The sequence below is a fragment of the Okibacterium sp. HSC-33S16 genome, from assembly GCF_024171565.1.
Classification (GTDB): domain Bacteria; phylum Actinomycetota; class Actinomycetes; order Actinomycetales; family Microbacteriaceae; genus Mycetocola_A.
In genome coordinates, this window is record NZ_JALJZZ010000001.1 from 970,953 (window position 1) to 1,058,260 (window position 87,308).

Sequence of the window (87,308 nt, forward strand, 5' to 3'; positions counted from 1 at the left end):
CCACCTACGACGTTGTGACGAGGACCGCGGAACAGGTGTTTATTCCCCTCACCGTTGGGGGAGGCATCCGCAGCACTGAAGATGTCGCGCGCCTGCAAGGCAGCGGCGCCGATAAAGTCGGCGTCAACAGCGCGGCCATCGCCCGCCCGGCCCTACTCGGCGAGATCGCCGATCGATTCGGGGCGCAGGTGCTCGTGCTCTCACTCGATGTCAAGCGGTCCGAAACCACCGAGTCCGGGTTCGTGGTCACCACCCACGGTGGACGCACCGAGACAACGCTCGATGCGCTGGCCTGGGCACGTGAGGCCATCGAACGCGGAGCAGGCGAGCTGCTCGTCAACTCCATCGACGCTGACGGCACCAAGGAGGGATTCGATCTTGAACTCCTCACTCTCATGCGTGACATCAGTTCCGTCCCGGTGATCGCATCTGGCGGCGCGGGGCGGGTCGAACACTTCCCGCCGGCCATCGCGGCCGGTGCAGACGCCGTGTTGGCCGCGAGCGTCTTCCACTCCGGTCAGTTGACGATCGGTGACGTGAAACGAGAGCTTGCAAGCGAAGGGATCCTGGTGCGCTCATGAGCGTCTCATCCACAATCGAGTCCATCTCCTTCAACCCTGACGGGCTCGTTCCCGCCATCATCCAGCAGTGGGACACCGGCGAAGTGCTCATGCTCGGTTACATGAATGATGAGGCCGTCCGGCGCACACTGACCGAGGGGCGGGTGACTTTCTGGTCGCGGTCGCGGTCGGAGTACTGGCGCAAGGGCGACACGTCAGGCAACGCTCAATACGTTCGCGGCGCCTCGCTCGACTGTGACAATGACACCCTGCTGATCCAGGTCGAACAGGTCGGGGTGGCCTGCCACACCGGGACGCGCACCTGCTTCGACTCCCGTGAGCTCAACCCGGTCATTGGTGACGTGCCCGACAGCGACGAGGACGACGATGTCTAATCATTCTGCGCCGACATCAGCAGGCACCACTACGCGCGCGGCATTCAGGCAGCTCACGGCCGATCACCGGGTCATTCCGGTGATTCGCGAACTGTTCGCCGATGGTGAGACCCCGGTGGGCATTTACCGCAAACTCGCCATCCACCGGCCGGGGAGCTTCCTGCTCGAGTCGGCGGAGCAGGGTGGCATCTGGTCGCGGTTCTCCTTCGTCGGTGTCTCGAGCTTCGGCGTGCTCACCCAGACCGAGAACGCGGTGACCTGGCTCGACTACGGCATCAGCGCCAAACGGGCCCTCGGCAACACCGACACGCTGACGCCGCTTGAAGCCATCTCCGAGTTGCACCGCCGCTGGGAGACTCCACCCATCGAGGGCCACCCACCGCTCACCGGTGGGCTCGTCGGGTTCATCGGTTGGGAAGCCATCCGGCAGATTGAACGCCTGCCCAACCAGCCGGTACGTGAATTCGACGTTCCGGGGCAGGCGCTGTCGTTTGTGGCGGACCTCGTCGTCATCGACCACCGCACCGGTACCGTGCAGCTCATCGCCAACGTCCTCAACGACGGTTTGGACAGCACGGACGTCCTATGGAAGAACGCCCAGGACCGGCTCGACATCATGCAGTCTCAGCTCGCCAAACCGAGCGAGGCGTGGCTCGCGAACGTCGATCTCACGACGCCGCCGTCGCCGACGCACCGCACCCGCCGGAAAGACTTCCTCGACTCCGTTGTCACCGCGAAGGAACACATCCGTAACGGTGACATCTTCCAGGTTGTCATTTCCCAGCGCTTCGATCAGGAGTGTGAAGCGGACCCGATCGACGTGTACCGCATCCTGCGTGCTCTCAACCCGAGCCCGTATATGTACCTGATCAACCTGCACACCGTCGACGGCACGCCGTACTCGATCGTCGGCTCGTCACCCGAGGCGCTCGTCAAGGTGCACAAGGGTCGTGTGTTCACCCACCCGATCGCGGGCTCGAAGCCGCGCGGCGAAACGCCAGAGGCCGACGCGGAGCTTGCTGCTGAGCTCGCCGCCGACGAGAAAGAGCGCGCCGAGCACCTCATGCTTGTCGATCTGGCCCGCAACGACCTGCTCAAGGTCTGCACGGCGGGTACCGTCGAGGTCACCGAGTTCATGCGTATTGAGCGGTTCAGCCACATCATGCACCTGGTCTCAAGCGTGGAGGGCAACCTCCGACAGGGTGCGTCACCCGTCGACGTGTTCAAGGCCACTTTCCCGGCCGGAACGCTCTCGGGCGCCCCCAAGCCGCGGGCACTTGAAATCATCGACGAGCTCGAACCGGCTCAGCGCGGCGTGTACGGGGGAGTCGTCGGTTACTTCGCGTTCTCCGGTGACACCGACCTGGCCATCGCCATCCGCACGGCGACCATCATGAACGGCGTTGCCTATGTGCAGGCCGGGGGAGGCCTCGTCGCCGATTCCAACCCCGACAGTGAATTTCTTGAGTCCCAGAACAAAGCAGCAGCACCGCTTCGCGCCGTTGCCGTTGCCAACGCAATGACGAGGGTGAAATGACCGACGCGTCACCACCACAGAAAAGCCCACGCAAGCGGGTCAAGTACTCGCTCATGCTCGGCACCCTCGCGCTTGCAGGACTCACCCTCATCGCCTGGACCCAGCAGTGGCTGACCGTCACCCTGACCGAGCCCGGCGGTGAGCCGCTCCCCGTCGATGGCAGCATCGCTGCCCCCGCGCTGGCGGCACTGTCGCTGGCCGCCCTCGCCCTCGCGGCGGCGCTGGCGATCGCCGGCATCGGCTTCCGCTACATCCTCGGGGTCCTTCAGCTTTTGCTCGGTGCAAGCATTGCACTGTCTGCGATCCTCGTCTTCAGCAATCCCGTCGGTGCGGCTGAACCTGCAGTAACGGATGCCACGGGCATCGCCGGCGCATCATCCGTCGCTGCGATCGTCAACTCAACGTCGCTCTCCGTATGGCCAGCCCTGACCCTGGCCTTCGGGGTACTGATCGCGGCCGCGGGCATCGGCATCGTGGTTACTGCCCGGGTCTGGCCCCGCTCGTCGAAGAAATACTCTGCCGTGCGGATGGAGCCCGTCGCGGGCGACGAGATGCCAGACGCCGTCGACAGCTGGGACGAACTCTCACGCGGGGACGACCCCACCCGCTAAGCCCCCCCCCTCACCGCAACACGCGACCGGGCCGGTGCACCCACCCGGTAGACTGAATACGCACCAAGATTTGAAGGAGAACCATGAGCGACGAGTCAACCGACCTCGGACACGGCCACTCACCAGCCGCGTGGACGGCGGTGACCATCATGCTGATCGCGTTCGTCATCGGTACGGTGGCGTTCTGGCTCGACATGCCGTGGCTCGTGTGGGCCTCGGCTGGGCTTCTCGTTGTCGGCGCGATCGTAGGCTGGATCCTGGCCAAGGTCGGCTACGGCGTCAACGGCTCGAAGTACGCGGCCAAGGGACACTAGCCCGTGCTGGCCGATCTGATGGCCGGCGCACTCTCGGATGCCCGCGATCGTGAACTCACACGACCGCTCTCAGACGTAGAGTCCGCCGCGCTTGCTGCACCGCCCGCGCTTGACGCCCTGTCGGCTCTTGCTCCTGCCGACCGCGTTAAAATCATCGCCGAGGTCAAACGAGCGAGTCCGTCCCGCGGACCGCTCGCTGAGATTGCTGACCCGGCCCAACTCGCGCTGTCCTACGAGACCGGGGGAGCAAGCGCGATCAGCGTGCTCACCGAGGGCCGCCGTTTCAAGGGATCACTGGCCGACCTCGAAAACGTTCGCGAAGCCGTGTCGATCCCCGTCCTGCGCAAGGACTTCATCTCGGTGCCGTACCAGGTGTTCGAGGCGCGCGCCTCCGGAGCCGACCTTGCGTTGCTCATCGTCGCCGCGCTCGACACCAGGACGCTGACCGAGTTGTACGGACTGATCCGCGAACTCGGGATGACGGCGCTGGTCGAAACGCACAGCGCGGAGGAGCTTGAGCGAGCGCTCGACCTCGGCGCCGAGCTGATCGGCGTAAATGCGCGCAACCTCTCGACCTTCGAACTCGACCGCAACCTTTTCGGCGAGCTCGCTCCCCAAATTCCTTCCGGAGTCGTGCGCGTGGCGGAATCCGCCGTTCTTGCACCGTCCGACGTCGCCCACTACCGTGCGGCCGGCGCTGACGTTGTCCTCATCGGCGAAGCGCTCGTGACCAACGACCCCATTCTCACCCTCGGCGAATTCCTGGCGGTATAGACACATGGCACTACGGGACGAAACAGGCCCATACTTCGGCGAGTTCGGGGGACGTTTCGTTCCTGAGTCGCTCGTTGCGGCGCTCGATGAATTGTCGGAGGCGTGGGAGCTCGCGAAGGTCGACCCCGCGTTCGCAGCCGAACTGACCGAACTGCACAAGACCTACACGGGTCGCCCCTCGCTCATCACCGAAGTTCCGCGTTTCGCGGCGCACGGCGGGGGAGCGCGCATGATCCTCAAGCGCGAAGACCTCAACCACACGGGCTCACACAAGATCAACAACGTGCTCGGGCAGGCCCTCCTCACCAAGCGGATCGGTAAGACCCGCGTGATCGCAGAGACCGGGGCCGGCCAGCACGGTGTCGCAACCGCGACCGCTGCTGCCCTGTTCGGACTCGACTGCGTGATCTACATGGGTGAGGTCGACACTGAGCGGCAAGCGCTCAACGTCGCCCGCATGCGCCTTCTCGGAGCCGAAGTTGTCGCCGTCAAGACCGGATCGCGCACGCTCAAAGACGCCATCAACGACGCCATGCGCGACTGGGTAACCAACGTCGACTCGACCAACTACATCTTCGGAACGGTCGCCGGGCCACACCCCTTCCCGGCAATGGTTCGCGACCTGCAAAAGATCATCGGCGAGGAAGCCCGGGCCCAGGTCCTTGAGCTCACCGGAAAACTCCCGGACGCGGTCGCCGCGTGCGTCGGAGGCGGCTCGAACGCCATCGGCATCTTCCATGCGTTCCTCGATGACCCCGACGTTGCGCTTTACGGGTTCGAGGCAGCCGGCGAAGGCGCGGAGACGCTGCGGCACGCCGCCACGATCACCAAGGGTCGCCCCGGAGTTCTTCACGGTGCCCGCAGCTACCTGCTGCAGGACGAGGACGGCCAGACCATCGAGTCCCACTCGATCTCTGCGGGCCTCGACTACCCGGGCGTTGGACCGGAGCACGCCTGGCTCGCCGACCTCGGCCGAGCCACCTACCGACCGGTCACCGACGCGGCGGCAATGAGTGCACTCCGGCTGCTGAGCCGCACCGAGGGAATCATCCCGGCGATCGAAAGCGCGCACGCGCTGGCCGGTGCGCTCGAGCTCGGCAAGGAGCTCGGCCCGGACGCGACGATTCTCATCAACCTGTCCGGTCGTGGCGATAAGGACATGGAAACAGCCGGTCGGTACTTCGACCTCATCGATTCGGGAGCAGAACAATCGTGACGAGCGTGGCATCCGTTTTACAGCTCCGCCGCGACAGCGGAACCGGCGCCCTCATCGGGTACCTGCCCGCAGGATTCCCGACGGTTGAGGAGAGCGTTGACGCCGCGGTCGCCATCGCGCAGAACGGCGTTGACATCATCGAACTCGGGCTGCCGTACTCGGACCCCGTCATGGATGGCCCGGTAATCCAGCAAGCGACCCAGCAGGCACTGGCGAACGGCTTCCGGCTCAGGCACGGCTTCGACGCGGTGCGCGCGATCACCAGCCAGGTGAACGTGCCCGTTTTGCTGATGACGTACTGGAACCCGGTCGTGCAGTATGGCGTTGACCGATTCGCCGACGACCTCGCGGCCGCCGGGGGAGCAGGGCTCATCACACCCGATCTGATTCCGGACGAAGCCGAACCATGGCTGACCGCCTCGGAGCGCACCGGCCTCGACCGGGTCTTCCTCGCGGCGCCGTCATCGACCCAGGCGAGACTCAAGCAGGCCGTCGAAGCCAGCCGTGGGTTCGTCTATGCCGTGTCGACCATGGGAGTCACCGGGGCTCGCGCCGACGTTGACTCGGCTGCGAAGTCCCTCGTTGCGCGCCTCCGTGACGCTGGCGCCACAAACGCCTGCGTCGGAGTGGGAATCTCCACGGGAGACCAGGTGCGCGAAGTGCTCGAGTACGCCGACGGCGCCATCGTCGGTTCAGCGCTCGTGAAGGCCCTCGCCACCGGGGGCATTGAGAGCGTCGCGTCCGTGGCCCGGGAACTGTCCCGAGGCACCGCACCCGCGAACTAGAGTTATACGCGCACGTCCGAGCAGTCATCCCGAGAAAGGCGTGGAGCGCAGTGTCCTTCCACCTCAGCATTCCCAGTCCAGACGTCAGCTCTATTCAGCTGGGCAACTTCACGATCCACTTCTACGCCCTGTGCATCCTCGTGGGCATTGTGGCGGCGGCCTTCCTCACCAACGCACGGCTCAACCGTCGCGGCGCTGAACCGGGTATCGTTCTCGACATCATTCTCTGGGCTGTTCCGCTCGGGATCATCGGCGCTCGGGTCTTCCACGTCCTGACCCATCCGAACGACTACTTCTACCCCGGTGCCGACCTTCTCCGCACGCTGTACATCTGGGAGGGCGGTATCGCCATCTTCGGTGCGCTCATCGGCGGTGCCATCGGTGCGTGGATCGGGTGCAGGATGACAGGCATCCGCTTCCTGACGTTTGCGGACGCGGTGGCTCCGGCCCTGCTGCTGGCCCAGGCTTTCGGGCGCTTCGGCAACTACTTCAACCAGGAACTGTACGGAACACCGACGACACTGCCGTGGGGACTCGAAATCGACTCCTCGAACGCCGCCTGGCCTGAAGGCCTGCCCGAGGGCACGCTGTTTCACCCGACCTTCCTCTACGAGGTCATCTGGAACCTCCTCGGTGTTGCCGTCCTCATCCTGCTCGAGCGCCGCTTCCGGCTGCAGTGGGGCAAAGTGCTTGGTCTCTACCTCATCTGGTACGGCCTCGGCCGCACCGTGTGGGAATCGATTCGGGTCGATCCGAGCGAGGTCTTCCTCGGCCTGCGGGTCAATATCTGGGCTGCGCTTCTCGCCATCCTGATCGGCCTGGCCATCCTGATCGTGCAGTCACGCCGGCACACCGGAATAGAACCGAGCGCATACGTTCCCGGGCGGGAATGGGACGGCTCCGGCTCCGGTGTACAATCGACACACACTAATTCGGATTATGTGGATGTCAGCGAGCCTGATCACGCACTCGAATCGTCAGAGACCACCGCCACAAGCGAGATCGGCTCGAAATCCTAGGATTGCCTCTACCCGGCGCCTTCTAAACCCGAGCGGGTCGCTCGCGAGCACTACTCAGCCCAATGTCGGGCCAGCGACCTCCTCCACTCATTTCTGGGCCACCGTTGTCCCGCGCAATCTGTAAGTACGTGAGGACGGTAATCGATGGAGCCCAGGCCCACCTTTTCACAGTTCAGTCTTGTACCCCCTGCACAGGGGCTGTACAACCCGGCTCGTGAGAAAGACGCATGTGGTCTCGCCATGGTTGCGACGCTGCGTGGAACGGCGGGACACGACATCATCGTGTCTGCGCTTGACGCGCTGCGAAACCTTGAACACCGCGGGGCGATCGGTTCTGACGCGGGAACCGGAGACGGCGCGGGGATCCTCACTCAGGTGCCCGACGAGTTCCTGCGTGCGGTCACCGACTTCGACCTTCCCCCGGCTGGCGAGTACGCGGTAGGCATCGCGTTCCTTCCGCTTGACGTTGACACCCGCCACACGCTTAAGGCCGGCATCGAGAAGCTCGCAACGGCGGAGGGCCTGAAGGTCCTCGGCTGGCGCGAGGTTCCGATCGATGACTCCAACCTCGGCAAGCTCGCATTCGAGGCCATGCCTGCATTCGAGCAGCTGTTCGTTCGCAGTACCCAGACGACGGATGCCGGTACTCCCGCGAGTGGGATCGCTCTCGATCGGCAGGCGTTCCGCCTGCGCAAGCGTGCAGAGCGCGAACTGAATGCCTACTTCATCTCCCTGTCCTGCCGGACGCTGGTTTATAAGGGCATGGTCACCACGCTCCAGCTCGAGCCGTTCTACCCGGACCTCAGCGACGAGCGCTTTGCGTCAAAACTGGCCATCGTCCACTCGCGCTACTCGACGAACACATTCCCGTCTTGGCCGCTGGCCCAGCCACTACGAATGATGGCGCACAACGGTGAGATCAACACGGTTGAGGGAAACCGCAACTGGATGCGAGCCCGCCAGTCGCAGCTCGAGAGTGAGCTGATTGGCGACATCCGTCCGCTGCTCCCGATCATCACGCCAGGTGCCAGCGACTCGGCATCGTTCGACGAAGTGCTCGAACTGCTCACCCTGACCGGCCGCACCCTGCCGCACGCCATGATGATGATGGTTCCTGAGGCGTGGGAGAAGCAGCCAGACCTGCCTCAGGAGCTCCGCGATTTCTACGAGTTCAACTCCATGCAGATGGAACCGTGGGATGGCCCGGCCGCGCTGACCTTCACCGATGGAACACTCGTCGGTGCGACACTTGACCGCAACGGCCTCCGCCCCGGCCGCTGGCTCGAAACCACCGACGGACTCGTCGTTCTCGGCAGCGAGATCGGTGTCCTCGACATTGCTCCGGAGCGCGTCAAGCGCAAGGGTCGCCTTCGCCCTGGCAAGATGTTCCTCGTCGACACCGAAGCCCAGCGCCTCATCGAAGACGACGAAATCAAGTCGACGCTCGCAGCATCACGGCCGTGGGGTGAGTGGCTCGACGCGGGTCGCATCAACCTCTCCGACCTGCCCGAACGCGAGCACATCGTGCACACTCCCGCCTCCGTCACCCGACGCCAGCGCACCTTCGGTTACACCGAAGAAGAGGTTCGGATTCTGCTCAAGCCCATGGGCCAGAACGGCGCAGAGCCGCTCGGCGCCATGGGCTCGGATACACCGATCGCCGCACTCTCCAAGCGGCCACGGTTGCTCTTCGACTACTTCACCCAGCAGTTCGCGCAGGTCACCAACCCGCCGCTCGACTCGATTCGTGAGGAAGTTGTCACGTCGCTCAAGCTGGGCCTCGGCCCCGAGCGCAACCTCCTGACCTCGGGTCCGGAGCACGCGCGGCAGGTCGTCCTCGACTTCCCCGTCATCGACAACGACGAACTCGCGAAGATCCAGCACATCGACCCGCGCCACGGCTCGCGCACCACGACGACCATTCGCGCCCTCTACCGGTTCGATGAAGGCCCAGACGCGATGCGGGACCGGATCGAGGCCATTTGCGCCGAGGTCGACGAGGCCATCGCGGCCGGAGCACAGTTCATCGTGCTCAGCGACCGCGACTCGAACAAGGACCTCGCCCCGATCCCGTCGCTGCTCATCCTTGCGGCGGTACACCATCACCTCATCCGGGCGGAGAACCGGCTCAAGGTCGGCATCGTCGTCGAGGCCGGAGACGTCCGCGAGGTACACCACGTCGCCACCCTCATCGGCTATGGCGCTTCTGCGGTCAACCCGTACCTCGCCATGGAGACCTGTGAGGACCTCGTCCGCAGTGGCGCCATCACCGGAGTGAGCGCCGAGCAGGCCGTTCGCAACGTGATCTACGCCCTCGGCAAGGGTGTTCTCAAGATCATGTCCAAGATGGGCATCTCCACGGTCTCGTCATACGCTGGCGCCCAGTGTTTCGAAGCCGTTGGGCTCAGCCAGGAGTTCGTCGACCGATACTTCACCGGAACGCAGTCAACGCTCGGCGGAGTGGGCATCGAGGTCATCCAGGCGGAGAACCTCAAGCGGCACGAGGCGGCGTACCCGCTCAACACGGCCAAGACCTCTCACGAGAGACTCGAGACCGGCGGCGAGTATGCCTGGCGCCGGGATGGCTCCCTGCACCTCTTCAACCCGGACACGATCTTCCGGTTGCAGCACTCGACCCGGACTCGGCGCTACGACATCTTCCGCGACTACACGCGGATGATTGACGACCAGGCCGAGAACCTCATGACGCTCCGCGGACTGTTCAAGTTGCGCACGGGGGACCGGCAGCCCGTTCCCCTCGACGAGGTGGAATCGGTCGAGTCGATCGTCAAGCGATTCTCCACCGGCGCGATGAGCTACGGTTCCATCTCGGCGGAGGCGCACGAGACACTGGCAATTGCCATGAACCGGCTCGGCGCGAAGAGCAACACCGGTGAGGGTGGCGAGGACACCGAACGACTCCTCGACCCTGAGCGCCGCAGCGCCATCAAGCAGGTCGCGTCAGGTCGCTTCGGCGTCACGAGTATGTACCTCACCCACGCTGACGACATCCAGATTAAGCTCGCGCAGGGTGCCAAGCCCGGTGAAGGCGGCCAGCTGCCGCCGACCAAGGTATACCCGTGGGTTGCGCGTACCCGTCACGCGACGGCTGGCGTTGGGCTCATCTCACCGCCTCCGCACCACGACATCTACTCGATCGAAGACCTCAAGCAACTCATCTTCGATCTCAAGCGCGCCAACCCCTCCGCCCGTATCCACACCAAACTGGTCAGCCAGTCCGGAATTGGAGCCGTGGCGGCCGGCGTTGCGAAGGCGCTCTCCGATGTCATTCTGGTCTCCGGCCACGATGGCGGAACCGGAGCGAGTCCATTGAACTCGCTCAAGCACGCCGGCACGCCGTGGGAACTCGGCCTCGCTGAAACTCAGCAGACGCTGATGCTCAACGGCATGCGTGACCGCGTCGTCGTCCAGGTCGACGGTCAGCTCAAGACCGGTCGCGACGTCATCATTGGTGCACTGCTCGGTGCCGAAGAATTCGGTTTCGCGACGGCACCGCTCATCGTCTCCGGTTGCATCATGATGCGCGTCTGCCATCTCGACACCTGCCCGGTCGGCGTTGCAACGCAGAACCCCGTTCTCCGCGAACGGTTCGGCGGCAAGCCAGAGTTCATCGTGAACTTCTTCCAGTTCATTGCCGAAGAAGTGCGCGAATATCTTGCGGCGCTGGGCTTCCGCAGTCTCCAGGAGGCCATCGGCCACAACGAGCTCATCGACACGAACACCGCGATCCAGCACTGGAAGGCCTCAGGCCTCAACCTTGAGCCGATCCTGGTTGGACCTCAGTTCGCCGAGACCGAGCCTCGAACGCACGCCCGCAATCAGGAGCACGAACTCGAGAAACACTTCGACGTTCAGCTCATCGCTGAGAGCCGCAACGTGCTTGAGCACGGCGGCCAGGTGACGCTCAGCCATTCGATTCGCAACACCGAACGGGCGGTCGGAACAATGCTCGGCCACGAGGTCACCCTCCGCCACGGCGAGAACGGCCTTCCGTCCGGGTCCATCGAGGTTCGCCTCACCGGATCTGCCGGTCAATCCTTCGGAGCCTTCCTGCCGAGCGGAATTACCCTTCGGCTCGAGGGCGAATCAAATGACTATGTGGGCAAGGGACTCTCCGGCGGCGAGATCGTGATCGCGCCTCCGGCCGCAAGCGAGTTCGCACCCGAGCAGAACGTCATCGCTGGAAACGTCATTGGATACGGCGCAACCCAGGGAACCATGTTCCTCTCCGGCATCGTTGGTGAGCGTTTCCTCGTCCGCAACTCCGGCGCGACCGCGGTCGTCGAGGGGGTCGGCGACCACGCGCTGGAGTACATGACCGGAGGGCTCGCCGTGATTCTCGGCGAGACCGGTCGCAACCTGGGCGCGGGAATGTCTGGCGGAACGGCGTACGTCTACCGGCTGACGGCGGAAAAGGTCAACCGTGAGGCCCTTGCCTCTGGCGAACTCGAACTCCTGCCTCTCGGCAGCGCCGATGTCGAGATCGTCCGGGACCTGCTCGAACGTCACCACAGCGAAACCGGTTCACCGCTCGCCGCGCGCCTGCTCGCCGACGGCGAGACGGGTCTCGCTGAATTTGTCAAAGTCCTGCCCCGCGACTACGCAGCCGTGCTGCGTACCCGACAGGACGCCGTTGCCGAAGGACTTGATCCCGATGGCGATGTTGTCTGGGGCCGAATCCTGGAGGTAACCGGTGGCTGATCCGAAAGGCTTCCTGAAGGTCACAGAACGCGAACTGCCCAAGCGCAGGCCCGTCCCAATCCGTTTGATGGATTGGAAAGAGGTCTACGAACAGGGCGACCCCACCCAATTGCGCCGCCAGGCCGGTCGATGCATGGACTGTGGTGTGCCGTTCTGCCACCAGGGCTGCCCTCTGGGGAACCTGATCCCGGAGTGGAACGACCTCACCTGGCGCGGGGAAGGTCGACAGGCCATCGAGCGTCTCCACGCAACGAACAACTTCCCCGAGTTCACCGGTCGACTGTGCCCCGCACCGTGCGAAAGCGCGTGCGTGCTCGGTATCAACCAGCCGGCGGTCACGATCAAGCAGGTCGAGGTGTCGATCATCGATCAGGCTTTCGCCAACGGCTGGGTCGATTCGCACCCGCCGGAAAGCCTGACCGGTAAAACCGTCGCCGTTGTCGGCTCTGGACCCGCCGGACTCGCTGCTGCCCAGCAGCTCACCCGCGCCGGCCACACCGTCGCCGTCTACGAGCGCGATGACCGGATCGGTGGCCTGTTGCGATACGGCATCCCCGACTTCAAGATGGAAAAGAAGCACATCGACGCTCGTCTCAAGCAGATGACCGACGAGGGAACCCGCTTCCGCGCCGGAGTGAACATCGGTGTCGACATCAGCTGGGACGCCCTGCGCGCCCGCTACGACGCCGTGGTCATTGCGACAGGTGCCATGGTTCCGCGTGACCTTCCCATTCCGGGCCGCGATCTCTCCGGCGTGCACTTCGCCATGGAGTACCTGGTACAGCAGAACAAGGCCGGCGCCGGCGATGACGTCCCCGGCCAGATCTCTGCGGAGGATAAGCATGTCGTCGTCCTCGGTGGCGGTGACACCGGTGCGGACTGCATCGGGACCGCGCACCGCCAGGGCGCAGCGAGTGTGACGAACCTCGCGATCGGTACACAGCCTCCGACCTCTCGAACCGACGCACAGCCGTGGCCCACAACGCCGACGCTGTTCGAGGTCTCGAGCGCACACGAGGAAGGTGGAGAACGCCAGTACCTCGTTTCGACGGTCGAATTCCTTGCCAATGAGTCTGGCGAAGTTCGCGCCATCCGTGTCGCCGAAACCGAGTTTGTCGACGGCCGTCGTGTGCCGAAGAGCGGAACGGAGCGGGAGATTCCCGCCGACCTGGTGCTTCTCGCCCTCGGCTTCACCGGTCCCGAGTCGCACGACCTCGGCAGCCAGCTGTCACTGCCGTTCGATGCTCGCGGAAACGTGGAGCGCAACGGTGAATACGCGACCAGCGAGCCCGGCGTCTTTGTCGCCGGCGATGCCGGCCGAGGCCAGTCGTTAATCGTCTGGGCGATCGCCGAGGGTCGCGCTGCTGCCGCTGCTGTTGACAAGTACCTCGAGGGCGAGACCGACCTCCCGGCACCTGTTCGCCCGACGGATCGGGCCATCGCGCTCTAGACTTGGACTGCGTGTCCATTCCGCCCTTTTTATAATCCCGCCAAAACCAAGCCAGAGCGCGCATGCGCAGAAGCACGGAGAACGACAAGTATGAGACGAGCCAAAATCGTCGCTACCCTCGGGCCGGCAACCGCCAGCTATGAGGACATTCGGGCAATCATCGACGCAGGGGTGAACGTCGCCCGCATGAACCTCAGCCACGGCACCTACGACGTCCACGAGGGCGTCTACGCCAATGTGCGTAAGGCCGCATCCGATGCAGGCCAGCCCGTCGCCGTGCTCGTCGACCTTCAGGGGCCGAAGATCCGCCTCGGTAAGTTCGAAGGCGGCCCGTACGAACTCGCCAAGGGCGACATCTTCAAAATTACGACAGAAGACGTCGTTGGCACCAAGGAGCTCTCCGGCACAACGTTCAAGGGGCTCCCCGACGACGTCTCTCCCGGTGACTTCCTGCTGATCGACGACGGCAAGGTCAAGGTCAAGGTTTTGGAAACCGACGGGGTCGTCGTGACCACCGAGGTCGTTGTGGCCGGTGCTGTCTCCAACAACAAGGGCATCAACCTTCCCGGTGTTGCCGTCAACGTTCCTGCGCTGAGCGAGAAGGACGAAGCAGACCTGCGCTGGGGCCTCAAGCTCGGAGCCGATTTCATCGCTCTGTCCTTCGTGCGGAACGCCGAGGACATCAAGCGTGTCCACGAGATCATGGATGAGGAAGGCAAGCGCCTCCCGGTCATCGCCAAGATCGAGAAGCCGCAGGCCGTCGATCACCTGGAAGAAATCATTGAAGCCTTCGACGGCATCATGGTCGCCCGTGGTGACCTCGGTGTCGAGCTTCCGCTTGAAGCGGTTCCAATCGTGCAGAAGCGCGCTGTCGAGCTCTGCCGTCGCATGGCTAAGCCGGTCATCGTCGCCACGCAGATGCTCGAGTCGATGATCTCCAGCCCGATCCCGACCCGCGCGGAGACCTCGGACGTCGCGAACGCTGTTCTCGACGGTGCAGACGCGGTCATGCTCAGCGGCGAGACCAGCGTCGGCCAGTACCCGGTGATCACCGTGCAGACCATGGCGCGGATCGTGGAGTCCACCGAAGAGCACGGCCTCGAGCGCATCGCTCCGCTCGGCACCAAGCCGCGCACGCAGGGCGGGGCCATCACCCTCGCTGCGAGCGAGGTGGCCGACTTCGTCGAAGCCAAGTTCCTCTGCGTGTTCACGGAATCGGGAGACTCAGTACGCCGAATGGCGCGACTGCGTACGCAGATTCCCGTGCTGGGATTCACGCCGGATGAAGGCATCCGTCGCCGCATGCAGCTCAACTGGGGCGTCGAGACCTTCCTGGTTGACCGCGTCACGCACACGGACGCCATGTTCGGGCAGGTGGATGACATCCTCCTGGGTCTCAACAAGGCTGCCGTCGGCGACAAGGTCGTTGTGATCTCCGGTTCCCCTCCCGGAATCTCCGGTTCGACCAACGACTTGCGTGTCCACAAGGTTGGTGACGCCCACTCCGGTGCGGCGCCCGCTTACCAGAAGTAGCGTGTCGAACAGCAAACGCGGACCCCGGTTGGGGTCCGCGTTTGCTGTTTCTTCACAGCTGTCCGCTCACGCGTCCTCTGGCGGAATCTCGCCGGTGACATCCAATTCCGTGTCGTCGATCGGACGCTCAGCGTCGAGTCCCTCGACGGTGTCGAACACCTCGATATCGTCGTCGGGGAGCACCTCGAGTTCGTCGTCGTCCGGGCTGATCACGTCGCCGTCATCGTCGGTCAGGTTCGTCATTTCTGCTCTCTCCCTTCTGTGCGCGATGGTCGGTCCGTGCGCTCGACACAAACCCTAGGCTGGGAGATACGTCGGTTCAAGCCCTCGGAAAGGAAGCCATTGTGGGTAGTCACGACATACCGGATGGCCGGGACCAGGTCGGCCCCGCTGACAACGATCGTCAGGAAACAGAATCGGAGCGCTCTGACCGCAACTGGATTGACCTGCTCCAGGAACTTCGGGTGTTGCAGGCCGGCACCCAGATCCTCACCGCATTCCTTCTCGCCATTGCGTTTCAACCACGCTTCACTGACCTCGACGAGTTCCAGCGCACTCTGTACCTGGCTCTGGTGTCGGTCTCAATCCTCACGACCATTCTCAGCCTGCTTCCGGTCAGCCTTCATCGTCTCTTGTTTCGACGTCGGCTCAAAAGTTCAACCGTTGCCATTGGCGACGCTATGGTGCGGGCGGTGGTTCTGGGAGTCTCCCTCGGGACTGTCGGTACGGCCATGCTCATCTTCGACTTCGTCGTTGGGCGGGTCGCAGGGCTTCTCGCGGCCGGTATCCTCGCGCTTGTGTTGCTCGCGTTCGGAGTTTTCCTGCCCCTCATCGTTCGTCGCCGCAGCAGCCCCGACCCGCAGTCACGGAACTGAGAGCTGCCTGAACGCTGGATGTATGTCAAGCGCTAGCCGCTGGGGCCGAAACGGTGTTCACTGAACGCTATGAGAGCAATCTGGAAGGGCGCCATCACCTTCGGTCTCGTAAACGTGCCCGTCAAGGTGTACAGCGCAACGGAAGACCATGACATCGCGCTGCATCAGGTCCACGACAAGGACGGTGGCCGCATCCGTTACCAGCGGCGGTGCGAGGTGTGCGGCAAGATCATCAAGTACGAGAACATTGACAAGGCCTACGATGACGGCGAACGCACCGTCGTCCTCACCGCCGAAGACATGGCATCCCTCCCGCAGGAAAAGAGCCGTGAGATTGAGGTCGTCGAGTTCGTTCCCACCGAGCAGGTCGACCCGATGATGTTCGACCGAAGCTACTACCTGGAGCCGGACTCGTCGTCGTCGAAGGCGTATGTGCTGCTGCGGAAGACGCTGGAGTCGACCGAGCGAACGGCAATCGTGCGCTTCGCGTTGCGGCAAAAGACCCGGCTGGCGGCTCTTCGCGCCCGCGACGGAGTGCTCGTGATCCAGACGTTGCTGTGGGAGGACGAGATCCGCAAGGCCGATTTCGACAGTCTCAAGGAACGGGTGCGGATCTCAGCGAAGGAGTTCGAGCTGTCCAATGCCCTCGTCGAGAGTTTCGCCGACGATTTCAAACCCGAACAGTTCTCGGACGAGTACCAGGAAGAGTTGCGCACACTCATTGACGCCAAGCTCGAGCAGGGTGAAGCACTCGACACTGATGCGACCTTCGGAGAATCTGAGAAGGAAGAAGACACGGGGGAGGTCATCGACCTGATGGAGGCCCTTCGGCGCAGTGTGGAGAAGTCGCGCGACGCGAAGAAGAAGAAGAAGTCACCGTCGAAGAAGAAGCCCGCCTGATCCGTGCGGGCGTCAGCTCGAGAGAGCGGTCACGGCTGGACCCTCAAGCACTTCGCCCGACGCATCGAACCGGGAGCCGTGCAACGGGCAGTCCCACGACTTTTCCACATCGTTCCACGCGACGATCCCGCCGAGGTGCGGGCAGACCGCTGAGCTCCGGGAGACCACTCCGTTGACCTTGCACACGGCGACCGGCTTGACTCCGTCTCGAACCACCACGCCTTCGCCCTCCGCCGGTCCGTCCTTGGGCAGACTGGCCAGTTCGGCGCCGACCCAGCCTTTGGCCATGTCGCCCGCAACGGTCGCCCCGGCCGCTAGCGTGTTCTTGATGGCGCTGGGGGTCGGCACACGCCCGCGCAGCGCCATGGCCCACTCCGGCGCGTTGCCCGCAAATTGGCCGGCGAGCGAAATGCCGGCTGCTGCGCCATTCGCCATGCCCCACTTGTTGTATCCGGTGGCGACGAACACGCGGTCGTCGCCGGGAGAGATGGGCCCGAAATGCGGCAGGGTATCCGACACCCGATAGTCCTGTGCCGACCAGGAGTGGGTTTGGGTGAGTTCACCGAATGTCGCGGTCGTCCATTCCGCGAGGTCAGCCACGCGCGCTGTGGTCGGCTGGCCTGTGCCGACACGGTGGTCATTGCCGCCCACAACGAGGTACCGACCGTCGGCTTGCTCCGAGTCTCGAATAGACCGGGCCGGTTCGTCAACGGACAGGTACATTCCCCGAAGTGCCGGCTCGTCCCAGCGGTAGGCGAGGGCGTATGACCGGTGAGCTTGAATCGTCGCGAACTGCCCACCTCGCTTGAGAAACGGCATTCCAGTCGCCAGGATGACGCGGTCACCGCGAACATCTCCTCGATCAGTCCGAACGACACACGGGCTGCCGGAATGGACATCACGAGCGCGGACGCCTTCCACGATGATTCCGCCGCGTCGGCGGATCGCTCGCGCCAGTGCAGCCAGCAGGTCACCCGCATCGAGCTGGAACTGACGGGGGAGGCTCACACCGGCGGTGATGCTGAGCGGAAGTTCCACCGAGGACAGCGCTGACACGTCCAGACCCAGGGACGACGCCGTGGCCAGTTCGGCTTCCACCGTCGGAGCGCCCGCGTCCGTTGCTGCGTACGTGATGGCATCCCGAATCTCAAGGGAAACGCCTTCTGCGCCGGCAAACTGCCGGATCCATTCCTGGCCGGCGCGGTTCGCAGCGACATACGCATCGAGGAGTTCACGGGGGAGCGCCTTATCGAGCGTGGAGAGCTGTGATCCCTGTAAGAGGGATACTTTGCCCGTCGTGTGACCCGTCGATACCGCACCAATCGTGCGGGCTTCGAGGACAACGACGGAGCTGCCCTGGTCAAGAAGTGTGAGGGCCGTTGCCAGACCGGTAAGTCCTGCGCCGGCAATGACCACATCGGCGGTGAGTCCATCACGCCAGGCGTCGGTGTCAATGGAGCCGGGCTGCTCGACCCAGAGGGAAGGGCCTTGGGGGACTGATGACCTTGTCATGGGCGGGGACTCCTGCTCTGCTCCGGGCTGCACGTGGCAGTGGAACAGCAAAGTCGCTGCGCCCGCTGGCGCGGCGGCACGTCCTGACCGTAGCGGGATGGCACTCGTTTTGCCACCCCTTGAGCCTCGGAGTTCGTGCCGCTTATCGTGAGGGGGAGTTCCGTAATTGCGGCGAGAGGTGGCGGGTTGCTCGCCCCGCTCGGCCGGTTGCGGTGAACGACTGATATCGATCCAAGGAGTGTGAACACGTGGCACGTCAGGCACCAACCCCCGACCCAAGGAACAAGTATCACGTCGGCGGGTTTCCGCGACAGGAGCAGGACCAGCCCGGTCTCACGGAGCGGACGGACCCTCGGCCCGACCACGGTGAGAACGAGTACACCGGATCAGGGAAGCTCACGGACCGGGTCGCCCTCATCACGGGCGGTGACTCGGGGATCGGTCGCGCGGTTGCCATCGCGTACGCCCGAGAAGGTGCCGACGTCGCCATCTCTTACCTCCCTGAGGAACAGGACGACGCTGAAGAGACGGCAGAGTGGATCGAGAAGGCCGGACGCAAGGCGCTTCTTCTCCCGGGTGACGCGCGCGACGAGCAGTTCTGCACCGAAATTGTCGAAATGACCGTCGCCGAGTTCGGGCGTCTCGATGTCCTCGTGCTCAACGCGGGGTACCAGGAAAACCGGGAAGGCCTCGAGAACCTGCCCACCGAAGAGTTTGACCGGGTCTTCAAGACCAACCTGTACGCCGTCATGTGGACAGCTCGCGCGGCCATCCCGCACATCGGTCCCGGCGGATCGATCATCACAACCTCGTCGATTCAGGCGTTCAACCCGTCACCGGCCCTCATCGATTACGCCATGACCAAGGCCGCCCAGGTCGCCTTCACCAAGGCGCTTGCTCAGCAGCTGGGGGAGAAGGGCGTTCGCGTGAATGCCGTTGCCCCTGGCCCGATTTGGACACCGCTGATTCCGGCGACGTCCTGGCCGGACACGCTCGAGAGCTTTGGTACCGACACCCCACTCGGACGGGCCGGCCAACCGGCTGAACTCGCCAGCGCGTATGTCTACCTGGCGTCCGACGACGCGTCGTACGTCTCGGGCGCGGTGCTGCCGGTCACCGGTGGCAAGGGTTTGTAAGGAAGGAACGAGATGCCACAGAACGCAGACTCACGACTCAAGGATCCGGAGCTCTACGAAAAGCTGCGTGACGACGGTGCGTCGAAACAGAAGGCTGCCCGCATCGCCAACGCCGCAGGGACGCAGGGGCGTTCCAGCGTCGGCAAGAAGGGTGGCGAATCCGGTAGTTACGAGGACTGGACCGTCGACGACCTCAAAAAACGAGCGAAGGAAATCGGGCTGAGCGGATACTCGCGCAAGAAGAAGTCCGAACTCATCTCGGCGCTGCGCAACTCGTGAGGCACGACGCACTAAACGCGGTGGCGTCTTCGCCGGGCGGGGACCGTTCGTGCCGCGACTAAGACGGAGCAACACCCGTGGTCCCGGCCTCGGCCGTCGAAAGACCCGCTCCGGGTTTCGCTACATCGATCAGGACGGCCGGCCCGTGCATGACCCGGAGACGATCGAGCGGATTGCCGCGCTCGTCATTCCACCGGCGTGGACCGACGTCTGGATCTCGCCGTATGCCAACGGGCACATCCAGGCGACAGGCATTGACCTGGCCGGCAGGCGCCAGTACCTCTACCACGAGGTCTGGCGCCAGAAGCAGGACAAACGCAAGTTCGATCGTGCCCTCGACCTTGCTCTCGCCCTGCCCGCCGCCCGACGGCGTGTCACTGCGGACCTGCGCGGGCCCACCGGCTCGCGAGACCGAGCACTGGCCACCGGCTTCCGGCTCCTCGATAGCGCGCGCCTCCGTGTCGGCAGTGAGCGCTTCGCCCTCGAGCACGGTAGCCACGGCCTCACCACACTGCTCTGTCAGCACGCGACGGTTTCCGGAAACACCGTGTCGCTGGATTTCCCCGGCAAGAGCGGCCAGGCCTGGTCGAGCGACACGACCGATGAGGACCTCGCGGCCGTTATCCGCTCGTTGAAGACGCGCGGTCCGGAGGCGCGCCTGCTCGCCTGGAAGAATGGGCGTGAGTGGCGCGGCCTCAGCGCCCAGGACATGAATGACTACGTCCGGTTGCGCACCAATGGTGACTTCACGGCCAAGGACTTCCGCACGCTGCACGGGAGCATCATTGCGGCTAGAGCCCTGCGCGACTTCGGCGTCGTTTCCTCCGGGCGGCAACAGGCGAAAGTCATCAGCGCTGCCGTGGCCGAGACGGCCGACGCCCTCGGCAATACGCCAGCCATCGCCAGGTCGAGCTACATCGACCCGCGCATTCTCGATCGCTACCGGGCGGGTGAAGTCCTCGACAATCGAGGCACCCAGCCCGAACCAGCCCTTCGGCGGCTCATCCTCGGCGACGACTGAGTGCACCAGGTGTCAACCCCTATTCCCGCGACCGTCGCGGAGAAAGAATCCGATTATGACCTCATCTGACGCACAAGCCTCCGCAGATCAGGCCACCGAGCTGGCCTCGTCCATCGCCGAACGCCTCGACGGCTCGACCCTGCGCATTGCCGTCGCCGAGTCGCTGACCGGCGGACAGCTGAGCGCAAGCCTCGCCGCGGCACCGAACTCCTCCCAGTGGTTCGCTGGAGGCCTCGTCGCCTACATGACCGAGACGAAGCACCGTGTGCTCGGCGTTTCGCCCGGGCCTGTCGTGTCCGCTCGTGCAGCTGAAGAAATGGCGTCCGGCATCGCCAGACTCACGGGCGCAAACCTCACGCTTTCGATCACCGGTGTCGGCGGTCCAGACGAACAGGACGGTCGTGAGGTGGGCACCGTCTTTATCGCCATCCGTTCACCGCATGGCGAAATCCATGTCGCAGAACGGATGCTGGGGGGCAGCCCGGAAGAAATCGTCGAATCGTCAGTCGTCGCGTCGCTCCGACTGCTCGACGCGCGCGTCGAAGCACTCGCCGCGACTCACAACGCGCGACGCTGACTGAGGCGAGAAAGCAGAGGAAGCTGAAGGGTGAGCCACGGGCTGAACGCCCACGGTGTCGCCTCGACCGCACGGTCCAGCGCCTCGGGGTCAACCCAGAGCCACTCAGACACTTCATCCGGCCGGGGCCGAACGTCGCCAACAATGGTCGCACGGTAGACCGGGCACACCTCGTTCTCGACGATGCCGGCCGCGTCGACCGCGCGGTAGCGGAAGTCCGGCAGCGCAAGTTCGACCGCGTCCAACCGCGCGCCGAGTTCATGCTCCGCGCGACGGTGAACCGCTTGCTCCATGTCTTCACCGGGCGCTGGGTGGCCGCAGAACGAGTTGGTCCACACTCCGGGCCAGGCCACCTTGGTGAGGGCGCGACGCGTCACGAGGATGCGGCCGTCATCGTCGAACAGGTGGCACGAGAACGCAAGGTGAAGCGGAGTCGATTCGGTGTGCACTGTCGCCTTGTCTGCGACGCCCACCGCCGATCCGTCATCAGCAAGGAGGACGACCTGTTCTTCGGAACTCATGGGTCCATTCTGTGCCCGCGGGTGAATTCGACAAAGCCGGGAGGTCCGGCCGCTGTCGAAATCAACCGAAAGTATGTGACACCCGAACAGGGCGTCAAGTAGCTTGGGGGAATGGACCAGCACGAGCTCATTGGGGTGCCTTGGCGTGGGGCAGAACACGTCGACGCGGCGCTCGCGCGGTACTTCAGCCTGGCGAGGGCCCAGGCCGGAAAACACGGGCACCGGTTCGAACGACTGTGGGAGGTCATTGAGCGCAACACCACGGGAGGAAAACGATTCCGCCCGCGCATGGTGATGTCGGCATATACCGCTCTCGGCGGCACCGACCTCGAAGCCGCAGCGCAACTTGCCGCCGCCTACGAAATGCTTCACACCGCCCTCATCGTTCACGACGACGTGATCGACCGTGATTTCGTCCGGCGCGGGCAGGCCAACGTGTCCGGCAGCTACCGGGACATCGCCACAACGGCCGGGATCTCGCTTCCGGCCGCCGAGCACCGCGGGATGTCGGCCGCGGTCATCGCCGGTGACCTCGCTTTGTCCGCCGCCTACCGGCTGGTTGATCGCACGGGTGCCGCCGATAATGTCCGGCTGCGCCTGCGGGAGCTCCTCGACGATTCCGTCACCGCGTCTGCTGCCGGTGAACTGGCCGATGTGGATTTTTCGTTGAGCGTCGTGCCTCCCACCGTCGAGGAGATCGTCGAGATGGAGCGCCAGAAGACCGCGGTCTACTCGTTCGAGGCGCCGCTGCAGTCCGGAGCCGTCCTCGCCGGTGCATTCGACGAAACGGTGCATGAGCTCGGTGAGTTCGGTCGAACCATCGGAATCGCCTACCAGATCGTCGACGACATCCTCGGGGTGTTCGGGCGCGAGGAAACGACGGGGAAGAGCACACTCGGTGACCTGCGTGAGGGCAAACGCACAGTCCTCACCGCTCGCGCCAGCGATTCACCGCTGTGGAGCTCCGTCGCCCACCTCTTTGGCAAACCGGACCTGGACGAAGCGGGAGCGGCCGAACTTCGCGGAGTGCTCGTAGACTCTGGAGCACGGGGCTTCGCCGAGAGCCTCGCGGCCGACTTCGCCAACCGCGCCTGGGAACACCTGGCGTCAGACGCGATCCCGGCGCCGCTGCGGACTGACCTGTCACCCGTCGTACGAAAAGTTCTGGAGCGTGTCCGTTGAACCTCACTGCCCTGCGCACCCGGTCACCGGGCGCCGTGACGGGAAGCGCACTCTATGACGACGTTGCGATGGAAACCTCCGCACGCGTCATCGCTCGCTATTCGACCTCGTTCGGAATGGCATCCCGCCTTCTGACACCGGACGTTCGCACCCACGTTCGCAACATCTACGCACTCGTCCGCGTCGCCGACGAGATTGTCGATGGAGTCGCGCGGGAGGCCGGGCTGTCGAACAGCGACATCGTCCGCCGACTGGCGGCCTTTGAAGCCGAGACCGACCTCGCGTGCGCGACCGGGTACAGCACCAACCTCGTGATCCACGCGTTCGCGCTCACGGCGCGACAGGTCGGGATACCGCAGGAGCTCACCCGGCCGTTCTTCGCGTCGATGCGGGCAGACTGCACCGAAACCACGCACACCCCTGAGAGTTTCAGCGCATACGTTTACGGGTCCGCTGAGGTCATCGGACTGATGTGCCTGCGCGCGTTCCTCGACGGCCACTCGGTCACCGCCGACCAGGAGGCGCGCCTCGTCTCCGGCGCCCGGCACCTCGGTGCGGCGTTCCAAAAGGTCAATTTCCTGCGCGACCTCTCCGCCGACTTCGATGGCCTCGGCCGCAACTACTTTCCGGGCGTGGAGCTTGACTCGTTCTCCGAGGACGACAAGGCCCGACTGCTCGCAGACATCGACGCCGATCTCGCGGCCTCGTCCGCCGCGCTCCCTGGTCTGCCCGCGTCGTCGCGAAGAGCGGTCGCCCTGGCCCAGTTACTGTTCGGCGAGCTCACCGAGCGCATCCGGTCCACCCCGGCCAGCGCCCTAATCCGAACCCGCGTACGGGTTCCCGCATCGGTGAAGCTCCGCCTCGCGGCAGCAGCGGCGGCGGGAAAGCTCCCGTGACCGCCGGCACAACGGCCGTCGTGATCGGCGGCGGCATTTCCGGTCTGGCCACCGCCGCGCTCTTGGCACGTGACGGCTACACAGTAACCGTGCTCGAGAAACGCGAACAGCTCGGCGGTCGCGCGGGGTTGGGCGAGAGCGAGAACTTCCGCTTCGACACCGGCCCGAGCTGGTACCTCATGCCCGAGGTCTTCGACCACTTCTACCGCTCACTCGGCACCAGCGCCGAGGAGCAGCTTGACCTCGTGCGACTTGATCCCGCCTACCGGGTGTTTTTCGAGGGGCGAACGGAGCCGCTCACCATCACTGCTTCACGGGCCGACAACGTCGCCCTGTTCGAGAGCATCGAGAAGGGCGCCGGCGAGCAGCTCGAACGGTACCTCGACTCCGCTGCCGTGACCTACGAGATGGCGAAGAAGCGTTTCCTCTACACCACCTTCCAGTCGTTCCTTCCGCTGTTCCGCCGTGACGTCCTGCGGCAGGTGAAACTGCTCGTTCGCCTGCTCACCGAGTCGCTCGACACCTTCACCTCGCGATTCTTCCGCGACGAGCGCATCAAGCAGATCCTCGGCTACCCGGCCGTCTTCCTCGGGTCGAGCCCGTTCACGACGCCGAGCATGTACCACCTGATGAGCCACCTCGACCTCACCGGCGGTGTGCTCTACCCGCGCGGGGGATTCACCACAATCATCGAGACCATCGCGGCTCTCGCCCGCACCGAAGGTGTCGAGATTCGGACGAACGCCACAGTGACGTCCATCGATACCGCACCGACAGCATCCGGTCGCAAACCGATCGTGACCGGCGTGATCTTCTCAGATGCTGACGGTCACAGCCACCGGCTCGCCGCCGACGTTGTCGTCTCCACCGCCGACCTGCACCACAGCGAAACCCGGTTGCTGCCGCGCGCTTTGCAGACCTACCCCGAGAGCTACTGGAGAAAGAAGACCGCAGGGCCAAGCGCCGTGCTCGTCTCCCTGGGTGTTGCCGGGGAGCTGCCCGAGCTTCCCCACCACAGCCTGTTCTTCACAAGCGACTGGAAGCACAACTTCGAGCAGATCTTCACCCCACCGACGAGTGTGCCGTCGCCGGCGTCGCTCTACGTCTGTAAGCCGAGCGCGACGGATCCATCGGTCGCGCCGGCCGGGAGCGAGAACCTGTTCATTCTCGTGCCGGTTCCCGCTGACACGTCTCTGGGCGGGCGAGCGGATGCCACGGTGCAGGAGATTGCCGATCGCGCCGTTCTGCAGGTGGCTGAGTGGGCACACATTCCCGACCTGGTCGAGCGCATCACGGTGCGTGAAGTCACCGGTCCTGCCGATTTCGCCTCCGACCTGAACGCCTGGAACGGCACAGCGCTCGGCCCGGCACACATCCTGAGCCAGAGTGCGTTCTTCCGGGCGGGCAACGTGAGCAAAAAAGTGGACGGGCTGCTCTACGCCGGTGGCTCGAGCATTCCGGGAATCGGCCTGCCGATGTGTCTGATCAGCGCTGAGCTCGTGCTGAAGCGGCTGCGCGGCGACACCAGCACGGAAGCGATGCCCACACCGTTCTTTCCCACCCGGTCGTCGGTTGCCGCCCCAGACGCCGGCGTCGCTCGCTGATGGGACTGCTGTACCTCGGCGCGCTGAGTCTCTCGCTCGGTTGCATGGTGCTTCTCGACTTCCGCTTTCGGTTGTTCTTCTGGGCTGACGCGCGCCGTGCGTCGATCGTTCTCGTTCTCGGTGTTCTCTTCTTCCTGGCCTGGGACCTGTCAGGCATCGCGCTCGATATCTTCTATCGCGGTGAGACCGACTTCATGACCGGCATTTTGCTGGCGCCCGAGCTTCCGCTCGAGGAAGTGTTCTTTCTCACCCTGCTCTGCTACCTGGCCATGAACCTGTTCAACGGAGCGGCGCTCATCGCCACCCGTCGCGGGTCCCCGGAGCGTGCCTCGTGACCTACTGGCTTCTTAACCTGATGTTTCTGCTGCCCGCGTTGCTGATCGGGATCATCGCGGCGACGCGGGTTCAACGCCGAACGCCGAACAGGCATCCGTTCGCCCGAATGGGCCTGGCCCTGATTGTCGTGCTGGCCATGACCGCTCTTTTCGACAACATCATGATTGCCGTCGGACTGTTTGGCTATAACCCCGACGTGATCAGTGGTGCGTTTCTGGGACTCGCCCCGCTGGAGGACTTCGCCTACGCCATCGCGGCCGTCGTGTTGCTGCCGGGCCTGTGGCTGCTGCTGCCGGCACGGAAACCGGAGGAAACGCGATGAAGACCCTCGGGGCCATCCTGCTGTCGTCACGACCTCTGAGCTGGGTGAACACGGCGTTTCCGTTCGCCGCAGCCTATTTTTTGTCGACGCGTGACCTCGACGCCACCTTCTGGATCGGCACCCTGTACTTCCTCGTCCCATACAACCTCGCGATGTACGGCATCAACGACGTGTTCGACTACGAGTCCGACCTCCGTAACCCGCGCAAGGGCGGTGTCGAAGGGGCGGTGCTCGACCGGTCTCTGCATCGCCCGATTCTCATCGCCGTTGTGGTGAGCAACGTTCCGTTCCTCGGCTATCTGGTGGCCGTCGGGTCGGCACTGTCGTGGGTTGTGCTTGCCATCAGCATTTTCGCGGTGATCGCGTACAGCGCAGCCGGGCTGCGGTTCAAGGAGATCCCGTTCCTCGACTCGGTCACCTCCTCGACGCACTTCGTCAGCCCCGCCGTGTACGGGCTCGCCCTCGCCGGAGCGAGCTTCGCCGACGCCGGACTGCTCGCCATCCTGGGAAGCTTCTTCCTGTGGGGGATGGGCAGCCACGCATTCGGGGCGGTGCAGGACGTCCTCGCCGACCGGGAGGGCGGCATCCGTTCGATTGCCACAGAGATCGGTGCTCGAGCGACTGTACGATTCGCGGTGCTGGCGTACCTGCTGGCCGGGCTTCTCCTGACGCTGACCAGCTGGCCGGGACCGCTCGCCTCCGTACTCGCCGTGCCGTACATCCTGAACGCCCTGCCGTTTTGGAGGATCACCGACGACACGGCGGAATCGGCGAACCGCGGCTGGAAGCACTTTCTGGCACTGAACTTCGTGTCGGGGTTCTGTGTCACGATGCTGCTCATCTGGTCGGTGCTCGCCTGACCGCTGGCGGTAACGTGAGACCTACCACCAACGAACGAAGGGCAAGGCTCCCCATGGATGCTGACGAGAAGCGCCACGACCAGCTGACAACCGCACCGCAAGCGGACGAGTCCGACGCGGCACCGCGCATCGATGTCACTGAGAAGGCGGACGGGGTTACCCGGATCGATGTTCGTGACGACGCGAAGTACCGACCGAGTGACGTCAGCGACGACGGAGCTGGCGCATAACGCCGGTATCCACGGCAGCGACAGCCGCGGCGCCGATCGCATAGAAGGCCAGATCTGTGCCGACGAAGGTCGATCCGAACACCCAGCGCGATGCCGGAATGACCTGCGCGAGTGCGGCGGGGATACCGGTCAGCTGAGAAAACTCAATCAGTGCAGACGCCGTGAAGGCAAGAGCTGCGAGCTTCCCAGGCCCGAGCCGTGGAGCGATAGCCGCGATCAGAAGATAGACGAGCACCGTGTAGAGCCCGTCGCCCACGGCGTCAGCGACGAATCCACTGCCCAACGTCGCTACGGCGAGGCCGGAGATAACCGTGAGCACGGCGGCACCGAGAACGATCGCTCGGCGGTACCGCGGAGGCGCAGCACGGAAGGACTGTGCATCACTCGACGTCTCGCGCGTTGTGCTGTCAGACACGGTGCAGGACCTCGACGTGCTCGAGCGAGACGCCGTCGGGGCTGATCAGGAACTCCCGGTCGTTGCTGCGCGGTGCGAACCACAGGGAGGTCACCGGAACACGGATGCTCAGGACAACACTGCTCTGGGTTCCGGGGTCTTCACCGGGTGCCCAGTCTCGAACAACCGGCAGGTCGGATGCCCACACGGACAGGGTGCGAAAGCGAACGATCGACCGCACCAGGTCAGACACCTCGGGATCGGCGAGCCGGGACCGGGAGAGCGGGGTGAGCCGTTGCAGGCGGAAGACATCCTCCGCCGCGACGTTCGGCACGCGGCGGTGCAGGAGCACACTGTCGAGCCCGACCCTGGCGGCACGAAGCCCGATGGCGTCGCGTGACAGCAGGACAAGTTCGGTGACCGCTGGCATGAGCGATGGCATCACGTCGTCCAGTCGGGCAGCTGTTGTGCGCGCTGCCGATGCAGCGTAGAGCAGACCATTGTCGTCGCTGTCATAGAGCACAGTCGCGATGGCCTTGCTCATGAGCACGATGAGCGGCGCATTCGTCAGCCCAGGCCCCCCGGCGGTGGCGTCGAGGAGGTCGCGCGCCAGCCCTTCCCACACTTCCCCCGATCCCGAGGTGACGACAGCGGTGGTCGCTGGGAAAATCTGTGGGATTCCGTCGTCCGGCCAAGCCTCGAGAGCAGCGCGCATTTCCTCGACAACCGGCTCACACCTCTCCAGGAGCACCGCCAATTTCGCGGGGTGCAATGTGAGGTAGGCACGGAGGTGATCGACCCCGGTGCCCAGCAGATCGCACCCTTCGGCGGCGGGGGCGTACGACTCATCCTCGCCATGTGACGCAACACGCGGCAGCCGCGGGCGCAGGCGGGCGAGGAGGCTGGAGAACACAGTCCCATCTTGACTCACGCCCGTCGTTCTGTCCTCCCCCCAGTACTGGCCCCTCGGGAGGTTGCCAGCCAGCGATTCGATCATGCCGGACCGATATTCTGACGGGATGAACCTCGAGTCTGTGGCGTCCGAGCTGTACACATCGCCGCTCGCTGGGTTCGTTCGGGCCCGGGCGGCTGCGGTTGCTGCAGCGAAGGATGCGGGGGAGAAGGAGCTGGCCCGCGAGATCGGGAAACTGCCCAAGCCGTCGACCGGGGCATGGCTGGCCAACCTGCTGGTTACCCAACGCCGGGATGAGGTCGACGAGCTTGTCTCGGTGGGCGAAGCACTGCGATCGGCAGAACACAAGCGAGATCCGAACGAGCTGCGCACGCTGGGCCGCACGCGACAGCAACTGATCGCATCGATCTCTCGGCTGGGGAGCGACCTGGGCGACAAAGCGGGAACGAAACCCAGCGCTGCGGCACTCCACGAGCTTGAGCAGACGCTGCAGGCGGCGCTCGCCGACTCCGACGCAGCCGACGCCGTGCTGACCGGAGTCCTCGTGCGCGGTCTGACATCGAACGGCGTTGAGCCTGTCGATCTGAGCGATGCTCTCGCGGTCAGCACGTCAGCCGCACCGCGGGCAGCCAAGAGAACGAGCAAGCCGAAGTTGCGTGCGGTCGATACGACAGCTGCGGAGCGTGACCTCGACGAGGCCCGCCGAAAGCTCACGGACGCTGAAGATCGTGCCGACAACGCCCTCGACACTATTGAGACGGTGCGAAAACAGCTCAAGGATGTGAAGCCGGAGGTTGACCGTCTCACCGCGGAACGACGCGACCTCAAAGCACAACTCGCCGCTGTCGAGGAGGAGCTGGCCACGCGGTCAGCAGAAAGAGACGCGCTCAACACGACCCTGGAGGACGCCAGACACGACTCGGACGTTGCCGAGCGTGCGGTGTCCCGAGCGCGAGAACGTGTCGAGCGGCTCAGTCAGGACGTCTGACGCCGACCGGTCACGGCCGCTCCGGGAAGTCGAGCAGGTCACCGTCACCGGGCAAAATGTCGGAGTCCGACGACTGCGGGTGCGCGTCCCCGAGCAGCAGGGTCGCGGTGCGGAGCTTATCCACCAGTTCGCCATTAGTCAGTTCGGGGTACTCGCTGTCTTCTGACTCTGAGACCAATTGGCTCGCAGGGCCGACGAGAAACATCGCATGCCCCACGCTCCCGTCCTCACGCCGCGTGGGAATGTCCACAGACGCGGAGGACCCGGCCTTCGCGAGCGCTTCCGCGTAGAGCACCAAAGCGCGCGCAATGTCAGTCCCGGTCAGCAGCGAATCAGTCGCATAGTAAATGCGTTCCATACCAGCAGCTAAGCGACCGAAATCACCACGATCAACCCCTGAACATTTTTATTCTGATGGACTATAGAGAGACGATGAGCGGATGCCGTCCGTGACGTTTCACAGATCGGCTCCCGGCTGGGCTTCGTGGTGTCGTCGGCCATGGGTCCGGCGATCTTCCTTCATTTCCGCCTCAAACAGGTGACGTTTGCCCTCGGCCAGCTGGGAGCGTGCCTGCCGTTCCGCGTCCTTGACTGCGGTGTAGTAGTTGTCGTCGTAGTCCTCGACGATCTGGAACGTCCAGCGCCCCTCGATGACATTACGGCCGACGATGTCGCGCTCGAGCGAATCGGCGATGTCGTTGTGGCCTGCGTCGCGGAATAAGTCAACGGCCTCACCCAGCGCGAGATCGGCGGTTCCCGTCAACCGGTGGAAGCCATAGAGCAGACCACGAGCGTGCTCGACAACCTCGAGCGCCTCCGACAGCTTCCCCAGGGCCGTCACCGTCGCATCGGTGAGGCCGTCCGGGCGTTGGTGGGCGGAGTCCGGGCCGTGTGCGGGGGAGTCATTCATAGTGAGCATTATCGCGGCGCGACCAACCGGCTCGCCACTCCCGCCGCGCCTCTTGCGAGTACACCGGATTCATGGCATCGCACCGTGAAAACCGGTCTCGAACACGCGCAACAAGTTGCTCGCTGCTCGGCCGATTCCCTCCGGCGAATCGCGGTGCGGAGTCGAAACGGCCCACAGCGAGGTGAGCTACGTCACAGGCGCTGCTCTGGGGAGCCTGCGACTCCTCTGGGGCCTGTGCCACTCACCGTGCCTGCCACAGCCACATCGGTCGAATGGGGCGCACAACGACAAAGACCCCTCTCCTTCCGCGTTATGACGGGGAAGGAGAGGGGTCAGTACGTTGTGCCGGTGGTGGGACTCGAACCCACACGTCCTTTCGAACAAAGCATTTTGAGTGCTCCGCGTCTGCCATTCCGCCACACCGGCGCACAACAACGTCCCCAAGATTACCGTAGGATTAAGCCGTGACCGAGCAAGAAGCATCAACCCCAGCCCCGCGACGTGTCGTCGTAGCAGAAGACGAATCGCTGATTCGCCTCGACATCGTCGAAATCCTTCGAGACAACGGCTTTGAAGTTGTCGGCGAAGCAGGTGACGGCGAGACCGCTGTCGCACTCGCGATGGAGCTCCGCCCCGACCTCGTCATCATGGACGTCAAGATGCCCCAGCTCGACGGTATCTCCGCAGCTGAGCGCCTGCACAAGGCCCAGATCGCTCCCGTCGTTCTGCTCACCGCCTTTAGCCAGAAAGAGCTCGTTGAGCGCGCAAGTGAAGCAGGTGCGCTCGCCTACGTCGTCAAACCGTTCACACCGAACGACCTGCTGCCCGCGATCGAGATCGCGCTCAGCCGTTACCAGCAGATCATCACCCTCGAAGCCGAAGTCGCCGACATGGTCGAGCGTTTCGAGACGCGCAAGCTCGTCGACCGGGCCAAGGGCCTGCTCAACGAAAAGATGGGCCTTACGGAGCCGGAAGCTTTCCGCTGGATCCAGAAGGCATCCATGGACCGCCGCCTGACCATGCACGATGTCGCTCAGGCGATCGTCGAGCAGCTCACAGCGAAGAAGTAGCGCACGACCGAGACGAAGGGCGGGCCGGTTTTCCGGCCCGCCCTTTGTTATGAGAACAGTGATAACGGATGCCGTCAGCTGGCCGGTGCGTCCTTGATCAGGTTCGTGATCCGAATGGTCGAACACCGTCGACCCTGTTCATCACTGACCGCGATCTCGTGAACGGTCATCGATCGGCCCAGGTGGATCGGTGTGCACACGCCGGTCACAACACCGGAGGTCGCTGAGCGGGTGTGGGTGGCATTGATGTCGACGCCGACCGCGAGCTTGCCGGGGCCTGCCCAGAGGTTCGCCGACATCGACCCGAGCGACTCACCCAGCACCACGTACGCACCGCCGTGCAGCAGCATGGCCGGTTGGGTATTTCCTTCGACGGGCATCGTGGCGACGGCCCGGTCGATCGTGAACTCGGTGAACTCGATGCCCATCTTCGCCGCAAGCGCGCCGCCGCCGCGCTGCAGGACATACTCGAGTGCGTTCTCTGTCGTGTCGGTCATCGTCGCCTTTGCTCGTCGTCGGAATCCACCGCCGCAATCGGCTGTCAGCCGTCGCTTGTAGGCTGGGAGGGTGTCGGACAACGAAAAGCCTACCCTCCTCGTCATTGACGGTCATTCCCTCGCATTCCGGGCGTTTTACGCGCTCCCTGTCGACAGTTTCTCCACCAAAGACGGTCAACACACCAATGCGATTCATGGCTTCCTGGCCATGTTCATCAACCTCATTCGAGACCACAAGCCGACCCACATTGCGGTCGCCTTCGATATCTCGCGATTCAGTTTCCGCACGCGTGAGTACCCCGACTACAAGGGCACCCGCGGTGAGACGCCGTCCGAATTCATCGGGCAGGTGCCGCTGCTACAGGACGTCCTGGCGGCCATGAACGTCACGACCATCTCGATCGAAGACTACGAGGCAGATGACATCCTGGCGACGCTCAGCGTCCAGGGACGCGAACAGGGTTACCGCGTTCTCGTCGTCTCCGGTGACCGCGACACCATCCAGCTGGTGAATGACGACGTCACCCTGCTCTACCCGTCCCGCATGGGCGTCTCCGACCTGACCCGGTACGACGCGGCCAAAGTGATGGACCGCTACGGTATCCAGCCGCACCAGTACCCCGAAGTTGCCGCCCTCGTCGGTGAGACGAGCGACAACCTCCCCGGCATCCCCAAGGTCGGCGAGAAGACCGCGGTCAAGTGGCTCAACCAGTTCGGCAGCCTCGACGCCATTCTCGAGAACGCCGACAAGATCACCGGCAAGGTGGGCGAGAGCCTGCGCGAGCACAAGGACAACGCGGTGCGCAACCGCAAGCTCAACCGACTGCTCACCGACGTCGAGCTTCCGGTCACTGTCGAGTCGCTGAAGAAGCGACCGATCGACGAGGAAGCCGTTCGCGAGATCTTCGCCCGGCTTGAGTTCCGCACCATGCTCGACCGGCTCCTCAAGGCCGAAGGGCTCGACGAGGAGAGCACCGGTGTGCCCTCGGTTCGCGCTGGAGCCGAAAAGATCCCCGTACCCCAGCAGCTGCTTGACGAAGAGCTCGGCGCCTGGCTGGCCCGCGCGGTCGCAGCAAACCCCGGGGGACTCGGCCTGGCGTTCGACGTGTTCGACGGCAAACCCGTCGCAGCTGGCATCGCGACGCCGACCGAGACTGTCACGCTCGCCTGGCAGCCGGGCCGTGCTGACTACGCGCCGTTCGAGGCGTGGCTCGCCAGCGACGCTCCCAAGGTGATGACCGACTCGAAGAAGCAGCTCAAGGCGCTCACCACGGCTGGCCTCGCCTTTGACGGCATCGTCTTCGACACCCACATCGCCGGGTGGCTGCTGCGCCCGAGCGGGACCGAGAAGACCCTGGCCGACCTGGTCTCGCGATACCTGGATGAGGCCGTTCCCACGTCAGACCCCAACCAGCTCGCCCTCGACGACCCCGCGACCGCCCCGTTTGAGGCCTGGTACACGCTGCGTCTCGTCGCCCCTCTGACCGAGGCACTCGATGAGGGCTCGCTCGGGGTTCTCCGCGACATCGAAATGCCGACCCTGCGCACGCTCGTCGACATCGAACTACGCGGTGTCACGGTCAGCCACGAGCAACTCGCCGAGCTCTCTGGCCAACTCGCCGCCCGGGCAGCCGACCTGGCCAGCAAGGCCTACGAGATCATCGGTCACGAGGTAAACCTGGGGTCGCCCAAGCAGCTCCAGGAGGTGCTGTTCAACGAACTCCATATGCCCAAGACCCGGGCAAACAAAACCGGTTATTCGACGGATGCCGGCGCTCTCGCTGACCTGCAGGCCTCGAATCCGCACCCGTTCCTCGGGTATCTGCTTGAACACCGCGACGCCTCCAAGTTGCGTCAGATTGTCGAAACGGTCGACAAAGCCATCGGTCCTGACGGCCGCGTACACACCAGCTACGTGCAGACCGGAACCACAACGGGGCGGATCTCATCCACCGACCCCAACCTGCAGAACATTCCGGTCCGCACCGAAGAAGGCCGACGCATCCGTGCCGCCTTCCAGGCCGGTGAGGGCTACGAGACACTGCTCACTGCCGACTACTCGCAAATCGAGATGCGCATCATGGCGCACCTCTCCGGCGACCCTGGACTCATCGAAGCGTTCAACAGCGGCGAAGACCTGCACCGGTTCGTCGGTTCTCGAGTCTTCTCGGTTGAACCCGAAGACGTCACGAACGAAATGCGCACCAAGGTGAAGGCAATGTCGTACGGTCTCGCCTACGGGCTCAGCGCGTTCGGGCTGTCCAAGCAGTTGCGCATCGAATCGTCCGAGGCCAAGAAGCTCATGGCCGGGTATTTTGAGCGCTTCGGCGCGGTGCGCGATTACCTCCGCAACGTCGTCGAGCAGGCCGTCGAAGACGGGTACACCACCACGATCTTCGGCAGGCGCCGTCCGTTCCCCGACCTTAAGAGCCCGAACCGGGTGCTGCGAGACAATGCACAGCGCGCAGCGCTCAATGCGCCGATCCAGGGCTCAGCGGCCGACATCATGAAGATCGCCATGGTCAACATCGAGCAGGACATCACCGATCAGAAGCTGTCGAGCCGCATGCTCATGCAGGTGCACGATGAGCTCATCTTCGAGGTGACGACGGGGGAGTGGGACGCACTGGAAACGATCGTGCGCTCGCGCATGGCGACGGCCGCCGACCTCGTGGTGCCGCTCGACGTCCAGGTCGGTCGCGGCCACAACTGGGACGCTGCAGCACACTAGATAACGCCCGCCCCGCCGCCGTGACAACAACTGTCTGCGCCCGCGGGGCGGCTCTGTCGTAGGCTCGCAGTCATGACTGAACCGCAGCGCACGCCGACACCGATTGATGCCATTGCCGAGAGCTGGGTTGACACGCTCGTCGACATCGACCCCCTGGTCGGCACATACATCGGCCGCGACGAGGTCAACGACCGTTTCGGCGACTTCTCCCCGGCGGGGCACGAACGGTTCGTGAGCGAAGCACGCGCCGTCATCGCTGCACTCGACGCCACCGAGCCGGTCGACGACGTCGATCGTGTCACGCGCACTGATCTGCGCACCGAGTTGACGCTCGACCTCGAAAGCGCCGACGCCGGTCTCCACCTGCGAGACCTCAACGTCATCGCTTCGCCAGCCCAGGGCATCCGTGAAATTTTTGACATCATGCCCACCGCAACGGTGCATGACTGGGCGAATATCTCCTCCCGGTTGAAGGCCCTGCCCGAGGCGGTCGCCGGTTACATCGAGACCCTGCGCTCCGGTGTCTCGCGAGGCATCACCCCGGCACGGCGGCAGGTGCGCGAGGTGGTTCAGCAGACGAAACGGTACAGCGCACCCGACGGCTTCTTCGCCCAGCTGGCCGCGGACGCCGGACCCGCAGACGGTCAGCTCCCGGCATCGCTCGCCTCCGACCTCAACCACAACGCCGGCCAGGCGGCCGTCGCCTACCACTCGCTGACCGATTTCCTGGCGCACGAACTTCTGCCGGTGGCCACCGAAGCGGATGCCGTCGGCCGCGACATCTATGCGCTGCAGTCACGTCGGTTCCTCGGTGCCACCATCGACCTCGACGAAACCTATGAGTGGGGCATCGACGAACTGCGCCGAATGGTGAACGAGCAGGAATCCATCGCTCGGGAGATCGCACCGGGCGCGAGTGTCGAGGAAGCGATCGCGTTTCTCGACGGCGACGCCAGCCGGAAGCTGCACGGAACCGATGCGCTGCAGCGGTGGATGCAGGAAACGAGCGACCGTGCCGTCGAGGAGCTCGGTCGATCGCACTTCGATATCCCCGATGAGATTCGCACGATCGAGTGCATGATTGCGCCGACCCAGGAGGGCGGAATTTACTACACCGGTCCAACCGACGACTTCTCGCGCCCCGGACGGATGTGGTGGTCAGTTCCCGAGGGCGTCACCGAGTTCGACACCTGGCGCGAACTCACGACGGTGTACCACGAGGGTGTTCCCGGGCATCACCTGCAGATCGGCCAGGCGGTCTACAACCGGGCGAAGCTCAACACCTGGAGACGCCAGCTCGCCGGCACCTCGGGTCATGCTGAAGGCTGGGCGCTCTATGCCGAGCGGCTCATGCAGCAACTCGGCTACCTTGACGACCCGGCCGATCGGCTGGGCATGCTCGACGGACAGCGCATGCGTGCCGCTCGAGTGGTGATCGACATCGGTGTGCACCTCGGCAAGCAGCACCCCGACGGCCGGGGCGTCTGGACCGCCGAGGATGCCTTCGAGTTCCTGGGCGCCAACGTGAATATGAACGACGGCTTCGTGAAATTCGAGGTCAACCGGTACCTCGGCTGGCCCGGGCAGGCTCCGTCCTACAAGGTCGGCCAGCGGATCTGGGAGCAGCTTCGGGACGAGTCGATGCGGCGGAAGGGGAGCGCGTTCGACATCAAGGAATTCCACCGGAACGCCCTCGACCTCGGCGGCGTTGGCCTCGACACGCTCCGCCAGTCGCTCCTGGCCGAGTAAGTCGTGACCGATCGCATTGTCATCGCCGGCGCGTCCGGATTCCTGGGTCGGTACCTCGTTGAGAGGTATCGCGCACGCGGGGCCACGGTGAGCACCATCGGGCGCCGTTCCGCCGACGCGACGTGGGGAGACACCGCCGCACTCATCGGGCTGCTCGACGGCGCGGACCTGGTGGTCAACCTGGCCGGCAGGAGTGTGAACTGCCGGTACACCCCGGAGAACCGTGCCGAGATCCTCCGCTCACGGGTCGAGACCACTCGTGAGCTGCGGACCGCCATCGCGGAGTGTGCCGCTCCGCCGGCACTGTGGCTGAATTCGTCGACCGCCACGATTTACCGGCACGCCGACGACCGTGCCATGACCGAGCGCTCCGGCGAGATCGGCACGGGCTTCAGCGTCGGCATCGCCCGGGCCTGGGAGACCGAGTTCTTCGCGGGCGACCTGCCGGGTACCCGACGGGTGGCGCTGCGTATGGCCATTGTGCTGGGCGACGGCAGCGCCCTCAGCCCCCTCGTGATGCTTGCCAGGGTCGGCCTCGGCGGTCCACAGCTCGACGGGCACTGGTTCGCAGGTCGACGCCGCCGCGCCGCCGGGACGTTCCACGAGTTCCACACCCGCGGTGGCCGACAGAAATTCAGCTGGGTGCACATCGATGACGTTCTCGGCGTGATCGACTTCGTGCGCACCCGGCCGGACATCGACGGCGTCCTCAATGTCTCCTCGCCGAATCCGAGCGACAACCGCACGGTCATGACAACTATCCGGCGCATCCTCGGCGTGCCGATCGGACTGCCCGCCTTCCGCTGGATGCTCGAACTCGGCATGGCCGTGTTCCGCACGGAGCCCGAGCTCGTCCTCAAGAGCAGATGGGTGCTCCCCGAACGGCTGACCGAACTCGGCTATCGGTTCTCGCACCCTCACCTCGGCGAAGCGCTCACCACCATCCTCCGTCCATCGGCCCGCCACAGCTCTCGACCGGCTGTCGAGCCCGAAAAATGAGTGCAGGACACATCGCCCTCGTCACTAATGCGCGACCGACACCCTATGTCGATACCGACCTGCCGTTTCTGGTTGCCGGACTGACGGCATCCGGATTTCACCCTCGAATTGTGGTCTGGGGCGACCCGGAGATCACGTGGGCCGACTTCGAGCTCGTCATCATTCGATCGCCGTGGGATTACCCCGACGCGCCTGACGCGTTCCTCACCTGGCTGGCGAAGGTGGCATCGGTGACACAGGTGCTCAACGCGCCGGAACTCATCAGGTGGAACATCGACAAGGCCTACCTGCGTGACCTCGCAGCCGTGTCCGACGTTCCGCTCGTGCCGACGGTGTTCTGCACGACCACCGATGAGGTGCATGCAGCCATCGCCGGCCTGGACGCGGAGCGCGTCGTCGTCAAACCGTCGGTATCGGCAGGTTCGCAGGACACCGGCCTCTTCGACCGGTCCGACGCTGCCGCAGCGCGACTGGCCGAGCACATCCTCGCGATCGGTAAGACCGTGATGGTGCAACCGGCCATCCCGAGCGTTCAGGAGCACGGCGAACGGGCGCTGGTCTACCTCAACGGACGCTTCTCGCACGCCGTCTCGAAGGGCCCGTTGCTCGCAGTCGGCGGCGGACTCCGCGGTGGGGAATACGTCGAAGAGATCGCCGCCATCACACCCACCGCAGCCGAACGTCTCGTCGGCGACCAGCTGATCGACGGGGTGCAGCGCGTCCTCCGAGGCCGAGGGCTCAGTGAGTTCGACGCGCTGCCGCTCTACGCCCGCATCGACCTGGTGAACGACGAGGCCAGCGAACCTCTCGTGCTCGAAGCCGAGCTGTTCGAACCCGCCCTTTTTCTCAACACAGAAACGGATGCCGTCAGCCACTTCGTCGACGCAATTTCCGATCGCATCTCCTCGCTTCCATCCCGCTGAACGGGCTGCGCGGATCCGCCGATTCGCCGTTTGCTCTGACGCTCATTTTCCGGGTAAACTGGCATGTCACATTTGTGATGTTCTATCCGTTCGCTGCGCGCGGTCACAACCTCTGGTAATCCCATGATTATCGAAGGTCGCGCACGGCCCGAAATATGTCCTTACTGGAGCAACTACTACATGACAACCGCAACGACCGCCAAGCAGGTCGCTATCAACGACATCGGATCGGCTGAAGACTTCCTGGCCGCGGTCGAAAAAACCCTGAAGTTCTTCAACGACGGCGACCTCATCGAAGGCACTGTCGTGAAGATCGACCGCGACGAGGTTCTCCTCGATGTCGGTTACAAGACCGAGGGTGTCATCCCCTCGCGCGAACTTTCCATCAAGCACGACGTTGACCCGAGCGAAGTTGTTCAGGTCGGCGACCTGGTTGAAGCCCTCGTCCTCCAGAAGGAAGATAAAGAAGGCCGCCTCATCCTCTCCAAGAAGCGCGCACAGTATGAGCGTGCATGGGGCGACGTTGAGAAGATCAAGGAAACCGACGGCGTCGTGACCGGTTCGGTCATCGAGGTCGTCAAGGGTGGACTTATCGTCGACATCGGACTCCGTGGCTTCCTTCCGGCTTCGCTCATCGAGCTTCGCCGTGTTCGCGACCTTACGCCGTACCTCGGCCAGGAGATCGAGGCCAAGATCCTCGAGCTCGACAAGAACCGCAACAACGTTGTGCTTTCGCGTCGCGCACTCCTCGAGCAGACGCAGTCCGAGAGCCGCACCACGTTCCTGAACAACCTCCAGAAGGGTCAGGTCCGTAAGGGCATCGTTTCCTCGATCGTCAACTTCGGTGCGTTCGTTGACCTCGGTGGCGTCGACGGCCTCGTCCACGTTTCCGAGCTCAGCTGGAAGCACATCGAGCACGCCTCTGAGGTCGTCGAGGTTGGCCAGGAGGTCACCGTCGAGATCCTCGAGGTCGACCTCGACCGCGAGCGTGTCTCCCTGTCGCTCAAGGCGACGCAGGAAGACCCGTGGCAGGTCTTCGCCCGCACCCACGCCATCGGCCAGGTTGCACCGGGTAAGGTCACCAAGCTCGTTCCGTTCGGTGCGTTCGTTCGCGTCGCAGACGGCATCGAGGGCCTCGTTCACATCTCCGAGCTCAGCGGCAAGCACGTTGAACTCGCCGAGCAGGTTGTGTCGGTTGGCGACGAGGTCTTCGTCAAGGTCATCGACATCGACCTCGAGCGTCGCCGCATCTCGCTGAGCCTCAAGCAGGCCAACGAGGGTGTCGACCCCGAGGGCACCGAGTTCGACCCGGCTCTCTACGGAATGCTCACGGAGTACGACGAGCAGGGTAACTACAAGTACCCTGAGGGATTCGACGCCGAGACCAACGAGTGGAAAGAGGGCTTCGAAACCCAGCGCGAGAAGTGGGAGCAGGACTACGCTGCAGCCCAGGCTCGCTGGGAAGCTCACAAGAAGCAGGTTGCCGCATCTGCCGCTGTCGAAGAGGCTGCTGCAGCCGCTCCGGCCGGCGGATCCTCGTTCTCGAGCGAGACCGCAGGCGCAGGAACCCTTGCTGACGACGAGTCCCTCGCGGCCCTCCGCGAGAAGCTCTCGAGCAACTCCTAAGCACCACCGAGAACTGGCCGGCTCCGCTAGCGGGGCCGGCCAGTTTTTTCTGTGCCGCCACAGTGCACCGATGACCGGAGCGCCTTCAGCCTCCTAGCGGAATCGACTGCTACCGTTGTGCCGCGGCCGACTGCCGACATCACAATTCATTACTATTCGAAGGTGCGACGTGGACGTTGACTCCCTGAAGCAGTACCTCGAAACGGACACGTCCGCCGAGAAGTCACTGAGAAACAGCCCGCAGCAGGAACGCAGCAGGCAGAGCCTCGAGTCGATACTTCGCGTCTGCGGTCAGATCATCGACGAATCGGGTCACGCGGGCGTCACAACCGCTGAAGTGGCCAAGCGCGCCGAGATGGCTATCGGTACGGTGTACCGATTTTTCCCCGACCGCATCGCTCTCATGATCGGTGTGTACCAGTACATGCAGGATCAGTTCGTTGCCCTCTGCATTGAACGTCTGCTCGACGAAGAGCCCGAGACGTGGCAAGAGGCGCTCGGCATCATGATGGACACCTCGGTGCTCGCTCGCCGAACCATTCCCGGTTTCAAAGCCACGCAGTATCGCATTCTCGGTGATGACGAAAGCCAGGAGCAATACAGCCGCAGCCAGCGTGAGTATGTTTCCGCCGTCGTTCAGATGCTTGCCCAGTTCGATTTCCCCACTGACGACCGCTGGCGGGGCCACGTCAGCGTCGCGGTCGAGCTGTCCCGTGCCCTCCAGCGCCTCGCTTTCGACCAGTCGCCCGATGGCGACACCTGGTTGCTGCAGGAGGCACGCGCCGTTCCCATCGCGTACCTCGAAGGCCACCTGGTTCCCGCCGTTTAGGCGATCGCCAGGGCAGATTCATGGTGTACCTCGTTGGCCTGACCGGGGGGATCGGTTCAGGAAAGTCGACAATCGCCCGTCGCCTCGCTGAACATGGTGCCGTGCAAATTGACGCCGATCAACTGGCGAGGGTCGTGGTTGAGCCTGGTACTTCCGGCCTGTCGGCAATCCGTGATGCGTTCGGTGACGACGTTCTCACGAGCGATGGCGAGCTGAACCGCGCGGCTCTGGGTGCAATCGTGTTCTCCGACGCCGAAGCACTCGCCACACTAAACGGCATAGTTCATCCGGCCGTCCGCGCGCTGACCGAACAAAAAATCGCCGAGGCGGCCGGAGCGAACCCGGATGCGGTCGTTGTCTACGACGTGCCGTTGCTTGCCGAAGCCAAGCTTCCCCATTCTTTCGACACCATCGTCGTCGCTCACGCTTCACGTGACACCCGGCACGAGCGGCTGGTATCCATCCGCGGGATGACCCCGGCGGAAGCGGACCGTCGAATCGCTGCCCAGGCCACCGACGATGAACGACTCGCGCTGGCCGATGTCGTCATCGACACGGATCGGAGCCTCCCGGAGACGATGAGTCAGGTCGACGAGTTGTGGGTTTCGCTCTCAGGAAAGTCAAGCGAACGCCGCAAGGACCTCGATGTCAGTGGCGGTGCCTAGACTCGAAGTATGGCAACCCGTGCAGTCCACCCCTTTGAAGTCGTTAGTGAATATTCTCCTTCAGGTGACCAGCCCAAAGCCATCGCCGAACTCAGTGCGCGAATCAATGCGGGGGAGACCGACGTTGTCCTCCTCGGTGCGACCGGTACAGGAAAGTCAGCGACAACGGCCTGGCTCATCGAAGCAGTGCAACGACCGACGCTCGTTCTGGCCCACAACAAGACCCTCGCTGCGCAGTTGGCAAACGAGTTTCGCGAACTCATGCCCAATAACGCCGTCGAATACTTCGTGTCGTACTACGACTACTACCAGCCCGAAGCCTACGTCCCTCAAACGGATACGTTCATTGAGAAAGACTCCTCGGTCAACGCCGAGGTAGAACGCCTCCGGCACTCCACAACCAACTCACTACTGTCACGGCGCGACGTCGTCGTGGTCTCGACGGTGTCCTGCATCTACGGCCTCGGCACGCCTGAACAGTACCTCGACGCCATGATGGCTCTTCAGGTCGGTATGCGGGTTGACCGCGACTGGCTCATTCGCAAGTTCATTTCGATGCAGTACAACCGCAACGACGTTGATTTCTCGCGCGGTAACTTCCGGGTGCGCGGAGACACCATTGAGATTATCCCGGTCTACGAAGAACTCGCCATCCGCATTGAGATGTTCGGCGACGAGGTCGAGGGGCTGTACGCACTGCACCCCCTCACAGGCGACGTCGTACGCAAACTCGACAACGTGTCCATCTTCCCTGGGTCACACTATGTGGCAAGCACCGACGTCATGCAGCGCGCCATCGGCACGATCCAAGAGGAACTGGCTGAACGGCTCGCCGAGCTGGAGCGCCAGGGAAAGCTGCTTGAGGCACAGCGACTCCGCATGCGTACGACGTTCGACCTCGAGATGATGCAGCAGATTGGATTTTGCTCAGGTATCGAAAACTACTCACGGCATATGGAAGGACGCGGCCCCGGCGAGGCGCCCCACTGTCTCATCGATTACTTCCCCGACGACTTCCTCGTCGTGATCGACGAATCTCACGTTACGGTCCCGCAAATCGGAGCCATGTACGAAGGGGACTCCTCCCGCAAACGCACCCTCGTTGAACACGGATTCCGGTTGCCCAGCGCGCTCGACAACCGACCATTGAAGTGGAACGAGTTCAAAGACCGGGTGGGTCAGACCGTTTACCTCTCCGCAACTCCGGGCCGATACGAAATGGGCATCGCCGACGGCATCGTCGAGCAGATCATCCGTCCGACCGGGCTTGTCGACCCCCAGATCATCGTCAAGCCGTCCCACGGTCAAATCGATGACCTCCTGGAGGAGATCCGTATCCGGACCAGTCGGGATGAGCGTGTTCTCGTCACGACGCTCACGAAGAAGATGGCCGAAGAACTGACCGACTTTCTCACGGAGGCGGGCGTGCGGGTGCGATATCTGCACTCCGACGTTGACACGCTTCGTCGCGTGGAGCTGCTCAGTGAACTGCGCGCTGGCATCTACGACGTTCTCGTCGGCATCAACCTGCTTCGAGAAGGACTTGACCTCCCCGAGGTATCACTTGTCGCTATCCTCGACGCCGACAAAGAGGGCTTCCTGCGCTCCTCGACGTCCCTGATCCAGACGATCGGTCGCGCCGCACGAAACGTCTCAGGTGAAGTACACATGTACGCAGACGTCCTCACCGATTCGATGAAGAAAGCGATCGAAGAGACGACGCGTCGCCGGGAAACGCAGATCGCCTATAACGTCGAGCACGGCATCGATCCCACTCCACTTCGAAAGCGCATCGCCGACATCACGGAGGTCTTGGCGCGCGAGGGTGCGGACACCGCAAAGATGCTCGCGGGCCGCGATACGAGGAAGAAGAGCCCCACCCCACGGCTCAAACGCGAGGGCATTGCGGGGGAGGGCGCCGATCAGCTTGAGTCGATCATTGCCGACCTCAACGATCAGATGTTGACGGCGGCGGCGGAGTTGAAGTTTGAGTTGGCGGCTCGACTGCGAGACGAACTATCTGACCTCAAACGTGATCTTCGCCAGATGGAGAAGGCCGGGCACCTCTAGAAGGGGCGACGCTTAGCGGTCCGAAATACCGTGCTCGCCGATGAGCGGCACGAATGTCACCGCGCCGAGCGTCTGGCGGCGGATGGCGCCACTGGGGTCTTTCAGCGCCCGGATCAGCGTCTGGCCAAATCGTTGCTCACCCACCGGCATCACAATACGACCGTTGGCGCGCAATTGTTCGACCCACGGGGCTGGGATCTTCGGTCCGGCCGCCGCGGCGACGATGGCGTCGAATGGTGCTTCCGACGGATACCCGAGAGTGCCGTCGCCGACCACAACGTCTACCGTGGAGTAGCCCAGTCGCTTCAGAACCGCTCGAGCGGTCTCGGCCAGGGCTGCGTGCCGTTCGATCGAGATGACTCGGCGGACCACCTCGGCGGCCACGGCCGCCGCATATCCCGACCCGGTGCCCACATCGAGGAGCACGTCCTCTGGCGTGAGCGCTGCCGCCTCCAGGGTCAGCGCCACAATGTACGGCTGTGAAATCGTCTGGCCATGGTCGAGCTGGAGCGGGTGGTCGTCGTATGCGTTCATCCGCGACGACGGCCGGACGAATTCCTCGCGTGGCACGCGCCGCATCGCGTTGAGGACCAGATCATCGGCGACTCCGCGCGCCACAAGCTGCTCGGAGACCATCTGTTCGCGCAGCATGCGAAAGTCAACCATGGTGCCCATTGTCCGCCGTATCCAGCTTCATGTCAGCGGGTCATCGTAGACTTTTGAGGTGTCGATATCGAAGGTAAATTCAACGTCAAAACTGAGTGTCCGCGGAGCTCGCGTTCACAACTTACACAATGTGGATTTGGACATCCCGCGCGACTCTCTCGTCGTATTCACGGGTCTCTCCGGGTCAGGAAAATCGTCGCTTGCTTTCGATACGATCTTCGCCGAGGGACAGCGCCGATACGTTGAATCCCTGTCGGCGTATGCCCGACAGTTCCTCGGGCAGGTCGACCGGCCCGACGTGGACTTCATCGAAGGTCTCAGCCCCGCAGTATCCATCGACCAGAAGTCAACGAACCGAAACCCACGCTCGACGGTCGGTACGATCACTGAGGTCTACGACTACATGCGTCTGCTCTGGGCGCGCATCGGCGTCCCGCACTGCCCCCAGTGCGGAGAGCCCATTCAGCGCCAAACGGTCCAGCAGATCGCGGACCAGCTCATGGAGCTCGAAACGGGCACTCGCTACATGGTTATGAGCCCCGTCGTATCCCAGAAGAAGGGCGAGTTCGTCGATCTCTTCAAGGAACTGGCCAGCAGCGGATACGCACGCGCGGTTGTCGACGGTGAGCAGATTCAGCTGTCTGAACCGCCGACCCTGAAGAAGTCCTACAAGCACGACATCTCGGTGGTTGTCGACCGGCTCGTCGCCGGCCCTGACGCACTCAGCCGCCTGACCGACTCTCTCGAGACAGCCTTGCGGCTCACCGATGGCTTCGTAGAGATTAAGTTCGTCGATGAAGAGGGCCCCGACTCCGTTCGTACCTTCAGCGAAAAGCTGTCGTGCCCGAACAATCACCCCATTCAACTGAGCGAGATTGAGCCTCGCACCTTCAGCTTCAACGCGCCGTTTGGCGCGTGCCCGGAATGCTCAGGCTTGGGAACGCGGATGTCCGTGGACGCTGATCTTCTCATCGGTGATCCCAGCCTCAGTATTGACGAGGGTGTCATCATCCCGTGGACAACTCAGGGCAAGGGCCTCTACCAGTACTACGAGAAGCTTCTCGACGGGCTGTCCCGTGACCTCGACTTCTCGCTGCGGACCCCGTGGAAGGACCTGGGCAAAAAGGTCCAGGAAGCAGTCCTTCGCGGCGAAAACTTCAAGGTGAAGGTCAAGTGGAAGAACCGCTACGGCCGTGAGGTTAGCTACACCTCTGGTTTTGAGGGCGTCATGCCCTATATCGAGCGACAGTACGCCCAGGCCGAAACTGATGTCCAACGCGCACGCTGGGGTGAATATCTTCGCGAGATTCCGTGCCCCGTCTGTGACGGTAAGCGGCTCAAGCCTGAAGTGCTCTCCGTTCTCATCCACGGTGCCAACATCGCCGACGTGGCCGAACTGAGCCTGACCGATGCCCGCGCGTTCATGGACCAGATGGATCTGACGGATCGCGAATCCAAGATCGGAGCGCAGGTTCTGCGCGAGATCAAGGTGCGGCTCGACTTCCTCATCCAGGTCGGCCTCAACTATTTGAACCTGGCGCGCGCGGCCGGGTCTCTCTCCGGCGGTGAAGCCCAGCGCATCCGGTTGGCAACGCAGATCGGATCCGGCCTGACCGGCGTCCTTTACGTTCTCGACGAGCCGAGCATCGGTCTGCACCAGCGCGACAATCGTCGACTGATCGAGACGCTGGTCACGCTGCGCGATCTCGGTAACACGCTCATCGTTGTCGAGCATGACGAAGACACCATTCGCACGGCGGACTGGGTCGTCGACATCGGACCGGGTGCTGGCGTTAACGGCGGCCGAGTGGTCCACTCGGGATCGTATGAAGACCTGCTCACCAACCGCGAATCACTGACCGGCGATTACCTGGCCGGGCGCCAAGAGATCGCCATCCCAGAGACCCGTCGACCGGTCGATCCTGAGCGGGTCATTTCGGTTATCGGTGCCGAAGCGAACAACCTCCGTAAGATCAACGTCGACTTCCCTCTCGGCACCTTCACCGCTGTAACGGGGGTGAGCGGGTCTGGAAAGTCATCGCTCGTGAACGACATCCTCTACCGCGTCATGGCCAACAAGCTCAACGGAGCCCGCAAGGTCCCCGGAAAGCACACTCGGGTGACCGGTCTCGACCAGCTCGACAAGGTCATTCACGTCGATCAGGCTCCGATCGGACGCACTCCGCGATCCAACCCGGCCACATACACGGGCGTGTTCGATCGCATTCGTACACTGTTCTCGGAGACGACGGAGGCAAAGGCCCGCGGCTATCTTCCTGGTCGATTCAGCTTCAACGTCAAGGGCGGTCGCTGCGAGGCGTGCTCGGGTGACGGCACGATCAAGATCGAGATGAACTTCCTTCCCGACGTGTACGTCGCTTGCGAAGTGTGTGGGGGAGCGCGGTACAACCGCGAGACTCTCGCAGTGCACTACAAGGGCAAGAACATCGCCGAGGTTCTCGACATGCCGATCGCGGAAGCGGCCGACTTCTTTGAGGCCATCACCTCCATCCACCGTTACCTGAAGACGCTGGTCGAGGTTGGGCTTGGCTATGTTCGACTCGGCCAGAGCGCCACAACCCTCTCTGGTGGTGAGGCGCAGCGTGTGAAGCTGGCCACCGAACTGCAGAAGCGAACCAACGGACGCAGCGCCTATGTTCTCGATGAGCCGACCACCGGTCTGCACTTCGAAGACGTGCGAAAGCTGCTGCTGGTCCTGAACAGCCTTGTCGACAAGGGCAACACGGTGATCGTGATCGAGCACAACCTCGACATGATCAAGTCAGCGGACTGGATCATCGACATCGGGCCTGAAGGTGGCGCTGGCGGCGGCAAGGTCCTCGCCACCGGCACTCCAGAGAAGATCGCGAAGGTCAAGAAGAGCCACACCGGCTTCTACCTCAACGAGATCTTCGAAGCCCAAGAGGTCCCCGCGCGTAAGGCTGGTTAGGGTGGCACCACCCCTCAGTTACCGGCCCAAGCCCGGTGAGATTCCGACGACCCCCGGCGTCTACAGGTTCCGCGACGAGACATCACGTGTGCTCTATGTCGGCAAGGCCAAGAACCTTCGCGCCCGGCTGAGCAACTACTTCGCGCCGCTGCACACTCTCCACGAGCGAACCCGCCGAATGGTGACAACAGCGTCGAGCGTGGAGTGGACGGTCGTGGGGAGCGACATCGAAGCTCTCCAGTTGGAGTACACCTGGATCAAGGAGTTCGACCCGCCGTTCAACGTCAAGTTCCGCGATGACAAAACGTACCCGTACATGGCGATCACGCTGGCCGACGACGCACCCCGAGTCCTCGTCACCCGTAATCCGCGCATCAAGGGCGCCAGGTACTTCGGGCCATATCCGAAGATCTGGGCCGTCCACGACACCATCGACTTGATGATCAAGGCATTCCCGATCCGCACGTGCTCTGACTCGAGTTACAAGCGCGCCATGCAATCCGGCAAGCCATGCTTTCCTGGCCAGATCGGCCGCTGCGGGGGGCCGTGCTCGGGCAAGGTGACAATGGAAGAGCACCGCGCCATGGTCAACGATTTCATCAGCTTTATGGCGGGTCACGACCGTCGTTTTGTGACGGATGCCACGAAGAAGATGAAAGCAGCCGCGGCTGCCCAAGATTATGAAAGCGCGGCGAGATATCGTGACCGCCTCCAGGCTTTGGAAGCGGTTTTGGAGAAAAGCGCGGTCGTCCTCAAGGACTCCGTCGACGCCGACCTGTTCGGCGTGGAACATGACGAGCTCTCCGCTGCCGTCCAACAGTTTCTCGTTCGGGGCGGACGCATCCGCGGTGTTCGATCCTGGACAGTCGACAAAGAACTGGACCTGTCGACCGGCGAGCTGGTGGATAGCATTCTTCAGCGTGCGTATGACGGTTCCGCGACTGAGGTGCCGAGAGAAGTCATCGTGCCTGAGCTGCCCGAAGACGCCGAGGAGCTGGAAACCTGGCTCGCCGGTATCCGCGGCAAGGGACGGGTCAAGCTGAAGACTGCCCAGCGTGGAGAAAAAGCGGCTCTCATGCAGACCGCGAACGTCAACGCGAAGAATGCGCTTCAGTTGTACAAAATGCGCCGAACAGCAGATTTTGTGGCACGCTCGCAAGCCCTGACGGACATCCAGGAAGCCATCGGGATGAACCAGGCACCTCTTCGGATCGAGTGTTACGACGTGTCTCACCTTTCGGGGACCAACATCGTCGCGTCCATGGTCGTCTTCGAAGACGGCCTCGCCCGGAAGGACCATTACCGCCGGTTCAGCATCCCGAGCTCGACCGACGACACCGATTCCATCTATCAGGTCCTGAGCCGCCGCCTCGCCTACCTATCTGAACCTGAGGAGGGAGCCGAGGCCCCGGATCCCACCTCAGACGGCGTCGTCGCCGAGGACGTGAAGCGAAAGAAGTTCGCCTACCCGCCACAGCTCCTCATCGTCGATGGTGGCCAGCCACAGGTTCAGGCTGCGCAGCGAGCGCTGCTGGAGTCCGGCCGCACCGACATTCAACTGGTCGGAATGGCGAAGCGTCTCGAGGAAATCTGGCTCCCAGACAGCGACTATCCCGTCATCCTGCCGCGAAACTCCGAAGCCCTATTCCTCCTGCAACGCGTCCGCGACGAGGCACACCGGTTCGCCATTACCTACCAGCGGACCAAGCGAAAGCGCGACATCGCGAGCGTGCTCACCGAGATACCCGGCCTCGGCCCCGCCCGCGTCAAGGCTCTCCTCGTGCACTTCGGATCGGTCGCCGCCATGCGCGAGGCCTCTCCCGACGCCATCGCAGCGGTGAAGGGCGTCGGACCAACCCTCGCGCAGACGATCGCCGAAACGCTGTCCAGCCGAGCCGGAGCCAACAGTCGGTAGGCTAGGGAGTCCAGCCCGGCGGCGATGTTCGCTCGAGCGAAGCGGAGAGTGAAGAGTGTCAGAGCAAGAGATTCCCAGCCAGGAAGTCCTCATTGTCACCGGAATGTCCGGCGCAGGCCGCTCGACGGTCGCCAACGCGCTGGAAGACCTTGACTGGTATGTCGTTGACAACCTGCCGCCGCAGATGCTGCGTCCGCTCGTTGACCTCGCTGGGCGCGCCGAGGGCGCATTGCCGCGGATTGCCGCTGTCGTCGATGTGCGAGGCCGTGATTTTTTCACTGACCTCCAGCAGATGATCCAGTCACTGCGCGACGGCACAAAGCTTCGCGTGCTCTTCCTCGATGCCACCGATTCGGCTCTGGTTCGGCGTTTCGATGCGGTGAGACGGCCGCACCCTCTCCAAGGCGGTGGCACCATCCTCGATGGCATCGCAACCGAACGGGCCCGTCTCTCAACAATCCGCGAGTCGAGCGACATGGTGATCGACACGTCGGATCTCAATGTTCACCAGCTCGCCAACAGCGTGGCCGATCTGTTCGCTGCGGAAGGCACTCCCGGCGTCAAACTGACTATCATGAGTTTCGGTTTTAAGTACGGTGCCCCGTTCGACGCCGACATGATCGCCGATGCACGCTTCTTGCCCAATCCGTTTTGGGTTCCCGAGCTACGGCCGCATACTGGACTCGACCCTGAGGTCAGCGAGTATGTTCTCGGCCAGCCCGGAGCTCTCGAATTCACGGATGCTTATGCGGCTGCGCTTGCGCCCGTCCTCACCGGATACCAGCGAGAGAGCAAACGCTTTGCGACGTTCGCGATTGGCTGCACCGGCGGCAAGCACCGCTCGGTAGCACTGGCAAACGTCCTCGCCGACAAGCTGAAGGAACTCCCCGGAGTTGCCGTCAACGTCAAACACCGCGACCTCGGCAAAGAATAAGATTTGCGGGGGCTACGCTCCCGCACCACAACACGACACACACCAATGAGATGGGATCACGCTTGGCACTGACTGCTGAGGTCAAAGAAGAACTGGCCGACATCGTTGAGGAGAAAACAACGGTGCGCGCCGCCGAGCTCACATCCACCCTGCGGTTCAGTGGAGGTCTTCACCTGATCTCCAGCCGCATCGCGATCGAAAGCGAACTCGACACCCCTCACCTCGCCCGGCGGGTTCGCAAAGCGTTGGCCGAGCTGTATGGTGTGCGCAGCGAAGTGACCTCGGTCAGCCCGTCCACCTCCCGGCGAGGCGAGTATTACCTCGTGCGGGTCGTCGACGGCGGCGAAACGCTAGCCCGTCAGACCGGTCTCCTCGACGCTCGACGTCGCCCCATCCGCGGACTTCCCAACCGTCTGACGACAGGGTCACGGGCAGAACTCGCCGCGGTGTGGCGGGGTGCATTCCTCGCAGCGGGCTCGCTCACCGATCCGGGTCGGTCGGCGGCCCTCGAAATTACCTGCCCCGGTAACGAGAGCGCCATGGCGCTTGTCGGAGCTGCCGGAAGATTGGGCGTCCCAGCCAAAGCGCGCGAGGTGCGCGGCGTACACCGCGTTGTCATTCGCGACGGCGAGGCCATCAGCGCCATGCTTGTCCTCATGGGTGCGCACGGCACCGTGAAGGCATGGGAAGAACTGCGCCAGCGGCGCGAGGTGCGGGCAACAGCGAACCGCCTTGTTAACTTCGATGATGCGAACCTTCGCCGGTCCGCGCAGGCGGCAGTCGCAGCGTGCGCCCGGGTCGAACGAGCCATGGAGATCCTGGCCGATGACATTCCCGATCACCTTCGTTACGCGGGGGAGCTCCGACTCAGCCACCGCGAGGCCAGTCTCGACGAACTCGGACACTACGCGGATCCGCCCATGACCAAGGACGCGATTGCCGGCAGAATCCGTCGGCTGCTTGCCATGGCGGACAAGCGCGCCACTGAGCTCGGCCTGCCGGGCACCGATGCGAACCTGCCGCCGGACTATGACGAGGTGTAACGACCGGCGGGGTCACGCCAGTTAGCGACCTGACTAGACTGAAGATTGTCGCCCGGACTGTATCCAGGCGCTTAGGCGACACACAAAGAGGAGAAAAATAAATGGCTGAATACACCCTCCCTGAACTCGCATACGACTACTCGGCGCTTGAGCCGAGCATCTCGGGCGCCATCATGGAGCTCCACCACTCAAAGCACCACCAGACCTACGTCACCGGCGCGAACACCGCCCTTGCGCAACTCGCCGAAGCTCGCGATTCCGACAACCTCGCTTACGTCAACAAGCTCGAGAAGGACCTCGCTTTCAACCTCGGCGGACACGTCAACCACTCCATCTTCTGGACGAACATGTCCCCAAACGGTGGTGACAAGCCGACCGGCGAGCTGGCTGCTGCCATCGACGACTTCTTCGGTTCGTTCGACAAGTTCCGTGCCCACTTCACAGCGACGGCACTCGGCGTTCAGGGCTCGGGCTGGTCGGTCCTCGCCTGGGATTCAATCGGTCAGCGCCTCATCATCCAGCAGTTCTTCGACCAGCAGTCCAACTTCGCAGCCGGCACGATCCCGCTACTGATGTTGGACGTGTGGGAGCACGCGTACTACCTGGACTACAAGAACGTACGCGCCGACTACGTCAAGGCGTTCTGGAACATCACGAACTGGGAGAACGTCCAGACGCGCTTCCTCGCTGCTCGTGAGCAGACCACCGGCCTGCTGCTACTCTCGTAGTCCCGACTTTTCGTGCCTCCCGGGCTTGGCCCGGGAGGCGCCCATTTACCCTCGTTCCATCAGCACAATAGAGACGCGCTTCGGCGCTCGAGAAACAGGAGAGATCCTTGTCCGTAAAGATCGGTATTAACGGGTTCGGCCGCATCGGCCGTAACTACTTCCGCGCAGCGCTTGCCAAGGGCAGCGACCTTGAGATCGTTGCTGTCAACGACCTCACCGACAACAAGACACTTGCCCACCTGCTGAAGTACGACTCCATCACCGGCCGTCTCGACGCCACCGTGGAGTTCGACGAAGAGAAGATCGTCGTCAACGGCAAGGCCATCAAGGTGTTCTCCGAGCGCGACCCCGCGAACCTCCCCTGGGGCGAGCTCGGCGTCGACATCGTCATCGAGTCCACCGGTTTCTTCACCAACGCCGCAGATGCGAAAAAGCACATCGACGCCGGCGCGAAGAAGGTTCTCATCTCGGCTCCGGCCAAGGGTGAAGACGCCACCTTCGTCATGGGTGTCAACGAGGACCTGTACGACCCCGAGAACCACCACATCATCTCGAACGCTTCGTGCACCACGAACTGCCTCGCGCCGCTCGCCAAGGTGTTCAACGACGAGTTCGGCATCGAGCGCGGTCTCATGACCACGGTTCACGCTTACACCGCTGACCAGAACCTGCAGGACGGCCCGCACAGCGACCTCCGCCGTGCTCGCGCCGCAGCGGTCAACATCGTTCCCACCTCGACCGGTGCAGCAAAGGCCATCGGCCTGGTCCTGCCCGAGCTCAAGGGCAAGCTTGACGGCTTCGCACTCCGCGTACCGGTTCCCACCGGTTCGATCACCGACCTCACCGTCGAGTCCTCGCGTCCGGTCACGGTCGACGAGGTCAAGGCCGCATACAAGAAGGCTGCAGAGGGCCCCCTCAAGGGAATTCTCCTCTACACCGAAGACGAGATCGTTTCGAGCGACATCGTCACCGACCCGCACTCGTCGATCTTCGACGCCGGTCTGCTCCGCGTCATGGGCAACCAGGTCAAGCTCGTCAGCTGGTACGACAACGAGTGGGGTTACTCCAACCGCCTCGTTGACCTCACCGAGTTCGTCGCTGCCCGTCTCTAGAGACAACGGGCTAGCCGTGCCGCTTCGCACTCTCGAATCGCTGGGCTCGCTCGCAGGCAAGCGCGTCGTCGTTCGGTGTGACCTCAATGTTCCTCTCAAGGACGGGGTCATCACCGACGACGGGCGCGTGCGTGCGTCGCTCCCAACGCTTAACACGCTTCTCAACCAGGGAGCACGCGTTGTTGTCGTGTCTCACCTGGGCCGTCCAGACGGTGCCCCCGACCCCCAATACAGCCTCGCCCCAGTGGCGCAGCGTCTTTCTGAATTGCTCGGTCTTGATGTCGCGTTCGCGTCGGACACTGTTGGCGAGTCGGCGACGGATGCCGTCGGCAATCTTTCCAACGGACAGATCGCCGTTTTGGAGAACCTCCGCTTCAACCCGGGGGAGACCAGCAAGGTGGACTCGGAACGCGCGGAGTTCGCCCAGAAGCTCGCCCAGTTCGGCGATGCGTTCGTCTCCGATGGATTCGGCGTCGTGCACCGCAAGCAGGCGAGCGTGTATGAGCTGGCCGAGCTTCTGCCCAGCGCGGCCGGTGAACTGATCAGCACGGAACTCGAAGTTCTTGATCGCCTCACGGAATCGCCGGAGCGCCCCTACACAGTGGTTCTTGGCGGCTCGAAGGTTTCCGACAAGCTCGGCGTCATTGGTCACCTGCTGCCCCGGGTAAACACGCTGTTGATCGGTGGCGGAATGCTCTTTACGTTCCTGGCTGCTCAGGGACACAAGGTTGGCGCGAGCCTGCTCGAAGCCGACCAGATCGACACTGTCAAGAACTATCTGGCCGAGGCCGACAAGCTCGGTGTGGAGATCATTCTCCCCACCGACGTCGTCGTCGCCAGCAAGTTTGGTGCCGACGCAGAGCACGTCGTTCAGTCCGCTGATGCCATCGAAGACACCCCATTCGGCGCATCAGGTCTTGGCCTCGACATCGGACCGGAGACCGCCGAGCGGTTTGCGGGCGTTATCGCCTCGTCCAAGACGGTGTTCTGGAACGGCCCCATGGGCGTATTCGAACTCGAGCCGTTCGCGGCCGGGACAAAGACCGTTGCACAGGCGCTCACCGAAACAGACGGCCTCAGCGTCGTCGGTGGTGGTGACTCGGCTGCGGCAGTCCGTGCGCTGGGCTTCGACGACTCGCAGTTCGGACATATATCAACCGGAGGCGGTGCGAGCCTCGAATTCCTCGAAGGCAAACGTCTTCCTGGACTGGAGGTTTTGGGATGGCAGTAAATCGTGTTCCGCTTATCGCGGGCAACTGGAAGATGAATCTCGATCACCTACAGTCAATCGCGTTTGTGCAGAAGCTGGCCTGGAGCCTCGCCGACGCCAAGCACGACGCTGCAAGTGTCGAGGTCGCCGTCTTCCCGCCGTTCACCGATCTTCGCAGCGTGCAGACGCTCGTTGCTGCAGACAAGCTGCCGATCGCCTTCGGCGCTCAGGACCTGTCGGAGCACGACTCGGGTGCGTACACCGGAGAGATCTCGGGTGCCTTCCTCAAGGCACTCGAGTGCAGCTACGTCCTGATCGGTCACTCGGAGCGACGCACGCTTCACGGCGAAAGCGATGAGCAGGTCGCAGCCAAGGTCACGGCTGCGCTGAAGCACAACCTCGTGCCGATCATTTGCGTCGGCGAGACCTCAGAGGACCTCGAGAAGCACGGCCCGAGCGCTGTTCCGGTCGCCCAGCTCAAGGCTGCACTGTCGGGCGTTTCTGCAACGGCCGATATCGTCGTTGCATACGAGCCGGTCTGGGCCATTGGGTCTGGACAGGCTGCAACGCCCGAGCAGGCCGAGCAGGTCGCGGCAGCGCTGCGTGCCGAACTTCGCGAGTCGCTTGGTGACGACGTCGCCGCGAAGACCCGGATCCTCTACGGCGGAAGCGTGAAGGCTGCGAACATCGCTGGTTTCATGCGCGAGCCGAATGTGGACGGAGCCTTGGTTGGCGGCGCGAGCCTGGACCTCAACGAGTTCTCCAGCATCGTGCGCTATCAGAAGCACGTCGGCGTTTAGCTGAACGGTCCTCAGGCTATAATTGAGGGCGGCCCATGGAATCATGGGCCGCCCACGTGAAAGGTCCTTTGTGGAGATTCTTCAGGTTGTCCTGCAGGTAGTGCTCGGTGTCACGAGCCTTCTGCTCACTTTCCTCATCCTTTTGCACAAGGGTCGTGGTGGCGGACTGTCCGACATGTTCGGTGGCGGAATGGGGTCGAACCTCGGTTCGTCCGGTGTTGCTGAGCGCAACCTCAACCGCTTCACCGTTGTGCTCGGTCTTGTCTGGTTCGGTTCAATTGTTGCGCTTGGTCTCATCACCAAGTTCTCGACGGGTGCGTAGGAGTACATATGGCTGCCGGTGGTAGTGCAATTCGAGGTTCGCGCGTTGGCGCTGGCCCCATGGGCGAACAGGATCACGGGTTCCACGCAGATCGCGTCGCGGTCTCGTACTGGGACGCACTCGGAAACGAGACTGTGCGGTACTTCTCCGCCAGTCTTCCCGACGAAGAGATCCCTGAGACAATCGACAGCCCGTCGTCTGGCCTTCCGGCTGGGCGCGACCAGGCAAACCCGCCTGAAGTCGCCAAGCTCGAGCCGTACAAGACGCACCTCGCTTATGTGAAGGAACGTCGTACGGAGGAAGAGGCAGAAGCCCTTCTCGACGAGGCGCTTCAGGCGCTGCGAGCTCGCCGCGGAACAGCATCCGTTTAAAGCGTGCTCGGTTGTCAGACAGAAAATCTGAGACATAAAAAATGCCCCTGTCCGAGGACAGGGGCATTTTTTCGTGCTCCGGCTTAGTAGGTCGGAGTGATGAGATTTTCAGGAACTTCGGATGCCGCTTCCTGGTCGACGAAGAAGACGGTGCGTTTCCGTCCCTTCATTCCCGCAATCGGAACCTCGCTATACGCGGCTCCCGCGAGGGCGAGTCCCAGAACCGATGCCTTATCGGCGCCGGAAAGCTCCACCCAGATGCGCTGCGACGAGTTGATGACGTGCCGGGTGAGGCTCAGGCGTTCGGCCGGTGGCTTGGGGGAGTTCCGAACCGCGACAACCGTCGCCTCGCGCTCGAGAACTTCCTGCCGATCGGGGAACAGCGATGCGGTGTGACCGTCGGGACCGACACCGAGGAAAGTGATGTCGAACCGCGGAAGTCCACTCTCACCGGTGCCGTACTGGGCCAGGGCCTCGGCATACTGACGGGCTGCGTCATCAAGGCTCAGGCCGGAGTCACTGGCCGGATAGCTGTGGACGTTTTCGCCGGGAATCTCGATGTGATCAAGCAGGGCACGCCGGGCTTTGCCGTCGTTGCGCTCGGGATCGTTCGCGGGAACCCACCGCTCGTCACCCCACCAAAAATGCACGCGCGACCAGTCGACACTGTCACGCGCAGGTGAAGCGTTGATGTTCTCGAGGACCTTGATGGCGACTCGTCCTCCCTCGAGGACAACGTTCACACTCTCCAGCTCGTCGAGGAGGTCCACTGTCTTGGTGAGAAATCGTGCCGCGATCGAGGCGGCGAGTGCGTCGCCGTCAGTGGCGACAAGCACTCGACGTTCATTCGTCATTCAGTTCGTACCTTCCGATGCCAAAGCTTCGTTCTCCAGTGAAATGAGGCCCTTGGTGATCACCTCACCGTACAACGGATCTGGGTCGAGCCGGCGCAGCTCTTCGGCGAGGCAGTCGCGGAGACTGCGGCGGGGAAGAGCCAGTTCGTGGATGGGCTGGTTGGGTTGAGTAAGCTTGGCCACATTGTCGACGGGCCGCTCCAGCACAATGTCACCGCTTGCACGGCTCAAGGTCACACCGTGAATGCCGGTGTCTCCCGAACCACGCGGGGTAAGTTCCTGCGTCACCGGCACCTTCAGTTGCATCCGCAGCCAAGCGGCAAGGAGCACCGTTGACGCCGAGTCCGCCGCGCCGGAAACGGTCACCGCTGTGACCGGCTCGTACGGCGGCTGATCCAGCACTGCGGCAAGCTGGGCTCGCCACAGCGTCAACCGGGTCCACGCGAAGTCGGTGTCACCGGGTGAATAGGTGTGGGCAATCTCCACAAGCGCAGCGTGTGGATCTACGTGCTCCGAAGCATCCGTAATTCGTCGCTGCGCAATGCGACCGATTGCTGTGTGCGCGACATCTGCCGGGGCTTCGATGGGCCACCAGGCCACAACGGGAGCGTCCGGCAAGAGCAGGCCATTGACGAGGCTGTCTTCGTTGCTTGCGGCGTCGCCGTAGGCACGAAGGATGATGACCTCGCTCGCGCCAGCGTCGCCACCGACCCGAATCTCGGCGTCAATGCGTGCGGGCTTCGCTCCACCTTCCTCATCTGCGGGAATGCGGGAGAGGACCAGCACGCGCATCGGGTGCTCGCGAGACGCGTCGTTTGCCGCTTCGATCGCTTCCTCTTCCTCACCCAACTGGGAGACGATGACGAGGGTCAACACGCGGCCGAGCGAGACGACGCCGCCGTCTTCACGCAGCGTGACGAGCTTCTTCGACACCTTGCTTGTTGTGGTGTCTGGCAGGTCGACGATCATGGACGTCTCCAAACTCTGCCGTCGCGGGCAAGTAATTCATCTGCGGATGCCGGGCCCCACGACCCTGGCTGGTACTGCTCGAGCGGACCGCCCTGGCTGGCCCAATATTCCTCAATGGGATCGAGGATCTTCCAGGACAGCTCCACCTCCTGGTGCCGGGGGAAGAGGGGCGGGTCACCGAGGAGAACGTCGAGGATGAGACGCTCGTATGCTTCGGGGCTGGCTTCCGTGAAGGCGTGGCCGTAGCCGAAGTCCATGGTGACGTCGCGCACCTGGGTACCGGCGCCGGGCACCTTTGATCCGAAACGGATCGTGACACCTTCGTCTGGCTGTACGCGGATGACGAGGGCGTTCTGACCGAGTTCAGAGGTTTGGCTCTCGGCGAAGAGGAACTGAGGCGCACGTTTGAACACCACGGCGATCTCGGTCACACGGCGACCAAGGCGCTTGCCGGTGCGGAGGTAGAACGGAACACCGTCCCATCGACGGGTCTTGATGTCGAGGCGCATCGCCGCGAATGTTTCCGTCGTCGACTCCGGGTTCATTCCTTCTTCGTCAAGGAAGCCGGGGACGTATTCACCACCCTGCCATCCGCCGGCGTACTGCCCACGAGCAGTTGCCGTGCTGAGGTCATCGGGAAGGCTGACAGCGGCGAGGACCTTCTCCTTCTCAGCGCGGAGGTCGGCAGCGTTGAACGACAGCGGCTCTTCCATCGCCGTGAGGGCGAGAAGCTGGAGGATGTGGTTCTGGATAACGTCGCGCGCGGCGCCGATTCCGTCGTAGTAGCCGGCACGCCCGCCAACACCGATGTCCTCAGCCATGCTGATCTGGACGTGGTCGACGTAGTGTGCGTTCCAGATCGGTTCGAACATCTGGTTGGCGAAGCGGAGAGCCAAAATGTTCTGGACCGTTTCCTTGCCCAGGTAGTGATCGATGCGGAACACCGAGTCGGGTGGGAAAACCGACTCGACAACCGCATTGAGCTCGCGAGCGGTCTTCAGGTCGGAACCGAACGGCTTCTCGATGACGACGCGGCGCCACTCTCCGTCCTTCGCCTCGGCCATGCCCGAGCGCCGAAGCTGCTCGGTGACCTCGGGGAACGCCTTCGGCGGGATCGACAGGTAGAACGCGTGGTTGCCCATGGTTCCCCGTTCGACGTCCAGAAGCTCAATGGTTTCCTTGAGCTTCTGGAACGCCTGGTCGTCACCAAATTCACCAGGGACGAAACGAATTCCCTGTGCGAGCTGCTGCCATACCTCCTCGCGATACTCGGTGCGAGCGTAGGCTTTGACGGCTTCGTGCACGACCTCCATGAAGTCCTGGTCTTCCCAATCCCGTCGGGCAAAGCCGACGAGCGAGAAACCGGGAGGGAGGAGGCCGCGGTTAGCCAGGTCGTAGACGGCCGGCATCAGCTTCTTGCGTGACAGGTCACCCGTCACGCCGAAGATGATGAGACCGCTCGGCCCCGCAATGCGGTTGAGTCGTCGATCGGAGTCCACCCGTAGCGGGTTGAACTCTGGGGTGATATCCACCGGGGACATACAGCTCCTAGGTACGGCCGCGAGGCCGCGAAAATCCGGTTCGGGTGACCTTAGTTGACGGCCTCGAACAGTGAAACGATGTTGTTCTCGGGGTCGGTCAGGTTCAGCACCAGCACCGGACGTCCGTGCTCGGCAAGAACCGTTGCGTCGCCCTGTGCCTGAGCCTGAATCAGCTGGCCGAAGGTGAACGGGCGGCCGGGAATCTCCAGATCCACCGGTGCGTTTTCGGTGATCTGAAGGAACACGCCGACAGCGGGTCCACCCTTGTGGAACTGCCCCGTTGAGTGCAGGAACCTCGGACCCCAGCCGAACGTTACCGGACGGTGCGCGTTGCTCGCCAGAAGCTCCCGAATTCCGGCGAGCTGAGGGAGGGCGAGCCGGTCGACATAGGCCTGGACGGCCAGATAGCCATCGGCGCCCAGAGTTCCCAGAAGAGCTTGGACAGCTCCACGAACCGTCGTCACGCCCTCGAGGAGTGCAGCGTCTCCGCGAACCTCGATACCGTTCTCAACGAACACCGGAGCGCTCGGCTCGGGCCGCGCGTCGAGCAGGCCGCGAGTTGCGACCTTCGCCGACTCCACGTCGGGCTGATCGAAGGGGTTAATCCCCAGGATGCGTCCGGCGACGGCAGTCGCGAACTCCCACACCAGGATCTGCGCACCAAGCGTGCCACTGACGAGAATCTCGCCCTCGTGGCGGTCCTTGGCAAACAGGTGCGGTGCGTCGGCGTCGTCAACCAAACGGACGACCTGAACGTCGGCGGGCGGTTCGGTCACCTCGGGAGAGAGGGTGTCGACCACGACGGGCAGAAGGCCCGTGCCCTGCTTGCCCGTCGACTCGGCGAGCAACTGCTCCGCCCAGTCGGGGAAGCCGACGATGTGGGTACCGTCGGCCACGATGGCAAGCTTGTCCTTGAGGGGACTTGTCCCGGCGATAGCAGCAGCCAGGATGAGTCCCGGGTTGTGCTTGTCGTCAATGGCCAGTTCGACGGCGACCGAATCGGCCTCGTCGAGCAACGCTCCGACGTCCACACCAGCGAGCCCGGACGGGACGAGGCCGAACGCGGTCAGTGCCGAATAACGGCCGCCGACATTGGGGTCAGCGTTAAAGACCCGGTATCCGGCCTCACGCGCTGACGCGTCGAGGGGCGACCCAGGGTCGGTGACAACAATGATTCGCTCGCGCGGGTCGATGCCCGCTTCGGTGAACGCCTTCTCGTATGCACGACGCTGGCTGTCGGTCTCGACGGTTGAACCGGACTTGGACGAGACGACAATTGCCGTCGCTTCCAGCCGGTCAGCAAGCGCCGCGAGGACCTGGCCGGGAGCGGTCGAGTCCAGCACGGTCAGGCTGCCACCGAGGGTCTGTGTGATGACCTCAGGAGCGAGCGAGGACCCGCCCATACCCGCGAGGGCGATGTGGTTCACGCCTTTCGCGGTCAGCTCAGCACGGAGCGCTTCGATTTCAGGCACGAGGGGGCGTGAAATGCTCGTCGCTTCGGTCCATCCGAGGCGCTTCGCCGACTCTTCCTCAGCCTCAGGACCCCACAGTGCGGGGTCCTGAGCCGTGATGCTTGACGCTACCAGGTCAGTCACGAGCGTCGGGACGACGGAGGAGACGGCATCACGTGCCGCCCCACTCACGTGAATTTTGAAACTCATTTTGCGTCCTCGAGCGCTGCAGTGACCGTGTCAAGGAGTTCGTTCCAAGACACGATGAACTTCTCAACGCCTTCCTTCTCCAGGAGAAGGGTGACCTCGTCGTAGGAGATTCCCTGCGCGGCAACAGCGTCAAGTACGTCGTTAGCCGCTGCGTACGAACCGGTGACACTATCACCCTCGATAACGCCGTGGTCGAAGGTGGCCTCGAGCGTCTTCTCAGGCATCGTGTTGACGACCGAATCAGCGACGAGCTGCGTCACGTAGAGGGTGTCAGGCAAGCTGGGGTCCTTGACTCCGGTCGACGCCCACAGCGGACGCTGCTTGTTTGCACCGGCATCGAGGAGCGTTTCTGCCCGCTCTGTGGCGAACGATTCGACGAACACCTCGAACGCGAGCTGCGCGTTCGCAACGCCGGCCTTGCTCTTGAGTGCGAGCGCCTCGTCGGTGCCGATAGCCGTCAGCCGCTTGTCGATCTCCGTGTCAACACGCGACACGAAGAAGGACGCAACCGAGTGGATAGTCGACAAGTCGATTCCCGCAGCCTTGGCCTTCTCGAGACCGGTCAGGTACGCATTGATGACGGCGCGGTAACGGTCGAGGCTGAAGATCAACGTCACGTTGACGCTGATCCCAGCGGCAATGGTTTCAGTGATGGCCTCGAGGCCCTCGACGGTTGCGGGGATCTTGATCATCGCGTTCGGCTTGTTGACTTTCGCCCACAGGGCCTTGGCCTGCTCGATGGTTCCCTGCGCGTCGTGGGCAAGGCCCGGCTCGACCTCAATAGAGACGCGGCCGTCGAAGCCGTTGGAAGCGTCGAAGACCGGACGGAAGATGTCCGAAGCCCGAGCAACGTCATCGGTGGTGATCTCGAAAACCGCCTCGGTGACATCCTTGCCGGCGGCAGCGAGTTCCGCCACCTGTGCCGCGTACACTTCGCCGTTGCTGAGAGCACCAGCGAAGATCGTGGGGTTGGTGGTCACACCGACGACGTTCTTCGTGTCGATGAGTTCCTGCAGGTTTCCAGTTTCGATGCGTCCGCGTGAGAGGTCGTCGAGCCAGATGCTAACTCCTGCCTCGGAGAGCTTCGCGGTTGGTGTTGAGTTCGTCATGTGTTTCTCCTTCTACCGGCGTCTACTTGCCGAGTGAGTCTTTTGCTGCGGCAACGACGGCGTCAGTGGTGATACCGAATTTGTTGAAGAGGGTCTTGTAGTCAGCCGATGCACCGAAGTGCTCGATCGAGACGGAGCGTCCCTGGTCTCCGACAATCCCGTTCCAAGTCAGCGCCAGCCCGGCCTCAACAGAGACTCGAGCGGTGATGGCCTTGGGGAGAACGGATTCGCGGTAGGCCTCGTCCTGCTCCTCGAACCACTCGAGGCAGGGGACCGAGACTACGCGGGCATTGACGCCGTCGGCCTTGAGGGCTTCGCGAGCCTCGACGGCGAGCTGAACCTCAGAACCGGTAGCAATGAGAATGACATCGGGTGTGCCGTTCGGGGCCTCAGCGAGAACGTACGCACCCTTGGCCACGTGAGCTGCCGACGCGAATGTTTCGCCACTGGCTTCACCTTCGCCGCGCTCGAACACCGGGATGTTCTGGCGAGTCAAAGCGATTCCAGCAGGGCCGCCTCGGCGCTTGAGGATCTCGAGCCAGGCGTAGCTCACCTCGTTTGCGTCACCAGGGCGAACGACCGCGAGGTTGGGGATGGCACGAAGCGTTGCGAGCTGCTCGATCGGCTGGTGGGTCGGTCCGTCTTCACCGAGGGCGACGGAGTCGTGTGTCCACACGAAAATCGACGGCACGTTCATCAGAGCGGCCAAACGGACGGCCGGGCGCATGTAATCGCTGAAGATCAGGAAGGTTCCACCGTAGGCGCGGGTCGGGCCGTGGAGAACGATGCCGTTGAGGATCGCTCCCATGGCGTGCTCGCGGATTCCGAAGTGCAGGACGCGACCGTGTTCGCTGCCCTTCCACTCGCGAGTGGAGTGCTCGGCGGGAACGAAGGAAGAAGCACCCTCAATGGTGGTGTTGTTCGATTCGGCGAGGTCGGCAGACCCGCCCCAGAGCTCGGGTACAACCGGTCCGAGCGCGTTGAGAACTTTGCCCGATGCTGCGCGGGTCGATACATCTTTGCCCGCTTCAAAGACCGGGAGGGCTTCTTCGACGCCCTCTGGAAGGTCGCCAGCAAGGAGACGCTCCAGCAGTGCGTTCTTGTCGGGGTTCGAGTTCTTCCACTCGTCAAAGGACGCCTGCCACTCGGCGCGCTGCTCTGCACCGTGGTCGATGGCTTTACGGGTGTGCTCGATGACCTCGTCCGAAACGACGAAGCTTTCTGCGGGGTCAAATCCGAGAACTTCCTTGACCGCTGCAAGCTCGTCGGCACCGAGGGCGGATCCGTGGATCTTTCCGGTGTTCTGCTTCTTCGGGCTCGGCCATCCGATGATGGTCTTCAGGATGATGAGTGACGGCTTGTCGGTTTCGGCCTTCGCAGCCTCAATGGCGTCGTTCAGCGCCTGGATGTCTTCGACGTACTCGCCGGTCTTCTTCCAGTCAACCGTCTGCACGTGCCAGTGGTAGGCCTCGTAACGCTTCGCAACGTCTTCGGTGAAGGCGATGTTGGTGTCGTCTTCGATCGAGATCTGGTTGCTGTCGTAGATGGCGATGAGGTTGCCGAGCTGCTGGTGCCCAGCGAGAGACGATGCCTCGCTTGTCACACCTTCCTGCAGGTCGCCGTCGCCGGCAATGACGTAGACAAAGTGGTCGAACGGGCTCTTGCCGGCTTCTGCTTCCGGGTCGAACAGGCCGCGCTCGTAGCGTGCCGCGTAAGCGAATCCGACGGCGGATGCCAGCCCCTGACCGAGCGGGCCCGTGGTGATCTCAACACCGTCGGTGTGTCCGTATTCGGGGTGACCCGGTGTGAGCGAGCCCCAGGTACGAAGAGCCTTGAGGTCTTCGAGCTCGAGACCGTATCCGCCCAGATACAGCTGGACATACTGGGTAAGCGAGCTGTGACCGACCGAAAGAACGAAGCGGTCGCGGCCCAGCCAGTGCTGGTCCTTGGGATCGCGGCGCATGACTTTCTGGAACAGGAGGTATGCGGCGGGGGCGAGGCTCATGGCCGTACCGGGATGCCCGTTTCCTACCTTTTCCACTGCGTCTGCTGCAAGCAGTCTGGCGGTATTAACCGCCTTGTCGTCAATGGAGTTCCATTGCAAAGCTGCCACTATATTGGACCCTTCTCATTCGAATCAGGGGCCATCTCTGACCCACCGATGAGGCGTGTTCCACGCCTGTTGGCTTCATTGGCGCCGATGGACATACGTCACCCGGGCTGTGAAAGTCACGGTTGTGTATGCCAGCGAACGGTTTGGCGAGCACTTTCCATTATAGGTAGTGCGCCTGTAGCACTGGCCGATCATTACGGTCTGCATCCCATGACCTAGAATTGGGTCCGTAATCCACCGGTTAGAGGAGCAATGAACATTGCAGTAGAAGACCGCGTCGCGCAGACAAGCGTGACCCGCGTCGAAAAAATCAAGGGCTACATCTCTCTCACGAAGCCTCGCGTGATGGAACTGCTCTTGGTGACGACAGTTCCTGTGATGATCCTCGCCGAGGGAGGCATTCCGAACCTCTGGCTCGTCCTGGCCACCGTCATCGGTGGTGCAATGAGTGCCGGTGCGGCTGGCGCGTTCAACTGCTACATCGACCGCGACATCGACAAGGTGATGAAGCGAACGAAGAACCGACCACTGGTTACAGGTGTTTTGTCACCGCGGGAAGCGTTGATTTTCTCCTGGTCCATGGCGATCCTCTCCACCGTGTGGCTGTATTTCACCACGAACCCGCTCACCGCGGCACTCTCGGTCGGCGCGATCTTCTTCTACGTCGTGGTCTACACCCTGTGGCTCAAGCGCTGGACGAGCCAGAACATCATCTGGGGCGGTATCGCCGGCTGTTTCCCCGTTCTCATCGGTTGGGCTGCTGTCGCCAACTCGCTCAGCTGGGCTCCGTTCATCCTCTTCGCCGTCGTCTTCCTGTGGACGCCGCCGCACTACTGGCCGCTTTCAATGAAGTACCGCGATGACTACAAGACCGCCGGAGTTCCCATGCTCGCGGTGATTCGCGGTCGTGCACAGGTCGGCCTTCAGGTCATCCTCTATGCGTGGGCTACCGTTGCCTGCTCACTGCTGCTCGTCCCTGTCGCTTCCATGGGCATCCTGTACACGGTCGTCGCTGCAGCCTCTGGCGGCTGGTTCATCTACGAAACGCACCGCCTCTACAACCTCGCGATCCGGCACGAGAACGCCTCACCCATGCGCGTCTTCCACGGTTCGATTAGCTACCTGACGCTGCTCTTCCTCGCAGTAGGAATCGACCCGCTCCTTCCGTTCTAAACCTGCCAGAACCGCAGGCCGGGCCGACAGCGCCCGACTCCAACGTCGGCCGGTACGATCTCACGGCCAGCTGCTTGGTCTTCACCGAGGATCTTGCGACGGGTGTGCTTTGTATTCGCAAACCGTTAGTCCCGGGTTCCGCCGGGTGGGCACATCGGAGCCGACCGACGAAACGATCGCTGGCGCTCCCATGCGCGCATCCCTCGACGGCGGAGCGACGAGGCGCAACGTCCGCTGCTGGCCTGTGTATGCGCTTTCGGCGCGAGTTCCCGACGGCTTCTCCGACGCTGCCGGACGTATCTGCTCCGCCGCCAGCGCGGTGATCTGAGTACCCCACGCGGTACACGAAGCGCCCGATGCCTGAACGGCACCGGGGGCTGTGCGGGTGGGCGATGCCTAGGAGACCGTTACAGCCTCTGCTGACGCATTCTCCTGACGAACGGATGCCGTTGCCTTGAGAGAGAGCACGACCACCGTCATCACCGCAGCGAGCACACATGCAAGCACCATGTGAAGTCCAACGAGTATCTCGGGCAACCCCATCCGGGCCTGGGCGAGTCCCACACCGATTTGAACCAGCTCCACGACGAGCAAGGCAACGACGACCCGACGCATCGGCTCAAGCGTCAGGGCCCATGCCCCCGCGACCAGTACCAGAGTGAGAGCGAATGTCACATAGGCCGGCCATGCGTGGAAGTGCTGCAAGAGTTCGGAGTCAAGTCCGTTCCGTGCTGCGCCCGAGTCGCCGGCGTGGGGGCCGGACCCGGTTGTGATGATGCCGATGATGACGGTCACAGCGACGAAGAACGAGGTGATGTGAGCGGTGATGGCGTACCACTTGGGCACAACGCGGGTGCGGATTCCGTTGCCGTTGTACACCCGGTAGACGAGCACCGCCCCGAGCGAGACCAAGACGACGCTCAGTACGAAGTGCAGCCCAACGACATAGGGGTTCAGTCCGCTCAGCACGGTGATACCGCCGACAACGGCCTGGAACAGAACACTGCACGCCGGAATCAGCGTCAGAATGAACAGATCCCTGCGCTGGCGGCGGTACTTGAGCACGAAAAACAGTGCAGCGAGGGCAATCACCTGCAGGACGAAGAAGAGGGTTCGGTTCCCAAACTCGATGACCCCGTGAATTCCCATCTCGGGGGTACTGATGAAGGATTCAGCGGTGCACCGCGGCCAGGTCGGACACCCGAGTCCCGAACCCGTCAGGCGAACTGCACCGCCCGTACCGACCAGGATTGTTTGCGCCACGAGATTGAGCCACGCAGCAACCCGAACTCGACGATCGACTCCCGTCGGAAGCCAATTCCAGAATCGCCGTGCTGCCTGTGTGATCGCGTTCACTCTCGTCAAATCCTCTTGCTTGGTGCTGTGGGTGGTGCTGGAGCGGTTGGCGGGTGCGCCGAACGCTGTGCCGAAAAAAGTTATGGGGGTAGATGTGTTGTTGCTGTGACTAGCTCACCGCTTACTGCAATTTACCGTGCCTGCCTGTAGAATTAATGGGTTCAGGCAATACGTCTCGGCAGCGGCCGATCCTGACGTTGGGCAGCGCAGCTTGGTCCTTGAACATTGTAGGTAAGCATTTTCAGCGGCCCGCACAATTCTGAGACTGTGAGGATCCAACGGATTCTCATGGATTCGGCGTGCGCGGGAATGCGCTGTGCGGAGAAGCTGTTACGCAAGCTGTAAGGAAAGAGGTTGATATGTCAGACGTCCTGATAGACCGCCCCGAGCTGGAAAGCCTTGGGCAATACGAATTCGGTTGGTCTGATTCCGATGTTGCGGGCGCTTCAGCACGCCGCGGGCTCTCTCCCGAGGTCGTTGCGGATATTTCCGCTCTGAAGTCCGAACCTGAGTGGATGCTCGCACGCCGCCAAAAGGCACTCGCGCTGTTTGAGCGCAAGCCAATGCCGATGTGGGGTGCCGATCTCTCAGAGATCGACTTCGACAACATCAAATACTTCGTTCGTTCCACGGAGAAGCAGGCTCAGACCTGGGACGACCTTCCCGATGACATCAAGAACACCTACGAGAAGCTCGGTATCCCCGAAGCGGAGCGCCAGCGCCTCGTCTCCGGTGTGGCTGCCCAGTACGAGTCCGAGGTCGTTTACCACCAGATTAACGAAGACCTTGAGCGCCAAGGCGTCATCTTCATGGACACCGACACCGCACTTAAGGAGCACCCGGAGTTCTTCGAGGAGTACTTCGGCACGGTGATCCCGTCCGGAGACAACAAGTTCGCCGCGCTCAACACGGCCGTCTGGTCGGGTGGCTCGTTCGTCTACGTGCCACCTGGTGTGCACGTCGAGATTCCGCTGCAGGCCTATTTCCGGATCAACACGGAGAACATGGGCCAGTTTGAGCGGACGCTCATCATCGCTGACGAGGGTAGCTACGTTCACTACATCGAAGGCTGCACGGCTCCGATCTACAAGTCAGACTCCCTGCACTCCGCCGTTGTTGAGATCATCGTGAAGAAGAACGCCCGCGTTCGCTACACCACAATCCAGAACTGGTCCAACAACGTCTACAACCTCGTCACCAAGCGGGCAACGGCCGCTGAAGGGGCAACCATGGAGTGGATCGATGGAAACATCGGCTCCAAGGTGACCATGAAGTACCCGTCGATCTACCTGATGGGCGAGCACGCCAAGGGTGAGACCCTCTCGGTCGCCTTTGCTGGCCCCGGGCAGCACCAGGATGCTGGCGCCAAGATGATCCACATGGCTCCGTACACGCAGTCATCGATCGTCTCGAAGTCGATCGCCCGCGGGGGAGGACGAGCCGGATACCGCGGAGAAGTTCGCGTCGACCCGAGCGCTCACCACTCCGCCAACACGGTTCGGTGTGACGCGCTCCTCGTTGACACCATCTCGCGCAGCGACACGTATCCAGCCATCGACATCCGTGTCGACGACGTTCAGCTCGGCCACGAAGCCACGGTCTCGAAGGTGAGCGAAGAGCAGCTCTTCTACCTGATGAGCCGGGGCATGCCGGAAGACGAAGCCATGGCCATGATCGTGCGCGGCTTCATTGAGCCGATCGCCCGCGAACTTCCCATGGAATACGCTCTCGAACTCAACAAGCTCATTGAAATGGGCATGGAAGGATCAGTCGGCTAAATGACGATCTCTGCGCCAGAAGCAACGACAACAAAGCTCGAGAACACCGGAGCGCTCGGATACAAGAAGCACACAGACGGCGGCTGGGGACTCGTTCCGATCCAGACCCGTTCGGAGCGTTTCGCCTCGACCGACGTCACGGACTTCCCGGCTGTCACCGGTCGCGAGGCCGCGTGGAAGCTCACCCCCGTTGACCGGGTCGCCGACCTGATCGATGGCGAGCTCGACGGATCCGAATACGACATCACGGCCACCGAAGCCGCCGGCGTCAGCATTGAGTGGGTCGAGCGCACCGATGCTCGCATCGGCTCCGCCGGCAAGCCTGAAGACCGGGCCGCAGCGAACGCGTGGACCCAGACCGAGAAGGCTCTCGCGATCACGATCGACGGCGAAGAGGCGAAAACAGTGCGGGTGTCCCGTGCGACCCTCGGAGCAGCACCGCGCGCGGCGCACGTCGTCATTGAGGCGAAGCCGTTTAGCCGCGGGCTGATCATCCTGCACAACACGGGTGACGCGCGCCTCACCGAAAACGTCGAAATCGTCGTCGGCGACTCCGCGAACATCACGGTCGTCACCGTGCAGCAGTGGAACGACGACGCCGTGCACCTCGCCTCGCACTTCACGACCGTTGGCCGCGACGCGAAGATCAAGCACGTCGTTGTCACCCTGGGAGGAAGCGTCGTTCGGATCAACCCGTCCACCCACCTCGTGGGAACCGGCGCAGACGTTGACGCACTCGGCCTGTACTTCGCCGACTCCGGCCAGCACCTCGAGCAGCAGGTCTACGTCGACCACGACGCGCCGCAGACTCGTAGCCGTGTGAACTACAAGGGAGCCCTCCAGGGCGCCGGTGCCCGCACGGTCTGGATCGGCGACGTTCTGATTCGCCAGAGCGCGACCGGAACCGACAGCTACGAGCAGAACCGCAACCTCGTCCTCACCGACGGCACGCGCGCCGACTCGATCCCCAACCTCGAGATCGAGACCGGTGATATCGCCGGAGCCGGGCACGCAAGCGCAACCGGCCGTTTCGATGACGAGCAGCTGTTCTACCTGCAGGCGCGAGGCATCCGTGAAGAAGAAGCGCGCCGCCTGGTCGTGCGTGGATTCCTCACCGACATCGTGCAGCAGATCGGCGACACCGAGCTTCAGGAGAAGCTGCAGGACGCCATCGAGCAGGAGCTCAGTCGCACCCGACTGACGGACGGTAACTAACCGTGGCCCGAACCTCGGTGTGCGCGTTGGCTGACCTTACGACGAACGAAGCGAAGCGGGTCGTCGTCGACGGAACGCCCATCGCACTCGTGCTCGACTCGGCCGGTGACGTTCACGCAATCGGCGACACCTGCACTCACGGCGACATCTCACTCAGTGAGGGGTTCGTTGAGGGGGAGACCCTCGAGTGCTGGGCGCACGGTTCACAGTTCTCGCTCCTCACCGGTAAGCCCCTGACGCTGCCGGCGTACGAGCCCGTTCCCGTCTACTCCGTTGAACTGACAGACGGCACCATTTTTATCGACACCTCCGTAACGAAAGAGATTTAGCAATGGCTGTACTTGAAATCCGCGACCTGCACGTCAGCGTCGAGACCGACCAGGGCACCAAGCCGATCCTGCGTGGTGTCGACCTCACCATCAACAAGGGGGAGACCCACGCCATCATGGGGCCGAACGGCTCCGGCAAGTCGACCCTCGCCTACACGATCGCCGGTCACCCGAAGTACACGGTCGACTCCGGCTCGATCACCCTCGACGGCGAGGACGTCCTCGCGATGACCGTCGACGAGCGCGCACGCGCTGGCCTGTTCCTCGCTATGCAGTACCCGGTTGAGATTCCCGGCGTCACCGTCACGAACTTCCTGCGCACCGCCAAGACAGCGATCGACGGAGAAGCACCGGCTATTCGCTCGTGGATCAAGGACGTCAAAAGCTCGATGAAGGACCTGCGCATGGACGCAGCCTTCGCTGAGCGCAACGTGAACGAAGGATTCTCCGGTGGCGAGAAGAAGCGCCACGAGATTCTCCAGCTTGAGCTGCTCAAGCCGACCTTCGCTGTTCTCGATGAGACCGACTCCGGACTCGACGTCGACGCGCTCAAGATCGTGTCAGAGGGCGTCAACCGGGCCAAGGAAAACACCCACCTCGGCGTGCTCCTGATCACCCACTACACCCGCATCCTGCGTTACATCCGCCCGGACTTCGTGCACGTATTCGTCAACGGACGCATCGCCGAGCAGGGTGGCCCCGAGCTTGCTGACCGTCTCGAGAACGAAGGATACGACCGCTTCCTCACCGACGAAGCCACGGTCTAAAGTAACAACATGGTAACAACGCTCAGTCCGCAGAAATTCGACGAGGTCGAAGAAGCGCTCAAGGACGTCATGGACCCCGAACTCGGGATCAATGTCGTTGACCTTGGGCTCATTTATGACCTCGGCTGGGATGACGAGAACAATGCCCTCGTCATTCACATGACCCTGACGAGCGCCGGCTGCCCGCTCACCGATGTGCTCGAAGAGCAGACCGCCCAGGCGCTGGATGGCGTCGTCGAAGCGTTCCGGATCAACTGGGTCTGGATGCCGCCGTGGGGTCCCGAGAAGATCACCGACGACGGTCGCGACATGATGCGCGCGCTCGGCTTCAGTATCTAGAAGTCCACAACGAATGCCTCCTTCTGAATCGAAGGAGGCATTTGTTGTGATGACCGATGCCTTCGGTACTGTTCTGACATGAACCTCATTTCTGCGGCGCCTCTCGACGTTCTCCGCACCCGCACGAGCGAAAAGTGGACCGAGCATCCGCCCGATGTGCTGCCGATGTTCGTCGCCGAGATGGACTACCCGCTCGCCGAGCCGATCACCCGGGCGCTCCACGATGCCGTCGACCGCGGCGACACTGGCTACGTCTCATCGTCGAATCCGGTCTTTGAGGCATTCCGCGGGTTCGCTGCCCGTCGCTGGTCGTGGGATCTCACTGAAGCCACCCTCCTGTCGACCGCCGACGTCTCGATGGGCATCGTTGAGATACTGCGGGCAATCACCGGGCCGGGGGACCGGGTGGTGATCACCGAACCGGTCTACCCGCCGTTCTTCGACCTCGTGACCGAAGCCGGAGCATCCGTTCTCGCAGTTCCACTCACAGAGAGCACCACAAACCCCGTCGAACGGCGGCTCGACCTCGCCGCCCTCGAGACCGCCTTTCGCGACGGAGCTCGCGTGTTTCTGCTCTGCAACCCGCACAACCCGCTGGGCCTCGTGCACCCGCGCGACGACCTCGAGGCCGTGGCAACATTGGCCGCGACATACTCGGTCACCGTGATCAGCGACGAGATTCACGCGCCGCTGACCCAGCCGACGGCACGCTTCACGCCGTACCTCAGTGTGTCCGACGAGGCACGGGCCACCGGGTTCGCGGTGCACTCCGCGAGTAAGGCGTGGAACATTGCCGGATTGAAGTGCGCGGTGATGGTCGCGCAGTCCGAGCAGCCGGCGTCAGTGCTCGTCTCTCTGCCGCTTGAGGTGTCCTGGCGCACGGGGCAGTTTGGCGTGCTGGCCAGTGTGGCCGCGTATGCACAGGGTGACACCTGGCTCGACGGCGTGCTCGGTTCACTGGCTGCAAACTTTGACCTCCTCGATCGCCTCCTCGCCGAGCACCTTGCGGGCGTGACCTGGACGCGCCCTGACGCGAGCTACCTGGCGTGGCTCGACTTTCGTGCGCTGGGCTGGGGCGACGATCCGGCTGGCCTCATTCTCCGTGAGGCGCGTGTGGCGCTCAGCGCCGGTAGTGATTTCGGAGCGCACGGTGTGGGACACGTCCGTATGAACCTCGCCTGTTCACCCGAGCTGCTGACGGATGCCGTGAGGCGCATCGCGCAGATCCCTCGCCGTTCCTGACGGCCGGCTTCCCTCGCAAACCGGGAGAAGGCTGTGGCGGGCGCGGTGTGGTATGACGCCGGGGTTCGACGACGTAGACTAGAGGGCTGACCCCCTTCCTCCGCGCTATTCGGCGCGCCTTGCTTGAAACGGACTTTGCTTTGCTCACTGTGCACGATCTCGAAATTCGCGTCGGGGCACGAGTCCTCATGGATGACGTCAACTTTCGAGTGTCGGCCGGTGACAAGATCGGTCTCGTTGGTCGAAACGGAGCGGGCAAGACCACGCTGACGAAGGTGCTCGCCGGTGAAATGCTGCCGACAAAGGGCAAGGTGGAACGCTCCGGGGAGCTGGGCTACCTGCCGCAGGACCCGCGCAGTGGCGACCCGGACGAACTGGCTCGCACGCGCATCCTCAACGCGCGCGGCCTCGGCTCCATCGTGATGGACATGCAGGAAGCCACCATGGGTATGGCCTCCACCGACGACGCAGTGAGCGCCGCAGCCATGAAGAAGTACGGCAACCTCGAGGAGCGGTTCCAGATGCTCGGCGGGTATTCCGCTGAAGCGGAAGCCGCATCGATCGCCAGCAACCTCAACCTTCCTGACCGGATTCTTGACCAGCCGCTGCGCACCCTGTCTGGTGGACAGCGTCGACGCATCGAGCTGGCCCGTATTCTGTTCTCCGATGCTCGCACCATGATCCTCGATGAGCCCACGAACCACCTCGACGCCGATTCCGTGGTGTGGCTGCGCGAGTTCCTTAAGAGCTACTCCGGCGGCTTCATCGTCATCACCCACGATGTCGAGCTGGTCGGCGAGACCGTGAACAAGGTGTTTTACCTCGACGGCAACCGCCAGGTCATCGACGTGTACAACATGAACTGGAAGAACTACCAGCGCCAGCGCGCGTCCGACGAGGAACGTCGCAAGAAGGAGCGCGCCAACGTCGAGAAGAAGGCGTCGACTCTGCAGCTCCAGGCAGCCCGGTTCGGTGCCAAGGCGTCCAAGGCGGCTGCGGCGCACCAGATGGTCGCTCGCGCCGAGAAGATGCTCTCCGGCCTCGACGAGGTGCGGTCGGTGGAACGGGTGGCGAAGCTGCGCTTCCCAGATCCGGCCCCCTGCGGTCGCACTCCGCTGATGGCGTCAAACCTGTCGCGCAGCTACGGCTCACTCGAGATTTTCACGGCCGTTGACCTCGCCATCGACCGCGGTTCCAAGGTCGTGGTTCTCGGGCTCAACGGTGCCGGAAAGACGACGCTTCTACGTATCCTCGCCGGCGTCGACCAGCCGGACACCGGCCAGGTCGAACCCGGTCATGGCTTGCGAATCGGCTACTTCGCCCAGGAGCACGACACCCTCGACGTCAAGCGCAGCGTGCTCGAAAACATGGTCTCAAGTTCACCGAACATCACCGAGACCGAGGCTCGCAAGGTCCTCGGATCGTTCCTGTTCACGGGTGACGACTCGCACAAGCCTGCCGGGGTGCTCTCCGGTGGTGAGAAGACGCGACTGGCGCTGGCCATGATCGTTGTTTCCGGTGCGAACGTTCTTCTCCTCGACGAGCCGACCAACAACCTCGACCCGGCCAGCCGCGAAGAGATCCTCGACGCTCTCGCACACTTCACCGGTGCCGTCGTCCTGGTCAGCCACGACGAGGGCGCTGTGCAGGCGCTGAACCCCGAGCGCGTGCTGATCCTCCCCGACGGTGTCGAAGACCACTGGAACAAGGACTACCTCGAGCTCATCGAGCTCGCCTAGGGTCGACCGGGTCTCTGCACCCGCTCGTTGGGTCGTGCTCCCCGCTACTTGCGTGGTGCCTAACGCACCGTTTCGGAACGGGCGCCGTCGAGAAGTTCGTCTTCCACGTTCGCGTCCGAACGCTTCGCGGCGCGTTTGCGTTCCCGTTCAGCGGCGCGCCGTTGTTCGTCCGGATCATCGGCGTTGAGGTGCCGGTATTCCTCGCGGATGGCGTACGCCAGGAAAGCGAAGCCGAGAATTCCGAAGATGAACCATTGGAAGGCATACGACAGGTGCATGCCCTCGTCGAGAACCGGTTTCAACGCCGGCAGTGGGGGCTCGTCGGTGGGCCGCGGAGTTTCCGATTCGAGGAGTCCATACGCCCCGGTGTAGAGAGGGACGTCGAGCCGCTCTTGCAAATCGTCCAGGTTCACCGTTGCGATTTGGCCCTCTGCCGCGCTGCGACCCGGCAATGAGGGTTCCCCGGCTTTGAGCCGCGCGACGACGGTCACCTCGCCGGAGGGTGCCGAAGGGATGACGTCCGGAAGGTCGTGCTCATTGCCAGTAGGCAGCCAGCCACGGTCAACAATGAAAACCGTGCCATCGCCAAGCTGCAGGGGAACAAGTAACTCAAAGCCGGGCTGACCACTGCGGGGTCGGTTTCGGACGAGAAGTTGTTCCTCCTCCAGGTATGTCCCCGTCACAGTGACGGGCACCCACTTGTGAACGTCATCGAAGGCCTCCCGCGTCGGAACAACCTCGCCTAACGGAACCGGAGCGCGATCATAGTTGCTTTCAACGAGCGCGATTTCGGCGGCCTTCTCGTCTTTGCGTGACAACTGCCAGTTCGCCAGCAGCACACAGACGATGGCAAAGACCGTCGCGACAGCCAGATACCCGAACCATCGACGGCTCATGACGAATCGCCAATTCTTCACTGCCCGTCCTCCGGGCTCAGTTGCACGACGTGCACCGGAAAATCTCGTGATGACAGAAAGTTTTCGAGATAGTCCCGGTGATCGGGGCACGCGAGCCACACTTTCACGCGATCCGTCGAGTGAATCTTCGGGTTCCGCCATTCGATGCGCCAGCTAGCGGTGTGCGCGCACCCCGCTCGGGAGCAGGCCAGTCGTTCTGGCTCTGAGAACAGACCGATCATGCGCTCCGCTTGTCTTCATCGGAGTTCGACCAGGTGCCAGGCTCTCCATCGCCCGATGGCGTCGGCTCCGCCGGTGCGGGCCGTGATTCAGGGTCACGCAGCGGAACGAGAGCGCCCGGACGCAGGACCTCGGGGCCCTTCGCGGTTGTACCGACATTAGCCAGCACCACGGCGATGTACGGCAGGATAATCGCTCCCGCAACGCACAACGCGAGCCACCAACCGTGCACGAAAAGCATGAGGACGAGACAAACAACACGAATGCTCATGGCAATCGAGTACTTGATCATCCGACTCCGTCGCTCCTCTTCGGGCGACGGTGGGAGAGACGTGATGGATGGCTGTTTCATCACCCTCAAGACTACGCTCCTTTGTCAGCCCATAAGCTGGTTCACAGCGGGAGCGCACCTTGGCTCACGTCTTCACACTGCCCCAACCGGAAGGTTCATTCTTGGTCCAGACATCTGCCACTCCTCGCACGGTCCTGATTACCGGTGGAAACCGCGGAATCGGCTTCGCCATCGCCGAGGAATTCGTGGCACAAGGACACCGAGTGGCGGTCACCGCCCGTTCCGGTGAGGGCCCCGTCGGCAGCCTCACGGTTCGTGCGGACGTCACAGACGCGGCATCCATTGATGCCGCATTTTCCGAGATCGAGCGTGAGCTCGGGCCGGTGGAAGTCGTCGTCGCCAACGCCGGCATCACCAAAGACACGCTGCTCATGCGGATGAGCGAGGACGACTTCGACAGCGTTGTGAACACGAACCTCGGCGGCGCATTCCGCGTGGTCAAGCGGGCGTCAAAGGGCATGCTCAAGGCTCGGTTCGGTCGTGTCGTGCTGATTTCAAGCGTTGTTGGGCTCTATGGCGGTCCCGGTCAGGTCAACTACTCAGCGTCGAAAGCCGGTCTCGTGGGGATGGCTCGTTCGATCACCCGGGAGCTGGGCGCTCGAGGAATTACCGCGAACGTCGTGGCCCCCGGATTCATCGAAACCGATATGACGGCTGAGCTGCCAGACGCCACCCAGGCCGAGTACAAGAAGAGTATTCCTGCTGGCCGCTTCGCCACGCCGTCCGAGGTCGCCAAGGCCGTTGCCTGGCTCGCCGGGGACGATGCCGGCTACATCTCCGGGGCTGTGATCCCCGTCGACGGCGGCTTAGGTATGGGCCACTAGACCCCTTCCGCCATGGCGCCCAGCGGCAGGCTTGGGCGCCATGGCACCAGGACGAATGCTGCCTCAATCCTGACGGCACAGGGAGCCGTTGCGGACTGTGGACGGCGCGCTGGCCGTGATGCTTGAGATCGACTGAACACTGCCCAAGGTCCGCGACGATCATGTGAGGTCGCGTTCGCCACGGGGCACCAGATCTGCGTGGTCACGCAGGATACTCCGTCGGTTTCGATGGCGCGGAGGCCGCATACGCCGGGCGAAAAAATTCTGAACCGCTCATAAGTTTTACCAGTGGGTGGGCCTTTCCACGTCGGAGGGGAGAATGGTCGCGTGGTCGCCTCGTGCGGCGTTGAGCTGTGGCTGAGTCACGTACAGCGCTCGAGACAGGTCAGCACCGTTCAGCCGCGTGTCTCTGAAGTCGACACCGAGAAGGTCCACCCCCGACAGGTCGCAGCCTCGCAAGTCTGCCCCGATGAGGTAGGCACCTCTGAGATCTGCACCACACAGGCGGCGGGAGCTGAGATCCTTGCCCATCAGATCTGCGCCCGGCCTCAGCGAGGAATCTAGGTGGTCGTGGCCCAACGGAAGATAGGACGCTCGCACTTCTTCGCTGACGCTGATAAGCGTTGACCGGACTTGAGAGTGAAGACCCTGAACATCTAACGCAAGCAGAATCGACACCTCGTCTGCGAGGGCTCGCTCGATCGCGATCCTGAGCGTTACTGCCCGATGTGAGATGTCGGGATCGAAGGTCCTCTTTTGTGCCTCGGCGAGATACCAAAGCATCTCGTGGAGTTGCCTTGCAGCCCCGAACGCGGAGAACATCTCGCCTTTGGTCTCGGGCTGGTCGATCCAGCTCTTGCCGGCGAAGAGTCCTTGGGAGACGTGCTGGCCCGCTCCGAAGCAGTCAAAGACGGTGCAGCCTCGGAATCCTCGTGGCCGCAGACTTTCGTGGATTGTGCACGCGAAGTTCTCTGCCAGATTCTGGCAGGGAGAACCGGCGGGTTTGTTGATGGGAAAGTCCGCGGACCGGGTGAATCCAAATGCCGTACAGCACAAGGCAAAGCAGTTGCCGCAGTCGGCACGAAGGGACGGGCGATCGAGCGCAGGTGAAGAAAGCTCGAGCGAGTTCGATGGTGACATGTACAAGTGATCTTCCAATGGTGAGTTCTGTAGGTGGTCAGCGTGCGGGGAAACTCCACGTGGAGTTCCCCCTCGCGGACACACGAAATCACGGCTCCTCTGTTAAGGAGCGAGCGGGAATCGCTAGAGAGACTCTGGGTCACAGAGAAAAATGAAATATCACTGACTTCAGACTAGCTGAATTGGCGCCGCGGCAGAATGGTGCGGGCGGCAATCAAGAAATGGCTCGAGCCTCCTCGACAAAGGTGACGGGCTGCTACTGGCTTAAGCCAGCCGATTCACGGACGCGACATCGATCGAGTACGAAACACGCCATTGAGGGTCGAGGCCCCCACTGGCGGGTAGGAGCGCTGTCTCCTCAACGCGAGGTGACCGCAGAGCTCAGCCGCGCAGGCCGATCAGGGGAAGCACGTCGCTCAAGTCGATCCGCCCAGCCGTCACATCGGCCCGTTCGCGGACCGCTGGCTTCGCGTTGAACGCGACACTCAAACCGGCCACGCCCATCATGAGCAGGTCGTTCGCCCCGTCGCCGACCGCGATCGTCTGCCTGAGTGGCACCTCGTTTTCGGCGGCCCACTGGGTGAGCGCGTCGGCTTTGGCCTGCGCATCAACGATCGGGCCAAGAACCCGGCCGGTCAACCGACCGTCGACAACCTCGAGACGGTTCGCACGCAAGTGATCCAGTCCGAGCGCAGCGCCCAGCGGATCAAGGAGTTCGTGAAACCCACCCGAAACCACTCCGACTCGAGAACCTCGGTCGTGAAGCCCTGCGATCAGCTCCTGGACACCGGGCGTGACGGTGATGCGCGAGCGGACGACGTCAAAAACCAACCCCTCCAGGCCCGCGAGCGTTGCGACGCGCTCGCGCAGGCTCGCCGCGAAATCCAGTTCGCCGCGCATTGCCCGTTCCGTCACCGCAGCCACGTGGTCGAGCGAACCGGCTTCTTCGGCCAGCAGTTCGATCGCTTCGTTCTGGATGAGGGTGGAATCGGCGTCGAGCACGACAAGGAAACGTGCCGGCTGGGAAGCATCCGGCGTCGAAAAAACACTCATGGAGTGACGCGCACTCCCTTGCCGACGACGGTCAATCCGGACTCGGTCACGGTGAAGCCGCGAGCACGGTCCCTGGCGTGATCCACACCGATGGTCGCCCCAGCCTCAACCACGACGTCCTTGTCGAGGATGGCGCGCTGCACCACCGCGTCAGGCTGAACTTCGACCCGGTCGAACAGCACGCTGTCGACGACTCGCGCACCCGACTCGATTTTCGACCACGATCCCAGCACACTGCGCTCAATGTGCGCTCCGGAGATCAGCGACCCGAGCGAGACGATCGAGTCGATGGTCGTGCCGAGGTTACCCTTGGCATCGCGAACAAACTTCGCCGGGGGAGAGTTCAGCTGCTGGCTGAAGATCGGCCACTCGTTGTTGTAGAGGTTGAAGATCGGCAATGTCGAGATGAGGTCCTGGTGGGCCTCAAAGAACGAGTCGATCGTTCCGACGTCTCGCCAGTAGTACCGGTCTCGATCGGTTGACCCTGGAACGTCGTTGTGCTTGAGGTCATAGACACCGGCGTCGCCAGCGTCGACGAAGGCCGGGATGATGTCCCCACCCATGTCGTGGTTCGAGTCGGTGCGTTCGCCGTCACGGATGACAGCCTCGATCAGCGCCTCCGTCGTGAAAACGTAGTTGCCCATTGACGCGAGCACCTCGTGCGGCGCGTCGGCAAGCCCCTCAGCATCGGTGGGCTTCTCGAGGAACTCGGCGATCTTGGTCGGGTCGTTCGGGTCGAGCTGAATCACACCGAACTGGTCGCTGAGTTCGATCGGCTGGCGAATGGCGGCCACTGTTGCGCCACGGCCCGAGTCGATGTGTGCCTGGACCATCTCACGGAAGTCCATCCGGTAGACGTGGTCCGCGCCGACCACGACAACGATGTCGGGCTTTTCGTCTCGAATGAGGTTAAGGCTCTGCAGGATCGCATCGGCGGAGCCGGAGAACCACCGCTTACCCAGCCGCTGCTGGGCGGGCACGGACGCCACATAGGAGTTCAGCAAACCGGAGAGCCGCCACGTCTGCGACACGTGCCGGTCCAGGCTGTGCGATTTGTACTGGGTGAGCACAACGATCTGGGTCAGCCCCGAGTTGATGAGGTTGGACAGGGCAAAGTCAATAAGCCTGTACTGACCAGCGAACGGGACTGCGGGCTTCGCTCTGTCGGCCGTGAGGGGCATCAGGCGCTTGCCCTCACCCCCGGCGAGAACGATGCCAAAGATCTTCTTCGATGCGACCATGCCCCCAAGACTATTGCCTGCCCCAGAGCTGTACTAGCGTTCGTGTCATGCGAGTTGATCTCTTGACCCGGGAATTTCCCCCGGAGGTATATGGCGGAGCCGGAGTGCACGCCGCAGAACTGGTGACGGCCATGCGCACCGACATCGATGTCACCGTGCGGTGTTTCGGTGCTGAGCGCAGCGAGCCCGACACGTTTGCCTACGGGATTCCCGCTGAATTGTCCGGAGCCAATCCCGCCCTGACCACTCTCGGTACCGATCTGCTGATGGCGCAGGACGCCGGGGGAGCGGACCTCGTGCATTCGCACACCTGGTATGCGAATGGCGCAGGCCATCTCGCCAAGCTGCTCCATGGCATCCCGCACATTGTCACTGCCCACAGCCTTGAGCCTCTTCGGCCGTGGAAAGCCGAGCAGCTGGGCGGCGGTTACCGCGTGTCGAGCTGGATCGAGAAGACGGCCTTCGAAGCAGCGGATGCTGTCGTGGCCGTCAGCAATGGAATGCGGCGTGACATTCTGCGGAGCTATCCGGCGCTGGATGAGTCTCGCGTGCACACCATCTACAACGGCATTGACCTCTCACAGTGGCGACCGGTGTCTGACGACGATCTCGTGCGGTCCCTCGGTATCGACCCAAGCCGGCCCAGCGTGGTTTTTGTCGGACGGATCACCCGTCAGAAGGGGCTGCCGTACCTCTTGCGCGCTGCAGCGCTGCTGCCGCCGGACGTCCAGCTCGTCTTGTGTGCCGGCGCGCCGGACACCCCGGAGATCCTCGCTGAGGTGGAGGCGGGCGTCCGTGAACTGCAAAAACAGCGCTCGGGTGTTGTCTGGATCGACCGCCTGTTGCCCCGCAACGAGCTGTGCGCCATCCTCACCGTCGCCACGACCTTCGTCTGCCCGTCCGTGTATGAACCGCTCGGCATCGTCAATCTGGAGGCCATGGCCTGCGGCGCCGCTGTCGTCGGCACGGCAACCGGTGGAATCCCGGAGGTCGTCGACGACGGCGTGACCGGTCGGCTCGTGCCGATCGAGCAGGTGACCGATGGCACAGGCACCCCGGTGGACCCCGATCGCTTTGTCGCTGACCTCGCCGCGACACTGACGGAGGTCGTTTCCGATCCGGAACGGGCTCGTCGAATGGGCGAGGCCGGTCGGAAACGGGCGGAGTCAGAGTTCAGCTGGGCCCAGATTGGCACACAGACCATTGAGTTGTACCGATCGGTACTCGCCGGATCCTGACCGGCGCACCGGTCCGAATGGACGAGGGGATGGCTCTCGTCCGGATAGGCTTGAAGCATGTCGAGCGTTTTGCAGTTGAGTGATGTTTCGGTCGTGCGCAATGGCCGTGCGATCGTGGATTCCGTGTCCTGGTCAGTCCAACCTGACGAGCGTTGGGTCGTTCTCGGCCCCAACGGCGCTGGGAAGACCACGGTGCTTCAACTGGCGTCGACGCTGATGTATCCGAGCCGCGGAACGGTTGACATCCTCGACTCTGCGCTCGGCAAAGTCGACGTCTTCGAGCTTCGTCCCCGGATCGGTATCGCCTCAACGGCGATGTCTCGCCGGGTCCCAGCTGACGAGAGCGTGCTCAACGTCGTCATGACAGCGGCATATTCGGTCACCGGACGGTGGAACGAGGAATACGAAGACATCGACATCAAGCGTGCGAAGCGTGTCCTGGCCGAGTGGCACCTCGAGGAGCTGGCCGACCGCACGTTCGGCACCCTCAGTGACGGCGAGCAGAAGCGAGTGCAGATTGCCCGCGCCGTGATGACCGACCCCGAGCTGCTCCTCCTCGATGAGCCGGCCGCCAGCCTCGACCTGGGCTCTCGTGAAGAGCTCGTGACGCTCCTCGGCGGGTACGCGCAGTCCGAAGAGTCACCGGCCATCATCATGGTCACCCACCACGTTGAGGAAATCCCTGTCGGCTTCACCCACGCGCTGCTGTTGAAGGACGGCGGCATCGTCGCGAGCGGACCGCTTCGCGAGGCGCTCACTTCGGAGAGCCTGACGACGACCTTCGGGCTGCCGATCGAACTGAGCGAGAATAACGGGCGGTTCTCTGCCCGTGCCCAGTAACGCTGTCTATCTGATAAAGTAGGTAGCTGGCCCGAGGGGCCACAAGCTTTCTTGCCGCACGTCGAGTTTTTTGAACGTGAAGCGCGAGACTGAAACAATCCACACGACTCACAAGGAAGTCCTCATGAAGACTGACATCCACCCCGACTACCAGGCTGTAGTTTTCCGCGACCTCGCTTCGGGCGCAACGTTCCTCACCCGTTCGACGGTGACCAGCTCCAAGACCATGGAGTGGGAAGACGGAACCACCTACCCGGTGATCGACGTTGAAATCTCCTCGGAGTCGCACCCGTTCTACACCGGCAAGCAGCGCATCATGGACTCGGCCGGTCGTGTCGAGAAGTTCAACCAGCGCTTCAAGGGCTTCGGCGCCTAAGCCACAGCTTTTTCACAAAGAAAGACCCGCAACCACTGTTGCGGGTCTTTCTTTGTGTGTTCGGGCCCGGCGTGACGGAAGCGAACGCAGGCACGCGACACGGCGCGTCGCTGATCGACGCACGCAGGCGGCATCCGCTTTCCGCAGAATGCGTCAGCGAACGGGCCAGCCCGCCGAGGCGACGTATGTCGCGTCTCGGGTGCGCCGCATGTACTCCTGGAAGCTGTCTGACTGCTCCTGGCACCATCCGGTCTGAAGCGTGTGCAGTTCGAGCGCATCGATGTCGAGGGCCCGTTCGTGAGCACGAGCGATCGCCTGGGCCACCCGCCCCGCCGCGATGGCATCGGCGCCGGCGTCGTGAGCGTCGGTGAGCTCTACACCGTAGAAGGCAGCAGCGGCTTCGAGCGTGCGCTTGCCCTTGCGGTACTTGTCGAGCGCTTTGTCGATGACCAGCGGATCGATGACAGGCATCGGGTTGCTAAGCGGCGGGATGCCGTGACGCAACGCCTCGTTGAACAGCAACGACAGGTCATACGGCGCGTTGTAAATCACGACGGGTGTGCCCTCGTCGAAGATGTCACGGAGGGTCTCAACGATCTCGGCGACCACAACGGGTGCGGAGCGACCCACCGACCGTGCGTACTCGGTTGTGATGCCGTGCACGGCGGTCGCCTCGCTCGGGATCTCGACGCCCGGGTCGGCGATCCAGTCGCGACGACGCAGGACGATGCCGTCTTTGTCGAGAACCCCGACGTTGGCGGAAACGATGCGGCTGGTTGTCACGTCGATACCGGTGGTCTCCAAATCGAAGACGGCGAGCGATTCTGACCAGTGTTTGACAGCTGTTGTTTCCACGGTTGTCACTTTAGGCGCGACGACCGACAGCCCCTCTCAACCGCGACGGTGTTGCGAAAACGGCGAGTCGGTCTGGCGTGCAACGTGCAGCCAATAGAAGCTCTGCGTGCCGATCGTGAGGGTCACGGTGCCCGTGTCGTCGAACGGAGGAAACTCACCTCCGCCGAACAGGTCGAACAGCCGACACCCGGCGAGTTCCGGCGCCGAAATGGTCGTCGCGATCGGATGGTGCGAGAAACTGAAGACGCAGAGGATCTCTTCCTTCTCGTCGCCGAACCGAGTGGTCCCACGGTAGCTGCGAACAAAACTCAGCACCGATTCGTGACTGGAGTTCAGGACGTCGATGCTCCCGAGCCCGAACGCCGGGTGGCTACGCCGGACGTGGATCACGTTGCGAACCCAGTGCAGCAATGACCGGGACTGCGCGAGCTGTGACTCGACATTCACGAGTGTGTAGTTGAACACCAGCGACTGCACAACGGGAAGGTACAGCTTCCCGGGGTCAGCCGATGAGAAGCCGGCGTTCCTGTCGGGAGTCCACTGCATGGGCGTGCGTGACGAGTCCCGATCGGCGAGCCAGATGTTGTCACCCATCCCGATTTCGTCGCCGTAGTAGATGAACGGGCTGCCCGGTAAGGAAAATAACAGTGCGTGCGCCAGCTCAAGTTCCGCGCGGGAGTTGTCGAGCAGGGGAGCGAGCCGCCGGCGAATGCCGATGTTCGCGCGCATGCGGGGGTCGTAGGCGTACCAGCCGTACATCGCCTGCCGATAGTCCTCACTCACCATCTCCAGCGTCAACTCGTCGTGGTTGCGCAGGAAGACGGCCCAGCCGGCCCACTCCGGAACCTCCTGCGTTTCCGACAGGACCCGTGCGAGTTCTTCGGCCTGCTGGGATCGGAGCGAGTAAAAGATGCGTGGCATGACCGGAAAGTCGAACGCCATGTGGCACTCCGGCTCCTCGTCGGTGCCGAAGTACTCGGCAACCTCGCGTGGCCATTGGTTCGCCTCGGCGATGAGCACGCGTCCCGGGTATTCAAGATCCACCATGGCGCGAAGCTTCTTGACGAAGTCGTGGGTCTTCGGTTCGCCCTCCCCGTTTCCCTCATCCGATTCGTACAGGTACGGAATTGCATCGAGACGGATGCCATCAACTCCGAGATCAAGCCAGTACCGCACGGCCTCGAAAATGGCTTCGTGCACGGCGGGGTTCTCGAAATTGAGGTCAGGTTGGTGCGAAAAAAACCGGTGAAAGAAGAACTGGCGGCGAACGGGGTCGAAGGCCCAATTGGAGTCTTCGGTGTCGGTGAAGATGATCCGGATGTCGGGCCACTTTTCGTCGGTGTCACTCCAAACGTAGAAGTCGCCGTACGGGCCGTCGGGATCCTCGCGGGACTCCTGGAACCATCGGTGCTGGTCGGAGGTGTGGTTGAGCGGCATGTCGATGACGATGCGCATGTTGCGCTCGTGTGCCTTGGTGACGAGGTCGCGGAACTCCTCGAGGGTGCCGAACTCCGGGAGAATGGCGCGGTAGTCAGACACGTCGTACCCGCCATCGCGCAGGGGAGAGGCGTAGAACGGCGGAAGCCACAGCGCGTCGATGCCCAGCCATTGCAGGTAGTCGAGGCGGGTGGTCAGGCCCTGCAGGTCACCGGCGCCGTCGCCGTTACTGTCGACGTACGAGCGCACCATCACCTCGTAGAAGATCGCCCTGCGATACCAGAGTGGATCACGCGCAAGGCCGGGTAGCTGGATAGGAGCGGTGAATGTCACTGAATTCCAATCACGTCGCGGTGAGGGTAATCAAGTGCTCGCTGAGTACTCGAGCAAAGTCTAGGCGCGGGCCCTCGGTGTGAACGTCAGCGACAATGCCTAAACTGGGAATCGTCATGACACCTAAATCGCCATACTCCGCCCTCCTCGGCCGCATCCCGGTCACGAAGCACTCGGTGTCGATTGGCGGGAGCCGCACAACGTGGTGGGAGTATGGCACCCCGTCTGACCAGCCGACACTCGTGCTGGTGCACGGGTTCCGCGGCGATCATCACGGCCTCGAGCCGGTCGTTGCCCATTTGCCGGGCTTTCACATGATCAGCCCTGACCTTCCCGGCTTCGGAGAGAGCGAGCCGCTGCGGCTCAGTCATCACGACATCGACGGCTATGCGGGCTGGCTTCACCGGTTCGTCGACGCACTCGAGCTCGATACGCCGCCCGTTCTTCTCGGTCACTCGTTCGGGTCGATTATTGTCTCCGCGGCTTTGGCGCGCACGACCCTCACAACGCCGCAGGTGGTTCTGGTGAATCCGATTGCGGCACCGGCGCTGGCGGGGCCACGTGGCATCCTGACCCGCCTTGCTGTCTTGTACTACAAGATGGGCGCGATCCTGCCCGAGCGGCTTGGCTTTGGCCTCCTGCGCAATCGGATCATCGTTCGCATCATGAGCATCACGATGGCGAAGACGAGAAGCACATCGCTGCGTCGGTGGATTCACAGCGAACACGACAGGTACTTCAGTGCGTTCAGCGACCGAAGCGTTGTTTTGGAAGCGTTCACGGCATCCGTTTCATCAGATGTCAGCGAATTCGCGACGTCAATCGATGCCCGAACGTTGCTCATTGCCGCTGATCGCGACGACATCACGCCGGTCAGTGCCCAGCACGCGCTTGTCGATCTCTTTCCGGATGCCACGCTTGAGGTGCTCTCCGACGTTGGGCATCTCATTCACTATGAGCTCCCCGCTCAGGCGGCGTCGCTGATTAAACAATTTCTTGTGCCCGGTCGTCAGCCGGGAGAAAGACCCGCGGGAAAAGCCGCAGCAGGGGAGAGCCCAGCTGACGCCGACTCAGATGAGATCGCGCGATGAAACTCGTTGTTGATTGCCGATGGTTGAGCGATGATGCCGGCGACCCATTGAGTCGGATGAGCCGTGGACTCATCCACGCGCTGGCCGAGCGGCGGAGTTTCATCATGCTCGTTGGTCCGGAGACGAGGCTTGAAGCGCTTCCTGACCTGCCGTGGGAGTTGTTGCCCAGCCCGCTAAGCCCGACCGAGTTTTTCACGGGGCGACGCCTCAACTCAATCGGTGCTGACGTGATGTTCTCGCCGACGCCGACCTGGGGTGGGTTCGGCCGTCGCTATGGTCTCGTCATCGCCGGTGGCGTTCCGCACGTACGGGAAGGTGCGACCTGGTCGGATAAGGCTCGACTCTTCCTGTGGCGTTTTCCGCTCACGCGCAGTCTTATGACGCGTCGAGCAGATGTGATCGTCGGGGTGTCCCGTGCACAGGAGCGAAGCCTCCTCACGGGAAGCGCGACCGGGCAGCCGGTGATTACCCTGCATTCAGACGACACATCGAGTGACCACCCTGCCGCGTGGCGTGCGGCTGCGCAGCAACTTGAGCAGGTGTTGATCGACCTCGACAATGCCCGACGGAGCGCCTCGAAGTAGGACAACGCTCCTCACCGATGCCCGGCCGTCAGCGACTCCTCCCTCGACCGATGGCGATTGCCCTCGTGGACTACACCGCCGGGTGTGCACCACGATTCCCGCTCGGAGTTCGGTTCGGGCTTCAGGGCAGTGCCGCGGACAAGAAAAGGCGCGACAAGGAATGGGAAAACACATTCCATTGTTCAGCCTTCTCGAGTTCAGCAGCTTCGAACTAATGTCGGTGGTGGGGTGTTCACTTGAAGTATGGAAAACGACGATGTAGTCGGTGCTCCCGGCGAACAGACTAACGATCCACCCGGCAGTGGTGTGGTGCACCGGCAACCAGAGCCGGAACCCCTGATAGACAGTCCTCACCCTCACGAGCAGCCGCAGGTGCGGGTGGATCCGCCGTGGTTTCCGGGGGGCCCGGGGTTGTGGCCGTCGGGGGAGCATCCTGCGCTTCCGGAAAAGATTTACTCGAGCATTCGGCGGTGGCGGGAGCCGCCGCGGGTGAATGAGCTTGATCCGGCAGTGGTGAAGACTGCCCGTGATACGTCCCGGTTGCTGGACCCGCGAGACGTAGTGCCCCTCCCGGAAGAGTTGCTGAATCCGTGTCTGGAGTCGGACGGAATCCCCACTGACCCATTCATTCCGCTACCGCCGGGTGCAGTGTTTGTGCATGTGCCGTTTCGGGATGACCCGCCTGCACCGCCGACGCCGTTCGCTCGAACCGCGAACACTTGCAGCAGGATGCTCGACGCGGTTGTTGAGGTGGAGAGGCTGGAGGCGACGCAGGCGGCGTGGAAGGCGGAGTTCGTTGACCGGGCCTGCACTCTTGCGCTGGTGAACGAGGAAGGAGTGATTGCGGGGTCGAAGGATGTGTTGCAGCGTCGGGAGATGGCGTTGCGATGCTTCATTTCGGAGTTAGCGTGCGCGTTACGGATCCCGGAACGCACCGCCGGCATCTTGGTGGAGGAGAGTCGGGTGTTGGTGCACCGGTTGCCGTTGACGATGAACGCGTTACGGGCAGGGGAAATCAGTTACCGGCATGCCCAACAACTC

82 protein-coding genes, 1 tRNA gene and 1 pseudogene (1 of these 84 only partly in view) are annotated in these 87,308 nt (G+C 63.0%); 60 read left to right on the forward strand and 24 right to left on the reverse strand.

Annotation, left to right across the window (positions count from 1 at the left end; all coding sequences use genetic code 11):
* The 12 genes from hisF to pyk all read left to right on the forward strand — a co-directional run.
* Nucleotides 1-581, forward strand: partial view of an imidazole glycerol phosphate synthase subunit HisF gene (gene hisF / locus L1277_RS04715; RefSeq protein ID WP_253375162.1) — the 3' portion only. It extends 184 nt beyond the left edge of the window; only the last 581 of its 765 coding nucleotides appear in the window; its start codon lies off the left edge, out of view; the stop codon is at nt 579-581.
* Nucleotides 578-955 (forward strand): phosphoribosyl-AMP cyclohydrolase, encoded by a 378-nt coding sequence (hisI, locus tag L1277_RS04720; protein ID WP_253375163.1) that lies wholly within the window; start codon nt 578-580, stop codon nt 953-955. Before hisF ends, hisI begins: the two co-directional genes overlap by 4 nt.
* Nucleotides 948-2,492, forward strand: coding sequence for an anthranilate synthase component I (locus L1277_RS04725; protein WP_253375164.1), 1,545 nt, complete (start codon nt 948-950; stop codon nt 2,490-2,492). Before hisI ends, L1277_RS04725 begins: the two co-directional genes overlap by 8 nt.
* The gene (locus L1277_RS04730) at nt 2,489-3,103 is read left to right on the forward strand and encodes a Trp biosynthesis-associated membrane protein (RefSeq protein ID WP_253375165.1); all 615 of its coding nucleotides are present in this window, start codon (nt 2,489-2,491) and stop codon (nt 3,101-3,103) included. The genes L1277_RS04725 and L1277_RS04730 overlap by 4 nt, the downstream gene beginning before the upstream one ends.
* An 83-nt stretch (nt 3,104-3,186) precedes the next feature.
* Nucleotides 3,187-3,417 (forward strand): DUF6704 family protein, encoded by a 231-nt coding sequence (locus tag L1277_RS04735; RefSeq protein ID WP_253375166.1) that lies wholly within the window; start codon nt 3,187-3,189, stop codon nt 3,415-3,417.
* Nucleotides 3,418-3,420: 3 nt separating this feature from the next.
* Nucleotides 3,421-4,191 carry an indole-3-glycerol phosphate synthase TrpC gene (gene trpC / locus L1277_RS04740; protein ID WP_253375167.1) on the forward strand — a complete coding sequence of 257 codons (771 nt, stop codon included), beginning with the start codon at nt 3,421-3,423 and terminating at the stop codon, nt 4,189-4,191.
* A gap of 4 nt (nt 4,192-4,195) precedes the next feature.
* Nucleotides 4,196-5,407, forward strand: coding sequence for a tryptophan synthase subunit beta (gene trpB / locus L1277_RS04745; protein WP_253375168.1), 1,212 nt, complete (start codon nt 4,196-4,198; stop codon nt 5,405-5,407).
* Nucleotides 5,401-6,192: a tryptophan synthase subunit alpha gene (gene trpA / locus L1277_RS04750; protein ID WP_374110165.1), complete on the forward strand. Its 792-nt coding sequence runs from the start codon at nt 5,401-5,403 to the stop codon at nt 6,190-6,192. The genes trpB and trpA overlap by 7 nt, the downstream gene beginning before the upstream one ends.
* A 50-nt stretch (nt 6,193-6,242) precedes the next feature.
* Nucleotides 6,243-7,211, forward strand: a complete 969-nt coding sequence (lgt, locus tag L1277_RS04755; RefSeq protein WP_253375170.1) for a prolipoprotein diacylglyceryl transferase — start codon at nt 6,243-6,245, stop codon at nt 7,209-7,211.
* 144 nt (nt 7,212-7,355) lie between these two features.
* Nucleotides 7,356-11,933: a glutamate synthase large subunit gene (gene gltB / locus L1277_RS04760; RefSeq protein WP_253375171.1), complete on the forward strand. Its 4,578-nt coding sequence runs from the start codon at nt 7,356-7,358 to the stop codon at nt 11,931-11,933.
* Complete coding sequence (locus L1277_RS04765; protein WP_253375172.1) at nt 11,926-13,383, forward strand: glutamate synthase subunit beta; 1,458 nt, start codon at nt 11,926-11,928, stop codon at nt 13,381-13,383. The genes gltB and L1277_RS04765 overlap by 8 nt, the downstream gene beginning before the upstream one ends.
* 90 nt (nt 13,384-13,473) lie before the next feature.
* Complete coding sequence (gene pyk, locus L1277_RS04770; protein WP_253375173.1) at nt 13,474-14,916, forward strand: pyruvate kinase; 1,443 nt, start codon at nt 13,474-13,476, stop codon at nt 14,914-14,916.
* A gap of 66 nt (nt 14,917-14,982) precedes the next feature.
* Here the strand turns inward: pyk and L1277_RS04775 are convergent, their stop codons facing one another.
* Nucleotides 14,983-15,159 carry a hypothetical protein gene (locus L1277_RS04775; protein WP_253375174.1) on the reverse strand — a complete coding sequence of 59 codons (177 nt, stop codon included), beginning with the start codon at nt 15,157-15,159 and terminating at the stop codon, nt 14,983-14,985.
* 101 nt (nt 15,160-15,260) lie between these two features.
* Between L1277_RS04775 and L1277_RS04780 the strand changes: the two genes are divergently transcribed.
* The gene (locus tag L1277_RS04780; protein ID WP_253375175.1) at nt 15,261-15,791 is read left to right on the forward strand and encodes a DUF6328 family protein; all 531 of its coding nucleotides are present in this window, start codon (nt 15,261-15,263) and stop codon (nt 15,789-15,791) included.
* A 69-nt stretch (nt 15,792-15,860) separates the two neighbouring features.
* Entirely contained in the window at nt 15,861-16,691 is an 831-nt protein-coding gene (locus tag L1277_RS04785) for a Ku protein (RefSeq protein ID WP_253375176.1), read from the forward strand.
* Nucleotides 16,692-16,703: 12 nt separating this feature from the next.
* On the opposite strand, the gene L1277_RS04790 is transcribed toward L1277_RS04785, so the two are convergent.
* Nucleotides 16,704-18,203 carry an FAD-dependent oxidoreductase gene (locus L1277_RS04790; protein ID WP_253375177.1) on the reverse strand — a complete coding sequence of 500 codons (1,500 nt, stop codon included), beginning with the start codon at nt 18,201-18,203 and terminating at the stop codon, nt 16,704-16,706.
* 248 nt (nt 18,204-18,451) lie between these two features.
* Here L1277_RS04790 and L1277_RS04795 point away from each other — a divergent pair, with 248 nt between their 5' ends.
* The 4 genes from L1277_RS04795 to L1277_RS04810 are packed head-to-tail and all read left to right on the forward strand — an operon-like array spanning nt 18,452 to nt 21,216.
* Nucleotides 18,452-19,339 (forward strand): SDR family oxidoreductase, encoded by an 888-nt coding sequence (locus L1277_RS04795; RefSeq protein ID WP_253375178.1) that lies wholly within the window; start codon nt 18,452-18,454, stop codon nt 19,337-19,339.
* A 12-nt stretch (nt 19,340-19,351) separates the two neighbouring features.
* A complete protein-coding gene (locus L1277_RS04800; protein WP_253375179.1) occupies nt 19,352-19,618 on the forward strand; it encodes a Rho termination factor N-terminal domain-containing protein in 267 nt (88 codons plus the stop codon).
* A gap of 49 nt (nt 19,619-19,667) precedes the next feature.
* The gene (locus tag L1277_RS04805) at nt 19,668-20,639 is read left to right on the forward strand and encodes a DNA topoisomerase IB (protein WP_374110157.1); all 972 of its coding nucleotides are present in this window, start codon (nt 19,668-19,670) and stop codon (nt 20,637-20,639) included.
* A gap of 55 nt (nt 20,640-20,694) precedes the next feature.
* Nucleotides 20,695-21,216: a CinA family protein gene (locus L1277_RS04810; RefSeq protein WP_253375181.1), complete on the forward strand. Its 522-nt coding sequence runs from the start codon at nt 20,695-20,697 to the stop codon at nt 21,214-21,216.
* On the opposite strand, the gene idi is transcribed toward L1277_RS04810, so the two are convergent.
* Nucleotides 21,198-21,737: an isopentenyl-diphosphate Delta-isomerase gene (idi, locus tag L1277_RS04815; RefSeq protein WP_253375182.1), complete on the reverse strand. Its 540-nt coding sequence runs from the start codon at nt 21,735-21,737 to the stop codon at nt 21,198-21,200. The genes L1277_RS04810 and idi overlap by 19 nt on opposite strands.
* A gap of 111 nt (nt 21,738-21,848) precedes the next feature.
* Here idi and L1277_RS04820 point away from each other — a divergent pair, with 111 nt between their 5' ends.
* Genes L1277_RS04820 through L1277_RS04850 form a run of 7 tightly spaced genes read left to right on the forward strand, consistent with a single transcriptional unit; the run spans nt 21,849 to nt 27,167 of the window.
* On the forward strand, nt 21,849-22,919 hold the full coding sequence (locus tag L1277_RS04820) for a polyprenyl synthetase family protein (RefSeq protein ID WP_253375183.1): 1,071 nt from the start codon (nt 21,849-21,851) through the stop codon (nt 22,917-22,919).
* Nucleotides 22,916-23,815, forward strand: coding sequence for a phytoene/squalene synthase family protein (locus L1277_RS04825; protein WP_253375184.1), 900 nt, complete (start codon nt 22,916-22,918; stop codon nt 23,813-23,815). Before L1277_RS04820 ends, L1277_RS04825 begins: the two co-directional genes overlap by 4 nt.
* Nucleotides 23,812-25,419 carry a phytoene desaturase family protein gene (gene crtI / locus L1277_RS04830; RefSeq protein WP_253375185.1) on the forward strand — a complete coding sequence of 536 codons (1,608 nt, stop codon included), beginning with the start codon at nt 23,812-23,814 and terminating at the stop codon, nt 25,417-25,419. The genes L1277_RS04825 and crtI overlap by 4 nt, the downstream gene beginning before the upstream one ends.
* The gene (locus L1277_RS04835) at nt 25,419-25,754 is read left to right on the forward strand and encodes a lycopene cyclase domain-containing protein (protein ID WP_253375186.1); all 336 of its coding nucleotides are present in this window, start codon (nt 25,419-25,421) and stop codon (nt 25,752-25,754) included. Before crtI ends, L1277_RS04835 begins: the two co-directional genes overlap by 1 nt.
* Nucleotides 25,751-26,077 (forward strand): lycopene cyclase domain-containing protein, encoded by a 327-nt coding sequence (locus L1277_RS04840; RefSeq protein WP_253375187.1) that lies wholly within the window; start codon nt 25,751-25,753, stop codon nt 26,075-26,077. Before L1277_RS04835 ends, L1277_RS04840 begins: the two co-directional genes overlap by 4 nt.
* On the forward strand, nt 26,074-26,937 hold the full coding sequence (locus tag L1277_RS04845; RefSeq protein ID WP_253375188.1) for a prenyltransferase: 864 nt from the start codon (nt 26,074-26,076) through the stop codon (nt 26,935-26,937). Before L1277_RS04840 ends, L1277_RS04845 begins: the two co-directional genes overlap by 4 nt.
* 53 nt (nt 26,938-26,990) lie before the next feature.
* Nucleotides 26,991-27,167 carry a hypothetical protein gene (locus tag L1277_RS04850; RefSeq protein ID WP_253375189.1) on the forward strand — a complete coding sequence of 59 codons (177 nt, stop codon included), beginning with the start codon at nt 26,991-26,993 and terminating at the stop codon, nt 27,165-27,167.
* On the opposite strand, the gene L1277_RS04855 is transcribed toward L1277_RS04850, so the two are convergent.
* A complete protein-coding gene (locus L1277_RS04855; RefSeq protein WP_253375190.1) occupies nt 27,142-27,582 on the reverse strand; it encodes a DUF2809 domain-containing protein in 441 nt (146 codons plus the stop codon). The two genes, L1277_RS04850 and L1277_RS04855, sit on opposite strands and share 26 nt — an antisense overlap.
* Nucleotides 27,575-28,474: a hypothetical protein gene (locus tag L1277_RS04860; RefSeq protein ID WP_253375191.1), complete on the reverse strand. Its 900-nt coding sequence runs from the start codon at nt 28,472-28,474 to the stop codon at nt 27,575-27,577. Before L1277_RS04860 ends, L1277_RS04855 begins: the two co-directional genes overlap by 8 nt.
* Before the next feature lie 106 nt (nt 28,475-28,580).
* On the opposite strand from L1277_RS04860, the gene L1277_RS04865 reads away from it, so the two are divergent.
* Entirely contained in the window at nt 28,581-29,462 is an 882-nt protein-coding gene (locus L1277_RS04865) for a hypothetical protein (RefSeq protein ID WP_253375192.1), read from the forward strand.
* 10 nt (nt 29,463-29,472) lie between these two features.
* Here the strand turns inward: L1277_RS04865 and L1277_RS04870 are convergent, their stop codons facing one another.
* The 3 genes from L1277_RS04870 to L1277_RS04880 all read right to left on the reverse strand — a co-directional run bounded on the left by L1277_RS04870 (nt 29,473) and on the right by L1277_RS04880 (nt 30,798).
* Nucleotides 29,473-29,820, reverse strand: coding sequence for a hypothetical protein (locus L1277_RS04870; RefSeq protein ID WP_253375193.1), 348 nt, complete (start codon nt 29,818-29,820; stop codon nt 29,473-29,475).
* Nucleotides 29,821-29,919: 99 nt separating this feature from the next.
* Complete coding sequence (locus L1277_RS04875) at nt 29,920-30,372, reverse strand: hypothetical protein (protein ID WP_253375194.1); 453 nt, start codon at nt 30,370-30,372, stop codon at nt 29,920-29,922.
* 343 nt (nt 30,373-30,715) lie between these two features.
* Nucleotides 30,716-30,798 (reverse strand) — tRNA-Leu (locus tag L1277_RS04880).
* Nucleotides 30,799-30,836: 38 nt separating this feature from the next.
* Between L1277_RS04880 and L1277_RS04885 the strand changes: the two genes are divergently transcribed.
* Nucleotides 30,837-31,442 carry an ANTAR domain-containing response regulator gene (locus L1277_RS04885; protein WP_253375195.1) on the forward strand — a complete coding sequence of 202 codons (606 nt, stop codon included), beginning with the start codon at nt 30,837-30,839 and terminating at the stop codon, nt 31,440-31,442.
* Nucleotides 31,443-31,516: 74 nt separating this feature from the next.
* Here L1277_RS04885 and L1277_RS04890 read toward each other — a convergent pair whose 3' ends face one another.
* A complete protein-coding gene (locus L1277_RS04890; RefSeq protein WP_253375196.1) occupies nt 31,517-31,939 on the reverse strand; it encodes a hotdog fold thioesterase in 423 nt (140 codons plus the stop codon).
* A gap of 70 nt (nt 31,940-32,009) precedes the next feature.
* On the opposite strand from L1277_RS04890, the gene polA reads away from it, so the two are divergent.
* The 8 genes from polA to uvrB all read left to right on the forward strand — a co-directional run bounded on the left by polA (nt 32,010) and on the right by uvrB (nt 43,531).
* A complete protein-coding gene (gene polA / locus L1277_RS04895; protein WP_253375197.1) occupies nt 32,010-34,670 on the forward strand; it encodes a DNA polymerase I in 2,661 nt (886 codons plus the stop codon).
* A gap of 72 nt (nt 34,671-34,742) precedes the next feature.
* Complete coding sequence (locus L1277_RS04900; RefSeq protein WP_253375198.1) at nt 34,743-36,419, forward strand: DUF885 domain-containing protein; 1,677 nt, start codon at nt 34,743-34,745, stop codon at nt 36,417-36,419.
* Between the two features lie 3 nt (nt 36,420-36,422).
* Complete coding sequence (locus L1277_RS04905) at nt 36,423-37,418, forward strand: epimerase (RefSeq protein WP_253375199.1); 996 nt, start codon at nt 36,423-36,425, stop codon at nt 37,416-37,418.
* Nucleotides 37,415-38,341, forward strand: coding sequence for a RimK family alpha-L-glutamate ligase (locus tag L1277_RS04910; RefSeq protein WP_253375200.1), 927 nt, complete (start codon nt 37,415-37,417; stop codon nt 38,339-38,341). Before L1277_RS04905 ends, L1277_RS04910 begins: the two co-directional genes overlap by 4 nt.
* Before the next feature lie 180 nt (nt 38,342-38,521).
* Entirely contained in the window at nt 38,522-39,967 is a 1,446-nt protein-coding gene (rpsA, locus tag L1277_RS04915) for a 30S ribosomal protein S1 (RefSeq protein WP_253375201.1), read from the forward strand.
* A 169-nt stretch (nt 39,968-40,136) separates the two neighbouring features.
* The gene (locus L1277_RS04920) at nt 40,137-40,796 is read left to right on the forward strand and encodes a TetR/AcrR family transcriptional regulator (protein ID WP_253375202.1); all 660 of its coding nucleotides are present in this window, start codon (nt 40,137-40,139) and stop codon (nt 40,794-40,796) included.
* 23 nt (nt 40,797-40,819) lie between these two features.
* A complete protein-coding gene (gene coaE, locus L1277_RS04925) occupies nt 40,820-41,461 on the forward strand; it encodes a dephospho-CoA kinase (RefSeq protein WP_253375287.1) in 642 nt (213 codons plus the stop codon).
* Between the two features lie 9 nt (nt 41,462-41,470).
* A complete protein-coding gene (uvrB, locus tag L1277_RS04930; RefSeq protein ID WP_253375203.1) occupies nt 41,471-43,531 on the forward strand; it encodes an excinuclease ABC subunit UvrB in 2,061 nt (686 codons plus the stop codon).
* A gap of 12 nt (nt 43,532-43,543) precedes the next feature.
* Here uvrB and L1277_RS04935 read toward each other — a convergent pair whose 3' ends face one another.
* Nucleotides 43,544-44,197, reverse strand: coding sequence for a protein-L-isoaspartate(D-aspartate) O-methyltransferase (locus L1277_RS04935; RefSeq protein ID WP_253375204.1), 654 nt, complete (start codon nt 44,195-44,197; stop codon nt 43,544-43,546).
* Between the two features lie 58 nt (nt 44,198-44,255).
* Between L1277_RS04935 and uvrA the strand changes: the two genes are divergently transcribed.
* The 10 genes from uvrA to L1277_RS04985 all read left to right on the forward strand — a co-directional run bounded on the left by uvrA (nt 44,256) and on the right by L1277_RS04985 (nt 55,582).
* Entirely contained in the window at nt 44,256-47,147 is a 2,892-nt protein-coding gene (gene uvrA / locus L1277_RS04940) for an excinuclease ABC subunit UvrA (protein ID WP_253375205.1), read from the forward strand.
* Between the two features lies 1 nt (nt 47,148).
* Nucleotides 47,149-49,062, forward strand: coding sequence for an excinuclease ABC subunit UvrC (uvrC, locus tag L1277_RS04945; protein ID WP_253375206.1), 1,914 nt, complete (start codon nt 47,149-47,151; stop codon nt 49,060-49,062).
* Between the two features lie 55 nt (nt 49,063-49,117).
* Complete coding sequence (gene rapZ, locus L1277_RS04950; RefSeq protein WP_308215077.1) at nt 49,118-49,996, forward strand: RNase adapter RapZ; 879 nt, start codon at nt 49,118-49,120, stop codon at nt 49,994-49,996.
* A gap of 62 nt (nt 49,997-50,058) precedes the next feature.
* A complete protein-coding gene (whiA, locus tag L1277_RS04955) occupies nt 50,059-51,039 on the forward strand; it encodes a DNA-binding protein WhiA (RefSeq protein ID WP_253375207.1) in 981 nt (326 codons plus the stop codon).
* A gap of 101 nt (nt 51,040-51,140) precedes the next feature.
* Entirely contained in the window at nt 51,141-51,767 is a 627-nt protein-coding gene (locus L1277_RS04960; RefSeq protein WP_253375208.1) for a superoxide dismutase, read from the forward strand.
* A gap of 107 nt (nt 51,768-51,874) precedes the next feature.
* Complete coding sequence (gene gap, locus L1277_RS04965; protein WP_253375209.1) at nt 51,875-52,879, forward strand: type I glyceraldehyde-3-phosphate dehydrogenase; 1,005 nt, start codon at nt 51,875-51,877, stop codon at nt 52,877-52,879.
* 16 nt (nt 52,880-52,895) lie between these two features.
* Nucleotides 52,896-54,110, forward strand: coding sequence for a phosphoglycerate kinase (pgk, locus tag L1277_RS04970; protein WP_253375210.1), 1,215 nt, complete (start codon nt 52,896-52,898; stop codon nt 54,108-54,110).
* Nucleotides 54,101-54,889, forward strand: coding sequence for a triose-phosphate isomerase (tpiA, locus tag L1277_RS04975; protein WP_253375211.1), 789 nt, complete (start codon nt 54,101-54,103; stop codon nt 54,887-54,889). Before pgk ends, tpiA begins: the two co-directional genes overlap by 10 nt.
* Nucleotides 54,890-54,959: 70 nt before the next feature.
* A complete protein-coding gene (secG, locus tag L1277_RS04980; protein ID WP_253375212.1) occupies nt 54,960-55,211 on the forward strand; it encodes a preprotein translocase subunit SecG in 252 nt (83 codons plus the stop codon).
* 8 nt (nt 55,212-55,219) lie between these two features.
* On the forward strand, nt 55,220-55,582 hold the full coding sequence (locus L1277_RS04985; RefSeq protein ID WP_253375213.1) for an RNA polymerase-binding protein RbpA: 363 nt from the start codon (nt 55,220-55,222) through the stop codon (nt 55,580-55,582).
* An 83-nt stretch (nt 55,583-55,665) separates the two neighbouring features.
* Here L1277_RS04985 and pgl read toward each other — a convergent pair whose 3' ends face one another.
* From pgl to tkt, 6 genes are read right to left on the reverse strand one after another with little or no spacing between them, the layout of a single operon-like run.
* Complete coding sequence (gene pgl / locus L1277_RS04990) at nt 55,666-56,436, reverse strand: 6-phosphogluconolactonase (RefSeq protein WP_253375214.1); 771 nt, start codon at nt 56,434-56,436, stop codon at nt 55,666-55,668.
* Entirely contained in the window at nt 56,437-57,405 is a 969-nt protein-coding gene (locus L1277_RS04995; protein WP_253375215.1) for a glucose-6-phosphate dehydrogenase assembly protein OpcA, read from the reverse strand.
* Nucleotides 57,402-58,946 carry a glucose-6-phosphate dehydrogenase gene (gene zwf, locus L1277_RS05000; RefSeq protein ID WP_253375216.1) on the reverse strand — a complete coding sequence of 515 codons (1,545 nt, stop codon included), beginning with the start codon at nt 58,944-58,946 and terminating at the stop codon, nt 57,402-57,404. Before zwf ends, L1277_RS04995 begins: the two co-directional genes overlap by 4 nt.
* A gap of 50 nt (nt 58,947-58,996) precedes the next feature.
* Complete coding sequence (locus L1277_RS05005) at nt 58,997-60,607, reverse strand: glucose-6-phosphate isomerase (protein ID WP_253375217.1); 1,611 nt, start codon at nt 60,605-60,607, stop codon at nt 58,997-58,999.
* Nucleotides 60,604-61,716, reverse strand: coding sequence for a transaldolase (tal, locus tag L1277_RS05010; RefSeq protein ID WP_253375218.1), 1,113 nt, complete (start codon nt 61,714-61,716; stop codon nt 60,604-60,606). The genes L1277_RS05005 and tal overlap by 4 nt, the downstream gene beginning before the upstream one ends.
* 22 nt (nt 61,717-61,738) lie before the next feature.
* Nucleotides 61,739-63,829 (reverse strand): transketolase, encoded by a 2,091-nt coding sequence (gene tkt, locus L1277_RS05015; RefSeq protein WP_253375219.1) that lies wholly within the window; start codon nt 63,827-63,829, stop codon nt 61,739-61,741.
* 252 nt (nt 63,830-64,081) lie between these two features.
* Between tkt and L1277_RS05020 the strand changes: the two genes are divergently transcribed.
* Nucleotides 64,082-65,002 (forward strand): heme o synthase, encoded by a 921-nt coding sequence (locus L1277_RS05020; protein WP_253375220.1) that lies wholly within the window; start codon nt 64,082-64,084, stop codon nt 65,000-65,002.
* Between the two features lie 396 nt (nt 65,003-65,398).
* Here L1277_RS05020 and L1277_RS05025 read toward each other — a convergent pair whose 3' ends face one another.
* Entirely contained in the window at nt 65,399-66,358 is a 960-nt protein-coding gene (locus tag L1277_RS05025) for a COX15/CtaA family protein (RefSeq protein WP_308215078.1), read from the reverse strand.
* A gap of 359 nt (nt 66,359-66,717) precedes the next feature.
* Between L1277_RS05025 and sufB the strand changes: the two genes are divergently transcribed.
* The 7 genes from sufB (at nt 66,718) to L1277_RS05060 (ending at nt 73,767) form a co-directional block, all read left to right on the forward strand.
* Entirely contained in the window at nt 66,718-68,136 is a 1,419-nt protein-coding gene (gene sufB, locus L1277_RS05030; RefSeq protein ID WP_253375221.1) for a Fe-S cluster assembly protein SufB, read from the forward strand.
* A 6-nt stretch (nt 68,137-68,142) separates the two neighbouring features.
* Nucleotides 68,143-69,351, forward strand: coding sequence for a Fe-S cluster assembly protein SufD (gene sufD, locus L1277_RS05035; protein WP_374110166.1), 1,209 nt, complete (start codon nt 68,143-68,145; stop codon nt 69,349-69,351).
* Between the two features lie 2 nt (nt 69,352-69,353).
* A complete protein-coding gene (locus L1277_RS05040) occupies nt 69,354-69,680 on the forward strand; it encodes a non-heme iron oxygenase ferredoxin subunit (RefSeq protein ID WP_253375223.1) in 327 nt (108 codons plus the stop codon).
* Nucleotides 69,681-69,682: 2 nt separating this feature from the next.
* The gene (gene sufC, locus L1277_RS05045) at nt 69,683-70,447 is read left to right on the forward strand and encodes a Fe-S cluster assembly ATPase SufC (protein WP_253375224.1); all 765 of its coding nucleotides are present in this window, start codon (nt 69,683-69,685) and stop codon (nt 70,445-70,447) included.
* A gap of 9 nt (nt 70,448-70,456) precedes the next feature.
* Entirely contained in the window at nt 70,457-70,786 is a 330-nt protein-coding gene (locus L1277_RS05050) for a metal-sulfur cluster assembly factor (protein ID WP_253375225.1), read from the forward strand.
* 78 nt (nt 70,787-70,864) lie between these two features.
* Complete coding sequence (locus L1277_RS05055) at nt 70,865-72,028, forward strand: MalY/PatB family protein (protein WP_253375226.1); 1,164 nt, start codon at nt 70,865-70,867, stop codon at nt 72,026-72,028.
* A gap of 140 nt (nt 72,029-72,168) precedes the next feature.
* Nucleotides 72,169-73,767 (forward strand): ABC-F family ATP-binding cassette domain-containing protein, encoded by a 1,599-nt coding sequence (locus L1277_RS05060; protein ID WP_253375290.1) that lies wholly within the window; start codon nt 72,169-72,171, stop codon nt 73,765-73,767.
* Between the two features lie 59 nt (nt 73,768-73,826).
* Here the strand turns inward: L1277_RS05060 and L1277_RS05065 are convergent, their stop codons facing one another.
* On the reverse strand, nt 73,827-74,663 hold the full coding sequence (locus L1277_RS05065; protein WP_253375227.1) for an SURF1 family protein: 837 nt from the start codon (nt 74,661-74,663) through the stop codon (nt 73,827-73,829).
* A gap of 238 nt (nt 74,664-74,901) precedes the next feature.
* Nucleotides 74,902-75,255 (reverse strand): DUF3099 domain-containing protein, encoded by a 354-nt coding sequence (locus L1277_RS05075; RefSeq protein WP_253375229.1) that lies wholly within the window; start codon nt 75,253-75,255, stop codon nt 74,902-74,904.
* A gap of 101 nt (nt 75,256-75,356) precedes the next feature.
* Between L1277_RS05075 and fabG the strand changes: the two genes are divergently transcribed.
* A complete protein-coding gene (gene fabG, locus L1277_RS05080; RefSeq protein ID WP_253375230.1) occupies nt 75,357-76,079 on the forward strand; it encodes a 3-oxoacyl-ACP reductase FabG in 723 nt (240 codons plus the stop codon).
* Nucleotides 76,080-76,361: 282 nt separating this feature from the next.
* Here fabG and L1277_RS15755 read toward each other — a convergent pair whose 3' ends face one another.
* The 3 genes from L1277_RS15755 to L1277_RS05095 form a co-directional block, all read right to left on the reverse strand.
* Entirely contained in the window at nt 76,362-76,901 is a 540-nt protein-coding gene (locus L1277_RS15755) for a pentapeptide repeat-containing protein (protein WP_308215079.1), read from the reverse strand.
* A 699-nt stretch (nt 76,902-77,600) separates the two neighbouring features.
* On the reverse strand, nt 77,601-78,272 hold the full coding sequence (serB, locus tag L1277_RS05090; protein WP_253375232.1) for a phosphoserine phosphatase SerB: 672 nt from the start codon (nt 78,270-78,272) through the stop codon (nt 77,601-77,603).
* Nucleotides 78,269-79,513: a glucose-1-phosphate adenylyltransferase gene (locus L1277_RS05095; protein WP_253375233.1), complete on the reverse strand. Its 1,245-nt coding sequence runs from the start codon at nt 79,511-79,513 to the stop codon at nt 78,269-78,271. Before L1277_RS05095 ends, serB begins: the two co-directional genes overlap by 4 nt.
* 47 nt (nt 79,514-79,560) lie before the next feature.
* Between L1277_RS05095 and glgA the strand changes: the two genes are divergently transcribed.
* The 3 genes from glgA to L1277_RS05110 all read left to right on the forward strand — a co-directional run bounded on the left by glgA (nt 79,561) and on the right by L1277_RS05110 (nt 81,967).
* Nucleotides 79,561-80,751, forward strand: coding sequence for a glycogen synthase (glgA, locus tag L1277_RS05100; RefSeq protein WP_253375234.1), 1,191 nt, complete (start codon nt 79,561-79,563; stop codon nt 80,749-80,751).
* Nucleotides 80,752-80,808: 57 nt separating this feature from the next.
* The gene (locus tag L1277_RS05105; RefSeq protein WP_253375235.1) at nt 80,809-81,591 is read left to right on the forward strand and encodes an ABC transporter ATP-binding protein; all 783 of its coding nucleotides are present in this window, start codon (nt 80,809-80,811) and stop codon (nt 81,589-81,591) included.
* Nucleotides 81,592-81,715: 124 nt separating this feature from the next.
* Nucleotides 81,716-81,967, forward strand: coding sequence for a type B 50S ribosomal protein L31 (locus L1277_RS05110; RefSeq protein WP_121658590.1), 252 nt, complete (start codon nt 81,716-81,718; stop codon nt 81,965-81,967).
* Nucleotides 81,968-82,120: 153 nt separating this feature from the next.
* On the opposite strand, the gene L1277_RS05115 is transcribed toward L1277_RS05110, so the two are convergent.
* Together L1277_RS05115 and treS are read right to left on the reverse strand one after the other, a co-directional pair.
* Nucleotides 82,121-82,822, reverse strand: coding sequence for an exonuclease domain-containing protein (locus L1277_RS05115; protein ID WP_253375236.1), 702 nt, complete (start codon nt 82,820-82,822; stop codon nt 82,121-82,123).
* A 36-nt stretch (nt 82,823-82,858) separates the two neighbouring features.
* A complete protein-coding gene (gene treS / locus L1277_RS05120; protein ID WP_253375237.1) occupies nt 82,859-84,592 on the reverse strand; it encodes a maltose alpha-D-glucosyltransferase in 1,734 nt (577 codons plus the stop codon).
* Between the two features lie 116 nt (nt 84,593-84,708).
* Here treS and L1277_RS05125 point away from each other — a divergent pair, with 116 nt between their 5' ends.
* The 3 genes and pseudogenes from L1277_RS05125 to L1277_RS05135 all read left to right on the forward strand — a co-directional run.
* Nucleotides 84,709-85,683, forward strand: a complete 975-nt coding sequence (locus L1277_RS05125; RefSeq protein ID WP_253375238.1) for an alpha/beta fold hydrolase — start codon at nt 84,709-84,711, stop codon at nt 85,681-85,683.
* A 56-nt stretch (nt 85,684-85,739) separates the two neighbouring features.
* Complete coding sequence (locus L1277_RS05130; protein WP_253375239.1) at nt 85,740-86,267, forward strand: hypothetical protein; 528 nt, start codon at nt 85,740-85,742, stop codon at nt 86,265-86,267.
* Between the two features lie 489 nt (nt 86,268-86,756).
* Nucleotides 86,757-87,308: pseudogene (locus L1277_RS05135) on the forward strand (13E12 repeat family protein); the annotation flags it as partial.

Excerpts from the sequence above, each read along its gene's own strand:
- L1277_RS05055 (WP_253375226.1), top strand. The coding sequence starts at position 70,865 with ATGAACCTCATTTCTGCGGCGCCTCTCGACGTTCTCCGCACCCGCACG.
- L1277_RS05005 (WP_253375217.1), bottom strand. The coding sequence starts at position 60,607 with ATGAGTTTCAAAATTCACGTGAGTGGGGCGGCACGTGATGCCGTCTCC.
- L1277_RS05125 (WP_253375238.1), top strand. The coding sequence starts at position 84,709 with ATGACACCTAAATCGCCATACTCCGCCCTCCTCGGCCGCATCCCGGTC.
- L1277_RS05095 (WP_253375233.1), bottom strand. The coding sequence starts at position 79,513 with ATGGTCGCATCGAAGAAGATCTTTGGCATCGTTCTCGCCGGGGGTGAG.
- L1277_RS04890 (WP_253375196.1), bottom strand. The coding sequence starts at position 31,939 with ATGACCGACACGACAGAGAACGCACTCGAGTATGTCCTGCAGCGCGGC.
- L1277_RS04775 (WP_253375174.1), bottom strand. The coding sequence starts at position 15,159 with ATGACGAACCTGACCGACGATGACGGCGACGTGATCAGCCCGGACGAC.
- L1277_RS04870 (WP_253375193.1), bottom strand. The coding sequence starts at position 29,820 with ATGGAACGCATTTACTATGCGACTGATTCGCTGCTGACCGGGACTGAC.
- L1277_RS04875 (WP_253375194.1), bottom strand. The coding sequence starts at position 30,372 with ATGAATGACTCCCCCGCACACGGCCCGGACTCCGCCCACCAACGCCCG.
- hisI (WP_253375163.1), top strand. The coding sequence starts at position 578 with ATGAGCGTCTCATCCACAATCGAGTCCATCTCCTTCAACCCTGACGGG.
- trpB (WP_253375168.1), top strand. The coding sequence starts at position 4,196 with ATGGCACTACGGGACGAAACAGGCCCATACTTCGGCGAGTTCGGGGGA.
- L1277_RS04995 (WP_253375215.1), bottom strand. The coding sequence starts at position 57,405 with ATGATCGTCGACCTGCCAGACACCACAACAAGCAAGGTGTCGAAGAAG.
- L1277_RS04935 (WP_253375204.1), bottom strand. The coding sequence starts at position 44,197 with ATGGTTGACTTTCGCATGCTGCGCGAACAGATGGTCTCCGAGCAGCTT.
- L1277_RS04790 (WP_253375177.1), bottom strand. The coding sequence starts at position 18,203 with ATGACAAGGTCATCAGTCCCCCAAGGCCCTTCCCTCTGGGTCGAGCAG.
- glgA (WP_253375234.1), top strand. The coding sequence starts at position 79,561 with ATGCGAGTTGATCTCTTGACCCGGGAATTTCCCCCGGAGGTATATGGC.
- sufB (WP_253375221.1), top strand. The coding sequence starts at position 66,718 with ATGTCAGACGTCCTGATAGACCGCCCCGAGCTGGAAAGCCTTGGGCAA.
- L1277_RS04810 (WP_253375181.1), top strand. The coding sequence starts at position 20,695 with ATGACCTCATCTGACGCACAAGCCTCCGCAGATCAGGCCACCGAGCTG.
- sufC (WP_253375224.1), top strand. The coding sequence starts at position 69,683 with ATGGCTGTACTTGAAATCCGCGACCTGCACGTCAGCGTCGAGACCGAC.
- L1277_RS05105 (WP_253375235.1), top strand. The coding sequence starts at position 80,809 with ATGTCGAGCGTTTTGCAGTTGAGTGATGTTTCGGTCGTGCGCAATGGC.
- L1277_RS05130 (WP_253375239.1), top strand. The coding sequence starts at position 85,740 with ATGAGCCGTGGACTCATCCACGCGCTGGCCGAGCGGCGGAGTTTCATC.
- L1277_RS04850 (WP_253375189.1), top strand. The coding sequence starts at position 26,991 with ATGGATGCTGACGAGAAGCGCCACGACCAGCTGACAACCGCACCGCAA.
- L1277_RS04835 (WP_253375186.1), top strand. The coding sequence starts at position 25,419 with ATGGGACTGCTGTACCTCGGCGCGCTGAGTCTCTCGCTCGGTTGCATG.
- pgl (WP_253375214.1), bottom strand. The coding sequence starts at position 56,436 with ATGACGAATGAACGTCGAGTGCTTGTCGCCACTGACGGCGACGCACTC.
- pyk (WP_253375173.1), top strand. The coding sequence starts at position 13,474 with ATGAGACGAGCCAAAATCGTCGCTACCCTCGGGCCGGCAACCGCCAGC.
- idi (WP_253375182.1), bottom strand. The coding sequence starts at position 21,737 with ATGAGTTCCGAAGAACAGGTCGTCCTCCTTGCTGATGACGGATCGGCG.
- rpsA (WP_253375201.1), top strand. The coding sequence starts at position 38,522 with ATGACAACCGCAACGACCGCCAAGCAGGTCGCTATCAACGACATCGGA.
- tal (WP_253375218.1), bottom strand. The coding sequence starts at position 61,716 with ATGACGAACTCAACACCAACCGCGAAGCTCTCCGAGGCAGGAGTTAGC.
- L1277_RS04735 (WP_253375166.1), top strand. The coding sequence starts at position 3,187 with ATGAGCGACGAGTCAACCGACCTCGGACACGGCCACTCACCAGCCGCG.
- L1277_RS15755 (WP_308215079.1), bottom strand. The coding sequence starts at position 76,901 with ATGTTCTCCGCGTTCGGGGCTGCAAGGCAACTCCACGAGATGCTTTGG.
- L1277_RS04845 (WP_253375188.1), top strand. The coding sequence starts at position 26,074 with ATGAAGACCCTCGGGGCCATCCTGCTGTCGTCACGACCTCTGAGCTGG.
- L1277_RS05020 (WP_253375220.1), top strand. The coding sequence starts at position 64,082 with ATGAACATTGCAGTAGAAGACCGCGTCGCGCAGACAAGCGTGACCCGC.
- L1277_RS05110 (WP_121658590.1), top strand. The coding sequence starts at position 81,716 with ATGAAGACTGACATCCACCCCGACTACCAGGCTGTAGTTTTCCGCGAC.
- zwf (WP_253375216.1), bottom strand. The coding sequence starts at position 58,946 with ATGTCCCCGGTGGATATCACCCCAGAGTTCAACCCGCTACGGGTGGAC.
- L1277_RS05050 (WP_253375225.1), top strand. The coding sequence starts at position 70,457 with ATGGTAACAACGCTCAGTCCGCAGAAATTCGACGAGGTCGAAGAAGCG.
- L1277_RS04730 (WP_253375165.1), top strand. The coding sequence starts at position 2,489 with ATGACCGACGCGTCACCACCACAGAAAAGCCCACGCAAGCGGGTCAAG.
- L1277_RS04985 (WP_253375213.1), top strand. The coding sequence starts at position 55,220 with ATGGCTGCCGGTGGTAGTGCAATTCGAGGTTCGCGCGTTGGCGCTGGC.
- L1277_RS04800 (WP_253375179.1), top strand. The coding sequence starts at position 19,352 with ATGCCACAGAACGCAGACTCACGACTCAAGGATCCGGAGCTCTACGAA.
- uvrB (WP_253375203.1), top strand. The coding sequence starts at position 41,471 with ATGGCAACCCGTGCAGTCCACCCCTTTGAAGTCGTTAGTGAATATTCT.
- L1277_RS04900 (WP_253375198.1), top strand. The coding sequence starts at position 34,743 with ATGACTGAACCGCAGCGCACGCCGACACCGATTGATGCCATTGCCGAG.
- L1277_RS04820 (WP_253375183.1), top strand. The coding sequence starts at position 21,849 with ATGGACCAGCACGAGCTCATTGGGGTGCCTTGGCGTGGGGCAGAACAC.
- L1277_RS05075 (WP_253375229.1), bottom strand. The coding sequence starts at position 75,255 with ATGAAACAGCCATCCATCACGTCTCTCCCACCGTCGCCCGAAGAGGAG.
- gltB (WP_253375171.1), top strand. The coding sequence starts at position 7,356 with ATGGAGCCCAGGCCCACCTTTTCACAGTTCAGTCTTGTACCCCCTGCA.
- L1277_RS04785 (WP_253375176.1), top strand. The coding sequence starts at position 15,861 with ATGAGAGCAATCTGGAAGGGCGCCATCACCTTCGGTCTCGTAAACGTG.
- L1277_RS04960 (WP_253375208.1), top strand. The coding sequence starts at position 51,141 with ATGGCTGAATACACCCTCCCTGAACTCGCATACGACTACTCGGCGCTT.
- serB (WP_253375232.1), bottom strand. The coding sequence starts at position 78,272 with ATGAGTGTTTTTTCGACGCCGGATGCTTCCCAGCCGGCACGTTTCCTT.
- L1277_RS05065 (WP_253375227.1), bottom strand. The coding sequence starts at position 74,663 with ATGAGCCGTCGATGGTTCGGGTATCTGGCTGTCGCGACGGTCTTTGCC.
- L1277_RS04865 (WP_253375192.1), top strand. The coding sequence starts at position 28,581 with ATGAACCTCGAGTCTGTGGCGTCCGAGCTGTACACATCGCCGCTCGCT.
- L1277_RS04910 (WP_253375200.1), top strand. The coding sequence starts at position 37,415 with ATGAGTGCAGGACACATCGCCCTCGTCACTAATGCGCGACCGACACCC.
- tpiA (WP_253375211.1), top strand. The coding sequence starts at position 54,101 with ATGGCAGTAAATCGTGTTCCGCTTATCGCGGGCAACTGGAAGATGAAT.
- L1277_RS04725 (WP_253375164.1), top strand. The coding sequence starts at position 948 with ATGTCTAATCATTCTGCGCCGACATCAGCAGGCACCACTACGCGCGCG.